The 114,492-nt window shown below is 70.4% G+C and carries 102 protein-coding genes, 2 tRNA genes, 3 rRNA genes and 1 riboswitch (1 of these 108 cut by a window edge); of the genes, 33 read left to right on the forward strand and 74 right to left on the reverse strand.

The genetic code is table 11. The annotated features are described in order from the left end of the window. Window positions 1-37: 37 nt before the first annotated feature. Window positions 38-1,129 (reverse strand): glycerate kinase family protein, encoded by a 1,092-nt coding sequence (locus tag IW245_RS23855; protein ID WP_197005399.1) that lies wholly within the window; start codon window positions 1,127-1,129, stop codon window positions 38-40. Between the two features lie 76 nt (window positions 1,130-1,205). Here IW245_RS23855 and nadA point away from each other — a divergent pair, with 76 nt between their 5' ends. The 4 genes from nadA (at window position 1,206) to IW245_RS23875 (ending at window position 5,196) form a co-directional block, all read left to right on the forward strand. Further along, on the forward strand, window positions 1,206-2,372 hold the full coding sequence (gene nadA, locus IW245_RS23860) for a quinolinate synthase NadA (RefSeq protein WP_197005400.1): 1,167 nt from the start codon (window positions 1,206-1,208) through the stop codon (window positions 2,370-2,372). Between the two features lie 108 nt (window positions 2,373-2,480). Next, on the forward strand, window positions 2,481-3,791 hold the full coding sequence (gene murA, locus IW245_RS23865; RefSeq protein WP_233473157.1) for a UDP-N-acetylglucosamine 1-carboxyvinyltransferase: 1,311 nt from the start codon (window positions 2,481-2,483) through the stop codon (window positions 3,789-3,791). A gap of 51 nt (window positions 3,792-3,842) precedes the next feature. Further along, window positions 3,843-4,472: a DUF3043 domain-containing protein gene (locus IW245_RS23870; RefSeq protein ID WP_197005402.1), complete on the forward strand. Its 630-nt coding sequence runs from the start codon at window positions 3,843-3,845 to the stop codon at window positions 4,470-4,472. Window positions 4,473-4,686: 214 nt separating this feature from the next. After that, window positions 4,687-5,196: a DinB family protein gene (locus IW245_RS23875; RefSeq protein ID WP_197005403.1), complete on the forward strand. Its 510-nt coding sequence runs from the start codon at window positions 4,687-4,689 to the stop codon at window positions 5,194-5,196. Window positions 5,197-5,256: 60 nt separating this feature from the next. On the opposite strand, the gene rrf is transcribed toward IW245_RS23875, so the two are convergent. From rrf to serA, 6 genes are all read right to left on the reverse strand, one after another. Further along, window positions 5,257-5,373: ribosomal RNA gene (rrf, locus tag IW245_RS23880) — 5S ribosomal RNA — on the reverse strand. Between the two features lie 111 nt (window positions 5,374-5,484). Beyond that, window positions 5,485-8,595, reverse strand: a 23S ribosomal RNA gene (locus IW245_RS23885). Window positions 8,596-9,018: 423 nt separating this feature from the next. Next, window positions 9,019-10,534: ribosomal RNA gene (locus tag IW245_RS23890) — 16S ribosomal RNA — on the reverse strand. Together the 16S, 23S and 5S rRNA genes form the textbook arrangement of a ribosomal RNA operon. Before the next feature lie 540 nt (window positions 10,535-11,074). Next, entirely contained in the window at window positions 11,075-12,166 is a 1,092-nt protein-coding gene (locus IW245_RS23895) for a branched-chain amino acid aminotransferase (RefSeq protein ID WP_197005404.1), read from the reverse strand. 40 nt (window positions 12,167-12,206) lie between these two features. Continuing rightward, window positions 12,207-13,247 carry a 3-isopropylmalate dehydrogenase gene (locus tag IW245_RS23900; protein ID WP_197005405.1) on the reverse strand — a complete coding sequence of 347 codons (1,041 nt, stop codon included), beginning with the start codon at window positions 13,245-13,247 and terminating at the stop codon, window positions 12,207-12,209. A 200-nt stretch (window positions 13,248-13,447) separates the two neighbouring features. Next, entirely contained in the window at window positions 13,448-15,058 is a 1,611-nt protein-coding gene (serA, locus tag IW245_RS23905; RefSeq protein ID WP_197005406.1) for a phosphoglycerate dehydrogenase, read from the reverse strand. 279 nt (window positions 15,059-15,337) lie between these two features. Between serA and IW245_RS23910 the strand changes: the two genes are divergently transcribed. Next, complete coding sequence (locus tag IW245_RS23910) at window positions 15,338-15,643, forward strand: hypothetical protein (RefSeq protein WP_197005407.1); 306 nt, start codon at window positions 15,338-15,340, stop codon at window positions 15,641-15,643. Between the two features lie 189 nt (window positions 15,644-15,832). Here the strand turns inward: IW245_RS23910 and ilvC are convergent, their stop codons facing one another. The 4 genes from ilvC to IW245_RS23930 form a co-directional block, all read right to left on the reverse strand. Continuing rightward, the gene (gene ilvC / locus IW245_RS23915; protein ID WP_197005408.1) at window positions 15,833-16,843 is read right to left on the reverse strand and encodes a ketol-acid reductoisomerase; all 1,011 of its coding nucleotides are present in this window, start codon (window positions 16,841-16,843) and stop codon (window positions 15,833-15,835) included. Between the two features lie 146 nt (window positions 16,844-16,989). Continuing rightward, window positions 16,990-17,508 carry an acetolactate synthase small subunit gene (ilvN, locus tag IW245_RS23920; protein ID WP_197005409.1) on the reverse strand — a complete coding sequence of 173 codons (519 nt, stop codon included), beginning with the start codon at window positions 17,506-17,508 and terminating at the stop codon, window positions 16,990-16,992. Then, window positions 17,508-19,358, reverse strand: coding sequence for an acetolactate synthase large subunit (locus tag IW245_RS23925; protein ID WP_372445229.1), 1,851 nt, complete (start codon window positions 19,356-19,358; stop codon window positions 17,508-17,510). Before IW245_RS23925 ends, ilvN begins: the two co-directional genes overlap by 1 nt. Before the next feature lie 21 nt (window positions 19,359-19,379). After that, window positions 19,380-21,794: a putative bifunctional diguanylate cyclase/phosphodiesterase gene (locus IW245_RS23930; RefSeq protein ID WP_197005411.1), complete on the reverse strand. Its 2,415-nt coding sequence runs from the start codon at window positions 21,792-21,794 to the stop codon at window positions 19,380-19,382. Window positions 21,795-21,988: 194 nt separating this feature from the next. Between IW245_RS23930 and ilvD the strand changes: the two genes are divergently transcribed. Further along, entirely contained in the window at window positions 21,989-23,833 is a 1,845-nt protein-coding gene (gene ilvD, locus IW245_RS23935; protein ID WP_197005412.1) for a dihydroxy-acid dehydratase, read from the forward strand. Window positions 23,834-23,919: 86 nt separating this feature from the next. On the opposite strand, the gene IW245_RS23940 is transcribed toward ilvD, so the two are convergent. Next, a complete protein-coding gene (locus IW245_RS23940; protein WP_197005413.1) occupies window positions 23,920-24,327 on the reverse strand; it encodes a PaaI family thioesterase in 408 nt (135 codons plus the stop codon). Window positions 24,328-24,385: 58 nt separating this feature from the next. Continuing rightward, a riboswitch (ZMP/ZTP riboswitch) is annotated at window positions 24,386-24,471 on the forward strand. Window positions 24,472-24,499: 28 nt separating this feature from the next. Between IW245_RS23940 and glyA the strand changes: the two genes are divergently transcribed. After that, a complete protein-coding gene (gene glyA / locus IW245_RS23945) occupies window positions 24,500-25,768 on the forward strand; it encodes a serine hydroxymethyltransferase (protein ID WP_197005414.1) in 1,269 nt (422 codons plus the stop codon). An 85-nt stretch (window positions 25,769-25,853) separates the two neighbouring features. Here the strand turns inward: glyA and IW245_RS23950 are convergent, their stop codons facing one another. After that, window positions 25,854-26,711, reverse strand: a complete 858-nt coding sequence (locus IW245_RS23950; protein WP_197005415.1) for an EAL domain-containing protein — start codon at window positions 26,709-26,711, stop codon at window positions 25,854-25,856. A gap of 75 nt (window positions 26,712-26,786) precedes the next feature. Here IW245_RS23950 and IW245_RS23955 point away from each other — a divergent pair, with 75 nt between their 5' ends. The 3 genes from IW245_RS23955 to IW245_RS23965 all read left to right on the forward strand — a co-directional run bounded on the left by IW245_RS23955 (window position 26,787) and on the right by IW245_RS23965 (window position 29,506). Next, window positions 26,787-27,848: a hypothetical protein gene (locus IW245_RS23955; protein ID WP_197005416.1), complete on the forward strand. Its 1,062-nt coding sequence runs from the start codon at window positions 26,787-26,789 to the stop codon at window positions 27,846-27,848. A gap of 120 nt (window positions 27,849-27,968) precedes the next feature. Then, window positions 27,969-28,358 carry a PH domain-containing protein gene (locus IW245_RS23960; RefSeq protein ID WP_233472904.1) on the forward strand — a complete coding sequence of 130 codons (390 nt, stop codon included), beginning with the start codon at window positions 27,969-27,971 and terminating at the stop codon, window positions 28,356-28,358. Beyond that, complete coding sequence (locus IW245_RS23965) at window positions 28,355-29,506, forward strand: PQQ-dependent sugar dehydrogenase (RefSeq protein WP_197005417.1); 1,152 nt, start codon at window positions 28,355-28,357, stop codon at window positions 29,504-29,506. Before IW245_RS23960 ends, IW245_RS23965 begins: the two co-directional genes overlap by 4 nt. 40 nt (window positions 29,507-29,546) lie before the next feature. On the opposite strand, the gene IW245_RS23970 is transcribed toward IW245_RS23965, so the two are convergent. After that, the gene (locus tag IW245_RS23970) at window positions 29,547-31,040 is read right to left on the reverse strand and encodes a metallophosphoesterase family protein (protein WP_197005418.1); all 1,494 of its coding nucleotides are present in this window, start codon (window positions 31,038-31,040) and stop codon (window positions 29,547-29,549) included. A gap of 109 nt (window positions 31,041-31,149) precedes the next feature. On the opposite strand from IW245_RS23970, the gene IW245_RS23975 reads away from it, so the two are divergent. Then, on the forward strand, window positions 31,150-31,419 hold the full coding sequence (locus IW245_RS23975; protein WP_197005419.1) for an acylphosphatase: 270 nt from the start codon (window positions 31,150-31,152) through the stop codon (window positions 31,417-31,419). Between the two features lie 70 nt (window positions 31,420-31,489). Here IW245_RS23975 and gatB read toward each other — a convergent pair whose 3' ends face one another. The 5 genes from gatB to ligA form a co-directional block, all read right to left on the reverse strand. Next, window positions 31,490-32,968, reverse strand: coding sequence for an Asp-tRNA(Asn)/Glu-tRNA(Gln) amidotransferase subunit GatB (gatB, locus tag IW245_RS23980; protein WP_197005420.1), 1,479 nt, complete (start codon window positions 32,966-32,968; stop codon window positions 31,490-31,492). Between the two features lie 2 nt (window positions 32,969-32,970). Beyond that, window positions 32,971-34,446, reverse strand: coding sequence for an Asp-tRNA(Asn)/Glu-tRNA(Gln) amidotransferase subunit GatA (gene gatA / locus IW245_RS23985; protein WP_372445230.1), 1,476 nt, complete (start codon window positions 34,444-34,446; stop codon window positions 32,971-32,973). Between the two features lie 2 nt (window positions 34,447-34,448). Further along, on the reverse strand, window positions 34,449-34,745 hold the full coding sequence (gene gatC / locus IW245_RS23990; RefSeq protein WP_197005421.1) for an Asp-tRNA(Asn)/Glu-tRNA(Gln) amidotransferase subunit GatC: 297 nt from the start codon (window positions 34,743-34,745) through the stop codon (window positions 34,449-34,451). A gap of 265 nt (window positions 34,746-35,010) precedes the next feature. Further along, window positions 35,011-37,089, reverse strand: coding sequence for a putative bifunctional diguanylate cyclase/phosphodiesterase (locus tag IW245_RS23995; protein WP_197005422.1), 2,079 nt, complete (start codon window positions 37,087-37,089; stop codon window positions 35,011-35,013). Window positions 37,090-37,406: 317 nt separating this feature from the next. After that, window positions 37,407-39,608, reverse strand: a complete 2,202-nt coding sequence (gene ligA, locus IW245_RS24000; protein WP_197005423.1) for an NAD-dependent DNA ligase LigA — start codon at window positions 39,606-39,608, stop codon at window positions 37,407-37,409. Window positions 39,609-39,635: 27 nt separating this feature from the next. On the opposite strand from ligA, the gene IW245_RS24005 reads away from it, so the two are divergent. After that, complete coding sequence (locus tag IW245_RS24005) at window positions 39,636-40,142, forward strand: type II toxin-antitoxin system PemK/MazF family toxin (RefSeq protein WP_197005424.1); 507 nt, start codon at window positions 39,636-39,638, stop codon at window positions 40,140-40,142. Window positions 40,143-40,259: 117 nt separating this feature from the next. Here IW245_RS24005 and IW245_RS24010 read toward each other — a convergent pair whose 3' ends face one another. The 7 genes from IW245_RS24010 to IW245_RS24040 all read right to left on the reverse strand — a co-directional run bounded on the left by IW245_RS24010 (window position 40,260) and on the right by IW245_RS24040 (window position 47,286). After that, window positions 40,260-41,228 (reverse strand): uroporphyrinogen decarboxylase/cobalamine-independent methonine synthase family protein, encoded by a 969-nt coding sequence (locus tag IW245_RS24010; RefSeq protein ID WP_197008650.1) that lies wholly within the window; start codon window positions 41,226-41,228, stop codon window positions 40,260-40,262. 143 nt (window positions 41,229-41,371) lie between these two features. Then, window positions 41,372-42,439, reverse strand: a complete 1,068-nt coding sequence (gene mnmA, locus IW245_RS24015; protein ID WP_197005425.1) for a tRNA 2-thiouridine(34) synthase MnmA — start codon at window positions 42,437-42,439, stop codon at window positions 41,372-41,374. Window positions 42,440-42,494: 55 nt separating this feature from the next. Further along, entirely contained in the window at window positions 42,495-43,649 is a 1,155-nt protein-coding gene (locus IW245_RS24020; protein ID WP_197005426.1) for a cysteine desulfurase family protein, read from the reverse strand. An 11-nt stretch (window positions 43,650-43,660) separates the two neighbouring features. Continuing rightward, on the reverse strand, window positions 43,661-44,662 hold the full coding sequence (locus tag IW245_RS24025; protein WP_197005427.1) for a GNAT family N-acetyltransferase: 1,002 nt from the start codon (window positions 44,660-44,662) through the stop codon (window positions 43,661-43,663). A 140-nt stretch (window positions 44,663-44,802) separates the two neighbouring features. Continuing rightward, window positions 44,803-45,426, reverse strand: a complete 624-nt coding sequence (locus IW245_RS24030) for a nucleotidyltransferase domain-containing protein (protein ID WP_197005428.1) — start codon at window positions 45,424-45,426, stop codon at window positions 44,803-44,805. A gap of 86 nt (window positions 45,427-45,512) precedes the next feature. Continuing rightward, window positions 45,513-46,475, reverse strand: coding sequence for an electron transfer flavoprotein subunit alpha/FixB family protein (locus tag IW245_RS24035; RefSeq protein WP_197005429.1), 963 nt, complete (start codon window positions 46,473-46,475; stop codon window positions 45,513-45,515). 19 nt (window positions 46,476-46,494) lie between these two features. After that, window positions 46,495-47,286 (reverse strand): electron transfer flavoprotein subunit beta/FixA family protein, encoded by a 792-nt coding sequence (locus IW245_RS24040; RefSeq protein WP_197005430.1) that lies wholly within the window; start codon window positions 47,284-47,286, stop codon window positions 46,495-46,497. Window positions 47,287-47,550: 264 nt separating this feature from the next. On the opposite strand from IW245_RS24040, the gene IW245_RS24045 reads away from it, so the two are divergent. Next, entirely contained in the window at window positions 47,551-47,703 is a 153-nt protein-coding gene (locus tag IW245_RS24045; RefSeq protein WP_197005431.1) for a hypothetical protein, read from the forward strand. Here IW245_RS24045 and IW245_RS24050 read toward each other — a convergent pair. The 11 genes from IW245_RS24050 to IW245_RS24100 form a co-directional block, all read right to left on the reverse strand. Then, entirely contained in the window at window positions 47,700-48,512 is an 813-nt protein-coding gene (locus IW245_RS24050; protein ID WP_197005432.1) for a GNAT family N-acetyltransferase, read from the reverse strand. The genes IW245_RS24045 and IW245_RS24050 overlap by 4 nt on opposite strands. 60 nt (window positions 48,513-48,572) lie before the next feature. Further along, complete coding sequence (locus IW245_RS41750; protein WP_197005433.1) at window positions 48,573-50,378, reverse strand: M91 family zinc metallopeptidase; 1,806 nt, start codon at window positions 50,376-50,378, stop codon at window positions 48,573-48,575. Next, entirely contained in the window at window positions 50,375-50,698 is a 324-nt protein-coding gene (locus IW245_RS24060; RefSeq protein ID WP_197005434.1) for a hypothetical protein, read from the reverse strand. The genes IW245_RS41750 and IW245_RS24060 overlap by 4 nt, the downstream gene beginning before the upstream one ends. An 80-nt stretch (window positions 50,699-50,778) precedes the next feature. Beyond that, window positions 50,779-51,558 carry a GNAT family N-acetyltransferase gene (locus IW245_RS24065; RefSeq protein WP_197005435.1) on the reverse strand — a complete coding sequence of 260 codons (780 nt, stop codon included), beginning with the start codon at window positions 51,556-51,558 and terminating at the stop codon, window positions 50,779-50,781. Between the two features lie 111 nt (window positions 51,559-51,669). After that, on the reverse strand, window positions 51,670-52,689 hold the full coding sequence (locus IW245_RS24070; protein ID WP_197005436.1) for an ABC transporter ATP-binding protein: 1,020 nt from the start codon (window positions 52,687-52,689) through the stop codon (window positions 51,670-51,672). Then, on the reverse strand, window positions 52,686-53,459 hold the full coding sequence (locus IW245_RS24075; RefSeq protein ID WP_197005437.1) for an ABC transporter permease: 774 nt from the start codon (window positions 53,457-53,459) through the stop codon (window positions 52,686-52,688). The genes IW245_RS24070 and IW245_RS24075 overlap by 4 nt, the downstream gene beginning before the upstream one ends. Window positions 53,460-53,520: 61 nt before the next feature. Further along, on the reverse strand, window positions 53,521-54,309 hold the full coding sequence (locus IW245_RS24080; protein ID WP_197005438.1) for an ABC transporter permease: 789 nt from the start codon (window positions 54,307-54,309) through the stop codon (window positions 53,521-53,523). Further along, a complete protein-coding gene (locus IW245_RS24085; RefSeq protein WP_197005439.1) occupies window positions 54,306-55,448 on the reverse strand; it encodes an ABC transporter substrate-binding protein in 1,143 nt (380 codons plus the stop codon). The genes IW245_RS24080 and IW245_RS24085 overlap by 4 nt, the downstream gene beginning before the upstream one ends. 173 nt (window positions 55,449-55,621) lie before the next feature. Further along, window positions 55,622-55,852 carry a hypothetical protein gene (locus tag IW245_RS24090; RefSeq protein ID WP_197005440.1) on the reverse strand — a complete coding sequence of 77 codons (231 nt, stop codon included), beginning with the start codon at window positions 55,850-55,852 and terminating at the stop codon, window positions 55,622-55,624. Window position 55,853: 1 nt separating this feature from the next. Then, window positions 55,854-57,482, reverse strand: a complete 1,629-nt coding sequence (locus IW245_RS24095; protein WP_197005441.1) for an acetolactate synthase — start codon at window positions 57,480-57,482, stop codon at window positions 55,854-55,856. A gap of 45 nt (window positions 57,483-57,527) precedes the next feature. Continuing rightward, window positions 57,528-58,304, reverse strand: a complete 777-nt coding sequence (locus tag IW245_RS24100) for an enoyl-CoA hydratase/isomerase family protein (protein WP_197005442.1) — start codon at window positions 58,302-58,304, stop codon at window positions 57,528-57,530. A gap of 83 nt (window positions 58,305-58,387) precedes the next feature. Here IW245_RS24100 and IW245_RS24105 point away from each other — a divergent pair, with 83 nt between their 5' ends. Then, window positions 58,388-59,188 carry a DUF2785 domain-containing protein gene (locus IW245_RS24105; RefSeq protein WP_197005443.1) on the forward strand — a complete coding sequence of 267 codons (801 nt, stop codon included), beginning with the start codon at window positions 58,388-58,390 and terminating at the stop codon, window positions 59,186-59,188. Between the two features lie 90 nt (window positions 59,189-59,278). Here the strand turns inward: IW245_RS24105 and IW245_RS24110 are convergent, their stop codons facing one another. After that, a complete protein-coding gene (locus IW245_RS24110) occupies window positions 59,279-60,289 on the reverse strand; it encodes an SIS domain-containing protein (RefSeq protein ID WP_197008651.1) in 1,011 nt (336 codons plus the stop codon). A 224-nt stretch (window positions 60,290-60,513) separates the two neighbouring features. Continuing rightward, window positions 60,514-62,061 carry an MDR family MFS transporter gene (locus IW245_RS24115; RefSeq protein WP_233472905.1) on the reverse strand — a complete coding sequence of 516 codons (1,548 nt, stop codon included), beginning with the start codon at window positions 62,059-62,061 and terminating at the stop codon, window positions 60,514-60,516. Window positions 62,062-62,169: 108 nt separating this feature from the next. On the opposite strand from IW245_RS24115, the gene IW245_RS24120 reads away from it, so the two are divergent. Then, on the forward strand, window positions 62,170-62,709 hold the full coding sequence (locus IW245_RS24120; RefSeq protein ID WP_197005444.1) for a TetR/AcrR family transcriptional regulator: 540 nt from the start codon (window positions 62,170-62,172) through the stop codon (window positions 62,707-62,709). 96 nt (window positions 62,710-62,805) lie between these two features. Here the strand turns inward: IW245_RS24120 and IW245_RS24125 are convergent, their stop codons facing one another. From IW245_RS24125 to IW245_RS24145, 6 genes are all read right to left on the reverse strand, one after another. After that, entirely contained in the window at window positions 62,806-63,315 is a 510-nt protein-coding gene (locus IW245_RS24125; RefSeq protein ID WP_197005445.1) for a GNAT family N-acetyltransferase, read from the reverse strand. Then, window positions 63,315-63,554, reverse strand: coding sequence for a biotin/lipoyl-binding carrier protein (locus IW245_RS24130; protein ID WP_197005446.1), 240 nt, complete (start codon window positions 63,552-63,554; stop codon window positions 63,315-63,317). The genes IW245_RS24125 and IW245_RS24130 overlap by 1 nt, the downstream gene beginning before the upstream one ends. 163 nt (window positions 63,555-63,717) lie before the next feature. Further along, entirely contained in the window at window positions 63,718-63,792 is a 75-nt protein-coding gene (locus tag IW245_RS42715; protein WP_372445311.1) for a 50S ribosomal protein bL37, read from the reverse strand. A gap of 78 nt (window positions 63,793-63,870) precedes the next feature. Then, entirely contained in the window at window positions 63,871-64,152 is a 282-nt protein-coding gene (gene rsrA / locus IW245_RS24135) for a mycothiol system anti-sigma-R factor (protein WP_197005447.1), read from the reverse strand. Next, window positions 64,149-64,763, reverse strand: a complete 615-nt coding sequence (locus IW245_RS24140; protein ID WP_267919996.1) for a sigma-70 family RNA polymerase sigma factor — start codon at window positions 64,761-64,763, stop codon at window positions 64,149-64,151. The genes rsrA and IW245_RS24140 overlap by 4 nt, the downstream gene beginning before the upstream one ends. A 303-nt stretch (window positions 64,764-65,066) precedes the next feature. Further along, window positions 65,067-65,417 (reverse strand): WhiB family transcriptional regulator, encoded by a 351-nt coding sequence (locus IW245_RS24145; RefSeq protein WP_372445231.1) that lies wholly within the window; start codon window positions 65,415-65,417, stop codon window positions 65,067-65,069. 205 nt (window positions 65,418-65,622) lie between these two features. Here IW245_RS24145 and aroA point away from each other — a divergent pair, with 205 nt between their 5' ends. Both aroA and rsgA read left to right on the forward strand, forming a co-directional pair. Next, entirely contained in the window at window positions 65,623-66,894 is a 1,272-nt protein-coding gene (gene aroA, locus IW245_RS24150; protein WP_233472906.1) for a 3-phosphoshikimate 1-carboxyvinyltransferase, read from the forward strand. A 71-nt stretch (window positions 66,895-66,965) separates the two neighbouring features. Then, a complete protein-coding gene (rsgA, locus tag IW245_RS24155; RefSeq protein WP_233472920.1) occupies window positions 66,966-67,895 on the forward strand; it encodes a ribosome small subunit-dependent GTPase A in 930 nt (309 codons plus the stop codon). Between the two features lie 93 nt (window positions 67,896-67,988). Here rsgA and IW245_RS24160 read toward each other — a convergent pair whose 3' ends face one another. Then, window positions 67,989-69,587 carry an SPX domain-containing protein gene (locus IW245_RS24160; RefSeq protein WP_197005450.1) on the reverse strand — a complete coding sequence of 533 codons (1,599 nt, stop codon included), beginning with the start codon at window positions 69,585-69,587 and terminating at the stop codon, window positions 67,989-67,991. A gap of 86 nt (window positions 69,588-69,673) precedes the next feature. Between IW245_RS24160 and hisN the strand changes: the two genes are divergently transcribed. The 6 genes from hisN to IW245_RS24190 all read left to right on the forward strand — a co-directional run bounded on the left by hisN (window position 69,674) and on the right by IW245_RS24190 (window position 75,829). Beyond that, window positions 69,674-70,468, forward strand: coding sequence for a histidinol-phosphatase (gene hisN, locus IW245_RS24165; RefSeq protein ID WP_197005451.1), 795 nt, complete (start codon window positions 69,674-69,676; stop codon window positions 70,466-70,468). A gap of 81 nt (window positions 70,469-70,549) precedes the next feature. After that, the gene (locus IW245_RS24170; RefSeq protein WP_197008655.1) at window positions 70,550-71,386 is read left to right on the forward strand and encodes a hypothetical protein; all 837 of its coding nucleotides are present in this window, start codon (window positions 70,550-70,552) and stop codon (window positions 71,384-71,386) included. A 20-nt stretch (window positions 71,387-71,406) separates the two neighbouring features. Further along, a complete protein-coding gene (locus tag IW245_RS24175) occupies window positions 71,407-72,336 on the forward strand; it encodes an ABC transporter ATP-binding protein (protein WP_233472907.1) in 930 nt (309 codons plus the stop codon). Next, complete coding sequence (locus tag IW245_RS24180; RefSeq protein WP_197005453.1) at window positions 72,336-73,097, forward strand: ABC transporter permease; 762 nt, start codon at window positions 72,336-72,338, stop codon at window positions 73,095-73,097. Before IW245_RS24175 ends, IW245_RS24180 begins: the two co-directional genes overlap by 1 nt. A gap of 7 nt (window positions 73,098-73,104) precedes the next feature. Then, on the forward strand, window positions 73,105-73,887 hold the full coding sequence (locus IW245_RS24185) for an ABC transporter permease (protein WP_197005454.1): 783 nt from the start codon (window positions 73,105-73,107) through the stop codon (window positions 73,885-73,887). Window positions 73,888-73,912: 25 nt separating this feature from the next. Next, on the forward strand, window positions 73,913-75,829 hold the full coding sequence (locus IW245_RS24190) for an MFS transporter (RefSeq protein ID WP_197005455.1): 1,917 nt from the start codon (window positions 73,913-73,915) through the stop codon (window positions 75,827-75,829). An 87-nt stretch (window positions 75,830-75,916) separates the two neighbouring features. Here the strand turns inward: IW245_RS24190 and IW245_RS24195 are convergent, their stop codons facing one another. Further along, the gene (locus IW245_RS24195; protein WP_233472908.1) at window positions 75,917-76,726 is read right to left on the reverse strand and encodes a polysaccharide deacetylase family protein; all 810 of its coding nucleotides are present in this window, start codon (window positions 76,724-76,726) and stop codon (window positions 75,917-75,919) included. Window positions 76,727-76,779: 53 nt separating this feature from the next. Then, the gene (locus tag IW245_RS24200; RefSeq protein WP_197005456.1) at window positions 76,780-77,145 is read right to left on the reverse strand and encodes a MarR family winged helix-turn-helix transcriptional regulator; all 366 of its coding nucleotides are present in this window, start codon (window positions 77,143-77,145) and stop codon (window positions 76,780-76,782) included. Window positions 77,146-77,231: 86 nt separating this feature from the next. On the opposite strand from IW245_RS24200, the gene IW245_RS24205 reads away from it, so the two are divergent. Continuing rightward, a complete protein-coding gene (locus tag IW245_RS24205; protein WP_197005457.1) occupies window positions 77,232-78,644 on the forward strand; it encodes an MFS transporter in 1,413 nt (470 codons plus the stop codon). A 71-nt stretch (window positions 78,645-78,715) separates the two neighbouring features. Here IW245_RS24205 and pdxR read toward each other — a convergent pair whose 3' ends face one another. Continuing rightward, window positions 78,716-80,119 carry a MocR-like pyridoxine biosynthesis transcription factor PdxR gene (gene pdxR / locus IW245_RS24210; protein WP_233472909.1) on the reverse strand — a complete coding sequence of 468 codons (1,404 nt, stop codon included), beginning with the start codon at window positions 80,117-80,119 and terminating at the stop codon, window positions 78,716-78,718. Between the two features lie 49 nt (window positions 80,120-80,168). On the opposite strand from pdxR, the gene IW245_RS24215 reads away from it, so the two are divergent. Beyond that, the gene (locus IW245_RS24215) at window positions 80,169-80,780 is read left to right on the forward strand and encodes a mycothiol-dependent nitroreductase Rv2466c family protein (RefSeq protein ID WP_307788910.1); all 612 of its coding nucleotides are present in this window, start codon (window positions 80,169-80,171) and stop codon (window positions 80,778-80,780) included. Beyond that, entirely contained in the window at window positions 80,777-82,000 is a 1,224-nt protein-coding gene (locus IW245_RS24220) for an MFS transporter (protein WP_197005459.1), read from the forward strand. Before IW245_RS24215 ends, IW245_RS24220 begins: the two co-directional genes overlap by 4 nt. 50 nt (window positions 82,001-82,050) lie before the next feature. Here the strand turns inward: IW245_RS24220 and IW245_RS24225 are convergent, their stop codons facing one another. The 4 genes from IW245_RS24225 to IW245_RS24240 form a co-directional block, all read right to left on the reverse strand. After that, window positions 82,051-83,610, reverse strand: coding sequence for an MFS transporter (locus tag IW245_RS24225; RefSeq protein WP_197005460.1), 1,560 nt, complete (start codon window positions 83,608-83,610; stop codon window positions 82,051-82,053). Window positions 83,611-83,662: 52 nt separating this feature from the next. After that, window positions 83,663-86,779 (reverse strand): ATP-binding protein, encoded by a 3,117-nt coding sequence (locus IW245_RS24230; protein ID WP_197005461.1) that lies wholly within the window; start codon window positions 86,777-86,779, stop codon window positions 83,663-83,665. Window positions 86,780-86,878: 99 nt separating this feature from the next. Further along, entirely contained in the window at window positions 86,879-87,454 is a 576-nt protein-coding gene (locus IW245_RS24235; RefSeq protein WP_197005462.1) for a Clp protease N-terminal domain-containing protein, read from the reverse strand. Window positions 87,455-87,488: 34 nt separating this feature from the next. Then, on the reverse strand, window positions 87,489-87,716 hold the full coding sequence (locus IW245_RS24240) for an RNA polymerase subunit sigma-70 (RefSeq protein WP_197005463.1): 228 nt from the start codon (window positions 87,714-87,716) through the stop codon (window positions 87,489-87,491). 149 nt (window positions 87,717-87,865) lie between these two features. Here IW245_RS24240 and IW245_RS24245 point away from each other — a divergent pair, with 149 nt between their 5' ends. Further along, a complete protein-coding gene (locus IW245_RS24245; RefSeq protein ID WP_197005464.1) occupies window positions 87,866-88,795 on the forward strand; it encodes a bifunctional DNA primase/polymerase in 930 nt (309 codons plus the stop codon). A 5-nt stretch (window positions 88,796-88,800) separates the two neighbouring features. Here IW245_RS24245 and IW245_RS24250 read toward each other — a convergent pair whose 3' ends face one another. Both IW245_RS24250 and IW245_RS24255 read right to left on the reverse strand, forming a co-directional pair. Next, window positions 88,801-91,314, reverse strand: a complete 2,514-nt coding sequence (locus IW245_RS24250) for a phosphocholine-specific phospholipase C (protein WP_197005465.1) — start codon at window positions 91,312-91,314, stop codon at window positions 88,801-88,803. A gap of 3 nt (window positions 91,315-91,317) precedes the next feature. Then, window positions 91,318-92,544 (reverse strand): haloacid dehalogenase-like hydrolase, encoded by a 1,227-nt coding sequence (locus IW245_RS24255; protein WP_197005466.1) that lies wholly within the window; start codon window positions 92,542-92,544, stop codon window positions 91,318-91,320. A 196-nt stretch (window positions 92,545-92,740) separates the two neighbouring features. On the opposite strand from IW245_RS24255, the gene IW245_RS24260 reads away from it, so the two are divergent. Further along, a complete protein-coding gene (locus tag IW245_RS24260) occupies window positions 92,741-93,943 on the forward strand; it encodes an NAD(P)/FAD-dependent oxidoreductase (RefSeq protein ID WP_231398915.1) in 1,203 nt (400 codons plus the stop codon). 46 nt (window positions 93,944-93,989) lie between these two features. Here the strand turns inward: IW245_RS24260 and IW245_RS24265 are convergent, their stop codons facing one another. The 12 genes from IW245_RS24265 to IW245_RS24320 form a co-directional block, all read right to left on the reverse strand. After that, a complete protein-coding gene (locus IW245_RS24265) occupies window positions 93,990-95,174 on the reverse strand; it encodes an acyl-CoA dehydrogenase family protein (protein WP_197005467.1) in 1,185 nt (394 codons plus the stop codon). Window positions 95,175-95,391: 217 nt separating this feature from the next. After that, window positions 95,392-96,381, reverse strand: a complete 990-nt coding sequence (locus IW245_RS24270) for an alpha/beta fold hydrolase (protein WP_197005468.1) — start codon at window positions 96,379-96,381, stop codon at window positions 95,392-95,394. Between the two features lie 199 nt (window positions 96,382-96,580). After that, a complete protein-coding gene (locus tag IW245_RS24275; RefSeq protein ID WP_197005469.1) occupies window positions 96,581-97,801 on the reverse strand; it encodes an MFS transporter in 1,221 nt (406 codons plus the stop codon). A 121-nt stretch (window positions 97,802-97,922) separates the two neighbouring features. Further along, entirely contained in the window at window positions 97,923-98,264 is a 342-nt protein-coding gene (locus IW245_RS24280; protein WP_197005470.1) for a VOC family protein, read from the reverse strand. Between the two features lie 68 nt (window positions 98,265-98,332). Beyond that, on the reverse strand, window positions 98,333-98,686 hold the full coding sequence (locus IW245_RS41755) for an ArsR/SmtB family transcription factor (RefSeq protein ID WP_233472910.1): 354 nt from the start codon (window positions 98,684-98,686) through the stop codon (window positions 98,333-98,335). Then, window positions 98,683-99,129: an SRPBCC domain-containing protein gene (locus IW245_RS24290; RefSeq protein ID WP_197005471.1), complete on the reverse strand. Its 447-nt coding sequence runs from the start codon at window positions 99,127-99,129 to the stop codon at window positions 98,683-98,685. The genes IW245_RS41755 and IW245_RS24290 overlap by 4 nt, the downstream gene beginning before the upstream one ends. A 377-nt stretch (window positions 99,130-99,506) precedes the next feature. Then, window positions 99,507-99,920 (reverse strand): hypothetical protein, encoded by a 414-nt coding sequence (locus tag IW245_RS24295; protein ID WP_197005472.1) that lies wholly within the window; start codon window positions 99,918-99,920, stop codon window positions 99,507-99,509. Between the two features lie 98 nt (window positions 99,921-100,018). Next, a tRNA-Met gene (locus IW245_RS24300) sits at window positions 100,019-100,095 on the reverse strand. Window positions 100,096-100,293: 198 nt separating this feature from the next. Next, entirely contained in the window at window positions 100,294-101,439 is a 1,146-nt protein-coding gene (locus IW245_RS24305; protein ID WP_197005473.1) for a Fic family protein, read from the reverse strand. Between the two features lie 152 nt (window positions 101,440-101,591). After that, a tRNA-Met gene (locus IW245_RS24310) sits at window positions 101,592-101,668 on the reverse strand. Between the two features lie 121 nt (window positions 101,669-101,789). Next, window positions 101,790-104,702 carry a UPF0182 family membrane protein gene (locus IW245_RS24315; protein WP_197005474.1) on the reverse strand — a complete coding sequence of 971 codons (2,913 nt, stop codon included), beginning with the start codon at window positions 104,700-104,702 and terminating at the stop codon, window positions 101,790-101,792. A 51-nt stretch (window positions 104,703-104,753) separates the two neighbouring features. Further along, window positions 104,754-105,788, reverse strand: coding sequence for a YlbL family protein (locus IW245_RS24320; RefSeq protein WP_197005475.1), 1,035 nt, complete (start codon window positions 105,786-105,788; stop codon window positions 104,754-104,756). A 123-nt stretch (window positions 105,789-105,911) separates the two neighbouring features. On the opposite strand from IW245_RS24320, the gene IW245_RS24325 reads away from it, so the two are divergent. Next, window positions 105,912-107,087, forward strand: a complete 1,176-nt coding sequence (locus tag IW245_RS24325; RefSeq protein WP_504739616.1) for a zinc-dependent metalloprotease — start codon at window positions 105,912-105,914, stop codon at window positions 107,085-107,087. A 102-nt stretch (window positions 107,088-107,189) separates the two neighbouring features. On the opposite strand, the gene IW245_RS24330 is transcribed toward IW245_RS24325, so the two are convergent. Next, window positions 107,190-107,786: a TetR/AcrR family transcriptional regulator gene (locus tag IW245_RS24330; RefSeq protein ID WP_197005477.1), complete on the reverse strand. Its 597-nt coding sequence runs from the start codon at window positions 107,784-107,786 to the stop codon at window positions 107,190-107,192. Window positions 107,787-107,875: 89 nt separating this feature from the next. Here IW245_RS24330 and IW245_RS24335 point away from each other — a divergent pair, with 89 nt between their 5' ends. Beyond that, window positions 107,876-108,715 (forward strand): class I SAM-dependent methyltransferase, encoded by an 840-nt coding sequence (locus IW245_RS24335; RefSeq protein ID WP_197005478.1) that lies wholly within the window; start codon window positions 107,876-107,878, stop codon window positions 108,713-108,715. Window positions 108,716-108,774: 59 nt separating this feature from the next. On the opposite strand, the gene IW245_RS24340 is transcribed toward IW245_RS24335, so the two are convergent. Then, window positions 108,775-109,323, reverse strand: a complete 549-nt coding sequence (locus IW245_RS24340; RefSeq protein ID WP_197005479.1) for a hypothetical protein — start codon at window positions 109,321-109,323, stop codon at window positions 108,775-108,777. An 81-nt stretch (window positions 109,324-109,404) separates the two neighbouring features. Then, entirely contained in the window at window positions 109,405-109,914 is a 510-nt protein-coding gene (locus IW245_RS24345) for a M48 metallopeptidase family protein (protein ID WP_197005480.1), read from the reverse strand. Window positions 109,915-110,260: 346 nt separating this feature from the next. On the opposite strand from IW245_RS24345, the gene IW245_RS24350 reads away from it, so the two are divergent. The 3 genes from IW245_RS24350 (at window position 110,261) to IW245_RS24360 (ending at window position 112,935) form a co-directional block, all read left to right on the forward strand. Further along, complete coding sequence (locus IW245_RS24350; RefSeq protein WP_197005481.1) at window positions 110,261-110,419, forward strand: DUF5679 domain-containing protein; 159 nt, start codon at window positions 110,261-110,263, stop codon at window positions 110,417-110,419. 162 nt (window positions 110,420-110,581) lie between these two features. Continuing rightward, window positions 110,582-111,625: a hypothetical protein gene (locus IW245_RS24355; protein WP_197005482.1), complete on the forward strand. Its 1,044-nt coding sequence runs from the start codon at window positions 110,582-110,584 to the stop codon at window positions 111,623-111,625. Continuing rightward, entirely contained in the window at window positions 111,622-112,935 is a 1,314-nt protein-coding gene (locus tag IW245_RS24360) for an ABC1 kinase family protein (protein ID WP_197005483.1), read from the forward strand. Before IW245_RS24355 ends, IW245_RS24360 begins: the two co-directional genes overlap by 4 nt. On the opposite strand, the gene IW245_RS24365 is transcribed toward IW245_RS24360, so the two are convergent. The 4 genes from IW245_RS24365 to IW245_RS24380 form a co-directional block, all read right to left on the reverse strand. Then, on the reverse strand, window positions 112,901-113,083 hold the full coding sequence (locus IW245_RS24365; RefSeq protein WP_197005484.1) for a hypothetical protein: 183 nt from the start codon (window positions 113,081-113,083) through the stop codon (window positions 112,901-112,903). The two genes, IW245_RS24360 and IW245_RS24365, sit on opposite strands and share 35 nt — an antisense overlap. 355 nt (window positions 113,084-113,438) lie before the next feature. After that, the gene (locus IW245_RS24370) at window positions 113,439-113,744 is read right to left on the reverse strand and encodes a WhiB family transcriptional regulator (RefSeq protein WP_197005485.1); all 306 of its coding nucleotides are present in this window, start codon (window positions 113,742-113,744) and stop codon (window positions 113,439-113,441) included. A gap of 121 nt (window positions 113,745-113,865) precedes the next feature. Beyond that, a complete protein-coding gene (locus IW245_RS24375; RefSeq protein ID WP_197005486.1) occupies window positions 113,866-114,195 on the reverse strand; it encodes a hypothetical protein in 330 nt (109 codons plus the stop codon). A 222-nt stretch (window positions 114,196-114,417) separates the two neighbouring features. Further along, on the reverse strand, window positions 114,418-114,492 hold the final stretch of the coding sequence (locus IW245_RS24380; protein WP_197005487.1) for an ATP-dependent DNA helicase UvrD2. The gene runs 2,115 nt beyond the window's last position; 75 of the gene's 2,190 nt are visible here — the last part of the coding sequence; the start codon falls outside the window, past its right edge; the stop codon is at window positions 114,418-114,420.

The raw sequence follows: 114,492 nt of genomic DNA on the forward strand, positions 1-114,492 counted from the left end.
TCGCACACCTGAGGCACCACATCCCAGCCCCGGGCCGTTACCTGCCCCACTGCTCCGCGAGCCGGGCGCCGATGGCGAAAAGCCCCGGACCGGGCTCCGCCATCGCCCGACCGACGTCCCCGAAGTGCTCCACCAGCGAGTGGATCTCGGCGATCCCCGCCGCGGCGGCCTCCCGCCGGCCCACCGTCGAACGGCCGGCGACCACGACGCACGGCGCGCCCTGCTCCGCCGCCGCCTCAGCGACACCCGCGACGACCTTCCCGCGCAGCGACTGGGCGTCGAACGAGCCCTCGCCCGTGATCACCAGGCCAACGCCCTCCATGGCCGCGTCCAGCCCGATCAGCGCCCTGACCAGGGAGATCCCCGACTCACGCCGCCCGCCGAGCGCGAAGATCGCCGCCCCGATCCCGCCGGCGGCACCCGCGCCGGGAGCCGTCGCGACCCCGTTTCCGAGTACGCCGCCGAAGTGCTCCAGAGCCGCGTCCAGCCGCAGGACGTCCTCCCGCGAGGCCCCCTTCTGCGGCCCGAACACGTTGCTCGCCCCGTGCAGCCCGGAGAGCGGGTTGTCGACATCCGTGGCCGCGACCAACGTCACACCGTCGAGCTTCACCGCGCCGTCCAGCGCCGCGCACCGGGCCAGCGCCGCCCCGCCGAGCGGCAGCGGCACCCCCTCGGCGTCGACCGGCACCGCGCCGAGCGCCGCGAGCATCCCGGCCCCGGCGTCGTTCGTCCCCGAGCCGCCCAGCCCGATCACGACCTCGGTCGCCCCGGCGTCCACGGCGGCCCGGACCAGCAGCCCCAGCCCGTACGACGACGTCACGTTCGGGTCGCGTTCGGCCTCGGTGAGCAGGTGCAGACCGGTCGCCTGGGCGCTCTCCACGTAGGCGGTGGACCCGACGAGCAGCACCGAGCCGGGCACCGGACGGCCCAGTGGGTCACTCGTGGCCACCGGGAGGACGGAACCACCCAGAACGCCCAGTACATCCAGAAAGCCCGGACCTCCGTCGGCCAGCGGCCGGCAGACGATCTCGTCGGCTGAGACGCTCGCCCACCCGGCACGAAGGGCCTCGGCGACGTCGGGGGCCGACAGCGTGCCGGCGAACTTGTCAGGACAGATGAGTACTCGCACCCCCCGATCCTCGCACCCGACCCCCGGGGCCCGGCACGGATGACCAGCGCGTCCCACCCCGTGGCAGGATTGGTGCGTGACTCAATGGCAGGAACCCTCCTCGACCGCCACCGCGCTGCTCCTGCTCGGCAGGGGCAGCGACCCGGGCTCCGAGCGCGGCGTCGACTGTCCGGGCGAGCTGCCGGCGGCCAGCGACCCGGGCCTCGTCGAGCGCGCCCGCGCCGCCAAGGCCGCCCTGGGCGACCGGGTGTTCGTCCTCGGCCACCACTACCAGCGCGACGAGGTCATCGAGTTCGCCGACGTGACCGGCGACTCCTTCAAGCTGGCCCAGCAGGCCGCGGCCCGCCCCGACGCCGAGTTCATCGTGTTCTGCGGCGTGCACTTCATGGCCGAGTCCGCCGACATCCTCACCACCCCCGACCAGCAGGTCGTCCTGCCCGACCTCGCCGCCGGCTGCTCCATGGCCGACATGGCAGTGCTCGGCCAGGTCGAGGACTGCTGGGACGCGCTGGTGGAGCTGGGCATCGCCGGCACCACGGTGCCGGTCACCTACATGAACTCCTCCGCGGACATCAAGGGCTTCGTCGGCCGCAACGGCGGCGTGGTGTGCACCTCCTCCAACGCCAAGCGCGCGCTGGACTGGGCGTTCGAGCGCGGCGAGAAGGTGCTGTTCCTCCCGGACCAGCACCTGGGCCGCAACACCGCCGTGCTCGAGATGGGCCTCACCCTCGACGACTGCGTGCTGTACGACCCGCACAAGAAGAACGGCGGCCTCACCGCCGAGCAGCTGACGAACGCGAAGATGATCCTGTGGCGCGGGCACTGCTCCGTGCACGGCCGGTTCACCCTGGAGAACGTCCAGGAGGTCCGCCGCCAGCGCCCCGACGTCAACGTGCTCGTGCACCCCGAGTGCCGGCACGAGGTCGTCCAGGCCGCCGACTACGTGGGCTCGACGGAGTACATCATCCGGGCCCTCGACGCCGCCGAGCCCGGCTCGTCCTGGGCGATCGGCACCGAGCTGAACCTGGTCCGCCGGCTGGCCAACGCCCACCCGGACAAAGAGGTCATGTTCCTCGAAAAGACCGTCTGCTACTGCTCGACCATGAACCGGATCGACCTCCCGCACCTGGTCTGGTCCCTGGAGGAGCTCGTCGCCGGCCGGGTGCCCAACCAGATCACGGTCGATGCCGACACCTCCCGGCACGCCAGGACCGCCCTGGACAGGATGCTCGCGCTGCCGTAGCGACCCACGACACGTCGGCGACCCAAGGGGTCGTCGATGTGTGCGGGTATGCTCGACCTTTGTGTGTCAGCAAGCCGGCGACCAGGTGGAGGCAACGTGACCGAGGACATGCTCGTGGTGCACGGAGGTGCGCCGCTACGGGGCGAAGTCCAGGTCCGGGGCGCGAAGAACCTGATCTCCAAGGCCATGGTGGCCTCGGTGCTCGGCACCGGCGTCAGCCGGCTGTACGACGTGCCGAAGATCAGCGACGTCGGCATCATCCGCGGCCTCCTGGAGCTGCACGGCGTCCGGGTGAGCACCGGCCCCGAGGGCGAGCTGGTGTTCGACCCCAGCAACGTCGAGCGGGCCAGCACCGACGAGATCAACGTGCACGCCGGGTCCAGCCGGATCCCGATCCTGCTGTGCGGCCCGCTGCTGCACCGGCTCGGACACGCGTTCATCCCCGACCTGGGCGGCTGCAAGATCGGTGACCGACCGATCGACTTCCACCTGGAGGCGCTCCGCCAGTTCGGCGCGACCATCGACAAGACCCCCGACGGGCTGCACCTGACCGCGCCGGAGCGGCTGCGCGGCACCAAGTTCGAGCTGCCGTACCCGAGCGTGGGGGCGACCGAGCAGGTCCTGCTCACCGCAGTGCTCGCCGAGGGCATCACCGAGCTGCGCAACGCCGCCGTGGAGCCCGAGATCGTCGACCTGATCTGCATCCTGCAGAAGATGGGCGCGATCATCAAGGTGCACACCAACCGGGTGATCGAGATCCAGGGCGTGGAGAAGCTCGGCGGGTACAACCACCGGCCGATCCCCGACCGGATCGAGGCCGCCAGCTGGGCCGCCGCCGCGCTGGCCACCAAGGGCGACGTGCTCGTCCGAGGGGCCAACCAGGTCGACATGATGACCTTCCTGAACACGTTCCGGTCGGTCGGCGGCGCGTTCGAGGTCCTCGACCACGGCATCCGGTTCTGGCACCCGGGCGACGAGCTCAAGGCCGTGGCCCTGGAAACCGACGTGCACCCAGGCTTCATGACCGACTGGCAGCAGCCGCTCGTCGTGGCCCTCAGCCAGGCCCGGGGCCTGTCCATCGTCCACGAGACGGTGTACGAGCGCCGGTTCGGCTACACCGAGGCCCTGAACAAGATGGGCGCCAACATCCAGCTGTACCGCGAATGCCTCGGCGGCACCCCCTGCCGCTGGGGCCGGCGGAACTTCCTGCACTCGGCCGTCATCGCCGGCCCGAGCAAGCTGTACGCCGCCGACCTGGAGATTCCCGACCTGCGCGCCGGGTTCAGCCACGTGATCGCGGCCCTGGCCGCCGAGGGCACCTCCCGGGTCTACGGCGTCGACCACTACATCGTCCGGGGCTACGAGGACTTCGACGGCAAGCTCGCCGCCCTCGGTGCCCGCACCGAACGCCCCGCGTAGCCTCCCCCGTTTCCCGGCTACTCTCGCAGGAGAGCTAGCTACCGAGAAAGTGTGCCTTCTGTGTTCAGTCGCCGCGATAAGACCGAGGACGCGCCCGTGACCGAGGTCGCCACCGACGCCCCCGCCGAGGGCGAGGCCCAGGCCGGGGTCAAGAGCCGTACCCCCGGCAAGGGCCGGCCGACCCCCAAGCGAAGCGTCGCGCAGGCCCGCAAGCCCGTCGAGCCCCCGCCGACCAACCGCAAGGAGGCCGCCAAGCGCGCACGGGCGGTCCGGATGGCCGATCGCGCGGACGAGCGGGCCGGCATGCTGCGCGGCGACGAGAAGTACCTGCTGCCCCGTGACCGCGGCCCGGAGCGGCGCCTGACCCGCGACATCGTCGACTCCCGGCGCACCGTCGGCACCTGGTTCTTCGCCGCGGCGCTGCTGATCCTCGTCGGCACCAACCCGGCCTGGCCGCTCGTCGTCCAGACGACCTCCCAGCTCCTCTGGCTCGTGATCGCCGTCCTGTTCGTCGGCGACTCGATCCTGCTGTCGCGCAAGGTGAGCAAGATGGTGTGGGAGCGGTTCCCGAAGACGGAGCAGCGCAAGCCCGGCCTGTTCATGTACGCGATCATGCGCTCGATCACGTTCCGCAAGCTGCGGATGCCGAAACCGCTGGTCAACATCGGCGACAAGATCTGACCCAGCACCGCAAGAAGGCCCACCGAGCTCCGGCCGGTGGGCCTTTTCCTGTCCCCGGACTCCGTTCGTGCATCTGGCCCGGGCCCCTGGGGCAGATGCAGCCCTGGAGCCGTTCATGGCCTGAGCCGTTCCTGGGCGCGGCGTCCGGGATGGGCGCGGCGTGCCGCTGCGGGTCCCTTTGTGTCCCGACAGGCGTTCAGGTCATGATGCGGGGGTGACCACATCCCCCTCGCGGGCGGAGCCGCCCCAGATCGCCGGCGAGAAGACCAGCCTCAGCGGGTACCTCGACTTCCACCGCACCACCCTGGAACTCAAGTGCGCCGGCCTCACAGCCGACCAGCTCCGCGACCGGTGTGTCCCGCCCTCCCGGCTCTCCCTGCTCGGCATCATGCGACACCTGGCCGACACGGAACGCCTGTGGGTCGCCAACCGGTACGCCGCCATGGACCTGCCCCCGCTGTTCTTCAGCGCCGACAACCCCGACGGCGACTTCGAGGACCTACAAACCCACGACCCTTCAGCGGTACTGACCACCTGGCGCGAGACCTGCGAACTCTCCCGTGACATCGTGTCCGCGGCCGCCCTCGACGACCTGGGCGCCCGGGCCGACGGCACCTCCGTCACCCTGCGCTGGATCCTGCTCCGCGTCCTCGAGGAGTACGCCCGGCACAACGGCCACGCCGACCTCCTCCGCGAACGCCTCGACGGCAGCACGGGCGTGTAGGGCCACGCCAAATAGACGAAGGCCCAACCCTTTTCAGGGTTGGGCCTTCGCTAAAAGTGTGTCCGGCGGCGTCCTACTCTCCCACCCCGTCCCCAGGGCAGTACCATCGGCGCTGAAGGGCTTAGCTTCCGGGTTCGGAATGTTGCCGGGCGTTTCCCCTTCGCTATGACCGCCGTAACTCTCTCAGAACAACAGCACCCGCACTGAACTCACACACTTTCGTGTGGGTTTGGTGGGTGTTGTTTTCTGTGAACCGTATAGTGGACGCGACAAATTTGCTTTGGTGTGGTGGTGAAGTCCTCGGCCTATTAGTACCAGTCAACTGAACCCGTTACCGGGCTTACATTTCTGGCCTATCAACCCAGTCGTCTAGCTGGGGGCCTTAACCCTCTAGGGGTGGGATACCTCATCTTGAAGCAGGCTTCCCGCTTAGATGCTTTCAGCGGTTATCCCTTCCGAACGTAGCTAACCAGCCGTGCTCCTGGCGGAACAACTGGCACACCAGAGGTTCGTCCGTCCCGGTCCTCTCGTACTAGGGACAGCCCTTCTCAAGTATCCTACGCGCACGGCGGATAGGGACCGAACTGTCTCACGACGTTCTAAACCCAGCTCGCGTACCGCTTTAATGGGCGAACAGCCCAACCCTTGGGACCTACTCCAGCCCCAGGATGCGACGAGCCGACATCGAGGTGCCAAACCATCCCGTCGATATGGACTCTTGGGGAAGATCAGCCTGTTATCCCCGGGGTACCTTTTATCCGATGAGCGACACCGCTTCCACATGCGAGTGCCGGATCACTAGTCCCGACTTTCGTCCCTGCTCGACCTGTCAGTCTCACAGTCAAGCTCCCTTGTGCACTTGCACTCAACACCTGATTGCCAACCAGGCTGAGGGAACCTTTGGGCGCCTCCGTTACATTTTGGGAGGCAACCGCCCCAGTTAAACTACCCACCAGACACTGTCCCTGAACCGGATCACGGTCCGAGGTTAGATACCCAAATCAACCAGAGTGGTATTTCAACGTTGACTCCACGAACACTGGCGTGCCCGCTTCACAGTCTCCCACCTATCCTACACAAGTTAATTCAAATACCAATGTCAAGCTATAGTGAAGGTCCCGGGGTCTTTCCGTCCTGCCGCGCGTAACGAGCATCTTTACTCGTACTGCAATTTCGCCGGGCCTGTGGTTGAGACAGTGGGGAAGTCGTTACGCCATTCGTGCAGGTCGGAACTTACCCGACAAGGAATTTCGCTACCTTAGGATGGTTATAGTTACCACCGCCGTTTACTGGCGCTTAAGTTCTCAGCTTCACCCCGAAGGATTAACCGGTCCCCTTAACGTTCCAGCACCGGGCAGGCGTCAGTCCGTATACATCGTCTTACGACTTCGCACGGACCTGTGTTTTTAGTAAACAGTCGCTTCCCCCTGGTCTCTGCGGCCATACAACGCTCCCCCAGCAAGTGGGATCACGTCTCCGGCCCCCCTTCTCCCGAAGTTACGGGGGTAATTTGCCGAGTTCCTTAACCACAGTTCACCCGATCGCCTTGGTATTCTCTACCTGACCACCTGTGTCGGTTTGGGGTACGGGCCGCTCGAAACTCGCTAGAGGCTTTTCTCGGCAGCATAGGATCATCCACTTCACCATAATCGGCTCGGCATCACCTCTCAGGCTGTATGAGACACGGATTTGCCTATGTCTCGCCCTACAGGCTTACCCCGGGACAACCACCGCCCGGGCTGGACTACCTTCCTGCGTCACCCCATCGCTCACCTACTACCCCCCAAGTTCCCAGCCCCATCAACCTCACCCCGAAGGGATCCGTCTCAGGAGGTGGTTAGTACAGGAAGGTTCAGCGTTTGCGCTTCTTCGCGGGTACGGGAATATCAACCCGTTGTCCATCGACTACGCCTCTCGGCCTCGCCTTAGGTCCCGACTTACCCAGGGCAGATTAGCTTGACCCTGGAACCCTTGGTCATCCGGCGGCAGGGTTTCTCACCCTGCATTCGCTACTCATGCCTGCATTCTCACTCGTGTGGCGTCCACAACTGGTTCACACCGCTGCTTCACTCGCCACACGACGCTCCCCTACCCACCCACACACCTGGACCCTTACGGGCCGGGCTATTGTGTGAGTGCCACAGCTTCGGCGGTGTGCTTGAGCCCCGCTACATTGTCGGCGCGGAACCACTTGACCAGTGAGCTATTACGCACTCTTTAAAGGGTGGCTGCTTCTAAGCCAACCTCCTGGTTGTCTATGCGATCCCACATCCTTTTCCACTTAGCACACGCTTAGGGGCCTTAGCTGGTGATCTGGGCTGTTTCCCTCTCGACTACGGAGCTTATCCCCCGCAGTCTCACTGCCACGCTCTCACTTACCGGCATTCGGAGTTTGGCTAACTTCAGTAAGCTTGTGGGCCCCCTAGGCTATCCAGTGCTCTACCTCCGGCAAGAAACACGTGACGCTGCACCTATATGCATTTCGGGGAGAACCAGCTATCACGGAGTTTGATTGGCCTTTCACCCCTAACCACAGGTCATCCCCCAATTTTTCAACATTGGTGGGTTCGGTCCTCCACGCGGTCTTACCCGCGCTTCAACCTGCCCATGGCTAGATCACTCCGCTTCGGGTCTAGGACACGCCACTGAGTCGCCCTATTCAGACTCGCTTTCGCTACGGCTACCCCACACGGGTTAACCTCGCGACGTATCGCTAACTCGCAGGCTCATTCTTCAAAAGGCACGCCGTCACCTCCCGCACAAGGCGGTCAGCTCCGACGGATTGTAGGCACACGGTTTCAGGTACTATTTCACTCCCCTCCCGGGGTACTTTTCACCTTTCCCTCACGGTACTAGTCCGCTATCGGTCACCAGGGAGTATTTAGGGTTACCAGGTGGTCCTGGCAGATTCACTGCAGATTTCAGGGGTCCGCAGCTACTCGGGATACCACTCCAGAAAGACTGTGCGCTTTCACCTACCGGACTCTCACCGTCTACGGTCGACTTTTCCAAGCCATTCGACTAACACACAATTTTTTGACTTCCCGATCCTTCGGCAGAAGAATCCAAGTGGTCCCACTACCCCGATGACGCAACGCCTGCCGGCTATCACACGCCACTCGGTTTACCCTCATCCGCTTTCGCTCGCCACTACTCACGGAATCACATGTTGTTTTCTCTTCCTGCGGGTACTGAGATGTTTCACTTCCCCGCGTTCCCTCCACACGCCCTATGTGTTCAGACGTGGGTAACCAGACATGACTCTGGCTGGGTTCCCCCATTCGGAAATCCTGGGATCAACGCTAGGTTGGCAACTCCCCCAGGCTTATCGCAGCCTCCAACGTCCTTCATCGGCTCCTGGTGCCAAGGCATCCACCGTGTGCCCTTATCAACTTGACCACAACATTGACCAAAGTAAATAAGATGCTCGCGTCCACTATACAGTTCTCAAAAAACAACCAACCCCACACCACCACCCACAACACCAACACCGAACCCACCATCACTGGCATCGTCGACCGGTATGTCGCAGAAGGCGCGGACTGTGTCCTCGCATGAAAGACATCCCCAGCAGTCTGCGGACCCCAGATGCTTGCATCTGCTGTCCGCAGGACCATGGTTTGTTCTTTCAGGACTCAACAGGGTGTCTTACAACTCCAACCGCACCACTCTTCCGTTCCCACCAGCGAGCTGGCTGTACTAGGGGTTGTGGCCGTTGTCGGAGTTGAACTAGTTAGTGTCTCCACCATTAAGCACACCCCCACCAGGACACTCGCCCAGTGCGGGGTCTTTGACCGCTTTCGCGGTAAAGAGGCTCCTTAGAAAGGAGGTGATCCAGCCGCACCTTCCGGTACGGCTACCTTGTTACGACTTCGTCCCAATCGCCAGCCCCACCTTCGACGGCTCCCTCCCTTACGGGTTGGGCCACCGGCTTCGGGTGTTGCCGACTTTCGTGACGTGACGGGCGGTGTGTACAAGGCCCGGGAACGTATTCACCGCAGCGTTGCTGATCTGCGATTACTAGCGACTCCGACTTCACGGGGTCGAGTTGCAGACCCCGATCCGAACTGAGACCGGCTTTTTGGGATTCGCTCCACCTCACGGTATCGCAGCCCATTGTACCGGCCATTGTAGCATGCGTGAAGCCCTGGACATAAGGGGCATGATGACTTGACGTCATCCCCACCTTCCTCCGAGTTGACCCCGGCAGTCTCCCATGAGTCCCCACCATAACGTGCTGGCAACATGGAACGAGGGTTGCGCTCGTTGCGGGACTTAACCCAACATCTCACGACACGAGCTGACGACAGCCATGCACCACCTGTGAACGCCCCCGAAGGACACTCTATCTCTAGAGTTTTAGCGCACATGTCAAACCCAGGTAAGGTTCTTCGCGTTGCATCGAATTAATCCGCATGCTCCGCCGCTTGTGCGGGCCCCCGTCAATTCCTTTGAGTTTTAGCCTTGCGGCCGTACTCCCCAGGCGGGGTGCTTAATGCGTTAGCTGCGGCACGGAGACCTGGAGAGGTCCCCACACCTAGCACCCACCGTTTACAGCGTGGACTACCAGGGTATCTAATCCTGTTCGCTCCCCACGCTTTCGCTCCTCAGCGTCAGTATCGGCCCAGAGACCCGCCTTCGCCACCGGTGTTCCTCCTGATATCTGCGCATTTCACCGCTACACCAGGAATTCCAGTCTCCCCTACCGAACTCTAGCCCGCCCGTATCGGTTGCAAGCTCCAGGTTAAGCCTAGAGTTTTCACAACCGACGCGACGAGCCGCCTACGAGCTCTTTACGCCCAATAAATCCGGACAACGCTCGCACCCTACGTCTTACCGCGGCTGCTGGCACGTAGTTGGCCGGTGCTTCTTCTGCAGGTACCGTCACTTGCGCTTCGTCCCTGCTGAAAGAGGTTTACAACCCGAAGGCCGTCATCCCTCACGCGGCGTCGCTGCGTCAGGCTTCCGCCCATTGCGCAATATTCCCCACTGCTGCCTCCCGTAGGAGTCTGGGCCGTGTCTCAGTCCCAGTGTGGCCGGTCGCCCTCTCAGGCCGGCTACCCGTCGTCGCCTTGGTAGGCCATCACCCCACCAACAAGCTGATAGGCCGCGAGCCCATCCCTGGCCGAAAAACTTTCCACACAGATCCCATGCGAGACTGTGTCGTATCCGGTATTAGCCACCGTTTCCGATGGTTATCCCGAAGCCAAGGGCAGGTTGCTCACGTGTTACTCACCCGTTCGCCGCTCGAGTACCCCGAAGGGCCTTTCCGCTCGACTTGCATGTGTTAAGCACGCCGCCAGCGTTCGTCCTGAGCCAGGATCAAACTCTCCAATAAGGTTTGTTTGCACCCCGGCAAAGAACAATAGCTGGCAAAGATATTACTTTGCCGCTGTTGTCCATTACCAAAGGAATCCACATCTCCAGCCGAAGCTGGGACGGGGTAAATCATAATTGGCACTAACTTTCCGACACCCTGTTGAGTTCTCAAAGAACAAACACACACCACTCAGCAGTCGTTAAACCGCCCTGGGGGTTTTGTTTCTGTAACGCTATCACGTTCGCTCCCGGCTAGTTCTTTCGAACCCCGCCCGGGGCAACCGCTCTAACCTACCAGGCTCGGTCTTCCGTGTCAACCGGATGTTTCCGATCTTCACTTCGTCCTCACCCGCCCGCCGTCAACCCCCGGCTCTCACCGGCTGATCTTCGTTGGACTTTCACCAGACCGACCAACCGCTTTCGCGGTCTTGCCCGGCTCCCTGGCGACTTGGAGAACTCTACCCGCCCCGTTCCAACCCCGGACACCGGGGGTCCACCTATCGTCTGACCTGCGAAAACGGGGCCGACGCGATGCGTCGACCCCGTTTCGGCGTACCCGTCAGATCGCTTTGTGGACCCAGCCGTGGGTGTCCGTCGCGCGGCCCTGCTGGATGTCGAGCAGCTGCGAGCGGAGCTTCAGGGTCACCTCGCCCGGCTGGCCGTCGGCGACCGTGAACTCGCCCGAGGCGGAGCGCAGGGTGCCGACCGGGGTCACCACGGCCGCGGTGCCGCACGCGAAGACCTCGCGCAGCCGGCCGTTCGCGGCGTCGGCCCGCCACTCGTCCACCGAGTAGGGGCGCTCGACCACCTGGTGGCCGGCCTCCCGGGCGAGCGTCATGATCGAGTCCCGGGTGATGCCGGGCAGGATCGTGCCCAGGGGCGGCGTGACGAGAGTGCCGTCGTCGTACACGAAGAAGATGTTCATGCCGCCGAGCTCGTCGACGTACTTGCGCTCCGTGGTGTCCAGGAAGACGACCTGGTCGCAGCCCTCACGGGTCGCCTCGGCCTGGGCGACCAGCGAGGTGGCGTAGTTGCCGCCGCACTTGGCCGCGCCGGTGCCGCCGGGGGCCGCCCGGGTGTACTCCTCGGAGATCCACAGCTTGATCGGCTTCGGGCCGCCCTTGAAGTAGGCGCCGACCGGGCACGCGATCACGCCGAACAGGTACTCCGCCGACGGGCGCACGCCGAGGAAGACCTCGGACGCGATCATGTACGGCCGCAGGTACAGGCTCGACTCCGCCTGGCCCGGGATCCACTTCTCGTCGACCTCGACCAGCTCTCTGATCGCCTGGAGGAACAGCTCCTCCGGGATCTCCGGCATGGCCATCCGGCGCGCCGAGTCGCGGAACCGGCGGGCGTTGGCCTCCGGGCGGAAGAGGGTGATCCCCGCCGCCGTCCGGTAGGCCTTCATGCCCTCGAAGATCTCCTGCGCGTAATGCAGCACGGCGGTCGCCGGGGACATCGGGATCGGGCCGAACGGTTCGACGCGGGCGTCGTACCAGCCCTTCGAGTCCGCGTAACGCACCGTGACCATGTGCTCGGTGAATACCTTCCCGAACCCGGGATTGACGAGCTGCGCCTCGCGCTCCGCGTCGGAGACGGGAGTCTGCGTGAGGTTCCGCTGGAAGCCAAGGATGTCACCGCCGGTCATGGCGCGTACCTCCGGTCGTTCGATGAGAGCTTAACGAGGGTTAGGCTACCCGCTCCGCTACCCGGTCGCCGACTGCGGACGTGCTCAACGTCTGGCCCGGCGTGCGGGTCGTGAGCTCCTCGGACACCGCTGCGGTCACCCGGGCGGCCTCGTCGGCGTGTCCCAGATGTTCCAGAAGGAGCGCGACGGACATGATCGCGGCGATCGGGTCGGCGATCCCCTGGCCGGCGATGTCCGGCGCGGAGCCGTGCACGGGCTCGAACATCGACGGGTACGTGCCGTCCGGGTTCACGCAACCGCTGGCCGCCAGCCCGATGCCCCCGGTGACGGCGGCGGCGATGTCGGTGAGGATGTCGCCGAACAGGTTGTCGGTGACGACCACGTCGTAGCGCTGCGGGCGGGTCACGAGGAACATGGCGGCGGCGTCCACGTGCTGGTACTCCGTCTCGACCCCCGGGAACTCCTTCGCCACGGCGTCGAACGTGCGGGTCCACAGGCCGCCGGCGTTGACCAGCACGTTGCTCTTGTGCACCAGGGTCAGCTTCTTGCGGTCGCGCTTCGTGGCCCGGGCGAAAGCGTCGCGGATGACCCGCTCGACGCCGTGCCGGGTGTTGAGGCTCTCCTCGGTGGCGACCTCGTGCGGCGTGCCCTTGTGCAGGGTGCCGCCGGCGCCCGCGTACAGGCCCTCGGTGCCCTCGCGGACCACCACGAAGTCGATCTCGCCGGGCTTGACGCCGGCCAGGGGGCTGGTGGTGCCGGGCCAGAGGCGGGAGGGGCGCAGGTTCACGTACTGGTCGAAGTCGAAGCGCAGCTTGAGCAGGAGGCCGCGCTCCAGGATGCCGGGCGGCAGGTTCGGGTCGCCGGGGCGCCCGCCGACCGCGCCCAGCAGGATCGCGTCGTGGCCGGCCAGCTCGTCCTGGACGCTCGGCGGGAGGACCTCGCCGGTGCGGAGGTAGCGCTCGGCGCCCAGGTCGTACTCCGTGGCGTCGATACCGGGGAGGACCGCGTCGAGGACCTTGCGGGCCTCGGTGATCACCTCACCGCCGATGCCGTCGCCCGGGATAACCGCGATGCGCGCCACGCCAAACCTCCTTGATGGGTACCTGTCCGGCCACGCTACCTGGCTTCCCATTTCTTGGCCGGGTTCTCCCAGCATGTGGACGGTGTGCAGGACGGCCGGAGGCGCGGCGCTGTCCTGGGCGACGGACAGCCGGGCTGGTGGGGACGCGAAGAGGCGGGGCACCCGACCGGTGCCCCGCCTCCTGGGTCGTGCTGGTGCCGCTACGCCTCGGTGAGGTCCACGGTGCAGGCGCTGCTCGCGCCGACCACGGCCGCCGCCGAGCTGAGCAGCTCGCCGTGCACCGGCGAATCCACCGCGAGAGCCATCAGCGCGTCGCCGCCGGCGCTCAGGCGGGCAACCTGCATGCCGGCGATGTTCACCCCGGCCTCGCCGAGGAGGCCACCGATGGCGCCGACGATGCCGGGCCGGTCGGCGTACCGGAAGAGGATGACGTTGCCCTCGGCCGGCACGTCCAGGTCGAAGCCGTCGACCTCGGTCAGCTTGGCGACCTCGCGCGGGCCGGCCGTCAGGGTGCCCGACACGCTCACGGTGCGGCCGTCCGGCAGGGCGCCGCGCAGGGTGAGCAGGTTCTGGTACTCCGGGCTGTCCTCGAACGTCGCGAGCGTGATCTCCACGCCGCGCTCCTTGGCCAGCAGCGGGGCGTTGACGTAGGTGACCTGGTCGGCCACCACGTCGGCGAACAGGCCCTTGCTCGCGGCGAGCTGGAGGACCGACACGTCGTGCTGGGCCACGTCGCCGCGGACCTCGACGACCACGTTGGCCGCGACGCCGCCGGCCACCGCCGTGTACACCCGGCCCAGCTTCTCCGCGAGCGGCAGCAGCGGGCGGATCTCCTCGTGCACCACGCCACCGACCTGCACGTTCACCGCATCGGGGACGAACTCGCCCTGCAGCGCGAGCTTGACGCTCTTGGCGACCGCGAGACCGGCCTTGTCCTGGGCCTCCACCGTCGAGGCGCCCAGGTGCGGCACCGCGACCACGTTCTCGAACGCGAACAGCGGCGAATCGGTGCACGGCTCCTTGACGAACACGTCGAGGCCGGCGCCGCCGACGTGCCCGCTGGCCAGCGCGTCGGCCAGGGCCGCCTCGTCGATGAGGCCACCCCGGGCGGCGTTGACGATCCGGACGCCCTTCTTGGTCTTCGCCAGCTCCTTGGCACCGATCAGGCCCACGGTCTCCGGGGTCTTCGGCAGGTGGATCGAGATGAAGTCGGACTCGGCGAGCAGCTCGTCCAGGCCGACCAGCTTGATCCCGAGCTGCGCGGCGCGGGCCGGCTGCAGGTAGGGGTCGTAGGCGATCAGCTTGACGCCGAACGCGGCCATCCGCTGGGCGAACAGCACGCCGATCCGGCCCAGGCCGACGACGCCGACGGTCTTCTCGAAGATCTCGACACCGGTGTACTTCGACCGCTTCCACTGGCCCTGCTTGAGCGCCGAGGCGGCCGGCACGGTGTGCCGCGACACGGCGAGCAGCAGCGCGACGGCCTGCTCGGCGGCGGACACGATGTTCGAGGTCGGCGCGTTGACCACCATGACGCCTCGGGCGGTGGCCGCCGGCACGTCGACGTTGTCCAGGCCGACGCCGGCCCGGGCGACGATGGCCAGCTTCGTGCCGGCCGCGAGGGCCTCGGCGTCGATCTGGGTGGCGCTGCGGATCAGCACGGCGTCGGCGTCGGCGAGCGCGGCCAGCAGGGCCGGGCGGTCGGTGCCGTCGACGTGGCGGACCTCGAAGTCGTCGGCGAGCACGGCCAGGGCGGCCGGGGCGAGTTCTTCGGCGATGAGCACGACGGGAAGCGTGGTGGGAAGGTTCATGCGATCCTCAAGGAGTCTGTGAAGTGGCGGTGGCGGGAACGCCACGCTGCGCTCCGCATCCAGGTCCATCGTGTGGCCTGGCCTTCCGCTCCTGATCCTACGGGGTGGGATGGGGCCGGCGTCCAGGGGTGCGCAATGCGACATTCACCTCATCGTTCGGGCTGGTCGCGGGCCCGTTCCAGAACTCATTCAAGATCATCATTTGGTACGCATTGACCGTTCACAATTTTTTGGTTAAGAATCCTTACTGTGCTTCCACCCCCTCCCAGAGGAGTCACAGTGAAGAGAATTCTCGCCAGCGCCGCCGTCGTCGCGGCCGCCTCCCTATCCCTGATCGGCGCGACCGGCGGCCCCGCCTCGGCCGCCGGGACCTGCACGAAGTACCTCAACGGCTCCAACGTGGGTACGGCCACGTGCACCGGGCTCGCGCCGGGCACCCGGTGGCGGTACGTCGTGGAGTGCACCCCGAACAGCACCCCCGGCGGATACGCCGCCTGGGGCACCATCGTCACCGGCGACGGCACCTCGACGGCCACCTGCCGGCCCGATCAGCGGGCCATCGACGCGGGCATCTTCCTCGCGTAGGCCCACCCGCGAGTGGAGTGCCGCCGTCACCGGCGACACCCCACTCGTAACAAGTAATGAAGTTGATTTGGCTTTGGATCCAACGCTGGTGGCCCGCTGAGGGCCGCGCTGGCAAACGAAAGGAACACCCGTCAGGGCAGCGCCCTGCGGGTGTTCCTTTCGTGCAGTCCAGCGTCGTTCTCAGCGGGTCTATGCAGTCTCGGTGATGGGGTTGTCCACCCAGGACATCATGCCGCGGAGCTGCTTGCCGACCACCTCGATCGGGTGGTTGGCGTTCTCCTCGCGCAGCTTGGCGTAGTTCGGCCGGCCGTTCTCGTCCTCGGCGACCCATTCGGCGGCGAACCGGCCGTCCTGGATCTCGGCGAGGATCTTCTTCATCTCGTCCTTGGAGACGCTGCTGACGGCGCGCGGGCCCCGGGTGTAGCCGCCGTACTCGGCGGTGTCGGAGACCGAGTAGTTCATCTTCGACAGGCCGCCCTCGTAGAGCAGGTCGACGATGAGCTTGAGCTCGTGCAGGCATTCGAAGTAGGCGACCTCGGGGGCGTAGCCGGCCTCGGTGAGGACCTCGAACCCGTTCTTGACCAGGTCCGCGACGCCGCCGCAGAGGACGGCCTGCTCGCCGAACAGGTCGGTCTCGGTCTCCTCGGTGAACGTGGTCTCGATGACGCCGGCGCGGGTGCCGCCGATGCCCTTGGCGTAGGCGAGCGCGAGGGCCTTGGCGGTGCCCGTCGGGTCCTGCTCCACCGCGATCAGGCACGGCACGCCCTTGCCGTCCACGAACTGGCGGCGGACCAGGTGACCCGGGCCCTTCGGCGCGATCATGATGACGTCGACGTCGGCCGGCGGCTTGATCAGGTCGTACCGGATGTTGAGGCCGTGGCCGAACGCGAGCGCCTTGCCGGCGGTCAGGTTCGGGGCGATGTCGTGGGCGTAGATCGAGCGCTGCGCGGTGTCCGGCGCGAGCACCATGATCAGGTCGGCCTCGGCGCACGCGTCGAACGGGGTGAGGACCCGCAGGCCCTGCTCCTCGGCCTTCGGGCGGCTCTTGGAGCCCTCCGGGAGGCCGACCCGGACGTCGACGCCGGAGTCGCGCAGGGAGAGGGCGTGGGCGTGGCCCTGGGAGCCGTAGCCGAGGACGGCCACCTTCTTGCCCTGGATGAGGCCGAGGTCGGCGTCGTCGTCGTAGTAAACGTTGACCATGGTTTTAGCCTTTCGTGGGGACCCGCTGAGGACGACGATGCGTGCGTCGCGGAGAACCCGGCATACAACACCGGTATGCCGGAACCTCCGCGCCTTCGCCTCCCCGCCCTCAGCGGGCCAAGATGCCAGATCAAAAACAAGACGAGTTAGGCGACAGACCGCAGTGTCGAGCCGCTGGTGATGGATTTCGCGCCGCGGCCGACCGCGACCAGGCCCGACTGGACCATCTCCTTGATGCCGAACGGCTCGAGCATCCGGAGCAGCGCTTCGAGCTTCTCCTTCGTGCCCGTGGCCTCGATGATCACGGCGTCGGGTGAGACGTCGACGACCTTCGCCCGGAACAGGGTCACTGTCTCCAGGACGTGCGAACGGCTGGCCAGGTCGGATCGGACCTTCACCAGGAGGAGTTCGCGCTGGACGGAGCCGGTCGGCTCCAGTTCCACGATCTTGAGCACGTTGATCAGCTTGTTGAGCTGCTTCGTGACCTGCTCGAGTGGCTGCTCGGCGGCGTCGACGACGAGCGTGATCCGGGAGATGCCCGGCTGCTCGGTCTCGCCCACCGCGAGGGAGTCGATGTTGAAGCCGCGCCGGGAGAACAGGGCCGCGACCCGGGCCAGGACGCCGGGCTTGTTCTCCACGAGGACGGACAGGGTGTGCTTGCTCATCACAGGTCATCCTCGTCGAAGCTGGGGCGCACGCCGCGGGCGAACAGGATCTCGTCGTTGCTGGTGCCGGCCGGGACCATCGGCCAGACCATCGCGTCCTTGCCGACCACGAAGTCGATGACGACCGGCCGGTCGTTGATCTCCATGGCCTGCTTGATCACGGCGTCGACCTCGTCGGCCGACTCGCAGCGCAGCCCGACGCAGCCGAGCGCCTCGCCGAGCTTCACGAAGTCGGGGATCCGGGGCCTGTCCTCGGTGGCGTGGGTGCCGAGGCCGGTGTTGGAGTACCGGCCGTCGTAGAACAGGGTCTGCCACTGCCGGACCATCCCCAGGTTGCCGTTGTTGATCACGGCGACCTTGATCGGGATGTTCTCCAGCGAACAGGTCGCCAGCTCCTGGTTGGTCATCTGGAAACAGCCGTCGCCGTCGATCGCCCACACGGACCGGTCCGGGGCGCCGACCTTCGCGCCCATGGCCGCCGGGACCGCGTAGCCCATCGTGCCGAGGCCGCCGGAGTTGAGGAAGGTGCCCGGGTTCTCGTACGAGATGAACTGGGACGCCCACATCTGGTGCTGGCCGACGCCCGTGGCGTAGATGGCGTCGGGGCCGACGAGCGCGCCGATCCGGCTGATCACGTACTGCGGGGACAGGGTGCCGTCCTCGTGCTCGGCGTAGCCCAGCGGATAACGGTCGCGGATGTCGTCCAACTGCTCCCACCAGGCCTTCAGGCTCGGGTGGTTCTCGCCGACCGCCTCGATCAGCGCCGCGATGATGATCTTCGCGTCGCCGACGATCGGGACGTCCGCGTGCCGGTTCTTGCCGATCTCGGCCGGGTCGATGTCCGCGTGGATGACGGCCGCGTCCGGGGCGAAGCTGTCCAGCTTGCCGGTGACCCGGTCGTCGAACCGCGCGCCCAGCGTGATCAGCAGGTCGGCCTTCTGGAGCGCGAACACCGCGCCGACCGTGCCGTGCATGCCGGGCATGCCCATGTGCTGCGGGTGGCTGTCCGGGAAAGCGCCCCGGGCCATCAGCGTCGTGACGACCGGCGCGCCGGTCAGCTCGGCCAGGGCCTTGAGCTCCTCGGTGGCGCCGGCCTTGAGGACGCCGCCGCCGACGTACAGCACCGGGCGGCGGGCCGTGGCGATCAGCTTCGCCGCCTCGCGGATCTGCTTGCTGTGCGGCTGGGTCGTCGGCCGGTAGCCGGGCAGGTCCATGGTCGGCGGCCACTCGAAGACCGTCTGCGCCTGGAGCACGTCCTTCGGGATGTCCACCAGCACCGGGCCGGGGCGGCCGCTGCCGGCGACGTAGAACGCCTCGGCGAGGACCCGCGGGATGTCCTTGCCGTCCTGGACCAGGTAGTTGTGCTTCGTGATCGGCATGGTGATGCCGTGGATGTCCGCCTCCTGGAAGGCGTCCGTGCCGATCGCGGCCCGCGACACCTGGCCGGTGATGGCGACGATCGGCACCGAGTCCATGTAGGCGTCGGCGATCGGGGTGACGAGGTTGGTGGCACCGGGGCCGGAGGTGGCCATGCAGACGCCGACCCGGCCGGTGGCCTGGGCGTAACCCGTGGCGGCGTGGCCGGCGCCCTGTTCGTGGCGGACCAGGATGTGGCGCACGCTGGAGTCGTACAACGGGTCGTATGCCGGCAGAATCGCCCCACCCGGAATACCGAACACCACCTCTACGCCGAGCGCCTCAAGCGACGCGACGAGCGACTGGGCGCCGGTCAGGGCGCGGGCGGCCTGGCTTTCTGGTTTGGTCATCGGGATATCCCATGCTCTGGAAAGTTGTGGAGGCTGGGCAACAAAAACCGCCCTCGTGCAGGTGCACGGGGCGGGGCGCGTCATCGGATCACGACGACGCGCTAGCTAAGTACTACGATCCGCTGGGTCTGCAGCATGTGGTAAAGCCTGCCTCATCTCACGCCCTGAGTCAACTTGTCCCACATCATGGGCGAATGTTTCTTCCAGCAGCGCCTCCAGCTGCTCGGCGGGCATAGGCCGGCCGAGCAGGAAACCCTGGGCGAGCTGGCAACCGGCGGCGGCCATCGTGGCGAGCTGCTCCGGCTGCTCGATGCCCTCGACGATCACCTCCAGGCCGAGGCGCTGGCCGAGCTGCACCACGAGATCCGCGAGCGGCTCCAGGTCCTTGTCTATCTTCACGATGTCCACGGGCAGCGACCGCAGCTGGGCCAGGGAGGAATAGCCGGCACCGAAGTCGTCCAGGGCCACCCGGACACCCATCCCCCGGACCGCCATGATCCGTTCGCTGAGGCCCTTGATGTCGCGGGCCATCCGGTGCTCGGCGACCTCCAGGGTCAGCCGGTACCCGGGCAGCCGGTGCACCCGCAGCAGCTCCGCCAGGTGCACCGGGAACTCCGGCAGGTGCAGCTGGCGGGTCGACAGGTTCACCGAGGCCCACAGGTCGTGCCCGGCCCGTAGCCACGCCGACAGCTGGTGGCACGCCTGGTGCAGCGTCCACGTGCCCAGCTCCTCGACCAGGTCGGACTCCTCCGCCACCGGGATGAACTGCGCCGGCCGCACCACGCCCAGCCGGGGGTGCCGCCAGCGCAGCAGCGCCTCCACCCCGACGAGCCGGTTGTCGGGGAGATGCAGCACCGGCTGGTAGACCAGCGACAGCTCGCCGCGCTCCCCCGCACCGCGCAACTCCGCGGCCATGTCGGCGCGCGCGGCCATCGACCGCGCGTACTCCGCGTCGTACTCCTCCACCCGGTTCTTGCCGCGCCGCTTCGCCGCCCGCAGGGCCATGTCGGCGTTGCGGAGGAGCTGGGGCACGTCGTTGGCCGTCCGGCAGCCGGCCAGCCCGATGCTGGCGGAGAGGAAGACCGTCAGATCCTCGATCCGGTACGGCGCGTTGAGCACCTTCAACAGCCGCCCGGCCACCACTGCGGCTGTCTGCGGACCCGACCACATCAGCACCGCGAACTCGTCGCCCCCGAGCCGGGTCGGCACGTCGCCCGGCCGCAGGTTCGCCCGCAGCCGGTGGGCCACCTCCACCAGCACCGCGTCGCCGACGTCGTGGCCCCGGACGTCGTTGACGTTCTTGAAGCCGTCCAGGTCCAGGGTGAGCAGCGTGCACACCCGGCCCCCGGCCTCGTCGTGCAGCGTGCGCAGCAGGGCGCGGCGGTTGCCGAGACCGGTGAGCGGGTCCGCGTACGCCATCTTCGCCAGCTCGCGCTCCAGGTGCTTGCGGTCCGTGACGTCGCGGCAGTGCATGACGAGGCCGGCGACCTGGGGCACGTGCCGCTGGTCGCTGATCATCGACTCCAGGTCGCGCCACTCGCCGGCGGCGTCGAGGATCCGCGCGTACATCCGGGTCTGCGAGCCGCCCGGGCCGGCCAGGATGTCGCGGAGCACGTCCTCGGCCGCGGCCACGTCCTCGGGGTGCGGCAGCTCCAGGAACGACCGGGCCACGATGTCGCGCTCGATCAGGCCCAGCCGCCACGCCGCCGACGGGGACAGCCAGCGCACGTCGAGCCGGCTGTCGAGCAGCATCGTCACGTCCGAGGCGCCGGCGACGATCGAGCGGAAGTGCGCCTCGCGGTGGGCGAGCTCGTCGGCGTACCTGCGGGCGTCGCGCATCGTCAGCGCCTGCCGGCCGACGAGCGCGAAGGCGACGGCCGTGGCCGCGTACGTCGCCCGGACGGTCAGCGGGCCCACCGTCACCAGGTGGTAGAGCGTCGCGCCCAGGGCCGCGGCCACCGGAAGCATCGACAGCCCCGTCCCCAGGCGCGGCAGCGGCGCGTGCCCGGCGGGGCCCGGCCCCGGCTCGCCCCTGGTCGCCCGGACCACGGCCGCCACCAGCACGCCGACCCCCGCGAGCCACAACACGAGCCCGGCCGGCCGGCTCCCCGGCAGCGCCGCCCACCGCCACAGGACCTGCGCGAACGTCCCAGCCGACAGCAGCCCGGCCCCGGCGGCGACCGCGAACACCGGACCCTTGGGCTGGCTGGCCCGCAGGCACACCGCCATCCCCACCCCGCACACCACGGCGACCGTCGCGCCGGCCGCGCCCACGATGACCGGCGGCATGGCGATCCGGGGCCCCAGCACCAGCAGACACACGACATAGGCCCCGCTGCCGGCGACGAGCAGCCCATCGAGCACCGCCCGGACCCGGGCGCCCCAGCCGCGCGGGCCGCCCCGCATGGTCAGCAGGCCCGCGAGCAGGGACCCCGCGCACAGCACGCCGGCGAGGGTGGTCAGCCGCACCCCGATCCGCGCGTCGGCGGACAACGCCAGCCCGTGGGCAAGGACAGACACCCCAAGACCGGCGACCAGCCACGGGGCCCTGCCAAACGGAACAAGCGTGCGAGGGGGCACGATAACTACTGTGCCGAACTTTTCCCCGATTCGGGACACACAGCGTGTCCGCTATCTGTCACGGCGCTGTCCCGCACAGTGGGCCGGCGGACGGGTCAATGGCGGCCGCCGACCGGCGGTGGGAGACTCGTGCTATGCCTGAGCTGCGGTCGAAGACCTCCACCCATGGCCGGAACATGGCCGGCGCGCGTGCCCTGTGGCGTGCGACCGGAATGACGGACGGCGATTTCGGAAAGCCCATTGTCGCTATCGCCAACAGCTTCACGCAGTTCGTACCGGGGCATGTGCATCTGCGGGATGTCGGGAAGATCGTCGCCGGTTCGATCGAGGCGTCCGGCGGGGTGTCCAAGGAGTTCAACACGATCGCCGTGGACGACGGGATCGCGATGGGCCACGGCGGGATGCTCTACTCGCTGCCGTCGCGGGAGCTGATCGCCGACGCGGTGGAGTACATGGTGAACGCGCACTGCGCCGACGCCCTGGTCTGCATCTCCAACTGCGACAAGATCACGCCCGGCATGCTGCTGGCCGCGCTCCGGCTGAACATCCCCACCGTGTTCGTCTCCGGCGGGCCGATGGAGGCCGGTAAGACGGTCGCGATGAACGGCGTCGTCACCCACAAGCTCGACCTGATCGACGCGATGGTCGCCGCCGCCGACCAGGCCGTGTCCGACAGCGACCTGGACAAGATCGAACGCTCGGCGTGCCCGACCTGCGGATCCTGTTCCGGCATGTTCACCGCCAACTCGATGAACTGCCTCACCGAGGCCATCGGCCTGGCCCTGCCCGGCAACGGCTCGGTGTTGGCCACGCACGCGCTGCGCCGGGGGCTGTTCGAGGAGGCCGGCCGGACGGTGGTCCGGATCGCCGACGCGTACTACGCCAACGACGACATGTCCGTGCTGCCCCGGGCCATCGCGTCCCGGGCCGCGTTCGAGAACGCCGTCGCGCTCGACGTGGCGATGGGCGGCTCCACGAACACCGTGCTGCACCTGTTGGCCGCCGCCCGCGAGGCCGAGGTCGACTTCAACGTCGCCGACGTCGACGAGATCTCCCGGCGGGTGCCGTGCCTGGCGAAGGTCGCGCCGAACTCACCGAAGTACCACATGGAGGACGTGCACCGGGCCGGCGGCATCCCCGCGCTGCTCGGCGAGCTGCACCGGGGCGGGGCGCTGCGGACCGACGTGTGGTCGGTGCACTCCCCCTCGCTCGACACCTGGCTGGCGGAGTGGGACATCCGCAGCGGATCCGCGTCGGCAGCGGCACTGGAGCTGTTCCACGCCGCGCCCGGCGGGGTGCGCACCGTCGAGCCGTTCTCCACCGACAACCGGTGGTCCACCCTGGACACCGACGCGGAGAACGGCTGCATCCGGTCCGTGGAGCACGCGTACTCCGCCGACGGCGGGCTGGCCATCCTGTTCGGCAACCTCGCCCCGGACGGGTGCGTGGTCAAGACTGCCGGCGTCCCCGACGACTGCCTGACCTTCACCGGACCCGCCAAGGTGTACGAGTCCCAGGACGACGCCGTCACCGCGATCCTCGGCAACCAGGTGGTGGCCGGGGACGTGGTGGTCATCCGGTACGAGGGGCCCAAGGGCGGGCCGGGTATGCAGGAGATGCTGTACCCGACGTCGTTCCTGAAGGGGCGGGGGCTCGGGCGGGCCTGCGCGCTGATCACGGACGGCCGGTTCTCCGGCGGCACGTCCGGGCTGTCGATCGGGCACGCCTCCCCCGAGGCGGCGGCTGGCGGGCTGATCAGCCTCGTGCGCGAGGGGGACACCATCGTGATCGACATCCCGAACCGGTCGATCCGGTTGGACGTCTCCGACGAGGAGTTGGAGGCGCGGCGGGTGGCCGAGGAGAAGCGGGACAAGCCGTACACGCCGGTGGACCGGGAGCGGCCGGTGTCGGCGGCGCTGCGGGCGTACGCGTCGATGGCGACGTCCGCGTCCGACGGAGCGTACCGGCTGGTGCCGTAGGGCGACTCGTGGCTGACGCCGGATTCGAGTGCCCCTCGGACCGATGCGCGCCGGGTCGGGTGTCGCCGTAACCTTCTGAAGGTTTTTCAGGCAAGGAGGGCGTAGACCGTGGAGACCTCCGCGGCCACGCCCTTCGACGCCGACAGCGTGATGTTCACGAAGGCCAGGCTGCGGCCGGCCTTCGTGACCTCCGCGCGGACCAGGGTGTCCTCGCCGAGCACCGGGCGCTGGAAGGTCGAGGACAGCTGCACCGTCGTCATCGGGAAGAAGCCGCCCCTGGTCGCCGACAGGGCGATCACCGACGCGGTGTCGGCGGCGGCCATCATCGCCTGCCCGGACAGCGCCCCGCCCTCCCGGGCCAGATCGGTCGACCACGGCAGCCGCAGGGTCGCCGAGCCCTCGCCGACCTCCTCGACGACGAGCCCGAGCGCGAGCACCCAGGGGGCGAAGTGGGCGGCCAGAATCGCGTTGCCCTCCGCGGGCGTGAGTCCCATGGCGGCCGAGCATAACGGCTTGATCTCGTGATCGGTGGCCGTCGCAGGTCGACTAACATGTCAGGTACGCGACTGGCGCGGGTTGGGTGGACATAACCACCGGGAAGCGACACTCGCCGAGCACCGTGCGCCTGGGTGCCGGGACAAGCGAAAACATGTCTGGAGACGAGCAGTGCACGAGCCATCGATCTCGCACCTGGCCACCGAGGATCCGCAGATCGCGGGTCTGATCGAGGCCGAGGCGAAGCGCCAGTTCGAGAAGATCCGCATGATCGCCTCGGAGAACTACGTGTCGACCGCCGTGCTCGAGGCGACCGGGACGGTGCTGACGAACAAGTACTCCGAGGGCTACGCCGGCAAGCGGTACTACGAGGGCCAGCAGTTCATCGACCAGATCGAGACGATCGCGATCGAGCGGGCCAAGTCGCTGTTCGGTGTCGACCACGCCAACGTGCAGACCTACTCCGGCTCCCCGGCCAACCTGGCCGTCTACCTGGCGTTCCTGAACCCGGGCGACACCGTCCTCGGCATGGGCCTGCCGGCCGGCGGGCACCTGACCCACGGCTGGCCGGTGTCGGCCACCGGCAAGTGGTTCAACGCCGTGCACTACGGCGTCGAGAAGGAGACCGGCCTCGTCGACCTGAACAAGGTCCGCGAGCTGGCCCTGGAGCACCGGCCGAAGCTGATCATCTGCGGCGGCACGGCGATCCCGCGCACCATCGACTTCCCGGCGTACGCGGCGATCGCGAAGGAGGTCGGCGCCGTCCTGCTGGCCGACATCGCGCACATCGCCGGCCTGATCGCGGGTGGCGCGCACCCGTCCCCGGTCGGGTACGCCGACGTGATCTCCACCACGACGCACAAGACCCTGCGCGGCCCGCGCGGCGCGATGCTGATGTGCAACGCCGAGCACGCCAAGGCCATCGACAAGGCCGTGTTCCCCGGCCTGCAGGGCGGCCCGCACAACCACACGACGGCGGGCATCGCTGTCGCCCTTCGCGAGGCGGCCACCCCGGAATTCAAGGTCTACGCCCACCAGGTCGTCGCCAACGCCCAGGCCCTGGCCGCCGCCCTCGTGGAGCGCGGCTTCGACCTGGTCTCCGGCGGCACCGACAACCACCTGATCCTCGCGGACCTCACCCCGAAGGGCATCGCCGGCAAGCCCGCCGCGCAGGCCCTCGACGCCGCCGGCATCGAGCTGAACTACAACACGGTGCCGTTCGACCCGCGCAAGCCGTTCGACCCGTCCGGCATCCGGCTCGGCACCGCCGGCCTGACCACCCGGGGCCTCACCCCGGAGCAGATGCCGCAGGTCGCGGCGTGGATGGACGAGGCGATCGGCGCGGCCCTCAAGGAGGACACCGCGGAGCTCGACCGGATCGCCGGCGAGGTGTCCGACCTGCTGAAGGCCTACCCGATGCCGGGCTACGCCTCGGAGTAGTCCCTGATCCACGACGATGCCCCGGCTCTGTGCCGGGGCATCGTTTCTTTTTCCGGTTACGGCGGGAAGTCCCCCGCCCGCCGGTTCACCCCGCCCGTCGGCTGGGCGGCGCGTAGCTGAGCAGCGGTTCGACGTGCTCCGCCGGGGCGGCGCGCCCCAGCGCCTCCCCCTGCCCGTACCGGCAGCCCGCCGCCTTCGCCGCCGTCAACGCCTCCGCCGTGCCGATCCCCTCCGCCACCACCTCGTAGCCGAGTCGGCGGCCCAGGGTCACCACCACGGCCGTCGCCGCCCCCGAGCCCTTCACCAGGTCCACCGACAGCCGGCGCAACTGGCGCATCGTCGACGGCCCGAGGTCGGTGCCACCGAGCGCCACCCGCACGCCCAGCGCGCGCAGCCCGGCCAGCTGGCTGGTCACCCGGCGCGAGTCGCCCGGCCCCGTGACCTCAACGACCAGGCGGGCCGCCGGCACCCGGTGGGTGGTCAGGGCCGCGGCGACGCCGGCGACGTACAGGACGGATTCCAGCTCGGCGGGCTCGGCATGGACCGAGATCCACAGGTCGCGGCCGTCGGCGAGCCAGCTGGCGAGCTGGCGGCACGACCGGTCGAGCACCCACGCACCGAGCAGTGGGGTGAGACCGGCTTCTGCGGCCATCCGGAGCAGCTCGGCGGGACCGACCCAGCCGAGCCCCGGATGGTGCCAGCGGGGCAACACCTCCACCCCGGCGGTCCGGCCATCGGTGAGGTCGACGATCGGCTGGTACCTCAGGTCCAGCGCGCCCTTCTCCAACGCCGCCCGCAGATCGGGGCGGCGCCTGGCCGGCAGCCGACGGGGCCGGCGTTTGTACAGCCACGCGCCGCCCGCGACCAGGGCTGCGAGCAGGCGCAGCCAGAGCGCGTCGGCGACGACGGCCACGGCGAGCGCGAAAGTGATCAGAATCGTCATCCGCCCACCTCCCTCGCCCCCTGTCTAACGAGGAGAGAGGTGCCCAGTTACCCGTGGGCCACCGACCAGGCGCGGTTGACCGCCATCCTGACGGACGACGTCTTCATGTCGCCCGTCGAATACGCGCGCCAACGCTCCATTCACCCCTGCGGTAGTGCCCTGATCGAGTCCGGCCGCCCCGTGGATAGTGCCGCACATCGATATGCTGCCCGCATGGGAAACAACAGCGGCGGACCGTTTCGTCCCTCTTCCCCGACACCCAGACCACCCATCAAGGCGCGGTTACTGACCGCCCGGAAGGTGCTGCTGGGCGCGGTGCTCGCCGGGGTGCTCACCACGGTCACCGGCCTGACGACCGGAGGCATCCAGTGGGCGTGGAACCGGCTCACTGCCGACTCCAGCCCGCTGGACATCGCCCGGCTGCCTCCGCTGCCGGAGGCCACCGACCACGGGCAAGGTACAGCGACCGCCTTTCCCGGAGGTGCGGTGGCGATCGGCAACGCGCAGTTCAACGCACAGGCGTACACCGGATCCGGCTCGTGCACGCTGCGCGGGACCCTGCCACGCCCGGTCGGTCAGGTGCGACCACCGCGAATAGTCGACGGGCGGCCGGACATCGACGGCTGGAGCAGGGACAACAACGTCGGCGACATGGACAGCACCAGGTACTCCTTCGTGGTCTCAGCGAAACCGGGAAAGTCCGTGACCCTGACCAGAGCACACACGCTGTTCGTGGCGCGCCCCCAACGGCCCAAGGACGGGACAGTGGTCAGCCTGCACATCGGCACGGGCTGCGGTGCCGGTGGCAACTTCCGGTACTTCTCGACCAACCTCGACGATCCCCTCGGCAACTGGACTCCGAGCACGGGGGAGACGACCAACTTTCCGTACATCGTCAAGGACGGAGAGCCGGAGATCTTCGTACTCACAGCCAGCGTGGTCGACTGTGACTGCATCTGGCGCATCCAATTGGACTGGGCGTCAGCCGCGGAGACCGGGCATACCATCATCGACAACTCGGCCGGCCACAACTTCCACACAATCGGCTCAGGCGGCTACTCCCAGGCCGAATGGTGGCTCGACTACAAGACCAAACATTGGGTCGTGGACCGGCCGAAATCCCCACCCTGGGCTTAGCAGGGCCTCTCCGTAGTCGCCGGTGGAGACCGGGGCAGGGACCTCCGTAACCCCGCATGGGGTTGATCTTGGATTGTGGTGCCCGCTGAGGTCGCGGAGGGCTGTGGGACGATCGGGGGCGTGGGTCGACGTAGAGATGTAGTCAGATTTCGGTACAGCGGGGCGATCCTGATCGCGGTCGCGTTCGCGCTGTTCGGGGCCCTGCCGTTGGCGCTGAGCAAGTGGTGGCTTGCCCCCGTGCTGCTCGTGCCGGCCGCGATCGGGCTGTGGGCCGTGCGGGCCGGGGTCGACGCCGCTCCGGAGGGGCTGACGGTGCGCAGCGCCGTGGGCAGTCGGCGGCTCGGCTGGGCCGAGATCGACGGGTTCGAGGCGGTCGGCCGGAAGGTAACGGCGCTGCTGCCGTCCGGGGCGGCCGTGCCGTTGCCGGCGGTCCGGCCGACGGACGTGCCCCGCCTGGTGGCCGCCGGCGGACGCCCTCTGGGCGGGGATGCGGATACCCTGGGCTCGTGAAGCCCCCCGCGTTGGCCCGTCGGGCCCTGGTCGCACTCACCGCAGCGAGTCTGCTCGCCGGCTGCTCGTTCGGTCCGCCGTCGGCGAAGGACTCGGGCACGCCGCCGAGGTTCCCCACCCCGTCGGCCTCGCCCTCCTCGGGTGACGACGACGAGGTGTCCTCGAACGTCATCGCGCGGAACCTGAGCGTGCCGTGGGGGGTGGCGTTCCTGCCCGACGGCGGGGCGCTGGTCACGGAGCGTGACAGCCGCCGCCTGCTCAAGATCGGCCCTGAGTCGACGGCCAGCGGCCTGAAGGTGCAGCCGCTGACCACGATCGAGGAGGCCGTCTCCAGCGGGGAGGGCGGCCTGATGGGCGTGGCGGTGTCGCCGGCGTACGCCCAGGACCAGACCATTTTCCTGTACTACACGACGAAGACCGACAACCGCGTCGCCACGATGAAGCTCGGCGAGCACCCGGAGGCCATCGTCACCGGCATCCCGGTGTCGGGGATCCACAACGGCGGCCGGCTCGGGTTCGGCCCCGACGGGTTCCTCTACGTGAGCACCGGGGACGCCAGTACGACCGGCAACGCCCAGGACCTCGCCAGCCTCGGCGGCAAGATCCTCCGGATGACGGCCGAGGGCAAGCCTGCCCCGGGCAACCCGTTCCCGGACAGCCTCGTGTGGAGCTACGGGCACCGCAACGTGCAGGGCTTCGACTGGGACGCCGACAAGCGGATGTACGCGATCGAGTTCGGGCAGGACACCTTCGACGAGCTCAACCTCATCGAGCCGGGGAAGAACTACGGCTGGCCGGTGGTCGAGGGGCCGGGGACCGACCCGAAGTACACCAATCCGCTGACCACCTGGAAGCCCGCAGAGGCGTCGTGCAGCGGCGCGGCGGTCACCGGGAAGGTGCTGGTCGCGGCGTGCCTGCGCGGGACCAGGCTGTGGCTGGTCGGGCTGAACGGCAAGGGCAGCATCCTGGGTGCGCCGGTGCCGGCGCTGGAAGGGGAGTACGGACGGCTGCGGACCGTGGTGCGGGCCCCGGACAACACGCTGTGGGTGACGACGTCCAACAAGGACGGCCGGGGGAAGCCGACCACCGAGGACGACCGGATCCTGCGGATCGTGCTGAGCGGGGCCGACGGGGTGGGCAAGAGCTAGACAGCGGTGGCTGGCCGCGCGCCCCGGCCGGGAGGCCTGGTCAGCTCGGGGTCGGTGACGGGGTCGGGGTCGACGTCGCCTGGGGTTCGGCCTTCTTCACGATCCGCCGCTGCAGGGTCACCTCGGAGCGCCCCGTGCCCCCGACGGAGATGTCGTCATAGGCCTGCAGCTTGGCGGTGGAGCTGAAGTACAGCACCGACAGGGCCAGCGGGGTCGGCTCCTTCGTCTGCAGGCCGCGCAGCCCCGCGCCGCCGGTCGAGCCCTCGGTCATCAGCAACGTCTCGTCGTTGTACTGGCTGACCTCCCGGTGGTGCAGGTGCCCGGCCAGGATCAGCGGCACCGTACCGGCCAACGGGCCCGCCATCGCCGGATCGTGGATCATCGCCAGGTCCGCGCCGCCCGACCGGGTGATCGTGTCGGCGAGCTGGTTGCCGGTGTCGAACAGCCGGCGCTTCTCCAGCAGGTCGGTGGAGTCGGCCGTCTTGTCCGGGGTGAACCGGGGGTCGCCGATGCCGGCGATCCGCAGCCCGCCGACGGTCGCGATCCGGTTGTCCAGCACGATCGCGTTCTTCTGCCGGGCCACCTCGGCGACCGTCTCCGCGGAGTCGTGGTTGCCGCGGATGAACACGTACGGGACGTTCAGGGTGCCGATCGAACCCGCGTACGCCGCCGCCTCGCGTTCCGTGCCCCAGTCCGTCAGGTCGCCGGTGTCGACCACCACGTCGATGCTGAACTGCTGCACCACGGTGCGCACCACGTCCCACGCGCCCGGGTTGAGGTGCATGTCGGAGACGTGCAGGACCCGGATGGCGCCGTCGCCGGGCTCGTACACCGGCAGGTTGGACACCGTCGTGTAGAGCTTGCCGACGTTCGTGACGAGGCGTTGCAACTCCGCGCGGTACTGCTCGTACCTCGACGCGATCTTGCGCGCGTCGCCCACCACCGCCGGCGCGTTGACCAGCAGCCCGTCGTAACGCGGCTCGTCGATCGCGTCGCCCTTGAACGTCGCCAACGCCGTCCCCAGGCTCACCACGACCAGGCCCAGGGCCAGCGCGCCGACCTGGGCCGTCCGGCGGGTCCGGCGGTAGACCAGCGCCCCCAGCAGCAGCGCGCCCACCAGGGCAGCGCCGGCCGCCTGGAACACCGCGTGCGTGATGCCCTCCTGGGCGTCGGAGAACGCGCTGGCGCTGGCCGCCTCCAGACCATTGGGATCCGAGACCAGCTTCTGGGTACGCGCCTGATCCAGCGCGTCCAGCCTGATCGTCAACCGCTCCGGCCCCGCGTGGCTGTCCAGGGTCAACGACCCCAACGGCGGAACCACGACCTGCGTGCCGCCGTGCAGGCCCGGGGACAGCGTGAACTCCGCCTGGAACGGGCCCAGCGGGCCCGTGGACGTGCCGCCGATCAGCAGGCCGAGGACCGCGCCGACCACGGTGACCGCGAGGACTCCGATGCCCCGGGCCGTGCGCCGGGTGACCCGGGCCCGGAACATCGAGGCCAGGACGGTGAGCAGGGCGCGCAGGCGGATAGCCATGCCGACATTGTGCCCGCACCCGCGCGGGAGCGGGCGGAACCGAGCCACGGACCCCGGCCGGTCTCTCGTGCGGGGGCTACCGGTGGGCGGATCGCCCTAGAATCGGGGGATGATCCGGAGGCGGGTGATCGTGTCCGGCCGGGTGCAGGGGGTGTTCTTCCGGGGCGCCACCCAGACCGCGGCCGAGCAGCGCGGGGTCGCCGGGTGGGTGCGGAACCTGCCCGACGGGACGGTCGAGGCCGTGTTCGAGGGGCCGCCGGAGGCGGTGGGGAGCATGGTCGCATGGGTGGGGCACGGGCCTGCCGACGCTCGGGTGACCGGGGTGGATGTGGTCGAGGAGGTCCCGGACGGGGAGAGCGGGTTCGCGGTGCGGGGCTGATGTTGTGGGGAAGTTGCCGCTGGGGTGCGACAACTTCCCCACAGTCAGAGCTGCTTCCCCACGGTCAGAGCTACGCGAGCCGCTCCAGCACCAGGGCGCGGACCGTCTTCGCGTCCGCCTGGCCGCCCGTCGTCTTCATGACCGCGCCGATCAGGACACCGGCGGCGCCCTGGTTGCCGCCCCGGATCTTGTCGGCGACCTCCGGGTTGGCGGCGATCGCGGCGTCCACGGCCTCCAGGAGCGCGCCCGTGTCGGACACGACCTCCAGACCCCGGGCCGTCATGATCTCCGCCGGGGTGCCCTCGCCGGCCACGACCCCTTCGAGGACCTGGCGGGCCAGCTTGTCGTTGAGCTTGCCGGCGTCGGTGAGCTGGACCAGCTCGGCGATGTGCGCCGGGGTGACCCCCTGCGCGTCGAGCTCGACGCCGGACTCGTTGGCCCTGCGGGCCAGCTCGCCCATCCACCACTTGCGCGCGCCCTCGGCCGAGGAACCGGCGGCGATGGTCGCCTCGATCAGCTCGACCGCGCCGGCGTTGAGGATGGACTGCATGTCGTGCTCGGTGATGCCCCACTCGTCGCGGAGCCGGAGCCGGCGCAGCCGGGGCTGCTCGGGCAGGCCCTTGCGGAGTTCCTCGACCCAGGCGGCGTCGGGGGTGACGGGGACGAGGTCGGGCTCCGGGAAGTACCGGTAGTCCGTCGCCTCCTCCTTGCTCCGGCCCGGCGTGGTGACCCCGGTGTCCTCGTGGAAGTGCCGGGTCTCCTGCTTGATCTTGCCGCCGTTGTCGAGGATCTCGGCCTGGCGGATGATCTCGGAGCGCACGGCGCGTTCGACGGACCGCAGCGAGTTGACGTTCTTCGCCTCGGTACGGGTCCCCCACTCCTCGCCCGGCTTGTTCAGCGAGGTGTTCACGTCGCAGCGCAGCGAGCCCTGCTCCATCCGCACGTCGGAGACGCCCAGGCCGCGCAGCACGTCGCGCAGTTCGGTGACGTAGGCCTTCGCGACCTCCGGGGCCAGCGCGCCGGTGCCGGCGACCGGCTTCGTGACGATCTCGATCAGCGGGATACCGGCCCGGTTGTAGTCGACCAGCGAGGACGTCGCGCCGTGGATGCGGCCGGTGGCCCCACCGAGGTGCATCGTCTTGCCGGTGTCCTCCTCCATGTGCACGCGCTCGATCTCGATCCGGACCGTCTCGCCGTTGACCTCGACGTCGAGGTAGCCGTCGAAGCACAGCGGCTCGTCGTACTGCGAGATCTGGAAGTTCTTCGGCATGTCCGGGTAGAAGTAGTTCTTCCTCGCGAACCTGCACCATTCAGCGATCGAACAGTTCAGCGCCAGACCGATCTTGATCGTGGACTCGATCGCGACGGCGTTCACCACCGGCAGCGCGCCCGGCAGAGCCAGGCACACCGGGCAGACCTGGGTGTTCGGCTCGGCGCCGAACTCGGTCGGGCAGGCGCAGAACATCTTGGTACGCGTACCCAGCTCGACGTGGGTCTCCAGCCCGAAGACCGGCTCGTACGTCTTCGTGACCTCTTCGACAGTCGTCATCTCTACAGCTCCGGCGGGGTCAGGGTGCCGATGGTGGACTCGAGCGCTGCGGCGACCCGGTACATCCGGTCGTCGGCGAGGGTCGGGGCCATCACCTGGAGCCCGACGGGCAGGCCCTCGGACAGGCCGCACGGCACCGAGATGGCCGGGCCGCCGTACAGGTTCGAGGGGATCGTGTACAGGTCGGCCAGGTACATGCTCGACGGGTCGGCCATCCGGGCACCGAGCTGGAACGCCACGAACGGCGTGGTTGGCGAGATGAGCGCGTCGACCTTCTCGAACGCCGCCTGGAAGTCCCGGGTGATCAGCGTGCGGACCTTCTGGGCCTGGCCGTAGTAGGCGTCGTAGTAGCCGCTGGACAGCGCGTACGCGCCGATCATGATCCGGCGCTTCACCTCGGGGCCGAAGCCTGCCTCGCGGGTCAGCGACATGACCTCCTCGAGGCTGCGCACGCCGTCGTCGCCGGTCCGCAGGCCGTAGCGCACGCCGTCGAACCGGGCGAGGTTCGAGGAACACTCGCTCGGGGCGATCAGGTAGTACGTCGGCAGCGCGTACTGGAAGTGCGGGCAGGACACCTCGACGATCTCGGCACCGAGCTTGGTCAGCGCCTCGACGGCCGAGTTGAACGCCACGACCACGCCGGGCTCCGCGCCCTCCGCGGTCATGAACTCCTTGACCAGGCCGAGCTTGACGCCCGTCAGGTCGCCGGACATGCCCTGGCGAGCCGCTGCCACCACCGGCGGAACCGGCACCGGGATCGACGTCGAGTCTCGCGGGTCGTGGCCGCCGATGATCTCGTGCAGCAGGGCCGCGTCGAGCACCGTACGGGCGCAGGGGCCGGGGGTGTCCAGGCTGCTGGAGAACGCGACCAGACCGTAGCGGGACGTGCCACCGTAGGTCGGCTTCGCGCCCACCGTGCCGGTCACGGCGCCCGGCTGGCGGATCGAGCCACCGGTGTCGGTGCCTATCGCCAGGGGGGCCTCGTAGGCGGCCAGGGCGGCAGAGGAGCCACCACCCGAACCGCCCGGGATCCGGGTCAGGTCCCAGGGGTTGAACGTGGGCCCGTACGCCGAGTACTCCGTCGAGGAGCCCATCGCGAACTCGTCCATGTTCGTCTTGCCCAGGATCACCGTGCCGGCGGCCTTGAGGCGTTCGACGAGCGTCGCGTCGTACGGCGGCTTCCAGCCCTCAAGCATCTTCGAGCCCACCGTGGTGGGGACGCCCTTGGTGGTCACGACGTCCTTGACGGCGATCGGCACGCCGGCCAGGGGGCCCAGCTTCTCGCCGGCGGCACGGCGGGCGTCGACGGCCTTCGCGGCGGACAGCGCGCCCTCGATGTCGACGTGCAGGAAGGCGTGCACCTTCTTGTCGACCTTGGAGATCTGCCCCAGGTGTTCCCGGGTGACCTCCAGCGAGGAGGTCTCGCCGGAGGCGATCAGCGCGCCGAGCTCCGCAGCCGTCTTCTTGATCAGGCTCACGACTACTCCTCGTCCAGGATCCGGGGCACCCGGAACCGGTCCTCAGCCTGGTCCGGGGCGCCCGACAGGGCCTCTTCCCTGGTCAGGCCGGGGCGCGGCTCGTCGGGGCGGAACACGTTGGTCAGCGGCACCGAGTGCGACATGGGCGGGATGTCGTCGGCCGCGACGTCGCCGATCCGGGCGACGGACTGCAGGATCACGTCCAACTGACCGGCGAACATGTCCAACTCGTCATCGGTCACGGCTAGCCGCGTGAGGCGCGCGAGATGCGCGACCTCCTCGCGGGAGATGGCGGTCATCGACTCGCTCCTCACGTAGTCCTGCTCGAACCGAACGATTCTATTCGCCGGTCTGTTTCCGGCGGATGTCGGCCACTGGGTCGGGTCACGGCGCGCGCTCCGGTGGGACACCGGCTGGTCGGGGCCCCGCCGGGCCGGTCTGTCCGTTTCGACCCGCCATCGGGTACGCCGTCCCGGCCCGCGGCCCCCACAGCCGGTCGCCGACGACGACCTGCCCCGGCCGACAGGACCGGGGCAGGTGTCGCCGTAACCGGCTAAGGCAGCGTCAGGAGGCGGCTTCCGGTTGGTTGGGCACGGCCCGCAGCAACATCGGCGGCCGGTATTTCGCCAGCCACCGCGGCAACTCGTCCGCCGGCATCGGCCGCGCGTAGAACCAGCCCTGGGCCACGTGGCACCCGTGCGCGACCAGCCACCGCCACGTCCGCTCGTCCTCCACGCCCTCGGCGACCACCCGCAGGCCGAGCGCCCCGGCCAGTTCGATGATCGAGCGCACGATGGACGCGTCGTCCTCGTCGGTACTCATCCCGAGCACGAACGACCGGTCGATCTTCACCTCGGACAGCGGCAGCCGGCGCAGGTGCTGCAGCGACGAGTAGCCGGTGCCGAAATCGTCCAGGGACAGCGCGACGCCGAGCCGGTCGAGCCGCTGCAGGGTGGCGAGCACCCGGCGCGGGTCGGCCATCAGCGCGCCCTCGGTGATCTCCAGCTGGATCTGGTCGGCCGCCACGCCGTACTCCGCGAGCCGCTCGGCCAAGTAGTCCACCAGGTCGGTGGTGTGCAGGTCGCGGACGGACACGTTGATCGCCGCGCGCAACTGCATGCCGCCCTCCGCCCACCGGGCGAGCTGGGCGAGCACCTCGTCGATCACCCGGTAGGTCAGCAGCCGCATCACGCCGGAGTGCTCGGCGACCTTGATCAGCTCCTCGGGACTGACCAGGCCGCGCACCGGGTGCCGCCACCGCAGCAGGGCCTCGACGCCGACGACCTCGCCGCTGCTCATGTCGACCTGGGGCTGGTAGTACAGCGCGACCTCGCCGAAGCCGGGGGTCTCCAGGGAACGCCGCAGGTCGCCGAGCAGGCCGAGCCGGGCCGGGGAGTTGTGGTCGGATTCCGGCACGTACACCGCGACGGTGTCGCCCCGGGTCTTCGCGTCGTACATCGCCACGTCAGCGTGCCGCAGCAGGGTCGTGAAGTCGTCGCCGTGGTCGGGGGACAGCGCTATCCCGATGGAGCTGGCCACGTCGAGCGGCATGCCGTCGAGGCGCACCGGGTCGTTGAGGGCCACGGAGATCGTGGTGGCCAGCGCCTGGGCAGCCTCGACGTCGGCGATCCTGGGCGCGAGGACGGCGAACTCGTCGCCGCCGAGCCGGGCCACGACGGCGTCCGCCGGGACACAGCCGGCCAGCCGCCGGCCGACCTCGATCAGGAGCCGGTCACCGACCGCGTGGCCGAGGGCGTCGTTGACCTGCTTGAACCGGTCGAGGTCCAGCACGATCAGCGCGAGCCTGCGGTCCTGGGCGTGGGCCGGGATCTCGCGGAGGGCCGCGATGGCTTCCTCCACCCCGGTGAACAGGGCCTTGCGGTTGGCGAGCCCGGTCAGCGGGTCCAACAGGGACAGCCGCTCGTGTTCCTGGGAGAGCCTCGCCGTGCGGTACACCGCGTACAGCGGGACCACGATCAGGGGGATCAGCCAGCCGCTTGTCTGGGCCGCCGCGACCAGGAACGGGCCGAGGAGCAGCAACGCGAAGGCGGCCAGCCCCTCGGAGCCGACCGTCGTGGTGAGCGTCTGCCGCCAGGACCCGCCGAACCGCAGCCACACGGCGGTGGCCACCAGCCCGTGGCTGACGGCGAACCACACCGAACAGGCCACCAGGAGCAGCACCACGTCGTGTCGGGTGACCGTGCCGTCGCGCAACGGGATGACCGGCGCGAGGCTGAGGATGCCGTAGGCGGCGGACAGCGCCAGCGTGTACTGCCCGACGTTGAACAGCCCGCGCCAGAACGAGTGCCGCATCCGCCACGCGAAGACCAGGGTCGCCGAGGCCTGGACCAGCACGGCTGCCGGCAGCCCCCAGATCAGCAGGGCCGCGAAGGCGAAGCACACCGACGGGAACACCGCCACCGACTGGCGCGGACCCGTGGCGTTGAACGGCCGGGCGTCGGCGGCGCAGGCGAGCGCGAACATCAGCCAGTACGTCCCCGGCAGCGACAGCAGCGGGGTGCCCTGCTCGATCGCCGCTGGGACGACGACGGCGATCGCGGCGAGAATGACCAGGCCAAGGTAGCCGAAGAACGCGAGACGCCGCCCAGGCGGCGCGGTGTTGCGCAATGACGTCGGCTCCATACACCCCTCCCGACGCCATCAGCCCCGTCGAGGCCACGCTGGCTCGACGATCGCCCCCCAGCGACCCACCGCGCTCGCTTCCGGTTACAGGAACGCAACCAGGACGAGCGCGGTAACGGCGTCTGTGTTGAGTATCACCCTTGGCGGACTGAGGGGGATATCGCCGTGCCAGAACGTGCGCGAATCGTTGCTTGCGCAAGCTGTTTCACACAGTCCTGCACCAATTCGTTATGTGATCACGCAATTTGATCTCCGCCGGAGGCCCGTTCGGCAGTCGAAACACCCTCTGACCCGGGGGCCGGCGCCGTTGCGACCGCTCACTCGGCGCCTTCGTCCGGCCCGCCGCCGGATTCGTCGCCGGACTCCCCACCGGGCTCGCCGATCTGGGCGACGTCGCGAGCGGCGTCCGGTCCGTCGGCGAGGAGCACCCGGAGACCGTCCGAGTCCAGGATCGGCACCTTGGCGGCCACCGCCTTGTCGTACTTGCTGCCCGGATTCTCCCCGACCACCACGAAGCCGGTCTTCTTGGACACCGAACCGGTGACCTTGCCGCCCTGGGCCTGGATGGCCTCGGTGGCCGCGTCCCGGGAGAAGCCCTCCAGGGTGCCGGTCACGACGACTGTGACGCCGTCGAGCGGTCGGGGGCCCTCGTCGCTGCCCTCCTCGGCCAGCCGGACTCCGGCCGCCCGCCACTTCTCGACGATCTCGCGGTGCCAGTCGACGGCGAACCACTCCACCAGGCTCTCTGCGATCCGCGGCCCGACGCCGTCAACTGCTGCCAGTTCGCCCTGCTCGGCGGCGGCGATCCGGTCGATGTCGCGGAACTCGCGGGCGAGCGCCTGGGAGGCGGTCGGGCCGACGTGCCGGATGGAGAGGGCGACCAAGATCCGCCACAGAGGACGCTCCTTGACCTCCTCCAGGTTGGCGAGCAGCTTCGTCGCGTTGGTGCCGAGCTGACCTGCCCGCTTACCGCTGGAGTTCACGAAGAACGGGCAGGTCAGCAGCTTGTCCTCGGTGAGGCCGAACAGGTCGCCCTCGTTGACCAGCACGCCCGAGTCCAGCAGAGCCACGACGGCCTTGAGTCCCAGCACCTCGATGTCCAGCGCCTTGCGGCCGGACAGGTAGTCCAGCCGCTCGCGGAGCTGGCCCGGGCACGCCCGGGTGTTCGGGCACCGGATGTCGACGTCGCCCTCCTTCGCTGGCGCCAACTCGGTGCCGCACTCGGGGCACTCGGTCGGCATCACGAAGGGGCGCTCGGAGCCGTCGCGCAACTCGACCACCGGCCCGAGGATCTCGGGGATCACGTCGCCGGCCTTGCGCAGCACCACCGTGTCGCCGATCAGCACGCCCTTACGGGCCACCTCCTGCGCGTTGTGCAGGGTGGCGAACTCCACCTCCGAGCCTGCGACCAGGACCGGAGTCATCCTGGCCCGGGGCGTGACCCGGCCGGTCCGGCCCACCTGGGCGAAGATGTCGAGGAGCTTGGTGTTGACCTCCTCCGGCGGATACTTCCACGCGATGGCCCACCGGGGCGCCCGGCTGGTCGAGCCGAGCCTGCCCTGCACGTCGACCTCGTCCACCTTGACGACGACGCCGTCGATCTCGTGCTCGACGTCGTGGCGGTGCTCGCCGTAGTGGGCGATGAACTCGCGGACGGCCGCCAGGCCCTCGACGACCCTCCACCGCTCCGAGGTGGGCATCCCCCACGCCTTCAGCTGCTCGTACGCCTCCGACTGGCGGGTCGGCGTGAAGCCCTCCCGCGCGCCGATGCCGTGCACGATCATCCGGAGCTGGCGGGACGCCGTGATCCGCGGGTCCTTCTGCCGCAGCGAACCGGCGGCGGTGTTGCGCGGGTTGGCATACGGCACCTTGCCCTGCTCGACGAGCTGCGCGTTGAGGTCGGCGAACTGCTCGCTCGGGAAATACACCTCGCCCCGGATCTCCACCAGGGCCGGAGCGTCACCGGTGAGCTGGTCGGGGATGCCGGCGATCGTGCGCACGTTGGGCGTGATGTCCTCGCCGACCCGGCCGTCGCCGCGAGTCGCGGCCCGGGTCAGCCGCCCGTGCTCGTAGGTGAGGTTGACGGCCAGGCCGTCGATCTTCAGCTCGCACAGGTAGGAGACCGGGCCGCCGGCGTCGCGCTCGACCCGGGCCGCCCAGGTGGCGAGCTCCTCGTCGTCGAACGCGTTGTCCAGGCTGAGCAGCCGCTCCGCGTGCTCGACGGGCGTGAACTCCGTCGTGTAGGACCCCGCGACCTGCTGGGTCGGCGAGTCGGGGGTGCGCAACTCGGGGAACAGCTCCTCCAGCCCCTCGAGCTCGCGGAGGAGGACGTCGAACTCGCCGTCGGTGATCACGGTGGTGTTCAGCACGTAGTACCGATACCGATGATCATTGATCTCTTCGGCAAGAATCTTGTGCCGCTCGCGCGCCGCCTGCTCAGACGTCAACCCAACCTCCCTGGTTCTTTTCGCCAGGCTAGTCGGCCCGTACGACACTTCCGGGCCTGGCCCCGCCGGCATACAGTGGGAAAACCCCAGGAGGTACGCATGTCCAACCTCTACCCCGGCGCGGCTGCGGTGCTCTGTCTGCTCCTCGCCGGGTTGGCGACCGTTCTGGTCGTCGGCATGAACCAACGGCGTCGGCGGCCCTCGGCCCCACCACACTGGACCGGAGAGGTCCAGAACACCCCCGACCTGCACGACCGCCCGCCAGGACCACAGTGGCAGGAGGGCCCGCAGCCCGGCGAGATCTGGTGGGCCGAGGTCCCCTTCGCCGACGGCGAGGGCGGAGAGCTGCGCCCGTGCCTGGTGCTGCGGACCCACCGGGACCGGGCGGACGTCCTGAAGATCACGAGCCAGGACCAGGGCCGGGGGCCGCGGTACGTCGCGCTGCCGCCCGGGGACTGGGGCGGCGACGAGGGCAGGGACAGCTGGTTGGACCTGTCGGGGTTCTTCCGGGTGCACAACACGGCGTTCACCCGGCAGACCGGGGTGTGCGACGAGAAGACCTGGTGGCAGGTCCGCCGCTACCACGAGACCGGCTGGGTCCCCTAAAACCCAGTGCGGACGGTTACGGCGACACCTCCCCCGGCACCACCCGCTCGGCGGGGCACTCCCGACCGGCGTCAGCCACCCGTCCCTCCGCGCCCGAACACAAGCCGCGGGTCGCCCCTACCGTTCCAGCAGCCGCCGGCCGGCCTCGGCGCACGCCCGCAGCGTCGCGTCCGCCACCTCCGGCTTACTCCCCGCCAACCCGCACACCGGCGTCACCACCACCTGCCCCGGCAGATCCGCCGGGCGCAGGCCCAGCTTGTTCCACAGGTCCTCGATCCGGTCGGCCGCGACCTTGGCCGACGCCCGGCCGAGCGCCGGTGCCACGCCGGCGAGCAGGCCGAAGCCGTCGTCGAGCGCCTCGCCCATCGGGTCGATGTCCCCGAGCAGCGACAGGTCCAGCGCGACCCCGACCGCCCCGGCGGCCCGGATCAGCCCGACGGGCACGTCCGGCGCGCAGCAGTGCACGACGACCGGCACGCCGACCCCGGCCATGAGCCTGGCCAGCGCCTCGGTCGCGTCCGGCCTGGGCACGGCGGCGAAGACCCCCAGCCCCGATTCGGTGCCGATGTGGCCGGCCAGCACCGCCGGGAGCGACGGCTCGTCGAGTTGCAGGAGCACGTCGGCCCCCGGTACCCGCGCGGACACGGCCGCCACGTGCTGGCGCAGCCCCTCGGTGAGCGAGTCGACCAGGTCCCGGACAGCGCCCCGGTCGCGGAGCACCGCCCCGCCCACGGGCAGTTGGAGGCTCGCTGCGAGGGTCCACGGGCCGGCGGCCTGGAGCTTCAGCGGGCCGGCGTACCCGTCGGCGGCCACGGTCAGCGCGTCGAGGTCGCGGGCCCACAGGTCGGCGGTGCGCCGGGCGTCCTTGCCGGGGCGGCCGGTGAGCTGCCACCGGGCCGCGTAAAGCTCGACGGGCATGTCCACGAGCAGGCCCATGGTCCGGCCCAGCATGTCGGCGCCGGGGCCGCGCGCCGGGAGTTCGGGAAGGTAGGGCAGAGGCAGCTCGAAGGCGACGCCGAGCGCGTCGGCCATGGCCGTGCCGGGGTGCGACCCGATGCCGGTGGCGGACCCGGCCGCCCAGGGCAGCCCGGCTGCGGCCGGCGCGCCCGAGGTGTCCGGCGCGTCCGGCCCGGGGAAGCCGTGGGCGTCCCGGTACCCGTCGCGGTCTTCGGTCTTGTGGTCTGGTCGCGCGTCGGCGGACCAGTGGGTCGGGCGGGGGGTCGCGGAGGTCACCGGGCGCCCGTGATCGTCGCCGAGCCGAGCACGACGTCGCCGGCCGGGTCCGGCCGGTAGACCACGATCGCCTGGCCGGCGGCGACGCCGGTGGCGGGATGGGCGAGCACTGCTGTGAGGGTCGAGCCGTCTGTGGTCACAGTCGCAGGGTAGACCTCGCCGTGCGCGCGGAGCTGCACCTCGAACGGCCCCTGGACCGGCGCGTGCCACACGGCCCGGTCGGCGAGGACGGTGCGCACCTCCAGGGCCGAGCGCGGCCCGACGGTGACCGTGTTGGTGACCGGGGTGATGGACAGCACGTAGCGGGGCTTGCCGTCCGGCGCCGGCCGGCCGATGGACAGGCCCTTGCGCTGCCCGACGGTGTACGCGTACGCCCCGTCGTGCGCGCCGACCACCTCGCCGGTCAGCGAGTCGACGATGTCGCCGGGCGCGGAGCCCAGCCGGGCGGCCAGGAAACCGCGGGTGTCCCCGTCGGCGATGAAGCAGATGTCGTGGCTGTCGGGCTTGTCGGCGACGGCGAGGTCGCGGGTCGCGGCGAGGGCCCGGACGTCGGTCTTGGTGTGCGGCCCGAGCGGGAACACCGACCGGTCGAGCTGGTGCCGGTTGAGGACGGCGAGGACGTAGGACTGGTCCTTGCCGAGGTCGACGGAGCGCCGCAGCAGCCCGTCGTCGCCCAGCCGGGCGTGGTGGCCGGTGACGACGGCGTCGAAGCCGAGGGCGAGGGCCCGCTCCAGCACCGCGTGAAATTTGATCTTCTCGTTGCACCGCAGGCACGGGTTGGGCGTGCGCCCCGCGGCGTACTCGGCCACGAAGTCGTCGACGACGTCCTCCTGGAACTCCTCGACCATGTCCCACACGTAGAACGGGATGCCGATCACGTCGGCGGCACGAGCAGCGTCGCGGGAGTCCTCCAGGGTGCAGCAGCCCCGGGCCCCGGACCGGAAGGTCTGCGGGTTCTTCGCCAGGGCCAGGTGTACGCCGGTCACGTCGTGGCCGGCCTCGACCGCCAGGGCGGCGGCGACCGCCGAGTCGACCCCGCCGGACATCGCAGCCAGAACACGCATGACGTTCAGGTTACCCGGCGGTCCCGACCGGCCGGCCGGACCACGGCGGCACGGGTCACCGGCGGATCTTCCCCGCCCGCCGCGCCCGTTCCACAGCCGTCGGCAACGCCGCCACCAGGGCGTCGATGTCCGTTTTCACGGAACCGTGCCCGAGGGAGAACCGCAGCGACGACCGGGCCCGGCCGCTGTCGGCCCCCATCGCCATCAGCACGTGTGAGGGCTGGGCCACACCGGCCGAGCACGCCGAGCCGGTGGAACACTCGATGCCCTGGGCGTCGAGCAGCATCAGGAGGGCGTCGCCCTCGCAGCCGGGGAACGAGAAGTGCACGTTGGCGGGCAGCCGGTCGACCGGGTCGCCGTTGAGCACGGCGCACGGCACGGCGTCGCGGATCCGGTCGATCATCTCGTCGCGCAGCACGGCCAGCTCGGCGGCGAAGATCTCCCGGCGGGCCCCGGCCAGCTCGACGGCCTTGGCGAACGCCACGATGCCGGCGACGTCGAGGGTGCCGGAGCGCACGTCGCGTTCCTGGCCGCCGCCGTGCAGCAGCGCGGTGCACTCGGCGTCGCGGTCGAGAAGGAGCGCGCCGACCCCGGTGGGGCCGCCGAGCTTGTGGCCGGTGAGGGTGAGCGCCGCCGCGCCGCTGGCGGTGAAGTCGACGGGCAGCTGCCCGACGGCCTGCACGGCGTCGGTGTGCAGGGGCACGCCGGCGGCCCGGGCCGCCGCGGCCAGTGCCGCGACGGGCTGCACGGTGCCGACCTCGTTGTTGGCCCACATCACCGTGGCGAGCGCCACGTCCGGGCCGAGGGCGGCCTCGAGGGCCTCGGGGTGTACCCGGCCCAGCTCGTCGACCTCCAGCCAGGTGACCTCGGCGCCCTCGTGCCGTTCGAGCCACTCGACGGCGTCGATGACGGCCTTGTGTTCGACGGCACTGGCGAGCACCCGGGTGTGACCGTGGTCACGTCGGGCCCAGTAGATGCCCTTGACGGCGAGATTGTCGCTCTCGGTGCCCCCGGCGGTGAACACGACCTCGCCGGGCCGGGCGCCGAGCACGGCGGCGACCCGTTCGCGGGACTCCTCGACCAGCCTGCGGGCCTTTCGGCCGGAACAGTGCAGCGAGGAGGCGTTGCCCCCGGCCGTGGCCGCGGCGACATACGCCTCCAGGACCTCCGGCAGCATGGGGGAGGTCGCGGCGTGATCGAGATAAACCATTGCCGCCCAGCCTAGCGGGCGGCGGCCCTCCCCCGCGCGAGTCCCATTCTGGCCTCGACCACGGAGCCGCCGTACGCGAGTGTCGCGCCGTGCGCCACGAGGATCCGGCGCATCCTGACGTTGTCGGCGAGCAGACTCGCGCGGAGTTCCGCGAGGCCACGGTCGCGGGCGTCGGCGACGAGCATCCCGACGAGCGAGCGGCCCAGGCCGCGCTCCTGCCAGCCGTCCTCGACCAGCACCGCGAGCTCGGCGACCCCGGGCTCCGGCGTGTACGCCAGGTGCGCCAGCGCCACGGCCCGCTGCCCGGCCTGCACCAGGTACGTGGCCCCCCACGCCGGGTCGCAGAACGCCCGCCACATGTGGCCGGTGAGTTGCCGGCGGGCGACGAAGTACCGGGCGCGCCGGGTCTCCGCCGTGCACCGCCGGTGCAGGGCCTGCACCTCGGTCAGATCGTCGGGGTGCAGCAGCCGGACGGGCAGCCGGGTGCCGTCGGCGAGGGAAACGGTCTCCCGCGAGGCCGTGCCGTCGAGCAGCAGCAGCCGGACGAACGCCTCGGCCCTGGCCGCCTCGGTGAGGGTGAACGGCAGCCGCCGGGTGAGTCCGACGTGCCGGGCGGGCCCGATGGGGACGACCAGGTCGGCGTCCTCGCCGTCGGCGAGCCAGCGGGCCGCGTCTGCGCGGAGGAGTTCCATCAGCAGGTCCGGCAGGTTGCGCTGTTCGGCGCCGATCCGGCCGGCGAGCAGCAGGGCCCTGGTCGGCTCGTCGACCAGGTCGCGGCGGGTGGCGGGCACGGTGACGACGCCCCGGCCGCCGGCGATCCGCAGCGCGGTGCCGACGGCTTCCCCGGCCACGCCCGGCGGGGTCTCGACGATGAACTCGTCGACGACGCCGGCGGCGTCCACCTGCACGGTCAGGGTCAGGATGTTGCCGCCGACGTCGGCGAGCGCGCGGGACAGGGCCGCGAGCCGGCCGGGCCGGTCATCGACTTCAGTTCGGATCCGCCACAAGCTCACCCGCCCACCTCGCTGCGCTCGATGGGCGCGCGCGCCCGGGCTCCTGAGCTTCTGATTCGCTCGCTGCGCTCGCTCATGTCTTCACAATGCGGGCAAAGTGTTTCCGGCGCGCTACAGACGGGTGAGATCGCCGTTGCGGTTCACAACCGGGGCAGCCAGGCATGCTCCGGGTGCACCCGGTCGAGCCAGCCGGCGAGCCGGGCGCGGCGGTCGGGGCCGAGCAGCGGCAGTACCCCGTCGAAGTCTTTTTGATCTTTGTCCCGGACGTCGCGGGCCTTGAAGAGCAGCACCAGCTCGGGGATCAGGTAGGGGATCCCGTCGCCGCTCACAACGATGATCTCCGGGTACGGCAGCGTGATCGCCAGATCCCGCCGGCACACCCAGCGCTCTCCGTCGTGCGGTTCCCGGAACACGTCCAGGTGGAACAGCCCCGTGTCGGGATCGCTCAACCAGGTCTGGTGCAGCTCCTGGTGCCCGGCGAGCGCCTCGTAGTCGAAGAGCCTGCCGTCGCCGGGGATCTCCCAGGCATAGCCGGGCAGGGCCGCGTGGATCTCGGGGAAGGAGCCGCGCGGCACCGCGATCTCCAGGTCCTCGTGTTCGCGGGTCACCTCGCCCCGGAACAGGTCCAGCGCCCAACCGGCGGCCACGTACCAGGGCGCAGTCACCCCGGCGAGGCGGGCGGTCACCTCCGCCGGGGTCCAGCCGCGCCAACGCTCTTCGCATTCCTCATGACTGATCGGGGTACCGCCGTCGGGAAGGTCCATGCCCCATCCCTACCGCAGTCCGCCCCCGGACGAAACGCGATAAAGGCGGGGCCGCCCCCCAGGACGGCCCCGCCTTCACGTGTCCACTACGAGCGGCGCTTGCGGATCTCCTCGCCGGCCTGCGGGACGACCTTGTGCAGGTCGCCCACGATGCCGAAGTCGGCGAGCTCGAAGATCGGGGCCTCGGTGTCCTTGTTCACGGCCACGATGGTCTTCGAGGTCTGCATGCCGGCTCGGTGCTGGATCGCGCCGGAGATGCCCAGCGCGATGTACAGCTGCGGGGAGACCGTCTTGCCGGTCTGGCCCACCTGGAAGGCGTGCGGGTAGAAGCCCGAGTCGGTCGCGGCGCGCGAGGCGCCGACGGCCGCGCCGAGCAGGTCGGCGAAGTCCTCGACGACCTTGAAGTTCTCCGCGGAGCCCACGCCCCGGCCACCGGAGACGACGATCGACGCCTCGGTGAGCTCCGGGCGGGAACCCTTGGCCTCGATCTTGCGCTCCAGCACCTTGGCGCCCAGGGCGCTCGCGTCGACCGTCACGTCCACCGGGGTCAGCGTGCCGGCAGCCGGAGCCGCCGAAGGGGTGAGCGAGTTCGGCCGCAGGGTGACCAGCGGCAGACCCTTCGTCACCTGGGAGTCCACGATCGTCGAACCGGCGAACACCACCTGCTGGGCGGTGCCGTCGGCGGCCAGGCCGACCACGTCGGTGAGGATGCCGTTGTCCAGCTTGACCGCGAGGCGGGCGGCGATCTCCTTGCCCTCCTGGGTCGAGCCGATCAGCACGGCGGCCGGGTTGACCTCGCCGACGAGGCGGGCGAGGACCGTGGCCTTCGGGGCCACCAGGTGGCCGTCGATCTCGGCGCTCTCGGCGACGTAGACCTTCTCCGCGCCGTACTCGGCGAGCTTGGCGGCCAGCGCCTCGGCCGTGCCGGGCGCGCCGAGCACGACGGCCGACGGGGCGCCCAGGGTGCGGGCGAGCGTCAGCAGCTCGAGGGTGACCTTCTTGACGCCGGTCGCGGCCGAGCCGTCGACGACGACGAGTACCTCAGTCATCTTTTTCCTTCTCCCCGGCTCAGACGAACTTCTCGGCGGTCAGGTACGTCACCAGGTCGACGCCACCGTTGCCGGAGTCCTCGACCTTGGTGCCGCCCGTGCGCGCGGGCCGCTTGGTGCTCGACAGCACCTTGCTCGTCGCGCCGGCCAGACCGACCTCGTCGGCCCCGATGCCCAGGTCCGCCAGCGACAGGGTGGTCACGGGCTTCTTCTTGGCGGCCATGATGCCCTTGAACGACGGGTACCGCGGCTCGTTGATCGTGTCCCAGACGCTGACGATGGCCGGGCCGGCGGCCTGGACGACCTCGTACCCCTCGTCGGTCTGGCGCTCGGCGGTCAGGACCACGCCCTTCGCGGCGTCGACCGTGAGCTTGCGGGCCCCGGTCAGGGCCGGGATCCCGAGCCGCTCGGCGAGCATGTGCGGCATGAGCTGGGTACGACCGTCGGTCGACTCCGCGCCGCAGATGACCAGGTCGAACTCCAGGGTCTTCAGGGCGGCGGCAAGCACCTTCGACGTGCCGAGCGCGCACGAGCCGTGCAGCGCGTCGTCCACAACGTGCACCGCGGCGTCCGGGCCCATGGACAGGGCCTTGCGGATGGCCTCGGTGGCGCTGTCGGGGCCCATCGTCAGGAGGGTCACGTCGGACCCACCGTTCGCCTCGGCGATCTTCAGCGCCTCTTCGATGGCGTATTCATCCATCTCGTTGATGACGTTGCTCGCCGACGCGCGGTCGACGGTGGCGTCGTCAGCGCGCAAATTGCGCTCGGAGCCGGAATCCGGCACCTGCTTCACAAGTACGACAATCTTCATCGCCGGACACGACCTCCTGCTGAACGAGCGTTAAGCTCCGGTATGACGTGAGCCTGTCGCGCAGAGCGATTCGGGTCAACCCGCGCCGCTGTGTGCTTGGCCACCGCCCATGTTACTAGCCAGTAGCTAGCAGTCTAGTAGATGTCTTGTGGATCTCACTCTGCCAGGCAGTTCGGCCAGGCATGATGTGGGTGACGCAAACTACACGATAGTGGCGTCACATCCCTCCTCCGCGCACGTCTTGAGCCCAGGAGGTGTCCAGCGATGACAAAACAGCCGAACGTCGCGCCCGAACCCACCGAGGAGCACCACCCGCAACCGCCCCCCGACGATCATCTGTGCACGTGCGGCAAGCTCCGCGAGGAGTGCCTGCGCGACCGGCTGCGGGACATGTTCACGATCCCGCCGACGAACTAGACCGGCCGGCGCAGTTCCACGTCGACGCCGACCACCCGGCCGCCGAGCCCCGTGAACAGGGCGTTCGAGCCGGTGTTGGTGGCGTCGACCTCACAGGCGACCTCAGGCACGCCCCGGGCGCGCAGTGCTCGGAAGGCCGCGCCGACCAGGGCCTTCGCCAGACCCTCCCTCCGATACCCGGGAAGCACGCCGACCATGCCGAGCCGGGGCACCGGGCGCGGCCCGTTCCAGACCCGCACGAGGCCGACGAGGTCCCCGTCAGCCACGGCGACCAGGTAGGTCTCCGGGTCGAAGAACGGGGAGTCCCAGGTCTCCTCGCGGAACCACACCGGATCCGGTTGCCAGCCCTCCGAGCCCGGCACGTCCTCGCGCAGCGCGCAGTCCAGCGCCATCAGCTCGATACCGACCGCCGCAGCGCTGACCAGGGTGACGCCGGCCGGCACCGGGGCGTCGAACTCCGACACCGGCACCAGGTAGCGCTGCTCGCGCCGCTCCGCCACGAACCCCAGCCCCTCGAACAGCGGGGCGTCGTCGGCCGCGGCCGTCACGTACACCTCGCCGGGGACCGTGGCCGCCAACGGGGCGTGGGCGTCGGGGCGGGTCGGGCCGAAGTACAACGTGTGCCGGCCGTCGGGGCGCAGCCACGGGTTCAGGATCCCGACGACGTCGTCGCCGTCCCAGGCGAGCCAGGTGTCGCGCTCCTCGCTGTGGTACTCCTCGATCTGGGCGCGCAGCTCCGCGACCGGATCGCCTGTCCACGCGGCGAGCGCGGCGTACTCGCCATCGAACCTCGTCACCCTCAACGTCATGCGCCGGAGGCTAACGGGCCGCGACCGGCCCGGCCACCCGTTTAGCCCGAGGGCGGCGCGTCAGTAGTGGGTCCGCTCCGGGAGGCCCAGCTCGCGGCGGAGCCCGTTCTCGGTGAGGTCGTCGGGATGCCCCGGGTACGACTGGTCCGGGGTCTCCGGGTCGCCGTCGTGGTCGACGGGCAACCCGACCGCCTCCCGCTCGTCGTTCGGCGCGCCCGGGTTGTCCGGCCCGTCGTACTCCCCCGGCGCCGACGTGTGGTGCGAGAAGTCGTAGACGTGCGCCAGCTCGTGGAACAACACCGTGACCGGCCGGCCGCCCTGTCCGGCGCCGTTGTCGGCCGGGTTGTAGCTGATCCGGTACGCCTGGCCGCCGTTCCACAGTGACCGGTGCCGGGCGTACCCGTTGGGGTCGGTGGTCTCGCGGATCGTCAACTCGTCACCCTGGTACGCGAGGCCGCCGAGAACCGGCCAGTCCGCGGCTATCGCCCTCGTGCCGTCGTGCGCTCGGTCCACCGCGTCGAGCATCTCCCGGCCACCGGGCGAGCCGGCGAGCATGTCCAGGTCGGCCCGCACCCGGGCCACGAACTCCGGCGAACCCTCCACCCTGATCGTGTCGCCCGGACGCCCCTTGATCTCGACGGTCACGGTCCGCTCCGCGTCGACCCGGTCACCGGACTGGCGGAACACCACATCGGAGCCCGTGCCACCGGATCCGGAGTCGGCGCCCCGGCCGCCGTAGAGCGTGTCGTCGTCCGAGCCGCCGCGCAGGGCGTCGTCGCCGTCGCCGCCGGACAGCACATCCCGGCCCGCGCCGCCATCGAGCCGGTCGTCGCCGGACGCGCCCTCCAGGTAGTCGGCGCCGGACTGGCCGTGCACGTCGTCGGCGCCGGCCATGCCGTAGAGCACGTCGTCGCCCGAGCCGCCGGTGACCGTGTCGTCGCCGGACCCGGCGTCCACGTAGTCGTCGCCCGAGCCGGCGGAGATCCGGTCGGCGCCGGCCCCGCCGTACACCCGGTCGTCGCCGGGGCCGCCGAGCAGCCGCGCGCCGTCGTCGCCACCGTGCAGGACGTCGTCGCCGTCGCCGCCGAGCAGGGTCACCCGCAGCCGGGTACCGCGGGGCACGCTGATGTCGTCCCGGCCCCCGCCGGCGCGGATCACCAGGTCCGTACCCCCGAAGATCTGGTGTTCGACGCCGTCGACCACGAGGAACCGCGCACCGGTCGCCGGGTCGACCCGCACGGACACCGTGTCGTCGCCGGGGCCGGTGTTCACGATCAGGGTGCCGTCCACCAGGAGGAACACCGGGTCGGCCGGCTCGGCCCCCAGCGCGAACGGCTCGGCGGAGCCCGCCCACATGTCGTCGATCGCGCGCAGCGGACCCCGCAGCCGCTCCAGCGCGATCAGTTGGCTGGACAGCGTCACGTCCAGGTCGGTGCGGATGTCGCTGGCGGCCTGGATCTCGGCGATCACCACCTCCGTCTGGGACCGGTCCCCGATCGTCAGGGTGACCAGGTCGTCGGCGAACGTCGCGCCGACCCGCGCCGCGAGCCGCGCCCGGCTGTCGTCCAACGCGTGCTGCGCGGTGCCGAGCGCGCAGGCCGCCGCGTCCAGGGCGTCGGCCGCCGTGCCGAAGTGGCCGCCCACCGCCTCGACGTCCGCCGTGATCCGCCGGCGGTGCGCGTCGTAGGTGTCGGCGGTGGTCCCCGCCCACTCGGCGGCGAACACCCGGGCCGTGGCCGCGTGGACGCCCTCGGCCGCGGCGTGCGCGCTGGTGCCGAACGCGCGCAGTACGGCGGCGGCGGACCGCAGCCGGGCCGGGTCCGCCCCGAGCCGCCAGATGTTGGAGACGGTCTCGACCTCGCTCACCGGGGCCCCTGCCGGGTCGCCATCCGCCCTGCGGCGTCCTCGTCCGCCCGCTGGTAGGCCGCCGCGACCAGCAGCAACCTGTCGTAGTCGGACTCCAGCGCCTGGCAGAGCTGGTCGACCGGCGCTGCGGCCTCCTCGGCCACCACGGCCCAGGATCCGGCCAGGTCACGGCCACCCCGGCTGTTCCCGAAGGCCCCGACCGGCACGGCCATGGCCGGTTGAGCGGCATGCAGCGCGTCGGCCAGTCCGGTGGCCGCGGCGTCGAACGCCGAGGCCAGCCGGACGAGCTCCGGCACGTCCGCCCTTACCTCATCCGCCATGCCCCCAAGCTAGTGGACATGCGCAACCCTCTATACCTCAACGGCAGCAGGCCGGCGGCTCCCGGCTCGGCCACGGAAGGCTACGGCCGCCAGATGTAGGGCGTCGTCCTCGTCACAGCAGTCAGCCCGAGCCGCTCCAGGATCGGCCGGGAGTCCTCGGAGGCGTCGACCTGGAGATACTCGTACCCGCGGCCGAGGGCCAACCGGGCCCGGTACGCGACGAGCGCCCGGTAGATCCCCTTGCGCCGCCACTCCGTCAGGGTGGCCCCGCCCCACAGCGAGGCGAAGCTGCGCGCCCCGAACCGGATCCACGCCGCCGACACGACGACCCCGTCGGCCTCGGCGACGACGATGGTCAGCCCGGCAGGGTTCGCGGCGATCTCACCGAGCAGGCCCTCGACCAGGTCGCCGCGGTCGACGCCCCAGACCGCCTCCTCCATGGTGACGATCCGGGCCAGGTCGGCGGGCGAGGTCACCTCGCGCAGGGTCACGCCGGCCGGCGGGTCGCACTCGACGGCCAGGGGTCCGACCCGGCCGACGACCACCGTCTCGGGGTCCTCCGCCTCGAAGCCGGCGGCGAGCAGCCGGTCGGGCAGGTCGGCCGGCAGGTCGTGGGCGTAGGTCTTCCACTCGAACCGTTCGCCCCGGGCGGCGAAGAAGTCCCGCTGCCGGGCGATGAACGCGTCGAGGTCGGCGCCGTCGAGTCCGCCGAGGTCGCGGTGGTACCCGATGAAGCCGCCCCCCGGCAGCGCCGACACCCGCCAGATCGGGCCGTCCTTCTCGCAGATCGCCCCGACGGGCAGGTCATCGGGCTCGTGGCCCCGCATCTCGGCGTCGAACGCCGTCAACATGTCAGTCATCCCCCGCACCCAAGCACGCCCCGCACGGCCCCCGCCACCGGATTAGCGGAACTCCGGGCCAGGCGGCCCCGACCCGCCGCGCGGGAGGCGACACCTCCCGCGCGGATCCGGTCAGGCGGCCAGCATCGGCACGTCGGCCAGCAGCGCCACCCGCACCCTGACCCCGGGCACCAGCCCACCGGCCAGCGGGCTGGGCACGTCCGCGACGATCTCCTGGCCGCCGGGCAGCGTCAACGCCAGCCGGGTCAGGGCGCCGTGGAACGTCCGGGCCGCGATCAGCACCTCACCGGTCTCGTCGGCGACGACGGTCAACGCCTCGGGCCGGACCAGGATCTCCGTGTCGCCGTCGCCGGCGAGGTCCCGGGTCGAGCCGAACACCTCGACGGCCGCCGGGGACACCCGGCGCGCGGGCAGCCGGTTGGTGGTGCCCACGAACTCGGCCACGAACGCCGTGGCCGGCCGGTGGTAGAGCTCGTCGGGGCTGGCGAGCTGCTCGACCTTGCCGGCGCGCAGGACGGCGACCCGGTCGGCGATCGACAGCGCCTCGCTCTGGTCGTGGGTGACGAACAGGGTCGTGGTGCCCAGCCGCTGCTGGATCCGGCGGATCTCGTCGCGCAGCTGGGTGCGGACCTGCGCGTCGAGGGCGGACAGCGGCTCGTCGAGGAGCAGCACCCGGGGCTCGATGGCCAGGGCGCGGGCCAGGGCGACCCGCTGCTGCTGCCCGCCGGACAACTGGTGCGGGAACGCCTTCGCCTTGTCGCCGAGGCCGACGAGTTCGAGCAGCTCGGTGGCCTTCGCGCGCCGGGCGGCCGGGGCCACCTTGCGGACCCGCAGCCCGAAGGCGACGTTCTCCAGCGCGTTGAGGTTGGGGAACAGGCTGAACGCCTGGAACACCATGCCCATGTCCCGCTTCGCGGCCGGTACCCGGGTGATGTCGGCATCGCCGACCAGCACCGATCCGGAGTCGACGGTCTCGAAGCCGGCGAGGACGCGCAGGGCCGTGGTCTTGCCGCAGCCGGACGGCCCGAGGAGCGCGACCAGTTCGCCGGGCGCGATGGCCAGGTCAAGCCCGTCGAGCGCGGCGACGTCCCCGAAGCTGCGGCGCAAACCGCTCATGGTTACGGCGGTCATGCCTTCTTCTCTTTTCGGTCCAGTGCGGAGACGGACAGCAGCAGCAGCCAGGTGAACACCAGGCTGGCGAGGCTGACCGCGACGGAGAGCTTGCCGTCCGAGCCGCCGATCTTGACCAGCCAGACCGGGATGGTCTCGAACAGCAGGACGCTGGCCACGGTGAACTCGCCGAGCACCAGGGCCAGGGTGAGGAACGCCGCGCCGAGCAGCCCGGACCGCAACTGCGGCAGAACGACCCGACCGAGGACGGTCGCCCACGAGGCGCCCAGGCCCCGGGCCGCGTCGACCAGGGTGCGCAGGTCGCCGCCCCGCACGCCCGCGTCAAGGCTGCGGTAGGCGAACGGGAGGGCCAGGACGGCGTACACGATGACGAGCACCCACGGCAGTTCCGGGTCCTGGATGGACACCAGGAAGTCGCCGACCGGGGTGCCGGCCAGTTCCTCCGGGCCCATGCCCAGCAGGCTGCGGACGCCCACCACGAGCGCGATCGGCGGCACGGCCAGCGGGAGGAGGGACAGGTTCTCCACCAGTGGGCGCAGCCTCGGCAGCTTGAGGTGCACGACGAGCAGGGCCGGGATGACGACGATCAGGACGACGAGGACCGTGAGCACGGCCAGGGTCATCGAGCGGCGGAGCGCGTCGGTGAACCCGTCGGCGGAGACGATCTCGCCGTAGACGTTCGTGCCGTCCTGGACGGTGAACGCGAAGGAGGCCACGAGGGGGACGATGAAGTACAGCCCGACGAGGAGGAGAGCGAACCGGCGGATCACCGCAGCCACCTCGACGTCCGGTCGGTGCAGGAACTGGGACTCAGGCCGATCATCATGCCGTTCACCGCAGCCACCTCGACGTCCGACGCTGCAGGAGCCAGTACCCGATCATCATCACGCCGACGATGATCAGCATGTCGAGGGCCAGGGCCGCGCCGATCCCCTCGCCGCCGACCAGCACGTTGCCGCTGAGCACGTCGGCGATCTGCAGGGTGATCAGGGGCACGGAGCCGCCGACCAGGGCCGCCGCGGTCGCGTAGGCGCTGAACGCCCCGCAGAACAGCAGCAGCGCGCCCGCGCCGACGGGCGGGGCCAGCACCGGGGCGCCGATGTGCCGCCAGTAGTGCCAGCGCGAGCCGCCGAGGCTGGCCGCGGCCTCGCCCCACTGCGGCTTGACCGCGTCCAGGGCGGGAAGAACGACCAACACCATGAGGGGTACCAGGAAGTAGAGGTAGACCACGGACAGTCCGACCATGTTGTACAGCGAGAACCCGGTGTCGGCGAGCCCGAGCACCTTGGTCACGATGCCCGCGTTGCCGATCGTGGCCATGAACGCGAAGGCCAGCGGCACGCCGCCGAAGTTGGCGAGCACCCCCGACGCCGTGGTGACCACCTTGCGGAGCACCCCGGGCTTGCTCTTCACCACCGCCTGGGCGATGAGCGTGCCGAGAACGGCACCGAGCACCGCCGTGACCAGGGACAGCTTGAGGCTGCCGGCCAGGGCGATGCCGTATGCCCCACCGACGGTGTCGCCGAGGCTGGTCGCCCCGGTCGCCAACACGGCGACAGGAGCGACCAGACCGATCCCGACGAGCACTACGAAGGGGACGAGCGCGAACCACTTGCTCAAGAGGTGATCGCCTTCGCCCAGTTGTCGGCGAGCACCTTCTTCACGGCCGTGATCTGGTCCGGGGTCGGGAACTTAACGTCGCCCTCGACCTTCGGCAGCTTGGCGACCAGGTCGGCCTTCGCGGTGTTGGCGGCCGTCATCTTCGGCAGCCGGACCGGGCGGGCGTAGCCCTTCAGCCACAGGTTCTGGCCCTCGTCGGAGTAGAGGAACTCCTCCCACAGGCGCGCGGCGGCCGGGTGCGGGGCGGACTTGCTGATCGCCTGGTTGTAGTAGTTCGCGTACTTGCCGTCCGACGGCACCGCGACCTTCCAGTCGATGCCCTTGTCCTTGAACTTGTCGGCGTACCCGGCGTTCAGGTAGTCCCAGTCGATCGAGATCGGGGTCTCGCCCTTCTCGATCGTGGCCGGGGTCGACTCGACGGGCAGGAAGTTGCCGGCCTGCTTGAGCTTGGCGAACCAGTCGATGCCCGGCTGGATGTTGTCGAAGCTGCCGCCGTTGGCCAGGGCCGCGGCGTACACGCCGGCGAAGGCCGAGCCGGACTTGGTCGGGTTGCCGTTCAGGGCGACCTTGCCCTTGTACTCCGGCTTCAGCAGGTCAGCGAACGAGGTCGGGCAGACCGCGATCTTCTTGGCGTCACAGCCGATGGAGACGAAGCCGCCGTAGTCGTTGTAGGCCTTGCCGTCGGCGTCCTTCTGGTTCGCCGGGATCTCGTCCCACTTGGCGACCTTGTAGGGGGCGAACAGGTCCTCCTTGGCGCCGGACAGCGCGAAGGCGCTACCGAGGTCCAGCACGTCGGGGGCACGGTCCTGGCCCTTGAGGCTCTTGACGGCGTTGATCTCGTCGGAGGAGGAACCGTCCGGGTTGGCCTCGTCGAGCTTGATCCCGTACTTGTCCGAGAACGCCTTGAGGATCTCGCCGTAGTTCGCCCAGTCGTGGGGCAGCGTGATGACGTTGAGCTGCCCCTCCTTCTTGGCAGCCGCGATGAGCGCGTCCATGCCGCCCAGGTCGGCCGCGCTCTTCGCCTCGGCGGCACTGGTCGTCGCAGCCGCCTTCTCCTTGGCCTTCGACGACGAGCCACAACCGGCGAGGCCCGCAACCGCCACCATGGCGGCCACGCTCACCACTAGAACACGCTTCACTGCTTGCTCCTAAGCCTGGAATCAATGCCCCGTCAGAGTGGGCAGCATGGATGTCTGAGAGGTGAACACGACGTGAGTGCCGCTCGAACCCTGCGGGCCCGGGTGGCGACAGTCGGCTGAGCGGTGACCAAAGCCACTGCTCAGCAGGGTGAGGTGTTGATAAAAGTAGTGGTCTAGACCACTTCATCCACTTGATGCACCGCGCGCAGCGACAGAGGCCGCCCCGCCGTCTCGATCTCGGTCCTGGTCAGCGCCATCAGATCCCGGGACGCGCGCCAGCCGGCCGGCCCGCCCTCGTACCGCTCCGCACGGGACCTGGCGGTCACGATCCAGGACAGTCCGCGCCACCGCAGCCCGACGTGCCAGTACCGCAGGCAGCCGTCCACCGTCGTGAAAACCTCCATGTCACGCCAGATTCGACGACCGCGGGTACGCGTCCGCCGGGTCGGTCAGCACGTTGACCAGGTACGGCACCCCGGACGCGAACGCCCGGTTCAGCGCGCCGGACAGGTCCCCGGCCTTCGCCACGGTCTCCCCCGCCCCGCCCAGGCCGCGCACCACGTCGTCGTAGCGCAGGCCCGGCTGGAGATCAGCGGCCACGTCGTAGCCGTAGAGCTGGTGCATCGGGTGCTTCTCCAGCCCCCAGATGCCGTTGTTGCCGACGACGATGACCACAGGGAGATTCTGCCGGACCAACGATTCGACGTCCATCAGTGAGAACCCGGCGGCCCCGTCGCCCATCAGCACACAGATCTGCCGGTCGGGGTAGGTGTACCGCGCCCCCATCGCGTACCCCATCCCGGTGCCCAGGCAGCCGTATGGCCCCGGGTCCAGCCAGCACCCGGGGGTGGCCGGTTCGAGGTAGCGGCCGGCGTAGGACACGAAGTCGCCGCCGTCGCCGATGGTCACGGCGTCGCGGGCGAGCACCTTGCGCAGTTCCCCGTACACCCGGCTGGGCCTGATCAGGTCGCCGTCGGCCTCGAGGGCCACCTGGTCGTCCTCGCGGGCGGAGTCCTCGATCTCGCGGAGCTGCTCGATCCAGTCGTCGTGGTCGGCGCGGTGGCCCGCGTAGTCGGCCAGCGCCGTGAGCACCGCGCGCAGGTCGCCGGCCGGGGACACCTCGGGCTCGATGTGCGTGGCGCGCTGCGCCGGGTCGTCGACGATGTGCACGAGGGTGGCCGCGCCGAAGTCGCCGAAGTTGAGCCGGAAGTCCAGGGCCGTGCCGACGACGGCGACGACGTCCGCGTCGGACAACGCTGCCCGCCGGCTCTTGGAGAACGCCAGCTCGTGCTCCGGCGGCAGCGAGCCCCGTCCCATCCCGTTGGTGTAGACCGGCACCCGCAGGTTTTCCGCCGCGGCGCGCAGGGCGCCGACCGCGTCCCCGGTGTACACGTCGGACCCGGCGATGATCGCCGGTCGTTCCGCGCCGGCCAGCAGCGCCGCGGCCCGGGCGACGTCGTCCGGGTCGGCCTCGACGACCGGGGGCGCGAACATCCGGGGCAGGACGACGGGGGCCTCGGGGTGGCCGTAGAGCACCTCGAGCGGGAAGTCCAGGAACGCCGGTCCCTTGTGGCCGGTGATGGCCGCCATCGCCGCCCCGTACACGTCGCCGACGATGTCCTCGGTGTCCAGCACCGTCGCGGCGTGCTTGGTGACCGGGGCCAGCAGGGGCACGTGGTCGAGCTCCTGCAGGCTGCCGGCGCCCCAGCGCCACGACGGGGCCCTGCCGCCGAACACCAGGACCGGCGAGCCGTTGAACTGGGCGGTGGTGACCGCCGAGACCCCGTTGGTGACGCCGGGGCCGGCCGTCAGCGCCGCGCACGCCGGGCGGCGCTGGAGCTTGGCGACGGCCTCGGCGGCGAACACCGCGGACTGTTCGTGCCGGACGTCGAGGATGCGCAGGCCGGCGCGCCGAGCCGCGTCGTACAACGGAAAGATGTGTCCGCCGGACAACGTGAACAGCTCGTTGACGCCGAAGCCGCGCAGAGCCGCCAGGGCGAGATCGCCGCCGTGGCCCCCGATCGTCTCAGTCATCCCCGAACCTTACCGGGGAGTAGATAGGGTGTCAGCCCCCGAAAACTACCGCCCGGTGAACTTCGCGGCACGCTTCTCGACGAACGCGGCCATGCCCTCCGTCTTGTCGTCCGTGGCGAACAGCCCGGCGAACAGCTGGCTCTCCCAGGCCAGGCCCGTGGCGAGGTCCACGTCGAGACCGCCGTCGATGGCCTGCTTGGCGGCCTTCAGCGCCTGCGCCGGCCCCTCTGCGAACTTCTCCACCAGCTCGTTGGCCGCCGTGAACACGTCGGCGGCCGGTACGACCCGGTCGACGAGCCCGATCCGGTACGCCTCCTCGGCGTCCACCATCCGGCCCGAGAAGATCAGGTCCTTGGCGCGCGCCGGCCCGACGAGCCGGGCGAGCCGCTGGGTGCCGCCGGCCCCGGGGATGATGCCCAGCAGGATCTCCGGCTGGCCGAGCTTCGCGTCGTCGGCCGCCACCCGCCAGTCACACGCCAGGGCCAGCTCGCAGCCGCCGCCCAGCGCGTACCCGGTGATCGCGGCGACCACGGGCTTGGGGATCCGGGCCACGGCGTCGAACGCGCTGGACAGGTCGCGGGCGCGGGCGCTCATCGCCACGTACCCCATGTCGGCCATCTCCTTGATGTCCGCGCCGGCCGCGAAGACCTTCTCGCCGCCGTAGACGATGACGGCCCGGACGTCGTCGCGCGCGGTGGCCTCGTGGGCGGCCGCGCGCAGCTCCTCCTGGACCTGCATGTTCAGCGCGTTCATCTTCGGCCGATCCAGACGGATCACCGCGATGCCACTCTTACCGGTCTCCAGCTTGACGAACTCACCCATGACCGACCTCCACTGCCGACGACCCTGTCGGGGCCCAGACTAAAGGAGAGGCGCGCGGCGGCGCGGAAGGCTATCGTGCGCGCGTGACGAACTGGCAGGAAGTTCTGGACAACGACTACGCCATCCCCACCGACCGGCCGCTGTCCGAGCTGATCGACGAGCTCGTTGAGCTGCTGAGATCCCCGGATCCACACGTCCGCGACGTCCTGTCCTACGACATCCTCACCGAGTGGGTCGAGCATCTCGACGAGCCGGCCCGCGTCGCGCTCGGCGACACGATGGCCACCCGGATGACCGACGACCCCGAGATCCAGGCCCGCACGTTCGCGCCGCTGATCCTGGACTGCGTGGTGTCGGAGGGCACGTTCCGGCCGGAGTGGCTCGACGCCTTCATCAAGTGGTACCCGTCGGAGTCCGATCTTCGCGGGCACCACCCGGAGCTGGGCTGGCTGCACGCCGTGGCGCACGGCGCGGACCTGCTGGGCGCGTTCGGCCGGAGCACGGCCGTGGACGTGGACGACCTGGTCACCCTGCTCGACGTCGGCATCGACCGGCTGCTGGCCCCCACGGCGCACGTGTTCGACGCGCAGGAGGACGACCGGCTCGCCTACGCGCTGGCCATCGTGCTCACCCGGCCGGAGCTGACCGAGGACGAGGCGGTCGACTGGCTGGAGCCGTGCCGGGAGGCGTTCTCCGTCCGGCTGCGCACCGGGCCCAGCGCGCAGGTGTCGAACACGATGCGCACGCTGCGGATGCTGTACATGTTCGCCGACCGGGGGGTGCACCTCGACGGCGAGACCGCGCCGGTGGCGATCCCGCACGCGCGGGCGGTGAAGAAGGCCCTCGGCGCGGTGCTACGGATGACGTTCTCCCGGATGGGCTGACGCCCGGTGAGCTCCGTCGGGGCGGGCCGGAGGTCGGAGCCCGCGCCCGCCCCGACGGCACAAACCTGAGGGCTTTTTCTGGTACCGGCGCTACAGCGTCTCGGTGACCTTCTTCAACCCGCGCGGCGCGTCGGGATCCTCGCCCCTGGCCAGCGCCAGCGACAGCACGAGCTGCTGCAACGGCAGGATGTCCAACAGCGGCGCGTACTTCTCGTCCACGGCCGGCGTCCCGATCGTCATGCCGGCCCCGATGGTCACCACGTCGGCCCGGCGCTCGCCGAGCTTGGCCAGCACCTCCCGCATGGACTCCCCGCCCGGCCCCGAGCCGGCGACGGCGAGCACCGGCACGTCCGGGTCCGTCATCGCCAGCGGCCCGTGCAGCAGGTCGGCGCCCGAGAACGCCAGCCCGGCGATGTAGGACGTCTCCATCAACTTCAGGGCGGTCTCCCGGGCCGTCGGGTACGCGTACCCCCGGCCCGTCGTCACGATCCGGTCGGCGAACCGGTAGCGGGGCGCGAGCTCGGCGGCCGTCGGGTCGGCGAGCAGCTTCTCGGCGAGCCCCGGGATCCGCTCCAGCTCGGCGCGCTCGTCGGCGGGCAGCTCCCCGCCGGCCTTCACGCCCTCGATGAGCATGAGCAACGCGAACAGCTCCGCCGTGTACGTCTTCGTCGCCGCCACCGCGCGCTCGTGCCCGGCGAGCACGTCCACGTGCAGCTCGGCGGCGGCGGCCAGCGGCGAGGCGGCGTTGTTGGTGACGGCGAGGGTGTGCGCACCCTGCTCGCGGGCGACCCGCACGACCTCGACCAGGTCGGGCGATCCGCCGCTCTGGGACACGCCGACGACCAGGGCGTCGGCGAACCGCGGCCGCGCCCCGAACAGCGTGACGGCGCTCGGCGACACCAGCCCGACGGGAATCCCGAGCTGGATCTCCGTGAGGTACGCCGCGTACAGCGCGGCGTGGTCGGAGGTGCCGCGCGCGGTGAACAGCACGAACTTGGGCTGCCACTCGGCGATCTGGGCCGCGACCCGCGCGATCGCGCCGGCGCCCTCGTCCAGCAGCCGGGCGTATCCGGCGGGCTGCTCGGCGATGTCGGTGGCCATGCCGACCCCGGCCTGATGTGCGGTCACTGCACCCTCCTCCATGACGTTTCTCTGCGAACAGCATGCTCGAAAATGCTCGGGAAGTCCAGTCACCAAGCTTAAACGCGCAAGGTTCGCGCGCGTTTCGCGCACGCATCCGCAGCGAGGCGCTACTTTTGTCATCATTCGCACACAGGAAAGCGCCCGCCATCACCGATGGCGGGCGCTCGGACGAGCAGCGGGGACTAGGCCTCCACCAGCTCCTTCTCCGGCTCCTCCGGCGCGCCGGGCGCCCTGCGCCGCAGCGGCACGTGCTGGATGAACAGCCCCAGCACCGTCGCCAGGCCCGTGAACAGCACGCCCCAGCCGAACACCGTCGCGGTGGCGTCCGCCACGGCCTGGCCGAACATCGTCTTGGCCTCGATCGGCAACTTCGCCAGATCCGCGGCGCTCATCCGCGCCCCGCTCCTGGCCAGCCGGTCCGCGACGTCGACCGGCAGCCCCGACAGCCCGGTACGCAGCGTGTGCGTGAAGATCGCGCCGAAGATGGACACGCCGAACGCGCCGCCGATCGACCGGAAGAACATCGAGGTGCTGCTCGCCACGCCCATGTCCTTCGGGCCGACGCTGTTCTGGGCGATCATGCCGACGATCTGCATGAGCAGGCCCATCCCGACACCGAGCACGACCATGTACAGCGACGTCATCACCTTCGAGGTGTCCACGTCGATCGTGGCGAGCGCCAGCATGCCGCCCGTCATCACCGCGGCCCCGGCGAACGGGAACCACCGGTACTTTCCGGTCTTCGCGATCAGCTGGCCGGCGATCATGGACGCCGCCATCATGCCGACCATCAGCGGCAGCAGGAGCAGCCCGGAACTGGTGGCCGACGAGTGCTGCACGAGCTGCAGGAACAGCGGCAGGAACACGATCGCGCCGAACATGCCGAAGCTCTGGAAGAAGCCGATCGCCGCGACGAGCGAGAAGTTCCGGTTGGCGAACAGGTTCAGCGGCAGGACCGGCTCGCTGGCCCGCGTCTCGACCCAGAGGAACAGGCCGAGCCCGATGCCGGCGGCCACCGCCAGGCCGATGATCTGCGGGGACCCCCAGGCGTACTCGGTGCCGGCCCACGTGGTGAGCAGCACCAGCGCCGTGGCCACCCCGGACAGCAGCGCGATGCCCAGGTAGTCGATCCGGTGGCTGACGGTGTTCCGCGGCGTGTGCAGCTTGGCGAGGATCATGACCAGCGCGATCGCGCCGAGCGGCACGTTGACGTAGAAGCACCAGCGCCAGGAGATGTGGTCGGTGAAGAAGCCGCCGACCAGCGGGCCGCCGACCATGGCCAGGGCCATCACCGCCGCGGAGTAGCCCTGGTACTTGCCCCGGTCGCGCGGGGCCACCAGGTCGCCGACGATGGCGAGCACGCCGACCATCAGGCCGCCGGCACCCAGGCCCTGCAGCGCGCGGAACACGATCAGCTGGGTCATGTCCTGCGCCAGCCCGGACAGCGCCGAGCCGGTGAGGAAGATCAGGATCGCGGTGATGAACAGCCGCTTGCGGCCGTAGAGGTCGCCCAGCTTGCCGTACAGCGGGGTGGTGATCGTCGAGGCGACGATGTAGCTCGTGGCGACCCAGGCGAAGTGCTGCATCCCGCCGAGGTCCGTGACGATGGTCGGCATCGCGGTGCCGACGATCGTGTTGTCCAGCATGGCCAGCAGCATGACCAGGAGCAGTCCTGGCAGCACCGCGAGGATGGCTCTACGCTCCGCCGTCGGGGACTCCGTCTGTGTCACCATGTTCTCCGTTACGTCTGGCCGCTTACTTGCCGGCCGGCTAGTAGACTGAGGCGAAGATACCCCGCCTACTTGCCGGCCGGCAAGTAGGTTGACGAGAGGTGTGAAGTGGATACCCGTGAACGGATCATGGTCGAGGCACTCGACCTGTTCGCCGAGCGTGGCTACGGGGAGACGTCACTGCGGGAGATCGCCGAGAGGATCGGCATCACCAAGGCCGCCGTCTACTACCACTTCAAGACGAAGGACGACATCCTCAACGGACTGCTCGACACGATGGGTCAGCAGATCGACGAGATCATCGCCTGGGGCCAGACCCAGCCGCGCACGGCGGAGACCCGCCAGGAGGTGGCCCGGCGGTACGCGGCCCGGATCCGCGAGGGCGCGAAGGTGATGCGGTTCCTGCACGAAAACCAGACGGCGCTGCGCGGCATCGACGCCGGGGCCCGGTTCCGCGAGCGGATGGGCCGGCTACACGACCTGTTCGTCGGGCCGGACCCGGACCTGGCCGAGCGGCTGCGGGGGCTCGCGGCGATCATGACGATGCACGCGGGCTGGATGCTGCGCGAGGAGCACGCGACCAGCGACGACCAGATGGCCGACACCATCCTGGAAGTCGCACTGGAACTGGTCAACGGCAAGCCCTGACCGGGCCCGGCGGCCCCTGTCGCGCCCGCGCCATCCGCCGCGGCCAGATCCGGCCGCTGGCGCGTGGCCCGCACGGAATCGTCGTCCGAACCCGGTTCAGCGCGCCAGGCCGGCCAGCTCCAACCGCCAGGCGTCCAGCGTCACGCCGGTGACCGGCGACCAGTCCAGCTCCGGCGTGCGGACGAAACCCATCTTCGTGTACAGCCGCCGCGCCGGCAGCGCCACCGACTCGTCGCGGGTGCACAGCACCATGGCCGTGCAGCCCAACCCGACGGCCCGGTCCAGGCAGGCGCGAACCAGCGCCTCGCCCACCCCCCGGCCCTGGGCGGCGCGGTCCACGGCCAGCATCCGGAACTCGGCCTCGCCGGGGCGGGTCAGTTCGGCGTAGCGCTGGCCGTGCACGCAGAACGTGACAGCGCCGAGCACCGTGTCGTCGTCGTCCACCGCGACGAGCAGGTCCGCGCCGGCAGCGCGCCCGGCGGCGTCGGCGAGCGCCAGCTCGTACCCGCTGCCGTCGCCGGACACCTGCCCGCCGTGCACGTACGCCGCGACGGTGATCGCGCCGATCGCCGTCATGTCCGCGGGCCCAGCGAGCCGGACCCTCATTACTCGATGACCGCCAGCAGATCGCCTTCCTGCACGACGTCACCCATCGACTTGGCGTCGTCGGGGTCGCCGCCGTTGACCGCGATCTTCGTGACGGTGCCGTCCTCCTCCGCGATCACCGGGATCTCCATCTTCATGGACTCCAGGATCATCAGGGTGTCGCCGTCCTCGACCGTGTCGCCCTCCTTGACAAGGACCCTCCACACGTTCGCGACCATCTCGGCACGGACCTCGGTCATCGTCGAACCTCCTCATTGAGTGGGCTACCGCGCGTATCCAATCATGCGGAACGCCCCAGGGGTGGCGCACCCCACCCTGTTACCGGTGGGAAACAACGAAAAGACCGGCCCATCAGGCCGGTCTTTTCTGCGTGGTGCTGTAGTCGTGCGGTGCGCCCAGTGACTAGGCGTTGGGACGACGACCGTGGTTGGCCTTGCTGTTCTTGCGGCTGCGCTTCTTGCGGGCCTTCTTACCCATGATCATCTCTCCCTGCGTGTACTGCACCGAATCCCTACGAGCTTAGAGCCCGTCCGGATTGATCACCGTCTCGGGTACCTACGCGAGGTCGCGCAGCTCGGCCTCGAACGACGGCTCGGCGGCGATCTCCTCGATCCGCATCCGCAGCCGGTCGCGCAGCTCGGTCGGGGCGGACTCGCCGCCGCAGCACCGGGCCACCAGCGCCTTGACCTCCTGCTCGATGCCGAACTCCCGCAGGCACGGCGTGCACTCGTCGAGGTGGGTCTGGATCAGGCCACGGCGACCCTCGTCGCATTCCAGGTCGAGGTAGAGATAGACCTCGGCGAGCACCTCGCGGCAGTCGGCGGCGTCGTCGCTCACGACTGCACCTCCTGCCGGGCCTGCCCCTGACGCTCGGAACCGCCGAAGCCGCGCTCGGCGGCGTAGCTCTCGAGCAGACCGCGCAGGTTGCGCCGGCCGCGGTGCAGCCGGGACATCACGGTGCCGATCGGGGTACCCATGATGTCGGCGATCTCCTTGTACGAGAAGCCCTCGACATCCGCCAGATACACCGCGAGCCGGAACTCCTCCGGCAGCCGCTGGAGCGCGTCCTTGACGTCGGAGTCGGGCAGCCGCTCGAGCGCCTCGGTCTCGGCGGACTTCAGCCCGGAGGACGTGTGCGACTCGGCCTCGGCCAGCTGCCAGTCCGTGATCTCCTCGGTGGGCGCCTGGATGGGCTGCCGCTGCCGCTTGCGGTAGGAGTTGATGTACGCGTTCGTCAGGATCCGGTACAGCCAGGCCTTGAGGTTCGTGCCCTGCTCGAACTGGTGGAAGGCGGCGAACGCCTTCATGAACGTCTCCTGGACCAGGTCCTCGGCGTCCGCCGGGTTCCGGGTCATCCGCAGGGCGGCCGCGTAGAGCTGGTCGAGGAACGGCATCGCGTCCCGCTCGAACCGGGCCCTCTGCTCCCCGACGCCCTCGGCTACTGGCACTGTGCGATCCCCCCTGGTCCGCGTGGTGCGGCTCTGGAGAGAGGATACGGCCCGAACCTGGAAGACATCGCCTGAGGTTGCGGGCCACTCGGGTGCCGTCAGCAGCTGCTGCAAGTGCTCGCTGCCCTGCTCCCGCAGGATGGTCGCCACGTGCGTGCTCCCCTCCAGCCCTGCCGACCAGAGCTTCACAGGGGAGAACAGCGACAAAGCCACGGACATTCCCTCTCCTGGGGCCGGTGAGGTGAGTCACCGGCCCCAGGGAGGGTTGTGGAGGTTCCCCGCGAGGTGCCGGGTACGTCCTGTCTAACGACCGGCGTCCGCGTAGGTTGCGTCTCCGGCCGTGCGCCAGGCGACCAGCATCGCTCGCCTCTCGCGGGGCAGAGTTCCGCCCCAGACGCCGTTGATGTCACCGGACTCCAGCGCCCAGGCTAGACATGCGCCGGATACGACGCACGAGCCGCACAGCGCCATGGCTGCGTCGGCTTGATCCCGTTCTGTCGGAGCTGGGAAGAACATCTCGGGATCGACTGAGCGGCATCGTCCGTCGATGCGCCAGCCGGCATCCATCTCCCGCTGCTCGTGGGCCTGCAGAAGCCGCGGGTCGCGGCGTGCTGCGGCCACCTCGTGTGGGCGTGGCATACGCGCCCTTGTCATTGACCACCTCCCCCGTGCTGCCGGCGGGTCACAACGCCGGCGCTGTGTTTTACCGCACAGAAAGCCGGCCCGACAAGGGGTTAGCCGTGGATTGTTCAACATGTGAAATCATAAATTTACTCAATTCATGACAATGCGCTGGTGGACCCGGCGAATGTCGGCGGGGCTTTCCCCGCGGCGGCACTCGACCCGGCAGACTGGACCGGTGACCGAAACCTCCTGGACAGCACCCACCGCGACCGGACCGATCCACGGCACCGTCAGGCTGCCCGGTTCGAAGTCCATGACCGCCCGTGCCCTCGTCCTCGCGGCAGCGAGTGTCGACGCCTCCACGCTCCGCCGGCCGCTCAGCGCCCGGGACACCGACCTGATGGCCGCCGCCCTCCGGGGCCTCGGCGCGCAGGTCACCGTCGAGGACGAACTCTGGACGATCCGTCCGCGCCCCCCGCGCGGCCCGGCACACATCGACGTGGGCCTCGCCGGCACGATCATGCGTTTCCTCCCCCCGTTCGCGGCGCTGGCCGACGGGGACATCACGTTCGACGGCGACCCCTACGCGCGGCGCAGGCCGCTCAAGCCGCTCCTCGACGCGCTGCGCTCCCTCGGGGTCAAGGTCACCGGTGACGGGCTGCCGCTCACCGTGCACGGCACCGGCCGGGTCCGGGGCGGCGAGGTCACCATCGACGCGTCCCTGTCCAGCCAGTTCGTGTCCGGGCTGCTGCTCGCGGCCACCGACTTCGACGAGGGCGTCGTCGTGCGGCACGTCGGGCCGCCCGTGCCGTCCGCGCCGCACCTGAAGATGACGATCCAGATGCTGCGCGACGCCGGCGCCGGGGTCGACGACTCCGTGCCCAACGTGTGGCGGGTCGAGCCGGGCAAGCTCGCCGGTCGGGCCTGGAACATCGAACCGGACCTGTCCAACGCCGCGCCGTTCCTGGCCGCGGCGCTGGTCACCGGCGGCGAGGTCAAGGTGCTCGACTGGCCGCGGTCGACGACCCAGCCCGGCGACCAGCTCCGGATCCTGCTCGGCCAGATGGGCGGCTCCTGGACGCTGGACACCGACGGCCTGACCTTCCGGGGTACCGGGAACCTGCGCGGGATCGACGCCGACCTGTCCCAGGTGGGCGAGCTGACCCCGGTGATCGCCGCGTTGTGCGCGCTGGCCGACTCGCCGTCGCACCTGCGCGGCATCGGCCACATCCGCAACCACGAGACCGACCGGCTGGCCGCGCTGGCCCGCGAGCTGTCCAAGGTCGGCGCGCAGGTCGACGAGACCGAGGACGGGCTCGCGATCACCCCCGGCAAGCCCAGCGGCGCGGTCTTCGAGACCTACGACGACCACCGGCTCGCGCACGCCGCGGCGGTGATCGGCCTGCGGGTCGAGGGGATCGAGCTCACCGATGTCAGTTGCACGTCGAAGACGATGCCCGAGTTCCCGCAGCTGTGGACCGGGCTCCTGAAGGGCCAGAACTCCTGAAGCAGTCGAAGGATTTTGACGAGGACGACGTCCGGGTCCGGCCAGGGAAGCGCTCCCGGCCCCGGACCCGGATCCGTCCCAAGCACACCGACGCGACGGCCGGGCTCGTGATCGCCGTCGACCGGGGCCGCTACACCTGCGTCACCGACGACGGCGAGCTCACCGCCATGCGGGCCCGCGAGCTGGGCCGCAAGTCCGTCGTCGTCGGCGACCGGGTGGGGCTGGTCGGCGACGTGACCGGCTCCGCCGGGTCGCTGGCCCGGATCGTCCGGATCGAGGAGCGGGTGTCCACGCTGATGCGGACGGCCGACGACGACGACCCGACCGAGCGCGTCGTCGTCGCCAACGCCGACCAGCTCGTCATCGTGGCGGCGCTGGCCGACCCGCAGCCCCGGACCGGGTTCATCGACCGGTGCCTGGTCGCGGCGTACCACACGGGGATCACGCCGCTGCTGTGTCTCACGAAGGGCGACCTGGCCGGCCCGGAGGAGTTGCTCGACTACTACTCCGACCTGGACCTGGCCTGGCTCGTCATGCAGCCCGGCTCCTCGATCGACCCGCTGGTCGACGCCCTGGACGGCAAGCTGTCCGTGCTCGTCGGGCATTCAGGGGTCGGGAAGTCCACGCTGGTCAACCGGCTGGTGCCCGGTACCGACCGGGCCGTCGGGGTGGTCAGCGCCATCGGCAAGGGCCGGCACACGTCCACCAGTGCAGTGGCCCTGCCACTGGTCAGCGGCGACGGCTGGATCATCGACACGCCCGGGATCCGCTCGTTCGGCCTGGCGCACGTGTCGGCGCACAGCCTGCTGTACGGCTTCGACGACCTGGTCGACGGCACCTTGGACTGCCCGCCGAACTGCGAGCACGACGAGCACTCGCCGGACTGTGCGCTGACCGGCTGGGTCGCGGCGGGCAACGCCGACCCGCGCCGGCTCGCGTCCTACCGGCGGCTGCTGGCGTCCCGCGCGGGCGAGGAACTGTCGGGGCCCGACCGGACCTGAGGCCCCGCGGAAGGGCCGGCGCTGCCGAAGGGAACGCCTCGCGGAGGTGCCGCCGCTGCCGGCCCAGGTGCGCGACATAGTCAGATAATGGGGTTAGTTTGTCATTGTATTTGGCAAATGAGGGCCCAGGTAGCCGACGTAAATGGTGCCCGTGGTGGCTGTCGCGTCGTGGAAGTGCAGGCGGGGGGCGATCGCCCCGGACGCGCCGATCCGGATGTGCGCGCCCATGAAGATCCGGCCGGCGGGGTGCACGGCCGTCGGCACCGGCAGCATCCGGTGATTGGCGAACTTGGCGGTGTTCACCACCGTGTCCGACTCCGCCGGCGCGACCTTGCGGGCCGTGATCGCCAGGCCGCCCGGTGGGGGCTGGCGGCACCAGGCGTAGAAGTTGTTGCTGAACTCGCCGGCCGCGCGGGCCCGGGCGTAGTCGGCGAGGGCGCGCAGGGCGTCCCAGGCGGACACCGCCCAGGTGGAGTACTCGTGCTGTTCCTCCAGCGCCAGGGTCCGCTGCCGGTCCCCGGTGAACACGACCCGGGGCAGTTCGCCCGTGTCGAGGCGGTCCAGGAGTTCGTCGAAGGACTTGGGCGGTTCCTCGATCGGCGGGCCGGCGTAGACGCGGTCGCCGTCGCCGGACTCCGTGAGCAGGCGTTCGAGGTAGCGGACCCGATCGACCAGGCGGCTGCGTTCGCGCTGCTCGGTCTCCAGTTCGCTGTTGGCGTCGAACAGGCGGCTGTCGAGCTCGTCGCGGCGGGAGCGGGCCTGGTCGCGTTCCCACTCGATCTCCTTGAGCAGGTGTTCGAGGTCCTCGTAGCGGCCGCGCAGCTGGGTGAGCTCCACCTCCGACTCGCCGCCGGAACGGGCGAAGCTCACCTTGGCCAGGGCCGCCGGCAGCGGGCGGGAGGCGGCCAGCCGGCGGGGCAGCAGGCCGATCAGTTGCCGGGCCCGAGCCGGGTCGGCCTCGATCCGCCGGCGGGGCAGCACGGGGTGCCGGGGCGCGTCGTCGGTGATCGCCGGGTCGGTCTCCTCCAGGTACGTCCGCAGGCAGCCCATCGCGAGCTGGTGACCGCAGCCGCCCATCCCGTGGTTGAACTCGGCGAGTGCCGGCGGGTCCAGGATGTACACGCTGGCCAGGCCCGCCAGGTCCTCGGTCACGCCCGTCACGTCCTGGCGCCAGTCGTCGAACGGCCGGTCCGGGTGCGGGGCGGCCACCACCACCGGCAGCCGGCGGTGCGGGGAGCAGACGACGTCGAGGAGGTCCTCGACCCGGTCGGGGCGGATCAGCTCGGGGGTGGCCCGGAGCACCGCCTCGTCGTCGTACGCGTCGAACTCCTCCAGCAGCAGCCGGGCCAGCTTCGGCACGTGCGCCGGCTGCGGCTCACCGCCCGTGACCGGGACGTGCTCGATGTCGAGGGCGACCCAGCTGCGGGTCGTGGTCTCCGCCTGCACGGTCAGCGTGCTCAGCCAGGTGCCCTCGTGGTCGCGCTCGCGGAGCTGCCAGCCCCGGGTGCCGGTCGGGCGCACGTAGCGCATGTAGACGCTGGGGGCGAGGTTCTGCAGCTCGTTGTCGTACGCGGAGACGCTGTAGTGCTTGTCGCGGAGCCAGGTGCGCAGCTCCTGCTCGGCGCGTTCCCGCGCCTCGCGGAAGGCCAGGTCGATGTGGAAGGCGGTCCGGTAGGGCAAGCCTGCGTCCACGCGAACCTCCCATCGACTCCCATCAAAGATACCGGTGGGTCCCGGCTCGGCAGATCCTCTGAACCGGCATCGGATAGGTTTTCGCCATGACGAGCTACTCGGACGACCTCGGCCTGGCCCATCTCCTGGCGGACACCGCCGACGCCATCTCGATGTCCCGGTTCCGGGCGCTCGACCTGGTGGTGGACTCCAAGCCGGACCTGACCCCGGTCAGCGACGCCGACACCGCCGTCGAGAAGGCGCTGCGCGCGACGCTGGCCCGCAGCCGGCCCCGGGACGGGGTGCTGGGCGAGGAGTTCGGCACCACCGCGGCCAAGGCCGGGCCGGGCAACCGGCAGTGGGTGCTGGACCCGATCGACGGCACGAAGAACTTCGTTCGAGGGGTACCGATCTGGGGCACCCTGATCGCCCTCCTCGAGGGCGGCGAGCCGGTCCTCGGTCTCGTGTCGGCCCCGGCGCTCGGCCGGCGCTGGTGGGGGGCGCGCGGGCACGGCGCGTTCGCCGGGAAGCACGCGGCGCAGGCCACCCGGATCCGGGTGTCGGCGGTCTCGAAGCTGTCGGACGCCTCGCTGAGCTACTCCTCGCTGGGCGGCTGGGAGGAGGCCGGCCGGCTCGACGGCATGCTGGACCTGATGCGCGGGGCGTGGCGGTCGCGGGCGTACGGCGACTTCTACGGGCACATGCTGGTCGCCGAGGGCGCGGTGGACGCGATGGTGGAGCCGGACCTGGCCCTGTGGGACATGGCGGCGCTGGTGCCGATCGTCACCGAGGCCGGCGGGACGTGCACGAACCGGGCCGGTGAGCCGCTGCGCGGGCCGGGCAGCGTGCTGATCAGCAACGGCCGGATCCACGACGTGTTGTTGGACAAGCTCGGAGAGTGACTTGAGCCCGCCTGCTGAGGACCGGGCACCGGTCGGGACTAAGCTCGATCGGTGTCCTCCGGTTGGTTTTTCCTCGCAGCGATGGTCGTCGCGTACGGCGTGGCCAACCTCTTGCAGTCAATCGGGGTAAACAAGACAAAAGCGCGCAATAACATGCACCCGAAGCTGCTGGTCCGACTGTTCGGCCAGCGGGTGTACCTGCTGGGCCTGCTCTGCCAGATCGGCGGCTTCGTGCTCGCGTTCCTGGCCCGCAAGGACCTGCCGCTCTTCCTCGTCCAGGCGTGCATGACCGCCGGGCTCGGCGTCACCGCCGTGCTCGGCGTGCTCGTGCTCAAGTGGCGGCTGCCCCGCGCGGAGGTGGGGCTGCTGGCCCTGCTCGGCGCCGGGCTCGTCGGGCTCGTGTTCGCCGCGCACCCCGCGCCGTCCCGCCAGCTCGGCCTGCTCGGCATCGTGCTGCTCATCGTCGCCCTGATCGGCATCGCCACGGCCGGGGCGTTCGCGGCCAAGCTGCCGGGGGTGCGCGGCTCGATGACGCTCGGCTCGCTCGCCGGGCTGAACTTCGCGGCGGCGGCGATGGCCTCGCGCCCGCTGGCGAATGTGAACAACTTCGTCACGTTCGTGTCCGACCCGCTGCTGTACCTCTTGATCGTGCACTCGCTGTGCGGCTCCCTGCTCCTGGCCCTCGGCATGCAGCGCGGCTCGACCATGGCGGCGATCGCCGGCATGGACGCCGCCGCCGCCGTCCCCGCCGCCGTGCTCGGCCTGCTGTTCCTCGGCGACCAGATGGTCGCGGGCCGCGAATGGCTCGCCGGGCTGGGCTTCCTGGTCACGCTGGCGGCCGTGCTCGCCCTCACCAGGTACTCGGCTCCGCAGCAACTGCCCGCCCGGTCCGAGAAAGCCGTTGCGGAAGTGTCATAGCGTCGCGATACCGTGCGTGCGTGTCCCTGATTCACGCGCGCGACCTCGTCAAACGATTCGGTGACTTCACCGCCGTCAACGGCATCGACGTCGACGTCGCCCCCGGTGAGGCGTTCGGATTCCTCGGGCCGAACGGCGCTGGCAAGTCCTCCACCATGAAGATGATCGGCTGCGTCTCCCGGCCCACGTCCGGCGAGCTGCGGATCCTCGGCCTGGACCCGGTGGCCGACGCCAGCGCGATCAAGGCCCGGATCGGCGTCGTCCCGCAGACCGACAACCTCGACCAGGAGCTGACCGTCCGGGAGAACCTGACGGTCTACGCGCGGTTCTTCGGAATCTCCCGGTCCGTGGCCCGCGAGCGCGCGGCGGAGCTGCTCGACTTCGTCCAGCTCACCGAGCGGGCCGACGACCGGGTCGAGCCGCTGTCCGGGGGCATGAAGCGCCGGCTGACCATCGCCAGGGCGCTGATCAACGAGCCGGAGCTGGTCCTGCTCGACGAGCCGACCACCGGGCTGGACCCGCAGGCCCGGCACCTCGTCTGGGAGCGGCTGTTCCGGCTCAAGCAGCGCGGCGTCACCCTCGTGCTGACCACGCACTACATGGACGAGGCCGAGCAGCTCTGCGACCGGCTCGTCGTGATGGACGGCGGGCGGATCGTCGCCGAGGGCTCGCCCCGCGAGCTGATCGAGCGGCACTCGACCCGGGAGGTGCTGGAGCTGCGGTTCGCCCTCACCGAGATGGACGAGCTGGGCGCGTTCGCCGAGAAGCTCGACGGGATCGCCGACCGGATCGAGATCCTGCCCGACCGGCTGCTGCTCTACACCGCCGACGGCGACGCGGCGACGGCCGAGGTGCACGCCAGGGGCGTCACACCGGCCTCCGTACTGGCCAGGCGCGCGACCCTGGAGGACGTGTTCCTGCACATCACCGGCCGGACGCTGGTCGACTGATGGCCGGCACCCTAGCTGTCTACGAGTTCTTCGCCGTCGGGTACCGGCGGCTGTGGCGGGCCAGCATCTTCGGCCAGTTCATCTCCCCGCTGCTGTTCGTGGTGGGCATCGGGATGGGCGTCGGCACGTTCGTGAACCGGGCCGGCGTGCTCGGCGTCGACTACGTGAGCTACCTGGTGCCCGGCATGCTGGTCTCCGTCGCGCTCCAGCTCGCGGTCGGCGAGTCCACGTTCCCGGTATTCGGCCACTTCCACTGGAACCGCTACTACTACGCGATGCAGGCCACCCCGGTCGCCGAGCGCGACATGGTCGCCGGCCAGCTCGCGTTCCTCGTCACCCGGGTGCTGCTGGCCGGGTCGGTGTTCCTGGGCGTGACGGCGGCGTTCGGCAAGGTGCACACCTGGTGGGTGATCGGCTGCCTCGGCGTCGCGGTGCTGATCGGGCTGGCCGGCGGCTCGGCCACGATGGCGTACACGGCGTGGATCACGTCCGAGAGTTCGTTCGCCGTGCTGTTCCGGTTCGTGCTCACCCCGCTGACCCTGTTCTCCGGGGTGTTCTTCCCCGTGGCCCAGCTGCCGGTCTGGCTGCGCCCGGCCGCCTACGTCTCCCCGCTGTGGCACGCCGTCGAGCTGAGCCGGCAGTTCGCGTTCGCCCGGTTCCACCTGTGGCCGGCGCTCGGCCACACCGGCTACCTGCTCGTCTGGGTCGCGGTCGGGTTCGCGCTGACCCGCCGCGCCTTCGCCCGCCGGCTCTCGTCGTGAGGACACCATGAACACCCTGATGGCTTCCGCCCGCCGGTCGGGCGCTCTGATCGAGCGCAACATCGCGGTGTACAGGCGGATCCCGTGGACGATCCTGTCCGGCTTCCTGGAGCCGGTGTTCTACCTGTTCAGCCTGGGCATCGGGGTCGGGGCGCTGGTGAAGGCGACGTTCGAGGTGGACGGCACCCCGATGTCGTACGCGCTGTTCGTCGCCCCCGCGATGATGGCCAACGCCGCGTTCGTCGGGGCGGTGACCGAGAGCGTGTTCAACTTCTTCGGCAAGATGAAGTTCGCCCGGCTCTACGACGCGGTGCTGGCCACCCCGGTGCAGCCGCTGGAGATCGCCGCCGGTGAGCTGACGTTCGCGCTGGCCAGGGGCGGGCTCTACTCGGCGGCGTTCCTCGCGCTGATGTCCACGATGGGCCTGGTCACCTCGTGGTGGGCGCTCGCGGCCCTGCCGGCGGCGCTCCTGGTCGGGATGGCGGCCGGCGGGCTGGGCCTGGCGGTGTCGACGTTCCTGCGGGGCTGGCAGGACTTCGACTACGTCGGCGGCATGCTGGGCGTGCTGTTCCTGTTCTCCGGCACGTTCGCGCCGCTGGAGCTGTATCCGACGTGGGCGCAGTGGCTGATCCAGGCCACCCCGCTCTACCACGGGGTGGAGCTGATCCGGGGGCTGACCACCGGGCACGTGCACCCGGGGCTGCTGGTGCACGTGGCGTACCTGCTGGCGCTCGGGGCCCTGGGGCTGTGGGTGGCGAGCCGGAGGATGACGAAACTCCTGCTCCGGTAGGTTTACCGCCCGTATTGTCGGGAACATGTCGCAGCAGAGGCGCAGTGTCGGGGTCATCATCGGCGCGCTGATGCTCGCCATGCTGCTCGCCGCGCTCGACCAGACCATCGTGTCCACGGCGCTGCCCACGATCGTCCGGGAGCTGGGCGGGCTGGAGCACCTGTCGTGGGTGGTCACGGCGTACATGCTCGGGTCGACCGTGGCGACGCCGCTGTGGGGGAAGCTCGGCGACCAGTACGGCCGGAAGAACCTGTTCCTCGGGGCGATCGTCATTTTCCTGGCCGGCTCGGCGCTGTGCGGGCAGGCCGGCTCCCTCGGCGAGCTGATCGCGTTCCGCGCGGTGCAGGGCGTCGGCGGCGGCGGGCTGATGGCGCTGGCGGCGGCGATCGTCGGCGACGTGGTGCCGCCCCGGGAGCGCGGCCGCTACCAGGGCCTGTTCGGCGCGGTGTTCGGCGTGAGCAGCGTCGCCGGTCCGCTGCTCGGCGGACTGTTCGTCGACCACCTCAACTGGCGCTGGGTGTTCTACGTGAACCTGCCCCTCGGCGTCCTCGCCCTCGTCGCGGTCGCCGCCGCGCTGCACTCCACCGAGGTGAAGACCCAGCACAAGGTCGACTTCCTCGGGATCGGACTGCTCGCGGCGGCCGTGAGCTGCCTGGTGCTGCTGACCAGCTGGGGCGGGACCACGTACGCGTGGGGGTCCGTCGAGATCCTCGGGCTCGGGGTGGCAGCGGTGCTGCTCGGGATCGGCTGGTGGCTGTCCGCGCGCCGGGCCGCCGAGCCGGTGCTCCCGCTGCACCTGTTCCGGATGCGGGTCTTCACCCTCGGCGCGGCGATCAGCTTCGTGATCGGCTTCGCGATGTTCGGGGCGCTGACGTTCCTGCCGCTGTTCCTGCAGGTGGTGCACGGGGTGAGTGCGACGATGTCCGGCGTGTACCTGCTGCCGATGGTCGGCGGCATGCTGCTGACCTCGATCACCAGCGGCCAGCTGATCAGCCGGACGGGGCACTACCGGATCTATCCCATCGTCGGCACCGTGGTCACGGCCGGCGGACTGTTCCTGCTGTCCCGGATGGACGAGCACACCTCGGCACCCGTCTACAGCGGCTACTTCTTCATCCTCGGCGCCGGCCTCGGCCTCGTGATGCAGGTGCTGGTCATCGCCGTGCAGAACTCCGTCGGCTACCGCGACCTGGGCGTCGCCACCTCCGGGGTGACGTTCTTCCGCTCGATCGGCGGCTCGTTCGGGGTGTCGGTGTTCGGCACGATCTTCTCCAACCGGCTGAAGGCCACGCTGGGCACCGCCCGGCCGGGCACGCCGGAGTACCTGCACGCCTACTCGGCCTCGTTGCAGACCGTCTTCGCGATCGCCACGCCCATCGCGCTGCTGGCCTTCGTCTTCGCGCTCCTGCTCCGCGAGGAACCCCTGCGCGACGGCCTCACGAACTCCGACCTGGGCGAGTCGCTGGGCGGCGCGCCCACCCAGCGCACCAGCCTCGCCGAGATCGAGAAGGCGCTCTCCCAGCGGGCCGACACGGAACTCCGACACGGGTACTACCGCTGGCTCGCCGCCGAGTCCGGCCTGGCGATCAGCCCCGCCGGGTGCTGGATCGTGGCCCGGTTGTCCCAGCTCGGGCCCACCCCGGCGGCGGAGCTGGCCGACCTGGCGGGGACAACGGTCGAGAAGGGCCGGCCGTACACCGACGACCTGGTCGAGGCCGGGCTGCTCCGGCGGGCGAACGGGACGCTGGAGCTGACCATGCCCGGCGAGCAGGCCGCAGAGCGGTTGTTCGCGCTGCGCCGGGCCGGGTTGGTCCGGCTGCTCGGGGACTGGACGCCGGACACCGAGCCGGACCTGGACGCGTTGCTGGACCGGATGAGCCGGGCGCTGCTGGGGGCGGACGCTGACCGGGGGTCGGTGCGGGTCGGAGGTCGGGCGGCCTGAACCGGCGAGGGTGCGACGTCCGGCCGCGCCGGGGGCCCCGGGGCGGGCGGGCTCGGGCCGGCGCGCCGACGAGGCTCGGGCCGGGGCCTACAGCGGCACGAGGGTGAACCGGTTCTTCAGCGTCGGAATCAACCGACGGTACGCCTCGATCGTGTCCGGCTTCCCGTTGTCGTGGGACAACACGATCGACCCCGGCCGCGTCGACGAGTTCACCGCACCCACCACGTGCTCGATCATCGGCCCGCCCGTGCCGTACTTGGCGCTCTCCCAGTCCCGGGGGTCCACGTCCCAGTACGCCGAGCGCATGCCCATCTGCCGGGCCATCGCGACCAGCCCCGGGGTGAAGTTGCCGCCGGGCGCCCGGAACAGCGTGATCGGCACGCCGGGCGCGGCATTGTGGATGGCGTCGTTGGTGCGCTGCAGGTCGGCACGGATGTACCCGTCGTCGTGCTTGGCGAGGTCGAGCAGGTGCTGCCAGGAGTGGTTGCACAGGCTGTGCCCCTCGGCGGCGATCCTGCGGACCAGCTCGGGGTGGTCGCGGGCCCGGAAGCCGACCAGGCAGAACGTGGCCTTGACCCCGTTCTGCTTGAGGATGTCGAGGATCCGCGGTGTGTTCACCGGGTCGGGGCCGTCGTCGAAAGTGAGCGCCACGGCGCTGGTACCCGTGAAGCGCATCGCACCGCTGGGGCCGTCGGCCACGGGCGGGGCCGGGGCCTGCGCCGACGGGGACGCCGAGGGCGACGGCGACGGCGAGGGGGTCGGCGACGGGGTGGGGCTCGGGGCGAGCGTCGGCGTCATCGGGCCCGCCGGTTGCCAGAGCGCCTCGCGGCGGGAACGGCCCGCGACTCCGCCGGCCCAGGCCCCGCCGAGCACGACAACGATGGCGAGCGCAGCCACGAGAGTACGGCGCAATGCGAGCTCCGGAGGGTCGAACGGGACGTCCGGCCAGGTTACGCCAGGTTGTCCGCCAACACAGCCCTCTGGGTCGGCAACGCCTCCGTGTACCGCTGGGCGCCGGTGTCCGTGAGCTTCACGTAGACACCCCGGCGGTCGGTCGCGCAGATCTCGCGGGTGACGAGGAAGTCCCGTTCGAGTCGGGCGACGACCCGGGACAGCGCGCTCTGGCTCAGGTGCACGCTGGCGGCGAGCTCCTGGATCCGCATGCACTCCTCGTTCTGGTCCAGGCGTTCCAGCACCTCGAACTCGCTGACGCCGAGCTGGTGCTTCTCGTTCAGCTCACGGTCGAGGGCACAGGAGGTGGCGTGGTAGCGCTCCAGAAGGCCGCGCCAGGCGTTGACGAGCTCGGTGTCGGTCACGGCCGGATCCTACCAGGACCCATACATAAAATGTAAGTGCATTTTTTGCAGTTGCATTAATTGCATGTGCATGTAGATTGGTGATCATGACCTCCGCGGCAACCCTTGCCCCTCCAGCCCCAACAGTCACCTGGACCCCTCGCCTCTGGGGCGCGCTCGTCGTGCTCTGCGGCGCGCTCTTCCTCGACGGACTCGACATCTCGATGGTCGGCGTCGCGCTCCCGTCGATCGCCGGCGAGCTGGGCCTGAACCCCTCGTCCCTGCAGTGGATCGTGAGCGGCTACATCCTCGGCTACGGCGGCCTGCTCCTGCTCGGCGGTCGCACCGCCGACCTGCTCGGCCGGCGCAGGGTGTTCCTGATCGCCCTCGCCGTCTTCGCCGCCGCCTCCCTGCTCGGCGGCCTGGTCAGCGACCCGACGCTGCTGATCGCGACCCGGTTCATCAAGGGCGTCGCCGCGGCGTTCACCGCCCCGGCGGGCCTGTCCATCATCACGACCACGTTCCCGGAGGGCCCGGCCCGCAACAAGGCGCTGAGCATCTACGCCGGGTTCGGCGCCACCGGCTTCTCCTCGGGCCTGATCCTCGGCGGCCTGATGACCTCGGTCGGATGGCGGTGGACGTTCCTGCTGCCGGTCCCGATCGCGCTGGCCGTCCTCGCGTTCGGCGCCCGACTCATCCCCCGCGACCACGCGCCGGAGAACCGGGGCGGCTACGACATCGCCGGTGCCGTGACCAGCACCGCCGGCCTGCTGATCCTGGTGTACGCCGTCGTGCAGGCCCCCACGGTCGGCTGGCTCGCGGTGAGCACCCTCCTGGAGATCGCCCTGGCCGTCGCCCTGCTCGTCGCGTTCGTCGCCATCGAACTGCGGGCGGCGCACCCGCTCGTCCGGTTCGGCATCTTCCGCAACCGGTCGGTGGTCTCGGCGAACCTGGCCGCGATGTCGATGTTCGGCTCCTACGTGGGCTTCCAGTTCATCGGCACGATGTACATGCAGTCGCTGCTCGGTTGGTCCCCGCTGAGCATGGCGCTGGCGTTCCTGCCCGCCGGCCTGATGGTGGCCGTCGGCGCGCCGCGCGCCGGGTTCCTGGTCAACCGGTTCGGCGCCGGAAAGGTCGTCGCCGCCGGATTCGTGTTCTTCGTGGTCGGCTACGCGCTGTTCCTGCGGATCGGGGCCGAGCCGCACTACGTCTCCGAGGTGCTGCCGAGCATCATCTGCCTCGGATTCGGCTTCGCGCTGGCGTTCCCGACCCTCAACATCCAGGCCACCACCGGGGTCGAGGACTCCGAGCAGGGCCTGGCCTCCGGGCTGGTGCAGACGTCGATGCAGGTCGGCGGCGCGATCGTGATCGCTGCGGTGACGGCCGTGATCGCCTCGGCCGGCAAGGTCAGCACGCCCCGGGAGGTGCTGGACAGCTACTACCCGGCGCTGACCGTGGTCACGGCGGTGGCCATCGCGGGGTTGGCCTTCACCATGCTGGGCATCCGCAAAAACCGTTAAACCTCTATCCGGTTACGGCGACACCTCCCCCGGCACGCGCCGGTCTCCGGGGCACTCCCGGAGCCGGTTTCTCAGAAGCACTCCCGGAGCCGGCGCAGCCCCTCCTCCACCCGCGACACCGCGCCCCAGCCGATCACCAGACCGTGCTGGGGCGCGTCGCCGCAGTAGTTCGCCAGGGACTCCACGGCCACCCCGACGGCGGCGGCCCTGGCCATGATCTCCCCGGCCTCCGGCCCCGACCGGGCGCACAGGTGCAGCCCGGCCGCCGACGGCACCAGCTCGAACCGGTCGGCCACGGCAGCGATGATCCGCTCCCGGCGTTGGCCGTACTCCCGGCTCGCCCGTCGGATGTGCCGGGCGAGCGAGCCGTCCTCGATGAACCGGGCCATCGCCCCCTGGGCGTACAGGTCACCGTGCCAGTCCGTGAGCTGCTTGGCGGTGCGCAGCGCGTCGTGCAGCGAGGCGGGGGCGATCAGGAACCCGAGCCGCAGCGCCGGGAGCATCGTCTTGGAGAACGAGCCCACGTAGATCACCCGGCCGGCGCTGTCCAGGCTCTGCAACGGTTCGAGGGGCCGGTCGGAGTACCGGAACTCGCTGTCGTAGTCGTCCTCCACGATCACGGTGCGGTGCAGCTCCGCCCAGCCGAGCAGCGCCGCCCGCCGGCCGGGTGACATGGGCGTGCCCAGCGGGAACTGGTGCGACGGGGTGACGTAGACCAGCCGCGCCTCGGGCGGGATCGCGTCGACGACCAGTCCCTCGGCGTCCACTGGCACGCCCACCACCCGGGCGCCGAGGGACCCGAACAGCCGGCGGGCCGGCGGGTAGCCCGGCTCCTCGACCGCGACGCAGCCGCCCGGTTCGAGCAGTACCCGGCCCACCAGGTCCAGGGCCTGCTGCGCGCCCTGGGTGACGAGGACGTCGTCGGCGCCGGCCCGCACCGAGCGGGACACCCCGACGTGCCGGGCGATCGCCGCGCGCAGACCGGGGTGGCCGGCGGGGTCGGCATAGGCGGCCGGGGGGACGGTACGCAGCTCGGCGGAGACGAGCCGCCGCCACTCCCCGGCCGGGAACAGCCCCCGGTCGGGCATGCCGACCCGGAAGTCGAACTCCGGCGGCGGCCCGGGCGGCGCCGGGACCGGGATCGTCGACCACAGCCGGCGGGGGCGCAGGCTGCGGCCGGGCGGCGCGTGCCGGGACGCCCGGCGGGCGGCGACCCGGGTCACCGACTCGTCGGCGACGAAGGTGCCCGCGCCCACCCGGCCGACGAGGAAGCCCTCGGCTGTGAGCTGGTCGTACGCCGCGGCGACCGTGTTGCGGGACACCTCCAGGCTCGCGGCCAGCTCCCGGGTCGGGGGCAGCCGCTCGCCGGTCCGCAGCCGGCCGTCGAGGATCGCGTCGAGGAGCTGGCGGTAGATCCGGGCGGTCAGGTCGCCGCGCCCGGCCAGGGTCACGTGGAAGTCCACCGATTGGCCCACCCGTACTCGTCAAAATTGGATCTTCTACCTGGCCAATCTACTCCCTAGAGTGAACGCCATGGAGATCATCGACATGTGGTTCGACCCCCGGTGCCCGTGGGCATGGATCGCCTCGCGGTGGCTGTTGGAGGCCGAACGGGTCCGCGACGTGCGGGTCCGCTTCCACGTCATGAGCCTCGTGGTGCTCAACGACGGCCGGGAGATCGACCCGTGGTACCGCGAGTGGCTGACCCCCGGCATGGGCCCGGTCCGGGTCGCCATCGCCGTCGAGGACAAGTACGGCCCGGACGCGCTGCGGGACTTCTACACCGCGATCGGCGAGCGGATCCACCTGGACAAGGCCCCGATCGGCCCCGAACTGTACGTCGCGGCCCTCACCGCCCTGGGCCTCGACCCGGTGCTCGCCGACGCCGCCGACACCTCCGACCACGACGAGTCGCTGCTGGCCAGCCACAGGGCCGGGATGGATCTGGTGGGCGACGCCGCCGGTACCCCCGTGATCCAGGTCGCCGGGGCGGCCTTCTTCGGGCCGGTGGTCAGCCCCACCCCGCGCGGCGAGGAGGCCGGCCGGCTGTGGGACGCGGTGCGGACCCTGGCCACGATCGACGGGTTCTCCGAGATCAAGCGGCCCCGCAACGGGAGACCGGTGGTGGAGAGATGAGCAGGTCCCCCGGGCGGCGGCTGGCTCTCGCCCAGCTAGCCAGTTCCGTCGGCGACGGCGCGTTCATCGTCTGCTCCGCGCTGTACTTCGCCCGGGTGATCGGCCTGTCCGCCCCCCAGATCGGATTCGCGCTGACCATCGGCTGGGCCGTCGGGGCCGTCGCCGGAGTCCCGCTCGGGCACCTCGCCGACCGCCGGGGCCCACGCGGCACGGCCGTCGCGCTCGCCGTCGCCACCGGGGTGTCCGTGTCGGCGTTCCTGGTCGTCCGGTCGTTCCCACTGTTCGTGCTCGCCGCGTGCGTGTACGCCTGCTGCCAGTGCGGACTGACCGCCGCCCGCCAGGCACTGCTCGCCGGCCTCGTCGACCCGGGCGACCGCACCAGGGTCCGCGCGGCCCTCCAGTCGACCGTGAACGCCGGGCTCGCCGTCGGCGCGGCCCTCGGCGGGATCGCGCTGTACCTGGACACCCCGCGCGCGTACCTCGCGGTGTTCACCGTCGACGCGCTGAGCTTCCTGCTCGCCGCGCTCGTCCTGCGCCGGCTACCGTCGGTGGCCGCCGTGCCGGCCGGGGTCACGGGGGAACCCCGGCTGGCCGTGCTCCGCGACCGGCCGTACGCGCTGATCACGCTGCTCAACACCGTGCTGCTGCTGTACATGCCGCTGTTCAGTCTGGTTATCCCGCTGTGGATCGTGACGAGGACCGAGGCGCCGCGCTGGTTGGTGTCCGCGCTGCTCGTGCTCAACACGCTCAGCGTCGTGCTGTTCCAGGTCCGGGTCGCCCGGCGGGTCACGGACCTGCGCTCGGCGACCCGGCTGATCCGGTACGCCGGAGCCGTCATGCTCGGCTCCTGCGCCGTGTACGCCCTATCAGGCGACGGCCGCCCGAAGTGGACCTCGGCCGCCATCCTGCTGCTCGCCGCCGCGCTGCAGGTGATCGGCGAGATGATGCAGGCCAGTGGCGCGTGGGAGATCAGTTTCGGGCTGGCCCCGGCGGGCAAGCAGGGGCAGTACCAGGGGTTCTTCGGGACCGGGACCGCCGTGGCCAGGATGCTCGGGCCGGTGCTGCTCACGACCCTGGTCCTCGGCTGGGGCGCCCCCGGGTGGGTCCTGCTCGGCGGGCTGTTCCTGGTGGCGGCCTGCGCGATGGGGCCGGCGGTGCGGTGGGCGGAACGGGACCGGGCGCGCCGGCGGGTGGAGGCGGGGGCGGCCGTTGCGGGGTGACAGCGCGGCTGGAGGCCACCGAATCGGCGGCCTCCCTGCCACGTTGCAGATCACTGTCGGGCCGGGACCAGCGTCTCGGCCGGGCCGGCGTCCGCCGGGGTCTCCTCGATCACCTTCGGGACCGACCGCAGGGTGACCAGCGCGGCCAGTGCCACCAGGGCCGCCATCCCGGCGCTGCAGTACAGGGCCACGTGCATGCCGTCCAGGAACGCCCCCTGCGCCGCGCGCACCACCTGACCGGCGAGCTGCTCCGGCAACCCCCGGGCCACCTGCATCGCGCCGCCGAGCGAGTCGCGCACCCCGTCGACGGCCCCGGCCGGCAGCCCGGCCGGCAGGTCGAGGCTCCCCCGGTACGCCGCGTTCAGCACGCTGCCCAGCACCGCCATGCCCAGCGCCCCGCCCAGCTCGGTGGCCGTCTCGGAGATCGCCGAGGCCGCGCCGGCCCGGTCCTTGGACACCGAGGCGAGGATCGTGTCGGAGGTGACGGTGAGCGCCATGCCCATCCCGAACCCGGACGGGACCATCGCGCCGAGCATGGGCAGATAGCCGCCGTCGGCACCGGTGACCAGGACGTAGAGGACGAAGCCCGCCGCGCAGATCGCCATGCCGAGTGCAACGACCCGCGCCCGGCCCATCGCCGTGATCAGCGGGGCGGCCAGCGCGCCGCCGGTCATCGCCGCGAGCGCCCCGGGCAGACCGGCGAGTCCCGCCTGCCACGGCGACCAGCCGAGCACGAGCTGGAAGTACTGGGCGAAGATCAGGGACTGGGCCACCATCGCGAACATGGCGAACAGGTTCGCGCCGATGGAGCCGGAGAACGCCGCCCGGCGGAACAGCCGCACGTCGATCAGGGGCTCGGCGAGCCGGGACTGCCGGCGGACGAACAGCGCCAGGCCGACCAGGCCGATCCCGAGGGCCACCAGCACCTTGGGCTGGGTGACGCCGCCGTGGGTGGACTCGGTGATGGCGTACACGACGCCGAGCACGCCGACGATGGACAGCGGCACGCTGGGGACGTCCAGGCGGCCCGGCCTCGGGTCCCGCGACTCCGGGAGCACGAACACGGCGGCGAGCAGGATCGCGGCCATGATCGGCACGTTGATCAGGAACACCGAGCCCCACCAGAAGTGGTCGAGGACCGCGCCGCCGAGTACCGGTCCGAGGCCGATGCCGGCGCCCACCACGCCGGTGGAGATGCCGACGGCCGCCGTGCGCTCCTTCGGGTCGGTGAACACGTTCCGCACGATCGACAGGGTCGACGGCATGATCGTGGCGCCCGCGACGCCGAGCAGTGCCCGGGCCGCGATCAGGAGTTCGGGGCTGGCGGCGTAGGCGGTGGCGGCCGACGCGGCGGCGAAGGCGGCCATGCCGATCAGCAGCAGGCGCTTGCGGCCGATCCGGTCACCGAGGCCGCCCATGGTGACGAGGAGGCCGGCGAGGGCGAAGCCGTACGCGTCGGCGATCCACAGGATCTGGGTGGCGGTGGGGTCGAGATCCCGGATCAGGCCGGGGATGGCCAGGTGCAGGGCCGTCATGTCGATGGCGAGGACGAGACCGGCGAGGCAGCAGACGACGAGGGTGGCCCACTTGCGGGCCGGCGAGATGCTCATGGGGGTACTGTCGGCGCGCGCGCTGACCGGTCGCGCACCGTGCGCTGACAGGCTAGCGCCGCAGGAGCGCGAGCACCTCGTCGCGGGTCATGCCGGCACCCCGCGCGTGGGCCGCGGCGAACCCGTCCTCGCCCAGCAGCTCCGTCGTCGCGGCCACGGTCCCCGCCACGTCGCGGTCCCCGGCGAGCGACGCACCCCGCAGCGGGACGACCGTGCCGAGCAGGAGCGCCGCCCGCTCCGGGTCCCCGTCGAGCAGCGCGACCCCGGCGAGCGCCTCGACGACGAGGGCGACCGTGAGCATGTTCGGGTGGTCCATGCCGATCCGCAGGGCCTGCCCGAGCGTGGTCCGCGCCTCGTCGGCGGCCCCCTCGGCGACCTGCACCCGGCCGAGTCCGGTCAGGATCACCGCGCGGGCCATCTCGCCGCCGAACGTCGCCGTCGTGCACTCGCGCAGCGCGGTCTCGAACAGCCGGCGGGCCGCGGGCAGGTCGCCGCGGTACCGGGCCAGGTCGCCGAGCCGCCCGTGCGCGCCGGCCAGCTTCTCCGGCGCGCCGGCCCGGCGGATCAGCTCCTCGGACCGCTCGTAGTCGACGCCGGCCGCGTCGAGGTCCCCGCGCCGGACGAGGCTGTCGCCGCGCCGGCCGAGCAGGTCCGCCAGGTCCTCCAGCGCGCCGAGCTGTTCGACCAGTTCCAGGGCTTCGCCCATCAGCGCGATGGACCGGTCGTGGTCGCCGCGCGCCTCGGCGAGCAGGGCCAGCGGGTCGAGGGTGTTGGCCATCCCCCACCGGTCGCCGAGTTCGCGGAACGCCGCCAGCCCCGCCTCGAACTCCGGCTCGGACTCGGCCAGGTTCCCGCCGAACTGGTGCTGGTAGCCCATACCTAGCCGGTACAGCGCCAGGGACCAGGGGTCGGAGCCGAGCTGCCGCAGGTACGCGCCCTCATCCGTGCGGTGCGGCCCGGCGGCCAACGCCCAGAGCACCGTCGTGAACGGGTACTTCAGCGTGTGGTCGATGCCGGCCATCAGCTCCTGGGCCCGTTCGAGCCGCTCGACGAGCACCGGCTGGCCCGTGCCGACGGCCATCGTGTTGAGCACGCACAGCACGTACTCCTCGTGCAGGTCCGCCGGTGGACTGGTCCCCACGGCGTCGAGGATCTCACCGGCCAGCGGCGCGCCCTCGCCGCGCAGGCCGCGCAGCCACCAGTCCCAGGACAGGGCCGCCACCAGGTGCAACGCCAGCGCCGGGTCGGCGCGTGCCGCCCAGCGCACGGCGGCCTGCGTGTTGGGGTGCTCAGCGGCGAGCCGGGCGAGCCAGGTCAGCTGCCCGTGTCCGCGCAGGAACGTGTCGGCGCGCCGGGCGAGGTCGAGGAAGTACCCGGCGTGCGCGCGGCGGAACCGCTCCTCCTCGCCGGACTCGGCCAGCCGTTCGGCGCAGAACACCCGGATGGTGTCGAGCATCCGGTACCGGCCGCCGGCGTCCTCGATCAGTGACTTGTCGGCGAGGTCGGCGAGCAGTTCGTCCACGTCTTCGGCCGGCAACCCGCATACGGCGGCTGCCGCTTCGAGGGTGAGCCCCCCGTTGAACACGGTCAGCCGCCGGGCCAGGGTCTTCTCCGCGTCGGACAGCAGGTCCCAGCTCCACTCGACGACGGCGCGCAGCGTCTGGTGCCGGGCGGCGGCGGTCCGACTGCCCCGGGACAGCAGCCGGAACCGGTCGTCGAGCCGGGCGTCGACCTCCGCCACGGTCAGGGACCGCAGCCGGGCCGCCGCCAGCTCGATCGCCAGCGGCGAACCGTCGAGCGCCGCGCAGATCCGCAGCACGCCGTCCACGGTGTCGTCGAGCGCGAAGTCGGGGCGCACGGCGGTCGCCCGGTCGACGAACAGCCGGACCGCCGGGTACCCGACCGCCTGCCCGGCCGGGGTGCCGGGCGGCGGCAGCGGCAGTTGGCGCACCGGGCACAGGGACTCGCCGGTGATGCCGAGCGCCTCGCGGCTGGTGGCGAGCACCCGCAGCCCCGGGCACGCGCCGAGCAGCCGGTGGGCCAGCCGGGCGGCGTGGTCGATGACGTGCTCGCAGTTGTCGAGGATCAGGAGCAGCGGCCGGTCGGTGAGTGCCGCGACCAGCCGTTCCGTCGGGTCCGCCGGGCCGCCCGCCGACGGCAGCAGGCCGCCCTCGCGCAGGCCGAGCGCCGCGAGCACCGCCTGCGGCACCTCCGCCCCGTCGCCCAGCGGCGCCAGGTCCACGAAGCACGCCTCACCCCGGCCGAGCCCGCTCGCCTCGATCGCGAGCCGGGTCTTGCCGGCCCCGCCCGGCCCGGTGAGGGTGACCAGCCGGGTGCCGGCGAGCAGCGCCGCGATCCGGTCCAGCTCCTCTGCCCGGCCGACGAAGCTGGTCAACTGGGCGGGCAGCCCGAGCCGCTGCCGCGACGGGGCGGCGATCTCACCCCGCAGAACGGAGACGTGTACGGCCGTGAGCTCCGCCGACGGGTCGGCCCCCAGCTCCTCGGCGAGCAGTCGCCGGGTGTCCTCGTACTCGGCGAGGGCTTCGGCCTGTCGGCCGCTGCCGGACAGCGCGCGCATCAGTTGCCCGCGTGCCCGCTCCCGCAACGGGTACTCCGCGACCAGCTCCCGCAGCCGCGCCACCACCTCCCGGTGCCCGCCGAGCGCCAGGTCCGCCTCCGCCCGGTCCTCGACGGCCGCCGCCCGCAGCTCCGCGAGCCGTGCAGCCTGGCCCTCAGCGAACGGCGCGTCGGTCACGTCGGCGAGCGCCGGCCCGCGCCACAGGTCGAGCGCCTCGCGCAACAGGTCGGCGGCTCCGGCGTGGTCCCCGGCGGCGAGGGCGCGCTGGCCGTCGCGGGCGAGCCGCTCGAACCGGTGCGCGTCCACGTCCTGCGGGTCGACGGCGAGCCGGTAGCCGGCCGGGTGGAACTCGACCAGGTCGCTGTCGCCCAGTCCCCTGCGGAGCCGGCTGACCTGGGACTGGAGCGCGTTGGCCGCGCCGGTCGGCGGGTGTTCGCCGTACAGGCCGTCGACCAGGCGTTCTGTCGGGACCAGGCGGCCGGCGTCGAGGAGGAGCAGCGCGAGCAGACCTCGCACCCTGGGGCCGCCGACCGCAACGGGGGTCCCGTCCGCGTGCCGTGCCTCGACCGGTCCCAGGATTGTGAAGATCACTGACTGATTCTGCCCCACGCGCCCCGGAAACGGGTCACCTGCCGATCCCGGCCGACGCACCCGGCCACGGCCAGCGCGCCTCCGCGGTCGACCCGCGCCTCAGGCGGCGTCGCGGAGTTCCGTGAGGACCCGGGCGCGGAGGTCGTCGAGGGTGAGCCCGGAGCCGGTAAGGATCCGCGCGGCCAGCCCCTCGCCCTCCCGGACCAGCCCGAGCAGCAGATGCTCCGAGCCGATGTAGCGGTGCCCCAGATGCAGCGCCTCCCGCAGCGACAGCTCCAACACCTTCTTCGCCCGGGGCGTGAACCACCGCCCGCCCGTCGCCCGGCGGCGGAGGAATCCCCGGCCCCGCTCCGGTTCGGCCGGCTGGAGCGCCCCTTCCCCGAACGTCTCCTCGACCCGGGCCCGGACAGCGTCGAGGTCGATCCCGATCGCCCGCAGTGCCGCGGCGTCGTCCTCGCCGAGCTGCCGGGGCGCTGAAAGCCGCCGCACCTCCTCGCGGACCCGGTCGCGGTCGACCCCCGCGGCGTGCAGCACCGTGTACGCCAGACCCGCCTCCGGGTCGAGCACCGCGAGCAGCAGGTGCTCTGTACCGACCTTGGCGGCACCGAGGTCCCGTGCCTCCCGCTGGGCGCGGACGACCGCCGCGCGGGCCTGGACAGTGAACCGTTCGAACATCGTTCCTCCCGTGGACCGTGATGGTGTGGCCCCGTCAGGAGCCTGAGAGCGGCGGACGGCCAGAGTGCTTCTTGTGCACCGCCTGCTTGCTCACCTCGAGCGCTTCGGCGATCTCCTGCCAGGACCAGCCCTGCCGTCGGGCGTTGTCCACCTGAAGGGCCTCCAGCGCCTCGGCCAGCCGACGCAGGGCGAGCACGGCTTTGAGGCCGGCCTTCGCGTCCGCTCCGCTGGCCGCCGTGGCGAGTTCCTCCGGTTCCGTCATGCGTCAACTTTAGTTGACGACCTCTCGGATCGTCAACCTAAGTTGACGCCTTCGGACGTGCGGAGCCCGCGGCCAGGTCTATCCAGATCAGTCGATTCCACGCTACGGTCGGGGAAGCACCGCCCGTAGCGTCGGGAAGGCGGTCCGTGATGAGCGAACGGCAGACGTGGGCGCGACTCGACCCCGGGTTCTCCTGGGCCGGGGTGGCCGGGCTGCGGCCGGGAATCACCCTCGGCGAGGCCGCCGAGGAGTACGCGGCCGCCGGCCTGCCCGTCCTCCCCCTGCACAACCCGGCCCCCACCGCCTGCTCGTGCCGGCGGCCCGACTGCTCCTCCCCGGGCAAGCACCCCAGACTGCCCCGGGGCCTGCTCCAGGCGAGTACCGATGTCGGGCAGGTCAGAGCCTGGTGGCGACGGTGGCCGGACGCGAACATCGGACTGCGCACCGGCACGCTCGCCGACGTGTGCGACATCGACCGGCCAGGGCAGTTCACCGTGGTGCTCGGCCTGCTCGCCGGCCACCCCCTCGGCCCGGTCGTGCGCACCGGCTCCGGCGGCTGGCACCTGTGGTGGGCGGCCACGGGTCACGGCAACCGGGTCCGGATCCTCGACGGCGTGGACTGGCGCGGGGTCGGCGGCTACGTGGTCGCCCCGCCGTCCCGGCACGCGTCCGGCCACCGGTACGAGTGGCTCCGCCCGGCGGAGTTCCCCCTCCCGCCCTGCCCGCCCCGCCTGCTGCGCCTGACCTCGACCCCGCGCCGCTCCCCCGCCCCGGACCGCCCGGGTCCGCCCAGGGTCCCCCGCCCCCGCCGCGCCGAGGCCACCGCCTGGGTCCGCGCTGCCGTGGAGGGCGAGGCCCACCGGGTAGCCGCCGCCCAACCCGGCGAGCGCAACGACACCCTGAACGCTGCGGCCTTCCGCCTCGGCCAACTCGTCGGTGCCGACCTCCTGGACGCCCACACCGTCCGATCAGCCCTGACCACGGCGGCCAGGCACTGCGGCCTGGACGCCCACGAGACGGCCCGCACCATCCACTCAGGCCTGACCGCCGGCCGCCTGCACCCCCGAGGCCCGGCCTGAACCCCTCACCACCCCAGCGGCGCGATCTCCGCCGCCGAGGTCCACGCCCCGCGCCCGCCGGCCTCCGTCAACGCCCGCAGCCGCACGTACCGCGCCGCCGTCGGCCAGCACCGCACCACCTTCTCCGTCGCGTCGTCCGCGAACACCCCTGTCGCCACCGGGCTCCCCCAGGTGTTCCCGTCGGAGCTCAGGTACATCTCGTACGCCCCGATCCGGCCGTTGACCCCGCTCTGCCGGGGAAGGTAGGACACCCCGGTCACGGTCCGCGACGCCCCCAGGTCTAGCTGGATCTCGTGTGGCAGCGTGCCGCCCGACCACGCGGTGTGCCAGATCGTCGTCGTCGACCCGTCCACGGCGTTGACCGCGGCGTTGTTCGCCGCGACCGTCTCCTCGCTGTCGACGTAGCGCACGGTGCCGGCCAGCCGGCCGGACCCCATCACCGGGTCACTGGTGCTGACCGCCCCCGTCTCCATGTGCCCGGCGAACCGGCGGAGGAACCCGTCAGGACCGGTGACCGTCAGGTCGTACCAGTTGTTCGTCCCGCCGACCGTGTAGAAGTCCTCGGTGTTCGCGCCCGCCGCCACCGGGTACGACCACGTGCCCGGCCGGTTGCCGGCCCGCACCGTGAACACGCACGACGCGCCTCCGGTGTTGACGAACCTCAGGTACACCCGGCCCTCGGCGGGCGAGTACCGCAGCGTCACCTCGGGATTGGCCCCGCCGTTGGTGGCCGTGATCCGGTTGCCTACGAACCGCCGGACGAACCCGTTGGGCCCGTGAGCCGTCAGGTCGTACGCCCCGGTCGGCGTGCCGCCCGTGAACGTGTCGGTCAGCGTCTTGCCCGCCTCGACCGTGTACCGCCACGGCCCGTCGGTGCGGTACGCGTTGGCGTACACGGAGAAGTGCGCCCCTGCAGCCCCGGCGTTGCCGAAGTCGAAGAAGACGGTGCCGCTGGTGACCCGGGCGGCGACGCTCAGGGAGTAGGGCAGGGGCCGGGCCGGCCGGACTCCCGGTTCCTGCGCCGGCAGCGCCTGGGAGGCGGGCGGCGTCGGCGAGGTGGGCCGGGGCCCGGTGGAGACCACCGGCGTCGGCAGCGACGGGAAGGCGGCGTTCGCGCTGGTCAGGTCCAGGGCCGCCGTCAGGTCCCCGCACACGGCGCGCCGCCACGCCGAGATGTTCGGCTCGGCGACCCCGGTCCACTTCTCCAGGAACTGGATCACCGAGGTGTGGTCGAACACCTGCGAGCACACGGCCCCGCCCCGGCTCCAGGGCGACACGACGATCATCGGCACCCGCACGCCGAGGCCGATCGGCACGCTCAGCGCGATCTCGCCGGCCGTGGACACCGTGGACATCCCGTCGCTGCCGTCGCCCACCACCGGGGCGGTCGGCGGCGGCACGTGGTCGAAGAAGCCGTCGTTCTCGTCGTAGGTGAGGAGGAACACCGTCTTGTTCCACACCGCCGGGTTCGAGGCCAGGGCGTCGAGCAGCTGTCTGGTCAGCTCGGCCCCGTTGTTCGGGCCGGAGGACGGGTGCTCGGACTGCTGGTAGTTCGCCACCAGCCAGGACACGGCCGGCAGCCGGTCGGCGGCCACGTCCGCCCGGAAGGCCGCGGCGAGCTGGCCGGTGCGCTCGCGGCGCAGCGCCCGGTCGTAGAGGCTTCGCTCGGCGGCGGTCAGGGTGGCCACACCCTGGGCGAGCTTGCCCAGCAGAACATCCTGCTGTGCGGGCGCGGCTCCCTGCACGGCGTTGTAGAAGGCCTCGACCTTCGTGTACCCGGTGGACGCGAGCGCTTTCCTGGCCACGTTCATGAAGGTCACGAAGAACTCGAGCGGGTTGTCGGTGTAGTTGTCCCACTCCTGGTAGACCCGCCAGCTCCTGCCGGCAGCCTCGAGGCGTTCGGCGTAGGTGGTCCAGGAGTAGCCGGCGTGGTTGGCGCCGTAGGCGTCGTTGTCGATCGCGCGCCGGCCGTCGGGCTCGTTGCCGACCGTACCCGTGAACAGGTAGTTGCGGTTGGGGTTGGTCGGGCCGAACTCGGAGCAGTGGTAGGAGTCGCAGATCGTGAACGCGTCGGCGAGCGCGAAGTAGAACGGCAGGTCCCCGCGCCGGAACGTGGTCATGGTGCGCACGCTCTTGTTCGGCACCCACTTGTCGTAACGCCCGTTGTTCCACGCCGCGTGCCCGCCACCCCAGCTGTGGTCGCACCCGTCCATGTACTGGTCGTGCACCGGATAGGGCAGCACGTACCCGGTCCCGTTGGGCTGCCGGAACACCGACGCGCCGCCCGGCAGGGTGATCGCGGCCGGGTCGTTGAAGCCACGCACCCCGCGCAACGTGCCGTAGTAGTGGTCGAAGGACCGGTTCTCCTGCATCAGGATCACCACGTGCTCGATGACCTCCAGGCCCCCGGTCGGGGCGGCCATCGCCAGGGCCTGTCGCACGCTGTCGGGCAGCAGGCCGAACGCCGCGGCGGCCGTGGCCGTGGCCGCGCCGGCGCGCAGGAAGGTACGCCTCTCCATCGTCTACCTCTCACTCTGGTCGGGCACGACGGCGCCGCGGTCGTCGAGGACGGGGCCGGGGACGCCGTCACTGTCGACGTACCCGGTGGTGGAGCAGGGGTATGGCGTCGTGCGGGCCGGCTTCGGCTCGATGAACATCGGGTTGACGAGCCACCGCCCATCGGCGTTCGCGAACGCCCGGCACATCAGCTCGGTCTTGTTCCTGTTGACCACGAGCCGCAGGGCGGCGGCGTCCCGGACGAACGTGACGTCGGTGTCGGAGTCACCGGCCGCGAACACCTGCCGGTCGCGCTGCCGCTCGAACGCGCGCGGCCCGCGCACGCCGAGGATCTCCTGGTTGATGAAGCACCGCTTGCCATCGATGTAGGTGATGACATTCCTGGCGCCGCCGCAGCCCTCCAGCGTGTAGCCGAGCCGGCCGTGCCGGATCTCGTTGCGGATCCCGACCACTTGCCGCCAGTCGACGCCGACGCCGCCCGCCCACACCTCGACCACGGGCTGCGGGGACGCGGACACGATCCACACGTCGAATCCGGCCCGCCGCATGACCGTGATCAGGTCACGCTGCTGGTCGTAGTAGCGGACCCAGGCGGTGACCTTGTGCGTGCCGACGACCTGGGTGGCGTCGACCGGGGCCGCCAGGTTCTCGGCGCGCGCGGCCTCGGCGAAACCCCGAACCTCCCTTTCGGTGTACCCGGCGACGAGCTGGGCCGCCCACGCGTACGCCGGCTCCATCCGCCGGTGGTCGTACCCGTCGAAGGCAACCGCCCCGGCGGACGTCCGCCCGCCGTAGACGGCGAGGATCTCGTCGGCGCAGCCGGTGTCCGCACTGGTGCGCAGCGGTGCCCCCGAGCCACAGGCCGCCCGGAGTGCCGAAGCCGCAGCAGCGGTGATGAATGGACTGGTACGGCTCCAATCACCGGGCTGACGGACCTTGTCGTGCCGGAGCAGCCAGTACACCGTGGCGTCCCCGACGTCGTTCTTGACGACGGTGTTGTCCCAGTCGAACACGGCCAGCGGATGCCCGCCCCGGCCGCACCGGCCGTAGCTGTCGACAAGTTCCTGGAGGTGGGCCCGGTTGTCTCCGGCCCAGGCCAGGCCCAGATCCAGGACGGGACAGCCGCGTCCGGCCAGGCCGGTCTCCGGCTCCGCCGACGCGCCAGGGGCGGGCGACGCCACCCCGATGACCGCGGCCAGCGCCAGGACGCCGAGCCATCGTGAAGTCTTCAATGGGCCATCTCCATACCAATAAGGTGAGCTCTTTTTAGCAGCGCCGCCGCCCCAGAACAAGACGCATGCCCATCAGTGAATATTCACGCGCGCCCAATCCGGCCAACCCGACAACCCACCGGAAACGGCAACTTCCTGCCAGGAGACCCGCCCGACGGCCACGATGGGCACAGGATCCGGACACCAGGAGGCGGCCATGCGATACGACGTCATCGTGGTCGGCGCGCGCTGCGCCGGCTCCCCGACCGCGATGCTGCTGGCGAGGCGGGGCCACAAGGTGCTGCTCGTCGACCGGGCGACCTTCCCCAGCGACACGATCTCGACGCACATCCTCCAGCCGCCCGGCGTCGCGGCGCTGGCCCGGTGGGGCCTCCTCGACCGCCTGCTGGCAACCGGCTGCCCACCGATCGACACCTACGCCTTCGACTTCGGCCCGGTCACGATCACCGGCTCGCCCGGCACGGCGGAGCACCCGGCCTCGTACTGCCCCCGGCGCACCGTGCTCGACAAGATCCTGGTGGACGCCGCGGCCGAGGCGGGGGCGGAGGTCCGTGAGGCCTTCACTGTCACCGGGATCGTCACCGACGACGGCCGGGTGACCGGCATCCGGGGCCGCGACCGGGCCGGCGCGACGGTCACCGAACACGCCCGGGTCGTCGTGGGGGCCGACGGGGTGCACTCGATGGTCGCCAAGGCGGTGCTGCCGGGGCGGTACCACGAGAAACCCGAGCTCATCGCCACCTACTACGCCTACTTCAGCGACCTGCCGATGGCCGGGCGGTTCGAGATGTACGGCCGCCCCGAACGCGGCTTCTGCGCCGCCCCCACCCACGACGGGCTGACCATCGTCGTGGGCGGCTGGCCGCACGCCCAACTGGAGGCCAACCGGGCCGACATCGAGGGCACCCTGCTCGCGGCGCTGGACCTGGCCCCGCCGTTCGCCGACCGGGTCCGGTCCGCGACCCGCGAAACCCGTTTTGTCGGCATGTCCGTCCCCAACTTCTTCCGGGTGCCGTCCGGCCCCGGCTGGGCCCTGGTCGGCGACGCCGGCTACACCAGGGATCCGATCACGGCCCAGGGCATCTCCGACGCCTTCCGCGAGGCCGAGTCCTGCGCCGAGGCCCTGCACGACCACCTTTCGGGTACGACCCCCTACGCCGACGCCATGGCCGACTACCAGTCGTCCCGCGACGAACAGGTCCTGCCGATCTACGAGTTCACCACCCAGCTGGCCACCCTCGAACCCCCGCCGCCCGACCTCCAGCGGCTGCTGGACGCGATGCCCGGCAACCAGGAGGCGATGGACGGCTTCGCCCGGGTCAACTCCGGGGTGACGTCCCCCGCCGACTTCTTCTCCGCGGCGAACGTCGACAGCATCCTCGCCGGCGCCACCCCGTGACGCGATCGTGTGGCTGGGGCGTAGGCCCCAGCCACACGATCGTGACCTAGATGAGGTGCGTGTTCGGCTCGAGACCGCACAGCACGCGGCCGTAGGTCTCCGAGACGGTGTTCGGGTGCAGGACGCCGTTCAGGTTGAGCGCCTGGATGTCCCGCTCGATGCGCTGCATCGGCTGGTCCGAGTAGATGGACGACCCGCCGCTGGCCGTGTTGAGCACGTCCACCGACTCCTTCGCCCGCAGACAGGCCATGGCCGCGTCCATCTTCCCGACGGCGCGCTCCTCCAGCGTCCACTGCTCGCCGCGCATCCCCTTGGTGTCCAGGCGCTCCGCCGCGCGGCGCACGTGGAACTCGGCCTCGTCGAGCTTCACCGCCGCCTCGGCCACCTGGAGGTGGGTGATCGGCGCCTCGGACTGCTGCTCGTAGCCGGTGTAGGCGATCTTCCGGGTGGGCAGCTTCTCGAAGAACGCCTCCCGGGCCGCCTTCGCCATGCCCACCGCCGACGAGCTGGTCACAGCGGTCGCGTGCGCCACGAACGGGAGCTTCCACGTGACGGCGTCGGCGTTCAGCTTCGAGAGATGTTGACCGTGCATCATCAGGGGAAGCATCGGCAGTACGCGCGCCTGCGGCACGAACACGTCCTGCGCGATGGTGGTCACGCTACCCGTGGCCCGAAGACCGGCGGTGTGCCAGTCGTCGACGATCGTCAGGTCGGACATCGGCACAACGATCGTGGCCGGCTCCATCCCGCCGTCCGCGGTCGCCAGCATCACGGAGAGGGTGTCCCACTGGCTGTGCGGCGCACCGGAGACGAAATGCCAACGGCCGTTGAGGATCACGCCGCCGTCGGTCGGCGTGGCGACGCCCGACGCGGTGACGCCGCCACAGAGCCGGACGCTCGGGTCGGAGAAGATCTCGTCCTGCACCTCGTCCGGGAACAGGCCGGCCAGCCAGGAGCCCATCGTCCACGTGCTCACGGTCCACCCGACGGCGCCGTCGCCCCGCGCGAGCTCGGAGATCACGGAGGTGATGGTCCGCACGTCGCTCTCGTAGCCGCCGTAGCGCACCGGAACCCGCATCTTCATGATCCCGGCGTCGGTGAGTCCCTGCAGGACCTCCTCGTGCAGGACCCGGTTCTCCTCTTGCCACGTCGCGTGCTTCCGGATCACCTCGACCAGGCCCGTTGCCCGGCCGACGAGGTCAGTCTGCGGTGGCGCGTCACTAATCGTCATTTGTGCTCCTCGGTACGATGACAGGGGCGGGAAAGTGGAGTGGAACTTCCGCCGGACCCGGCGGTATGAAATAACTCTGGCACGGTGCGGCAATGCGCGGATTCTCCGAAGTTGCTGAGTTCGGGGCGTGTATCACGCGCGAATCACGGTGCCTTATTCACCACAGCTGACCGCCCCACGGGACGGCCATTGTGGAATGAAGCGGCGGGGCTTTCGACTACAGGGCGCCCAGGAACTTCAGCAGCTCCGCGTTGACCTCCTCCGGCCCCTCCTGCTGCGTCCAGTGCCCGACCCCGGGAAGTACCACGGTGCGCGTCAGATTGGGCACCAGGTACTGCAGGTTGGCGATCAGCTGGTCCAGGCCCGGGAGCTGGACGCTGCCGTCCCGCTCGCCGTACACGTACAGCGCCGGGGTCGTCATCGGCGCGCCCTGCCAGGGCGCCGTCAGCTCCCAGCTCAGGTCCATCGTCCGCCACCAGTTCAGGCCGCCCGTGAAGCCGGTCCGCGCGAAGGCCTCCGCGTAGACGTCGAGGTCGGCCTCGGTCAGCCACGCCGGCAGCGCGCCGGCCTCCGGCAGGATGTCGGAGAGAGTGCCGCCCTCGGGCACCATCGGCAGGGTGGCCGCCTCGGCGTGCGGGGAGTCGCCGAAGCCCCACTGGAAGAGCCGCAGGACGCTGGCCCGCGGGTCCCGCGCCAGCTCAGCGTCCGCCACACCGGGCTGCTGCAGGTAGTTCATGTAGAAGCCGGGGCCGAGCGCATGGGTCATTCCGGCCACCGCGCTCATGGGGCCGCGGGGGAAATACGGAAGGCCCAGCGCGACGACGCCACGGACCCGGTCGGGTCGCAGCAGCGCGGTGTTCCAGGCGACCTGTGAGCCCCAGTCGTGGCCGACCAGCACGGCCTGCTCCTCGCCCAGCGCGTCGAGCAGACCGATGATGTCGCCGACCAGGTGCAGCTGCGAGTAATGCTCGACCGCCTCCGGGCGGTCGGTCCGGCCGTAGCCGCGCTGGTCGGGAGCGACGACGTGGTAGCCGGCCGCCGCGAGAGCCGCGAACTGGTGGCGCCAGGAGTGCGAAGTCTCCGGGAAGCCGTGCAGCAGCACGACCAGCGGCCCTTCGCCCTGCTCGGCAATGTGCATCTGGATGCCGTTGGTCTGCACGAACCGGTGACTGACCTCGGCTGTCCCACCCTGGCTCGGGATGTTCATGGCACACCTTTTCTGTGTGTGTGAAGGGGTTTAACCAACCCTCTCACCGCGGTCGCGCCCGCTCCCACTCCTCCCTTGCCCACATTGGCCCGGGGCCGCCGCCGAATAGTCCATCGGCGGCGTCCCGCGCGGCGCACGAAAAAAGCACGGTGGCGACGGAATCGAACTCCGCCACCACCGTGCCGATGTCTGTGTTGCGTTATGCGGGTTCGGGTACCGACTGGGCGGTCGCCGTCGACTCCTCGACCACCGGCGGCTTCAGGTAGCTGCTGCCCCAGGCGACCAGGATGGTGACCACCGCGAGGATCACACCGGTGATCACGGGGGCGGAGGCGCTGTAGTTCTTGATCGCGATACCGCCGGCGAACGCACCGAACGCGATCCCGATGTTGGCCGCGGACACCGGCAGCGACTGCGCCAGCTGGCCACCGGGGCCGGCCAGGGTGATCACCCGAACCTGGAGCGAGGCCACGATGCCGTAGTGCGACAGGCCCAACGCGACCAGCACGATCGCCACGAGGAACGCGACTGAGCCGACGAAGTAGAGCGCCAGCAGGGAGACCGCCATGCCGATGCCCCCGATGATCAGGGCACGCCCGGCGTTCCAGTCTGCGAACTTGCCGCCACCGAACGAGCCGACCGCCGTCGCAGCACCGTAGGCCAGCAGGAACACACTCAGCATGGATCCGGAGATCCCGGTGACGTCCTGCAGGAACGGCACGATGTAGGTCCATGCCGCGAACGCGGTCGCGAACACGATGAAGTTCAGGAACAGCACGGCGAGCACCCGGGGGGCGAACGCGTACTTGGCCTGGTGGCCGACACCACCGCCAGAGGCCGCGACGGACGGGATCAGCGCCGCCGCTCCGATCAGGACCACGACCGCGACGCCCGCGATCGCCAGGAACGAACCGCGCCAGCCGATGACCGGGGCGACCGCCGTGCCCAGCGGCACGCCGAGCGCACCCGCCATCGCGACACCCGAGATGACGATCCCGATCGCCTTGCCCATGCGCTCCGGCGGGACGACCGAGACGGCCGCGGTGAACCCGACCGCGATGAACAGGCCGGCCAACGCGCCGATGAAGAAGCGCACGCCGAGGAACACGCCGTAGCTGGTGGTCATTGTCATGGCCACATTGGACGCTGCGAACAGCAGGAGCGTGCCGAGGAGGACGACCTTCTTGTCCAGCTTGATCGTCAGCGCGGTCAGGATCGGACCACCGAGGGCGAGGCCCAGCGCGTACGCCGTCACCAGGGTGCCGGCCGCGGGAATGGTCACCTTGAGGTCGGCGGCGATCCGGTCCAGAACGCCGACCACGAGTAGTTCGCCGCTGACCATCACGAACATTGCTAAGAACAGCGTGGCCAGGGCCAGGTTGGCCTTGCCTGGGCTCACCGCCGTTTGCTGGGTGCTCATGTGCACTCTTCCTTCTTTGTCATGTTGCGCGGAGTCGTCTCAACGAACGGGGTCGACCGACCTACCTACGAACCTGGTGCGACCGTGTGGAGGGCCACGGTCCTGTCACGGAACTAGAGGACTACTTCCACTCGATGATCTGGAGGTAGTTCCCATCGGGGTCGGCGAACGTGCCGAACTTGCCCTTCTCCCGGTCCTCGATCGTGATCCACTCCACGCCGGCCGCGTTCAGCTGGGCCTCCATGGCGTCGAAGTCCTCGACGTGGAAGTTGATGATCGCGCGGGCCGGGTCGTTGTTCTTCGCCTCGACGTCGTCGCGCCCGTCGATGACCAGCAGGAAGCCGTCAAGGTCGATCGCGCCCTCGCCGGTGAACTCCGGCGCCAGCGCCTTGATGTACCACGCCCGCATCTCGGCGGGACGGGTCGTGCCGAGCAGCATGCTTCCAGGCTTCAGAGTCGTCATGTCGAATCTCCCTCGTTCTGTGATCACAGATCGCGGCGGAGGCTGTCGCCACACCACGTGTCCAGGTGCTACGTGAGATCGTGTTCCGCCGCCTCAGCGACGCGCTTGATGGCCGCCAGCCGACGGTCCCAGTCGGCCGCGAGCGAGGACATCCACCGCGTGGTGGCGTCCAGGCCAGCTGGCCGCAGCGAATACCTCACCTCGCGCCCGACCCGGTTGCCGACGACGAGCCCGGCGGCGTCCAGGACGGCGAGGTGCTTGACGATCGCCTGTCGGGAGACGGGAAGCCGCCCGGCGAGCGTCGTCGCGGTGGCCGCGCCCAGCGCGGCGAGAAGGTCGAGCAGTCGGCGACGGGTGGGGTCGGCGAGCGCGCCGAGAACGCTGCCGACCTCCTCGACCGCTCTGTCGGGTTCTGCTATCACACAGTCGACGCTTCGACGCGGTTCTTCGCCTCGTTGAGGACCTCGGGCCAGCCGGCGGACAGGTTCTTGATCGTGTTGGCCCGCACCTCTTCGGACACGGCCAGCGCGGCGAACCCGCTCTCGACCACCGTGAGGCGGGTCTTGTCACCCTCGGGGGACAGCGTGAACTCCACAAGGGTGCTGTTGCCCTCGGTCAGCTCCTGACCGGGGGAGGCCGGAGCCCACCGGTACGCGACATACGACTGCGGCTCGACCTTCACCACGCGCACCGGGAACTCGCCGTGGTCCGGGTTCTTCGCCACCATCGACTCACCCTCGACGGCGGTCGTGCCCTTGATGCTCTCCGGGTCGGCGACCCAGAAACCGGGTGCGGACACCAGCGACCACACGCGCTCGACCGAAGCGTCGATCAGAGTGTCACGCTCGATCATGTCGTTGCTCATGAGGAACTCCTTCAAGTGCCAGCATTGAGTGCAACCGAATTATTGCACGTCAGCCGATCTTCGTGCAACCAAAACGTTGCACAAGGGTCAGCGCCGGAGTGATGACGCCGGTCCTGGCCTGGTGCGCGGGTCGCCGCGCCCCCAAGGCTTCCAGTGGCGACTTCGACGTGGTTCTTCCTGCGTGCGCTCTTCACGTGGAGCCGCGTGGCAGGCTCACTCCCGCCGGCGGCGCGGCGCGGCCGGCGGGCGCGCGGGGACCGGGCACGGCGTACCCGATGAAGGTTGGTTCCGGGGACGTGAAACGGCCTCCCCTGGAAGGCCGTTCTTCGCGGCCGCGGGGTGCGCTGGCCGAAACCTGGGAGGCCCGACCTCGGGGGCTACATGATCGCGCGATGCCCGGACAGGTGGACGATCACGTCATCGGTGCCGGTGACGTACGTCTGAACGCACACTTCCCGCATGTCGATGAAGGACTTGCCACGGCAGGCCGACCCGTCGCTGTCGAGCCGCCAGCCGTGCTGGTCCTCAAGGTGCTTGCGGACCTGTTGGAGCACCTGGGCGGATGAGGCACCGGACGTACTCCGTACCGTGACGCGCCAACTACAGGTGCCGGATCCGCAGTTCCTCCAGCTGGTCGCCTCCACCTCACCGGTCAGCCCGGCGGGCATGGGCAGCGCCTCATCACGATCCGGCAGAAACGGTTCAGATAGCGTGATGTAGAACAAAAATCCACCACAGCAGACCAGCATGATCGCGAAGGCGCCGGCAATCAGCACAGCCCTGGTACGCATGAGGCCACATTGTGCCACTCGAATGTCCACATCCGAGCCGCTGCCGCCACTCACGCGCGAAAACGGCCTCCCAGGTCTCCCTGGAAAGCCGTTCTTCGTGGTAGCGGGGACAGGATTTGAACCTGTGACCTCTGGGTTATGAGCCCAGCGAGCTACCGAGCTGCTCCACCCCGCGTCGTCTGGAGCCGCGATTCCGCCGCACCAGCTTGGGCGACTCTAGCCCAGTTGGACCGAATCACCTAGCCGGGGGTCTACGAGCAGGTAATACAGGGGATCTCACCGGACGAACAGCTTGACAGTTCATCTGTCAATCTGTTCACAGCTGCCTGGGCGGTCGACCGGCGGCAGTCAGCAGCTGAAGCCGCCACCTCGTCTACCCAAGCCGAACGGTAAATTGATTTGGTGACGTATACGGGTCCTCAAGGCGCCGCCGCTCTTGAACGACGCTGTGGCGGATGTTCTTGAGTTCCGGGGTGGCGACGTAGTAACGGCCTTTCGTTTCCCCCATAGGCTGCAAGAGGCCAGCCTCGACCAACATCCTGAGGTCGCGGTTGGCTGTTCCCAACTCCACATCGGCATCTTTTTCGTATGCGAGTCGCCGAACCTTTAGCCCGAGAGCCGCCGAGTAAAGGGCAAAGCTTGTTCGCTCTGGCAGTTTCTTACCGGCCGTCACCCGGTCCAATTCGGCCCAGGTTCGCCTGGCGTCGTCGACCCGACGCAGGACCGTTTGAGCCTGCATATGGTGGGCAACAAGGTTGAATCGAACCCATGACTTGGTACTGCGCTCCGGATGCCAGGCACCCCCGCCCGTGTCAGCGAGCACCGAGTAGTAGGCCGTGGTGTTCCTGCCCAACCACTCCTCGATGCTGCTGAACTCTGGGGTCAGAATCTTCTCCCGAGCCAGCACCATGGTTTGAAGGGCTCGGGCCATCCTTCCGTTGCCATCCCGAAACGGGTGAATCATCACCAGATTCAAGTGGGCCATTGCAGCTCGGACAAAGACAGGCGAGCCATCCGATTCGAGGTATTCGACCAGCTCGCGCATCAGGCCCTGCACGAGATCAGCTTCTGGCCCCTCATACACCCTGAGGTCATGTTCATCGTCGTGCACGAATATCTGGCCTTGGCGGTATCGACCAGGACTCTTACTGAGGTCATGCCCGAGCATCATGAAATGCAGGCTACGCATCAAGGACTCATCCAGAGCGAACGAAGTATCGTCCGCAAGCTGCTGGATATAGGTCAAAGCGTTCCGGTAGCCGATGATCTCCAGCGAGGTGCGACGATCCGCATCCAGCGGCTCCTCGTCCTCCATGAGCGCCAAGGCGTCATCCAGGGAGACGTCGTACCCTTCGATGCTGTTCGAACCTCTGACCGCACGCGCTTTCAGGTTGCGGCGCAGCTGCCCATTCCAGCGTCGAGGCTCGTGGAGGTGAACGCGCAGCTTCTGGCGAAGATCGTTGATCTCAGCGATCACACGGTCGTCCTCGCCATCAAGTTCAGGCACTTCGAACAACATGACCACAGCATCTCATCTTGATAGATTATCTGTCAAGATGAATAGATGATTTGTCAATCAACACGGTCGCCGCGAACTCCGATCCGCCTGATGCGATGGCCGTTGGGCACAAAAAAGTGGCCCGGACCATTTCTGGTCCGGGCCACTTCCGGTGGTAGCGGGGACAGGATTTGAACCTGTGACCTCTGGGTTATGAGCCCAGCGAGCTACCGAGCTGCTCCACCCCGCGTTGCCTCAGCGATTCTTTCGCGTTCCGTTCCTCGCTGACTTGAGTAACAGTAGCCCATGGCGTGTGGATCAACAAATCGGCCCCTCCCCACCCGTGAACAGGCGGAAAGGGGCCGATGTCGTCAGGGTGTCCCCGTCCGCTTCTTCGCCTCTTCGAACTCCTTGATCGCGGTGTCCAGGTTCTTCAGCGCCCTGCCGTACGCCTCGAAGTCCCCGGCCTGCTGGGCGCGTTTCGCCTCGTCGATCGCCGCCTGCATCTTGGCCACCGCCGCCGCCAGGTCACCGGTGGTGGCCGGTGGCGTGGGAGTCGCCGTCGGGGGCGTGGTCGTGGTCGGGGGGACGGGCGTGGTGGTCGGCGGGCGGCCGGCCGCGGCTGCCGCCTGGCGGACGATCTGGTCGAGCGCCGCCTCCAGGGTGTCGCCGTAGCCGACGTAGTCGCCCTGGCCGAAGGTGACGAGCACCTTCTTGGCCTGCGGGTAGTTGGTGCCGCCGGTGCCGCCCTGGATGTAGAGGGGCTCGACGTAGAGCAGGCCGCCGCCGATCGGCAGGGTGAGCAGGTTGCCCTTGATGAGTTTCGAGGGCGCCGTGTTGAACAGTGCGATGTCCCGGTTCACGTCGGGGCTGCTCAGGAGCTTCTGCTGGGCGAGGCCGGGGCCGAGGAGGCCCTGGACGCTGGCGAGGTCGATCAGGTCGATCTTCGGGGTGCCGTCAGCGGAGTAGTAGGCCGACATCATCGACGCCAGGTTGGGCCGGTTGCGCGGCGTCATCGACGCGGTCAGCTGGAAGGTCTGCTTCTCCTGCCCGGGGAACTGGGTGAGCAGGTAGTACGCCGGCTGCGGCGACTTCACCTCGTGGGTCGGGTCGTCCGGCACCTGCCAGAAGTCGTCCCCGGAGAAGTACTGCTTCGGGTCGCTGACGTGGAACTTGGTCAGCAGGTCGCGCTGCACCTTGAACAGGTCCTCGGGATAGCGCATGTGCGCCATCAGCTCCGGGGAGATCGCGGACTTCGGCTTGACGATGTCGCCGCCGAAGGCCTTGTTCCAGGCCTTGAGGATCGGGTCGGCCTCGTCCCAGGCGAACAGGTTCACCGTGCCGTCGTAGGCGTCGACGGTGGCCTTAACCGAGTTGCGCATGTAGTTGACGTCCTGGCGGACCTGCGCGACGGTGCCGGTGCCGGTCTGGGCGTCACGGGCGGCGTCGCGGAGGTTGACCTTCTGCGAGTACGGCACGGTGGAGGAGGTCGTGTAGCCGTCCACGATCCAGACGACCCGGCCCTTCACCACCGCCGGGTACGGGTCGCCGTCCACCGTGAGGAACGGCGCGGCCTTCTCGACCCTGTCGCGCGGGTTGCGCACGTACAGCACCCGGGAGTTGTCGTTGAGGGCGCTGGAGAGCAGGAAGTTCGCCTCGCGGTACTTGAGCGCGAACAGCGTCCTGCGCAACAGGTTGTCGACCTTCACGCCGCCGGTGCCGTCGTAGGTGAAGTTGGTCTGCTGCCCGCCGGCCGTCGGCTTGTCGAACTCGATGTCCTTGTCCCCGCCGGACTTGCCGACGATGGAGTAGTCGCTCATCAGCTCGCCGTAGTACACCCGGGGCTGCTCGGTCGGGATCTTGTCGCCCCGGTCCACGCAGTCGGTGCTCTGGCTGCTCTTGCCGTCGTCGAGGAAGCCGGAGGAGAAGTACGGCTGGCCGCCGCAGACGACCTTGTCGGCCGGGGCGCCCACGAAACCGTACCCGTGGGTGTAGACGGTGTGCCTGTTCTGCCAGTTGGTCTGGTTGTCCCGGAGGTTGTTCGGGTTGATCTCGCGCACGCCGACGACGTAGTCCTGGGTCTTGCCGTCGGACGTGTACCGGTCGATGTCGAGCTTCGGGCCGAAGTCGTAGAAGCCGCGCACCTGCTGGAGCTGGGTGTACGTCTCGGACACCACCGCCGGGTCGAGGAGCCGCACGTTGGAGACGCTCGGGTCGCTGGCCAGGTTGGCCGGTGGTGTGGTCGTCGGCGTGTACGTCGATCTGGCCACCTTGTCGAGCCCGTAGCCGTACCGGGTCGAGTCGATGGCGCGTTTGATGTAGTCGGCCTCCTTCTCCCGGCTGTTCGGCTTGACCTCGATGGCCTGCACGGCCGCCGGGTAGATGCCGCCGACCGCGACGGCGGCGAGCCCGAGCAGAGCCAGGGCGGCGCCGGGCCAGACCAGGTTGCGCATCACGGCGTTGGAGAACACCAGGATCGCGATGGCCACCACGATGGAGATCCAGGCCAGGATCTCCTTGGCGGGCAACAGCGCGTTGATGTCGGTGTAGCCGGCGCCGGCCACGTCGGTGCTCTGGTTCTGGCCGAGCAGCATGCCGCGCCGGTCGAGCCAGTAGGCGACGGCCTTGAGGAGCACGAACGCCGCCACGAGGGCGGTCAGGTGCGCGCGGGCCGCGGCCGACATCCGGTCGCCGGAGCCCTCCAGGCGCACCCCGCCGTAGAGGTAGTGCAGGGCGAGCGCGCCGAGCAGACACAGCACAGTGGTGGTGAAGGCGACGCCGAGCAGGTACCGCCAGAACGGGTACTCGAAGACGTAGAAGCCGAGGTCGACCTTGAACTGCGGGTCGACGACGCCGAAGTTCCCGCCGTTGCGGAACAGCAGCCACTGCTGCCAGTGGCCCTGGGCCGACAGGCCGGTGAGTACTCCGAGCAGGGCCGCGGTGCCGCCGAGCACCCAGCGGATCCGGGGGGTGAGCGCCATCCGGTACCGGTCGAGCGCGCGTTGCGCCGGCGACCCCGACGGCAGCAGCGGCCGGAGCCGGAACGCCAGGAAGAGGTTGCCGCCGACCAGCGCGGCGACGCCGAGCCCGAACGCGAGGAACATCAGGATCCTGGTGGTCAGCACCTCGCGGAACACCGCGGTGTACTTGACCTCCGCGAACCACAACCAGTCCGTGTACGCGTCGACCGCCCAACTCAGGACCGTCATCAGGACGAGCAGCACGGCGAGGGTGCCCATCACCCGTCGGCCACGCCGGCTGACCCTCGGTATCGGAGTACGCATCGCCACAGCTGGTTCTCCCAAGTCTCGTGAGCTTGGGAACCAGACTACGGGCTACTTACCATCACTGGCGCCGCACAGCACGGGCTCGCGGTGTTCGCGGATCGCCGCGAGGGCCGCGAGGGCGTCGTCGAGGGTCTTCACCTTGGCCAGCGGCAGCCCCGGCTGGGCGTTCTTCACGGCCTCCGCGCAGTTGTCCGCGGGGGTGAGGAAGAACTTCGCGCCGTCCCGCTTCGCGCCGACGAGCTTCTGCGCGATGCCGCCGATCGGCCCCACCGCTCCGCTGTCGTCCATGGTGCCAGTGCCGGCGATGACGACGCCGCCGGTCAGGTCGGTGGCGTCGAGCTTGGCGAGGATGCCGAGGGTGAACATCAGGCCGGCGGACGGGCCGCCGATGTCGCCGAGCTTCACGTCGATCTTGAACGGGTGCGGCTGGGCCTGCTCCAGGCTGACCCCGATCGCCGGCTCGCCCTTCTCGTTGGCCGCCGAGACGACCGGCACGGAACCCTTGACGCCGTCGCGGGTGTAGTCGACGACGAAGCTGGTGCCGACCGGCTTGGCCTTGATCAGCGGGGCGACGTCCGGTACGCCGGAAATGGCGTGCCCGTCGACCGCGGTGATGATGTCGCCGGCCTTGAGCTTCCCGTCGGCCGGCTTGCCGGCGACGATCTCCTTGACGCCGACCTTCACCGGGTAGCCGAGCTTGCTGAGCGCCGCGGTCTCCGCGCTGGACTGCGAGCGCTGGAACTGCTGGGCGTTCTCGTTGTCGACCTGCTTCTGGCTCTTGTCCGGCGGGTAGACCAGCTCGCGGGGCACGACGGCCGTGTCGGTGTCGAACCAGTAGTAGATGGCGTCCAGCAGGCTGATCTCGGGGCTGACCGAGACCGTGACCAGCCGGAGCTGCCCCTTCGGGTTGTAGGACTCCCGGCCGTCGATCGTGATGATCGTCGCGTCCTTGTACGAGCCGAGGGTGTTCACCGTCGGGCCCGGGCCCAGCGCCACGTACGGCACCTTCACCCAGAGCAGTGAACCGGTGAGTATGCCCACCAGCACGATGCCGATCAGTACGGTCACGCCCCGACGCCTCATGGTACGAGAGCGTATCGCGTACCTTTGAAAGCGTGATCGGGACGGAGAGCAACTATGAGCGATAACCCTCCGTTCGGCTTCGGGGTGCCCGGTGGTGGCGTGCCCGACCCGAACGATCCTCAGATGCGCCAGATCATGGCCCAGCTGCAACAGATCCTGAGCGCCCAGCCGGGCACCGGCCCGGTGAACTGGGACCTGGCCAGGCAACTCGCCGTGCAGGAGCTCGGCGAGGACCCGCAGCCCACCCAGGCCCAGAAGGACGCCGTGGCCGAGTCGCTGCGGCTCGCCGACCACTGGTTGGACCCGGAGTCGGCCATGCCGTCCGGTTCGTCCAGCGCGGTGGCCTGGAGCCGCAACGAGTGGCTGTACAACACCCTCGACGTGTGGAAGCCGCTGTGCGACCCCCTCGCCGCCCGGATGGTCGCGGCGCTCGGCGACCTGATCCCCGAGGAGCTGCGCACCCAGCTCGGCCCGATGAACGCGATGATCGGCCAGCTCGGCGGGGCCATGTTCGGCCAGCAGTTGGGCGCGGCGCTGGCCAAGCTCGCCGCGGAGGTGCTCTCGGCCAGCGACATCGGCCTGCCGCTCGGCCCGGCCGGGGTCGCGGCCCTGGTGCCGGCCAACATCGCGGTGTACGAGGAGGGCATGGACGTCACCGAGGACGAGATCCGGCTCTACGTGGCGCTGCGCGAGGCCGCCCACCAGCGGCTGTTCGGGCACGTGCCGTGGCTGCGGTCGCACGTGCTGTCGGCCGTCGAGGCGTACGCGCGGGGCATCTCGATCGACCGGGACGCCGTGGAGGACGTGGTCGGCCGGATCGACCCGACGAACCCGGAGTCGATGCAGGAGGTGTCGTTCGAGGGGATGTTCTCCTCCGCCGACGACAACCCCGAGCAGCAGGCCGCCCTGCGCCGCCTCGAGACGATCCTGGCCCTGATCGAGGGCTGGGTCTGCCACGTGGTGGACAAGGCGTGCGCCGGCCGGCTGCCCGACGCCGACCGGCTGGGCGAGGCGTTCCGCCGCCGCCGGGCCGCCGGCGGGCCGGCCGAGCAGACCTTCGGCACCCTGGTGGGGCTGCAACTGCGGCCGCGCCGGCTGCGGGAGGCCGCCGCGCTGTGGGCCGCCGTGGGCGAGGTGCGCGGCGTCGAGGGCCGCGACAGCATCTGGGAGCACCCGGACCTGCTGCCCACCGACGAGGACTTCACCGACCCGACGGCGTTCGCGAACCGGACGCTCGGCGACTTCACCGACATCGGCGACCTGTTCACGGACGAGAAGCCGAAGGACGAAGAAGCCTAAGACGGTTACGGCGACACCTGCCCCGGTCTCCAGCGGCGACTCCCCGCTGGAGACCACCGGCGTCAGAGAACCAGTCGACGGCACGCCGACATGCCGTCGCGCCTACTCCTGGGCTGGCCCGCCGACCAGCGCCCCCACCAGCCGGCGGAGCGCGTCGCGCGGGTCCTGGCCGCCGGCCCAGCTCGTCATGAGCAGGTGGTGGGCTGTGCCGACGATGGCCAGCGCGACGCTGCCGACATCCACCCCGGCCCCGACCCGGCCCAGCCCTTTCTCCGCGTCGAGGTATTCGACGATCGCGGCCTCGACCGTGCCCAGCCCCGGCGCCCCGGCCGCCATCGCCGCCCGGATCCGTGCGGACACGCCGGCCCTGGTCATCGCCAGACCCGCCACGGCCGGGGCGTGCGCGTCGAGCATCGAGGCCGCGGCGTCGGCGAGGTTGCCGGCCACCGTCTCCCGCCCGGCGAGCGTCGGTAGCACCGCCACCCGCTCGGCGGTCCGGCGGAACCGGTCCAGGACCAGCGCGGCCACGAACTCGTCCAGGTCGGCGAAGTGGTTGTAGAGCAACCCCTTGGCGCAGCCGGCCTCCGTGGTGACCGCCCTGCTGGTCAGCCCGTCGGGCCCCGCCGCGGCGAGCACCCGTTCCGCGGCGTCGAAGAGCCGCTGCCGCACGTCTGGTACCGCCACGCCGCGTGGTGACATCCCACTCCCCTTGCCAAGTATGGGCGATCGCCCATACCGTATGGGCGCGCGCCCATACTACCGGTGGGCCGCGTCCCGGAGGAGATCTGATGCACCCGATCGCCAACACCGACCAGTCCACGGCCTGGAACGGCTACGAGGGCACCCACTGGGCGGACAACGCCCAGCGCTGGAACACGGTCAACGCCGTCGTCAACGAACCACTGCTCCGGGCGGCGGCGATCGCCTCCGACGGCCGGGTGCTCGACATCGGCTGCGGTACCGGGCAGACCACCCGGCTCGCCGCGCGCAGCGCCCCACGGGGCCACGCCGTCGGCACGGACCTGTCGGCACCGATGCTGGAGCGCGCCCGGGCCACCACGGCGGCGGAGCGCATCCCCAACGCGCGTTTCGACCAGGGCGACGCCCAGGTCCACCCGTTCCCGCCCGCCGGGTACGACGCCGCGATCAGCCGGTTCGGGGTGATGTTCTTCGCCGACCCCGCTGCGGCGTTCGCCAACATCGGCCGGGCACTGCGCCCCGGCGGGCGGCTGGCCTTCGTCTGCGCGGCCGACCCTGGGCGGACCGACTGGGTGCGGGCCCTCGCCGCGATGGGCGACCACGTGCCGGTCCCCGACTTCCGGGTCGGCGCGCCGGGCATGTTCTCCCTCGGGGAACCCGACCGGATCCACGCACTGCTGACCGGGGCCGGATTCGCCACCCCCACCGTCGAGGCGCTGGAGGTCGACGCGCCCTGGGGCCGCGACGCCGGGGACGCGGCCGGCTTTCTGCTCGACTCCGGCCCCGGGCGGCACGTGCTCGGCCAGGTGGACCCGGCCACCGCGGCCCGGGCCCACGAGGCGCTCAGGTCAGCGCTGCGCGTCCACGAGACGGCCGGCGGCCTCCTGCTGCACGGCTCGTGCTGGCTGGTCACGGCGATCCGCGCCTGACGGACGCCGGGGATTGCCGCTGGAAACCGGATGAGGTGTCGCCGTAACGGAAGAAGGTCTCAGGAGAGCAGGGCCCGGGTGGCGTCCCAGCCCTCCAGCGCCTCGTCGAGGCGGGCGAAACCGGCCGGGGAGTCCAGCCGGTGCCACGGGGTCGTGACCGCGGCCTCCGGAGGCGGCTCGGAGGACCAGTCCAGGTCGGGGATGCCGCCGGCCAGCCGGGCCGCGATGCCGTAGATGCCGCCGCCGACGGCCGGGGCGACCGCCAGGTCCCGGCTGCTCAGCGGGCGGAGCAGCTTGCCGACGAGCATCGCCGGCAGGTCCGGCGCGTCGGCGGCGAGGACGGCGGCCAGGTCGTAGCCGTCGTCGGCCGCCGCGGCGAGGGCCTGCAACGGGCTGGTGGCGGAGTACACCTTCATGGTCGGCCAGCGCACCGCCTCGACCAGGTCGACGGCCTCCGGCGGCGCGGCGACGGCGGCGTCGGTCTCCGCCAGGCCCGCGACCAGGTCGACCATGTCCTCGGCGAGGGCCGCCCGCCACTTCTCGGGGTCGACACCGGGCGGGGCCCAGACGGGCGGGGTCAGCAGGACGATCACGCAGCGGGAGGTCACGTCTCATCTTCGGTCACGCCCGTACCCGGCGTCACCCTCGGTCGGGCCGTGTCGGCGTCCGCCCGCCGGGGGTGTTCCCGGTCAGGCCTGGTCCGCGTCGTCCTGGGTCAGGGCGAGTCCCGCGTCGTCGCCGGTCAGGTCGAGTCCGGCTGCGGCCGCGACCCCTTCGAGATAGCCCTGGGCGCGCTCGGCCTTCGGGAACCGCCCGACCAGCGCCCAGAATGCCGGCCCGTGCCCGGCGACCACGAGATGGCTCAACTCGTGCAGCAGCACGTAGTCGATCACCCACTCGGGCATGCCCCGGAGCCGGTCGGACAGCCGGATGCTGCGCTCCGCCGGGGTGCACGACCCCCACCGGCTGTTCTGGTTGCCGACCCAGCGCACGGTCTCCGGCGGGGTCTTCAGCTCGGGGAGGAAGCGACGACCGAGCTGGATCGCCCGGTCGTAGAGTTCCGTGTCGCTGCGGCGGCGGCGTTGACCTCGGGCCGCGATCCGGTCGAGCATCCGGTCGACCCACTCGCGCTCCTCGGCGCGGCTGAACTGGTTGGGAATGAGCACCACAACCCGGTCGCCGTCCTGGTAGGCGGACACCGTACGTCGGCGGCGATCACTGCGCCGTACCTCGACGTCTGGCCTCTGGGGTGCCACTAGGGCACGCTAACCGGTCCTGGGCCGCTCTCCAAGCCCTTCACGGTGAAATTGTCAAGTCGACCCTTAACAGATGCATTCTGAGCGCTATAAAGTGTCATACTTCAGACATACTCGGCGTGTCTCGGGTCAACCGGGCCGGGAGAGGCCCCCCATCAGGGCAGACTCACGGGGTCGACTTCCTCACAGTGTCGACGTGGCGCTGACGCTTCACCCGTTCGGGGTGGGTACTGTCCGCCGAACCGGTGGTCGCGACCCGCGGCCGGGAGAGCATCAAGGAGGGGTCGCCGTGGCTCAGTACAACGGCTACTGCGTGAAGTGCAAGGAGAAGCGGGACTTCGAGGGGACCGTCGAGGTCTCGAAGACCGGGATGAACATGGCGAAGGGCATCTGTCCGGTGTGCGGAACCAAGATGAACCGCATCCTCGGCAAGGCTCCCGTGGCCTAGGTACATGGGGGGCGGCCGTCAGGCCGCCCCTTTGTCTGTTTTCGGACCGCAGTACCGGATTTCCTGTGGATAACGCGGGTTTCCCTGTGGATAACCCGGTGGACGGGCCCGCGCCTGTGGACAACGCGGCCCGCGACCGGGGCCCAGCGCCAGCCTGAGGTCATGCGTCCACTCCTCGCCCTGCGCCGGCTCCGCCGCGACCCGGGCAGCGTCCAACTCGGCGTCGACCCCGCGCACGCGGCCCTCCTCGACCTCGCCGACCCCCGCCTCGTGCGCCTCCTCGACCTGCTCGACGGCTCCCGCGCCCCCGCCCAGCTGCGGCTCGCGGCCCGCCGGCTCGGCCTGCCCGACGACGCCCTGCCGGCCCTCCTCGACGTCCTCGCCGCCGCCGGCCTGCTCCGGAACGGCACCCTGCCCGCCGGCCTGCCCGAACGGGCCCGCCCCGCACTGCTCACCGAGGCACGGGCGCTCGCGGTCCGGACCGAACCGGCCGGGGCCCTGCGCCGGCGGTGGGCCGCCACGGTGGCCCTCGTCGGGGAGGACCGGCTCTGCGTGCCCCTCGCCGCCGCCCTCGCCAGCTCCGGAGTCGGCCGGGTCGGCTTCGGCCTGACCGGGGTCGCCGGGCGCGTCGACGCCCTGCCCGGCGGCCTGTGCCCCGACGACACCGGCCGGGGGCGGTCCGTGGCCGCCGCCGACGCCGTCCGCCGGGCGGCCCCGCACACCAGGGTGGGCGGCGGGCCGGCGACGCTGGTGGTCCACGTCGGCCACCTGGACCGGCCGGCCCGGCTCGTCGCGCTCGGCCACGCCCGGGGCGGCACCCCGCACCTGGCGGTCACCATCCGTGACGGCAGGATCGCGGTCGGCCCGCTGGTCCGGCCGGGGTCGACGGCCTGCCTCGGGTGCGTCGACCTGTACCGCACGGCCCGCGACCCGCGCTGGCCGTTCCTCGCCGCCCAGCTGGCCACCACCCCGTCCCGCGCGGAGCCCTGCGAGGCGGCGCTGGCCGTCCTCGCCGTCGGGTACGCGACCGCCCAGGTCCTCGTCCAGCTCGACGGCGGCGACCCCGAGACCCTGGACACCACCGTGGAATGGGCCCCGGACGGCTCGGCCCGCCGCCAGTCCTGGCGGAGGAATCCGGACTGTGACTGCATTGGTCGGTGGCCCGGGCGGCACAACGCCCCCGGGGCGGGGACAATGGGCGGGTGACCGACATCCCGCGCCGCGCGCTCTCCCGCACCGCGAAGCTCGCCTCGCTGCCCCTCGGCTTCGCCGGCCGGGCAGCCCTCGGCTTCGGCAAGCGGATGACCGGACTGGCCTCCGACGTGATCAGCGAGGAGATCCAGCAGCGCACAGCCGAGCAGCTGTTCAGCGTGCTGGGGCAGCTCAAGGGTGGGGCGATGAAGCTCGGCCAGGCCCTGAGCGTGTTCGAGGCGGCGCTGCCGGAGTCCCTCGCGGGGCCATACCGGGAGGCGCTGACCAAGCTGCAGGAAGCCGCCCCGCCGCTGCCGGCCGCGACCGTCCACAAGGTGCTCGCCCAGGAGTTGGGGGCCGACTGGCGCAGTCAGTTCCAGGAGTTCGACGACACGCCGACCGCCGCGGCGAGCATCGGGCAGGTGCACCGCGCGGTCTGGGCGGACGGCCGGGACGTGGCGGTCAAGGTGCAGTACCCGGGGGCGGGCGACGCGCTGGTCGCCGACCTGAACCAGCTGGCCCGGTTCTCGGCCCTGTTCAAGATCCTCCAGCCGGGGCTGGACGTGAAACCCCTGGTCAACGAGCTGCGCGAGCGGGTGGTCGAGGAGCTCGACTATGAGCTGGAGGCGAGCTATCAGAAGCAGTTCGCCGCGGCGTACCAGGATGATCCGGAGATCTTCGTTCCGCAGGTAGTCGCCGCCGGGCCACGGGTGATCGTCACCGAATGGATGGCGGGCACCCCCCTGTCGAAGATCATTTCCGGGGGTACGCGGGAGCAGCGCGACCTCGCGGGCCTGCGGATGTCCACCCTGCACTTCTCCGGCCCCACCCGGGCGGGCCTCCTGCACGCCGACCCGCACCCGGGCAACTTCCGGCTGCTCGACGACGGCCGGCTCGGGGTCCTCGACTTCGGCGCGTGCGCCCGGCTGCCCGAGGGCCACCCCGAGCCGCTCGGCCGGCTGACCCGGCTCGCGCTGGCCGGCGAGGCGGACCTGGTGCTCGCCGGGCTACGCGGCGAGGGCTTCGTCAAACCCAACGTCGACATCGACGCCGAGGCGGTTCTGGAGTACGTGCTGCCGATGCTCGCGCCGATCGCCCAGGACGAGTTCCAGTTCTCCCGGGCGTGGCTGCGCGCGGAGGCAACCCGGATCGCGAACCCGAAGAGCCCCGCCTACACGCTCGGCAAGCAGATGAACCTGCCGCCGTCCTACCTGCTGATCCACCGGGTCACCCTCGGCTCGATCGGCGTCCTCTGCCAACTGGAGGCCAAAGCCTCCTACCGTTCGGTGCTCACCCGGTGGCTACCCGGCTTCGCCGACGAGTAGACCCGTCCTCGATCGCGAGGAGATTGGCCCGGGCGCAGAACGCGCACAGCCACAGCCGGCCGCCCGGGCCGAGTTGCAGGGCCCAGCCGTCCAGCGGCGGATCCTCGGCATCCCGGTCGCAGAGCGCACAGTAGACGGTCTCGTCCATGACCCCTCCCCCGGTTGACGCACCGTAACAATTCTCGACGGTACGCCGGCCACGCCCCGGTTGTGGGGGACGCACCGTAACGATCCGCGCATGCGAAACGCCCGCCCCGGCCAGTGGCCGGGACGGGCGGTGTGTGTACTAGGGGGTCCCCGTTCTCAGTGCTGGGTCGAACTAGGCGTCGTTACGACGCGCGACCCACAGAGCGATGCGACGGGCTGCACGGGACGCCCCCTGGCGTACCGGCGCAGCCTTGGGCATTCGTGCCCGGCTCATCGCTTCGTACTGAATATGGTTCACGTGGTTGATTTCGAAGTTCATCGATCTTCCTCTGCTACTCGAAGTATGTCTGTGGTGCTCAGGCCGCGCGGAGCTGCGCGTCCCGGGCGAGGTCTTCCTTACGCGGACGGCCCCGGGGCCGCTTCCGCGGTACTACGGTGCCGCGCTCGAAGATCTCGCCACCCCACACGCCCCACGGCTCCTGCCGCTCCAGCGCGCCAGCGAGGCACTCCACCCGGACCGGGCAGGCACCACACAGGGTCTTGGCGTTCTCCAGCTCAGCCGGCGCCTCCGCGAACCACAGGTCCGGGTTGTTGCGCCGACACGGCAGGTCGTCACGGTCGGTGTCGATGGCCCGTTCCACGGGGACCAACGCCAGGCTCATGCCCGGTTCACCTCTTCCTGTCTCGTTCCACTACGGCGTCGCCCCTGTTTGGAGCAACGAATAAGGCCGCGGATCCCGGTTATCGGGTTCCGCGGCCTCGAGGTGAGCCGTCGCCTGGTGGTTACCAGGTTTCTCTCCCTCGAGGCGGGGTCCCGCCCACGTACGCCCCCGGCCGCTTATCGGCGGTCGACGGACCTTCGGCCAGCTCGCCCGTGATCGGCGCGGTCTGGACCAGTTCACTCATCTGCACGGACTGCGACCCGGACTCGGGCCGGCGAGCCAGCATGACCGACAGGTTCAGCTCGGTGTTGCAACCGGCACCGAAGCCGAATCCGAGACCCCACGCGTCGCCACCACGGTGGGCGGGGGCGAGCAGGGACGGCGCGACAGCGCTCCGGGCGTGGCCGGCCAGCATCGACAGCTGTGCCGTCGTCTTCTCGATGATCACCATTGTCAACACCTCCCGACTAACTCCCGATCCGGACATGGTCACCGCAGCCAGATTCCTCTGGTGTGGTGCCATGAGGCTATGCCTCGCGTAGCAAACGTCGCAACCTAATTTACGGTGCCGTTATCCAGGAACTTTGTGTCAGCACGCGACTACGGCTGGCGGCACTCTCAGGGTACGCGACCAGGGCCCGGCGCGTGGCCCGGTAAGGACCGCCGGGCGTCCTCACCCGGTTGCCCCTTCGGGCAGGACGTCGGCAACGGACTTCCCGGCCACCAGGGCCAGAACCGCCTCGCCGTA

Origin of the sequence: Longispora fulva, assembly GCF_015751905.1 — a bacterium.
Lineage (GTDB): Bacteria > Actinomycetota > Actinomycetes > Mycobacteriales > Micromonosporaceae > Longispora > Longispora fulva.

What these genes read in the sequence shown, in the direction of transcription:
- hisN (WP_197005451.1), top strand. Translation starts at nt 69,674, where the DNA reads ATGACGAGCTACTCGGACGACCTCGGCCTGGCCCATCTCCTGGCGGAC.
- IW245_RS24335 (WP_197005478.1), top strand. Translation starts at nt 107,876, where the DNA reads ATGCACCCGATCGCCAACACCGACCAGTCCACGGCCTGGAACGGCTAC.
- mnmA (WP_197005425.1), bottom strand. Translation starts at nt 42,439, where the DNA reads ATGCGTGTTCTGGCTGCGATGTCCGGCGGGGTCGACTCGGCGGTCGCC.
- IW245_RS24205 (WP_197005457.1), top strand. Translation starts at nt 77,232, where the DNA reads ATGACCTCCGCGGCAACCCTTGCCCCTCCAGCCCCAACAGTCACCTGG.
- serA (WP_197005406.1), bottom strand. Translation starts at nt 15,058, where the DNA reads ATGAACCTTCCCACCACGCTTCCCGTCGTGCTCATCGCCGAAGAACTC.
- IW245_RS24220 (WP_197005459.1), top strand. Translation starts at nt 80,777, where the DNA reads ATGAGCAGGTCCCCCGGGCGGCGGCTGGCTCTCGCCCAGCTAGCCAGT.
- IW245_RS24070 (WP_197005436.1), bottom strand. Translation starts at nt 52,689, where the DNA reads ATGACCGCCGTAACCATGAGCGGTTTGCGCCGCAGCTTCGGGGACGTC.
- ilvN (WP_197005409.1), bottom strand. Translation starts at nt 17,508, where the DNA reads ATGAGCAAGCACACCCTGTCCGTCCTCGTGGAGAACAAGCCCGGCGTC.
- IW245_RS24065 (WP_197005435.1), bottom strand. Translation starts at nt 51,558, where the DNA reads ATGACTGACATGTTGACGGCGTTCGACGCCGAGATGCGGGGCCACGAG.
- IW245_RS23975 (WP_197005419.1), top strand. Translation starts at nt 31,150, where the DNA reads ATGATCCGGAGGCGGGTGATCGTGTCCGGCCGGGTGCAGGGGGTGTTC.
- ilvC (WP_197005408.1), bottom strand. Translation starts at nt 16,843, where the DNA reads ATGGTCAACGTTTACTACGACGACGACGCCGACCTCGGCCTCATCCAG.
- IW245_RS23925 (WP_372445229.1), bottom strand. Translation starts at nt 19,358, where the DNA reads ATGACGCGCCCCGCCCCGTGCACCTGCACGAGGGCGGTTTTTGTTGCC.
- IW245_RS24305 (WP_197005473.1), bottom strand. Translation starts at nt 101,439, where the DNA reads ATGTTGTTCGAAGTGCCTGAACTTGATGGCGAGGACGACCGTGTGATC.
- IW245_RS24035 (WP_197005429.1), bottom strand. Translation starts at nt 46,475, where the DNA reads ATGACTGAGGTACTCGTCGTCGTCGACGGCTCGGCCGCGACCGGCGTC.
- IW245_RS24250 (WP_197005465.1), bottom strand. Translation starts at nt 91,314, where the DNA reads ATGGAGAGGCGTACCTTCCTGCGCGCCGGCGCGGCCACGGCCACGGCC.
- IW245_RS24185 (WP_197005454.1), top strand. Translation starts at nt 73,105, where the DNA reads ATGAACACCCTGATGGCTTCCGCCCGCCGGTCGGGCGCTCTGATCGAG.
- IW245_RS24290 (WP_197005471.1), bottom strand. Translation starts at nt 99,129, where the DNA reads ATGAGCAACGACATGATCGAGCGTGACACTCTGATCGACGCTTCGGTC.
- IW245_RS24045 (WP_197005431.1), top strand. Translation starts at nt 47,551, where the DNA reads ATGACAAAACAGCCGAACGTCGCGCCCGAACCCACCGAGGAGCACCAC.
- IW245_RS24020 (WP_197005426.1), bottom strand. Translation starts at nt 43,649, where the DNA reads ATGGTTTATCTCGATCACGCCGCGACCTCCCCCATGCTGCCGGAGGTC.
- IW245_RS23895 (WP_197005404.1), bottom strand. Translation starts at nt 12,166, where the DNA reads ATGACCGGCGGTGACATCCTTGGCTTCCAGCGGAACCTCACGCAGACT.
- IW245_RS24130 (WP_197005446.1), bottom strand. Translation starts at nt 63,554, where the DNA reads ATGACCGAGGTCCGTGCCGAGATGGTCGCGAACGTGTGGAGGGTCCTT.
- IW245_RS24365 (WP_197005484.1), bottom strand. Translation starts at nt 113,083, where the DNA reads ATGGACGAGACCGTCTACTGTGCGCTCTGCGACCGGGATGCCGAGGAT.
- IW245_RS24330 (WP_197005477.1), bottom strand. Translation starts at nt 107,786, where the DNA reads ATGTCACCACGCGGCGTGGCGGTACCAGACGTGCGGCAGCGGCTCTTC.
- IW245_RS24375 (WP_197005486.1), bottom strand. Translation starts at nt 114,195, where the DNA reads ATGGTGATCATCGAGAAGACGACGGCACAGCTGTCGATGCTGGCCGGC.
- IW245_RS23940 (WP_197005413.1), bottom strand. Translation starts at nt 24,327, where the DNA reads ATGGGACTCACGCCCGCGGAGGGCAACGCGATTCTGGCCGCCCACTTC.
- IW245_RS23950 (WP_197005415.1), bottom strand. Translation starts at nt 26,711, where the DNA reads ATGACGATTCTGATCACTTTCGCGCTCGCCGTGGCCGTCGTCGCCGAC.
- IW245_RS24225 (WP_197005460.1), bottom strand. Translation starts at nt 83,610, where the DNA reads ATGAGCATCTCGCCGGCCCGCAAGTGGGCCACCCTCGTCGTCTGCTGC.
- ligA (WP_197005423.1), bottom strand. Translation starts at nt 39,608, where the DNA reads ATGCCGGCGGGGCCAGGCCCGGAAGTGTCGTACGGGCCGACTAGCCTG.
- IW245_RS23970 (WP_197005418.1), bottom strand. Translation starts at nt 31,040, where the DNA reads ATGGCTATCCGCCTGCGCGCCCTGCTCACCGTCCTGGCCTCGATGTTC.
- IW245_RS24005 (WP_197005424.1), top strand. Translation starts at nt 39,636, where the DNA reads ATGTCCAACCTCTACCCCGGCGCGGCTGCGGTGCTCTGTCTGCTCCTC.
- murA (WP_233473157.1), top strand. Translation starts at nt 2,481, where the DNA reads ATGCTCGTGGTGCACGGAGGTGCGCCGCTACGGGGCGAAGTCCAGGTC.
- IW245_RS24240 (WP_197005463.1), bottom strand. Translation starts at nt 87,716, where the DNA reads ATGACGGAACCGGAGGAACTCGCCACGGCGGCCAGCGGAGCGGACGCG.
- IW245_RS24260 (WP_231398915.1), top strand. Translation starts at nt 92,741, where the DNA reads ATGCGATACGACGTCATCGTGGTCGGCGCGCGCTGCGCCGGCTCCCCG.
- IW245_RS24170 (WP_197008655.1), top strand. Translation starts at nt 70,550, where the DNA reads ATGGTCGTCGCGTACGGCGTGGCCAACCTCTTGCAGTCAATCGGGGTA.
- IW245_RS24050 (WP_197005432.1), bottom strand. Translation starts at nt 48,512, where the DNA reads ATGACGTTGAGGGTGACGAGGTTCGATGGCGAGTACGCCGCGCTCGCC.
- IW245_RS24315 (WP_197005474.1), bottom strand. Translation starts at nt 104,702, where the DNA reads ATGCGTACTCCGATACCGAGGGTCAGCCGGCGTGGCCGACGGGTGATG.
- IW245_RS24095 (WP_197005441.1), bottom strand. Translation starts at nt 57,482, where the DNA reads ATGACTGAGACGATCGGGGGCCACGGCGGCGATCTCGCCCTGGCGGCT.
- IW245_RS24125 (WP_197005445.1), bottom strand. Translation starts at nt 63,315, where the DNA reads ATGAGGGTCCGGCTCGCTGGGCCCGCGGACATGACGGCGATCGGCGCG.
- IW245_RS24030 (WP_197005428.1), bottom strand. Translation starts at nt 45,426, where the DNA reads ATGGACCTTCCCGACGGCGGTACCCCGATCAGTCATGAGGAATGCGAA.
- IW245_RS24190 (WP_197005455.1), top strand. Translation starts at nt 73,913, where the DNA reads ATGTCGCAGCAGAGGCGCAGTGTCGGGGTCATCATCGGCGCGCTGATG.
- IW245_RS24325 (WP_504739616.1), top strand. Translation starts at nt 105,912, where the DNA reads ATGCGCCAGATCATGGCCCAGCTGCAACAGATCCTGAGCGCCCAGCCG.
- IW245_RS24040 (WP_197005430.1), bottom strand. Translation starts at nt 47,286, where the DNA reads ATGAAGATTGTCGTACTTGTGAAGCAGGTGCCGGATTCCGGCTCCGAG.
- IW245_RS24090 (WP_197005440.1), bottom strand. Translation starts at nt 55,852, where the DNA reads ATGGAGGTTTTCACGACGGTGGACGGCTGCCTGCGGTACTGGCACGTC.
- IW245_RS24370 (WP_197005485.1), bottom strand. Translation starts at nt 113,744, where the DNA reads ATGAGCCTGGCGTTGGTCCCCGTGGAACGGGCCATCGACACCGACCGT.
- IW245_RS24320 (WP_197005475.1), bottom strand. Translation starts at nt 105,788, where the DNA reads ATGAGGCGTCGGGGCGTGACCGTACTGATCGGCATCGTGCTGGTGGGC.
- IW245_RS24145 (WP_372445231.1), bottom strand. Translation starts at nt 65,417, where the DNA reads ATGACAAGGGCGCGTATGCCACGCCCACACGAGGTGGCCGCAGCACGC.
- IW245_RS24265 (WP_197005467.1), bottom strand. Translation starts at nt 95,174, where the DNA reads ATGACGATTAGTGACGCGCCACCGCAGACTGACCTCGTCGGCCGGGCA.
- ilvD (WP_197005412.1), top strand. Translation starts at nt 21,989, where the DNA reads ATGCCTGAGCTGCGGTCGAAGACCTCCACCCATGGCCGGAACATGGCC.
- IW245_RS24245 (WP_197005464.1), top strand. Translation starts at nt 87,866, where the DNA reads ATGAGCGAACGGCAGACGTGGGCGCGACTCGACCCCGGGTTCTCCTGG.
- gatB (WP_197005420.1), bottom strand. Translation starts at nt 32,968, where the DNA reads ATGACGACTGTCGAAGAGGTCACGAAGACGTACGAGCCGGTCTTCGGG.
- IW245_RS24110 (WP_197008651.1), bottom strand. Translation starts at nt 60,289, where the DNA reads ATGGCCACCGACATCGCCGAGCAGCCCGCCGGATACGCCCGGCTGCTG.
- IW245_RS24280 (WP_197005470.1), bottom strand. Translation starts at nt 98,264, where the DNA reads ATGACGACTCTGAAGCCTGGAAGCATGCTGCTCGGCACGACCCGTCCC.
- gatC (WP_197005421.1), bottom strand. Translation starts at nt 34,745, where the DNA reads ATGACCGCCATCTCCCGCGAGGAGGTCGCGCATCTCGCGCGCCTCACG.
- IW245_RS23995 (WP_197005422.1), bottom strand. Translation starts at nt 37,089, where the DNA reads ATGGAGCCGACGTCATTGCGCAACACCGCGCCGCCTGGGCGGCGTCTC.
- IW245_RS24100 (WP_197005442.1), bottom strand. Translation starts at nt 58,304, where the DNA reads ATGGGTGAGTTCGTCAAGCTGGAGACCGGTAAGAGTGGCATCGCGGTG.
- IW245_RS24060 (WP_197005434.1), bottom strand. Translation starts at nt 50,698, where the DNA reads ATGGCGGATGAGGTAAGGGCGGACGTGCCGGAGCTCGTCCGGCTGGCC.
- IW245_RS24275 (WP_197005469.1), bottom strand. Translation starts at nt 97,801, where the DNA reads ATGAGCACCCAGCAAACGGCGGTGAGCCCAGGCAAGGCCAACCTGGCC.
- IW245_RS24235 (WP_197005462.1), bottom strand. Translation starts at nt 87,454, where the DNA reads ATGTTCGAACGGTTCACTGTCCAGGCCCGCGCGGCGGTCGTCCGCGCC.
- IW245_RS24270 (WP_197005468.1), bottom strand. Translation starts at nt 96,381, where the DNA reads ATGAACATCCCGAGCCAGGGTGGGACAGCCGAGGTCAGTCACCGGTTC.
- IW245_RS24355 (WP_197005482.1), top strand. Translation starts at nt 110,582, where the DNA reads ATGCGTCCACTCCTCGCCCTGCGCCGGCTCCGCCGCGACCCGGGCAGC.
- IW245_RS24180 (WP_197005453.1), top strand. Translation starts at nt 72,336, where the DNA reads ATGGCCGGCACCCTAGCTGTCTACGAGTTCTTCGCCGTCGGGTACCGG.
- IW245_RS24295 (WP_197005472.1), bottom strand. Translation starts at nt 99,920, where the DNA reads ATGCGTACCAGGGCTGTGCTGATTGCCGGCGCCTTCGCGATCATGCTG.